The organism is Sphaerotilus mobilis (genome assembly GCF_004216565.1).
Taxonomy (GTDB): domain Bacteria; phylum Pseudomonadota; class Gammaproteobacteria; order Burkholderiales; family Burkholderiaceae_C; genus Sphaerotilus; species Sphaerotilus mobilis.
Map to the genome: position 1 here is coordinate 1 of NZ_SGWV01000012.1, position 113,650 is coordinate 113,650.

General features: G+C 69.1%; 106 protein-coding genes, 1 tRNA gene, 1 other RNA gene and 1 pseudogene (1 of these 109 cut by a window edge). 45 read left to right on the plus strand and 64 right to left on the minus strand.

Features of this window, described 5'->3' with window-relative positions; genetic code table 11:
• From EV685_RS20670 to EV685_RS21230, 4 genes and pseudogenes are all read right to left on the minus strand, one after another.
• A pseudogene (locus tag EV685_RS20670) lies at positions 1-240 on the minus strand (hypothetical protein); the annotation flags it as partial.
• Positions 241-552 (minus strand): hypothetical protein, encoded by a 312-nt coding sequence (locus EV685_RS20675; RefSeq protein ID WP_165396845.1) that lies wholly within the window; start codon positions 550-552, stop codon positions 241-243.
• The gene (locus EV685_RS20680; protein ID WP_165396846.1) at positions 553-714 is read right to left on the minus strand and encodes a hypothetical protein; all 162 of its coding nucleotides are present in this window, start codon (positions 712-714) and stop codon (positions 553-555) included. It lies immediately after the preceding gene.
• 311 nt (positions 715-1,025) lie between these two features.
• The gene (locus EV685_RS21230) at positions 1,026-1,151 is read right to left on the minus strand and encodes a hypothetical protein (protein ID WP_275938357.1); all 126 of its coding nucleotides are present in this window, start codon (positions 1,149-1,151) and stop codon (positions 1,026-1,028) included.
• An 815-nt stretch (positions 1,152-1,966) separates the two neighbouring features.
• Between EV685_RS21230 and EV685_RS20695 the strand changes: the two genes are divergently transcribed.
• The 4 genes from EV685_RS20695 (at position 1,967) to EV685_RS17785 (ending at position 6,667) form a co-directional block, all read left to right on the plus strand.
• A complete protein-coding gene (locus EV685_RS20695; protein ID WP_165396847.1) occupies positions 1,967-2,380 on the plus strand; it encodes a hypothetical protein in 414 nt (137 codons plus the stop codon).
• Positions 2,377-4,053, plus strand: coding sequence for a ShlB/FhaC/HecB family hemolysin secretion/activation protein (locus tag EV685_RS20700; protein ID WP_165396848.1), 1,677 nt, complete (start codon positions 2,377-2,379; stop codon positions 4,051-4,053). The genes EV685_RS20695 and EV685_RS20700 overlap by 4 nt, the downstream gene beginning before the upstream one ends.
• Positions 4,054-4,118: 65 nt before the next feature.
• Complete coding sequence (locus EV685_RS20705) at positions 4,119-5,006, plus strand: sulfotransferase family protein (protein WP_165396849.1); 888 nt, start codon at positions 4,119-4,121, stop codon at positions 5,004-5,006.
• A gap of 98 nt (positions 5,007-5,104) precedes the next feature.
• Positions 5,105-6,667 carry a carboxypeptidase M32 gene (locus EV685_RS17785; RefSeq protein ID WP_130483411.1) on the plus strand — a complete coding sequence of 521 codons (1,563 nt, stop codon included), beginning with the start codon at positions 5,105-5,107 and terminating at the stop codon, positions 6,665-6,667.
• Here the strand turns inward: EV685_RS17785 and EV685_RS17790 are convergent.
• Positions 6,652-8,529: a hypothetical protein gene (locus tag EV685_RS17790; protein ID WP_130483412.1), complete on the minus strand. Its 1,878-nt coding sequence runs from the start codon at positions 8,527-8,529 to the stop codon at positions 6,652-6,654. The genes EV685_RS17785 and EV685_RS17790 overlap by 16 nt on opposite strands.
• Positions 8,530-8,661: 132 nt before the next feature.
• On the minus strand, positions 8,662-8,961 hold the full coding sequence (locus EV685_RS17795) for a copper-binding protein (RefSeq protein WP_242615654.1): 300 nt from the start codon (positions 8,959-8,961) through the stop codon (positions 8,662-8,664).
• A 135-nt stretch (positions 8,962-9,096) separates the two neighbouring features.
• Here EV685_RS17795 and argB point away from each other — a divergent pair, with 135 nt between their 5' ends.
• Genes argB through EV685_RS17820 form a run of 5 tightly spaced genes read left to right on the plus strand, consistent with a single transcriptional unit; the run spans position 9,097 to position 12,966 of the window.
• Positions 9,097-10,017: an acetylglutamate kinase gene (argB, locus tag EV685_RS17800; protein WP_130483413.1), complete on the plus strand. Its 921-nt coding sequence runs from the start codon at positions 9,097-9,099 to the stop codon at positions 10,015-10,017.
• Complete coding sequence (locus EV685_RS17805; RefSeq protein ID WP_130483414.1) at positions 10,014-10,748, plus strand: HAD-IA family hydrolase; 735 nt, start codon at positions 10,014-10,016, stop codon at positions 10,746-10,748. Before argB ends, EV685_RS17805 begins: the two co-directional genes overlap by 4 nt.
• A gap of 35 nt (positions 10,749-10,783) precedes the next feature.
• Positions 10,784-11,458, plus strand: coding sequence for a nucleoid occlusion factor SlmA (gene slmA / locus EV685_RS17810; RefSeq protein WP_130483624.1), 675 nt, complete (start codon positions 10,784-10,786; stop codon positions 11,456-11,458).
• A 48-nt stretch (positions 11,459-11,506) separates the two neighbouring features.
• Entirely contained in the window at positions 11,507-12,430 is a 924-nt protein-coding gene (locus EV685_RS17815; RefSeq protein ID WP_130483415.1) for an ATP-binding protein, read from the plus strand.
• Positions 12,431-12,435: 5 nt separating this feature from the next.
• On the plus strand, positions 12,436-12,966 hold the full coding sequence (locus tag EV685_RS17820; RefSeq protein WP_130483416.1) for an NUDIX domain-containing protein: 531 nt from the start codon (positions 12,436-12,438) through the stop codon (positions 12,964-12,966).
• A 145-nt stretch (positions 12,967-13,111) separates the two neighbouring features.
• Here the strand turns inward: EV685_RS17820 and EV685_RS17825 are convergent, their stop codons facing one another.
• The 6 genes from EV685_RS17825 to pilB all read right to left on the minus strand — a co-directional run bounded on the left by EV685_RS17825 (position 13,112) and on the right by pilB (position 18,918).
• Entirely contained in the window at positions 13,112-13,330 is a 219-nt protein-coding gene (locus EV685_RS17825; RefSeq protein WP_130483417.1) for a DNA gyrase inhibitor YacG, read from the minus strand.
• Positions 13,331-13,366: 36 nt separating this feature from the next.
• The gene (gene zapD / locus EV685_RS17830; RefSeq protein WP_130483418.1) at positions 13,367-14,122 is read right to left on the minus strand and encodes a cell division protein ZapD; all 756 of its coding nucleotides are present in this window, start codon (positions 14,120-14,122) and stop codon (positions 13,367-13,369) included.
• A gap of 168 nt (positions 14,123-14,290) precedes the next feature.
• A complete protein-coding gene (coaE, locus tag EV685_RS17835) occupies positions 14,291-14,911 on the minus strand; it encodes a dephospho-CoA kinase (protein ID WP_130483419.1) in 621 nt (206 codons plus the stop codon).
• Complete coding sequence (locus tag EV685_RS17840) at positions 14,908-15,846, minus strand: prepilin peptidase (RefSeq protein ID WP_130483420.1); 939 nt, start codon at positions 15,844-15,846, stop codon at positions 14,908-14,910. Before EV685_RS17840 ends, coaE begins: the two co-directional genes overlap by 4 nt.
• A 46-nt stretch (positions 15,847-15,892) precedes the next feature.
• Positions 15,893-17,116, minus strand: coding sequence for a type II secretion system F family protein (locus EV685_RS17845; RefSeq protein ID WP_130483421.1), 1,224 nt, complete (start codon positions 17,114-17,116; stop codon positions 15,893-15,895).
• 77 nt (positions 17,117-17,193) lie between these two features.
• Positions 17,194-18,918, minus strand: a complete 1,725-nt coding sequence (pilB, locus tag EV685_RS17850) for a type IV-A pilus assembly ATPase PilB (protein WP_130483422.1) — start codon at positions 18,916-18,918, stop codon at positions 17,194-17,196.
• A gap of 262 nt (positions 18,919-19,180) precedes the next feature.
• Between pilB and htpG the strand changes: the two genes are divergently transcribed.
• Complete coding sequence (htpG, locus tag EV685_RS17855; RefSeq protein ID WP_130483423.1) at positions 19,181-21,085, plus strand: molecular chaperone HtpG; 1,905 nt, start codon at positions 19,181-19,183, stop codon at positions 21,083-21,085.
• A 7-nt stretch (positions 21,086-21,092) separates the two neighbouring features.
• Here htpG and EV685_RS17860 read toward each other — a convergent pair whose 3' ends face one another.
• The 7 genes from EV685_RS17860 to EV685_RS17890 all read right to left on the minus strand — a co-directional run bounded on the left by EV685_RS17860 (position 21,093) and on the right by EV685_RS17890 (position 26,709).
• Positions 21,093-22,178: a serine/threonine protein kinase gene (locus tag EV685_RS17860; RefSeq protein ID WP_130483424.1), complete on the minus strand. Its 1,086-nt coding sequence runs from the start codon at positions 22,176-22,178 to the stop codon at positions 21,093-21,095.
• 29 nt (positions 22,179-22,207) lie between these two features.
• Positions 22,208-23,170 carry a DUF2726 domain-containing protein gene (locus EV685_RS17865; protein ID WP_130483425.1) on the minus strand — a complete coding sequence of 321 codons (963 nt, stop codon included), beginning with the start codon at positions 23,168-23,170 and terminating at the stop codon, positions 22,208-22,210.
• A gap of 204 nt (positions 23,171-23,374) precedes the next feature.
• A complete protein-coding gene (locus EV685_RS17870) occupies positions 23,375-24,121 on the minus strand; it encodes a GNAT family N-acetyltransferase (RefSeq protein WP_130483426.1) in 747 nt (248 codons plus the stop codon).
• A 139-nt stretch (positions 24,122-24,260) separates the two neighbouring features.
• On the minus strand, positions 24,261-24,929 hold the full coding sequence (locus tag EV685_RS17875; RefSeq protein ID WP_130483427.1) for a DUF799 domain-containing protein: 669 nt from the start codon (positions 24,927-24,929) through the stop codon (positions 24,261-24,263).
• Entirely contained in the window at positions 24,926-25,297 is a 372-nt protein-coding gene (locus EV685_RS17880; RefSeq protein WP_130483428.1) for a DUF4810 domain-containing protein, read from the minus strand. The genes EV685_RS17875 and EV685_RS17880 overlap by 4 nt, the downstream gene beginning before the upstream one ends.
• 15 nt (positions 25,298-25,312) lie before the next feature.
• Positions 25,313-25,999, minus strand: coding sequence for a CsgG/HfaB family protein (locus EV685_RS17885; RefSeq protein ID WP_130483429.1), 687 nt, complete (start codon positions 25,997-25,999; stop codon positions 25,313-25,315).
• A 134-nt stretch (positions 26,000-26,133) separates the two neighbouring features.
• Positions 26,134-26,709, minus strand: coding sequence for a single-stranded DNA-binding protein (locus EV685_RS17890; protein ID WP_130483430.1), 576 nt, complete (start codon positions 26,707-26,709; stop codon positions 26,134-26,136).
• Between the two features lie 184 nt (positions 26,710-26,893).
• On the opposite strand from EV685_RS17890, the gene recQ reads away from it, so the two are divergent.
• Both recQ and EV685_RS17900 read left to right on the plus strand, forming a co-directional pair.
• Positions 26,894-28,786, plus strand: a complete 1,893-nt coding sequence (gene recQ / locus EV685_RS17895) for a DNA helicase RecQ (protein ID WP_130483431.1) — start codon at positions 26,894-26,896, stop codon at positions 28,784-28,786.
• A gap of 89 nt (positions 28,787-28,875) precedes the next feature.
• Entirely contained in the window at positions 28,876-30,006 is a 1,131-nt protein-coding gene (locus EV685_RS17900) for a patatin-like phospholipase family protein (RefSeq protein ID WP_130483432.1), read from the plus strand.
• Positions 30,007-30,033: 27 nt separating this feature from the next.
• Here EV685_RS17900 and EV685_RS17905 read toward each other — a convergent pair whose 3' ends face one another.
• From EV685_RS17905 to EV685_RS17915, 3 genes are all read right to left on the minus strand, one after another.
• Positions 30,034-31,002: a DUF481 domain-containing protein gene (locus EV685_RS17905; RefSeq protein WP_130483433.1), complete on the minus strand. Its 969-nt coding sequence runs from the start codon at positions 31,000-31,002 to the stop codon at positions 30,034-30,036.
• Between the two features lie 89 nt (positions 31,003-31,091).
• Entirely contained in the window at positions 31,092-31,505 is a 414-nt protein-coding gene (locus EV685_RS17910; protein ID WP_130483434.1) for an Ig-like domain-containing protein, read from the minus strand.
• Between the two features lie 39 nt (positions 31,506-31,544).
• Complete coding sequence (locus tag EV685_RS17915; RefSeq protein WP_130483435.1) at positions 31,545-32,828, minus strand: acetate/propionate family kinase; 1,284 nt, start codon at positions 32,826-32,828, stop codon at positions 31,545-31,547.
• A gap of 228 nt (positions 32,829-33,056) precedes the next feature.
• Between EV685_RS17915 and EV685_RS17920 the strand changes: the two genes are divergently transcribed.
• Genes EV685_RS17920 through EV685_RS17935 form a run of 4 tightly spaced genes read left to right on the plus strand, consistent with a single transcriptional unit; the run spans position 33,057 to position 37,909 of the window.
• Complete coding sequence (locus tag EV685_RS17920) at positions 33,057-34,067, plus strand: BMP family lipoprotein (RefSeq protein ID WP_130483436.1); 1,011 nt, start codon at positions 33,057-33,059, stop codon at positions 34,065-34,067.
• A gap of 23 nt (positions 34,068-34,090) precedes the next feature.
• Positions 34,091-35,803 (plus strand): ABC transporter ATP-binding protein, encoded by a 1,713-nt coding sequence (locus EV685_RS17925; protein WP_242615656.1) that lies wholly within the window; start codon positions 34,091-34,093, stop codon positions 35,801-35,803.
• Positions 35,800-36,942, plus strand: coding sequence for an ABC transporter permease (locus tag EV685_RS17930; protein WP_130483437.1), 1,143 nt, complete (start codon positions 35,800-35,802; stop codon positions 36,940-36,942). Before EV685_RS17925 ends, EV685_RS17930 begins: the two co-directional genes overlap by 4 nt.
• On the plus strand, positions 36,935-37,909 hold the full coding sequence (locus EV685_RS17935) for an ABC transporter permease (protein WP_130483438.1): 975 nt from the start codon (positions 36,935-36,937) through the stop codon (positions 37,907-37,909). The genes EV685_RS17930 and EV685_RS17935 overlap by 8 nt, the downstream gene beginning before the upstream one ends.
• 80 nt (positions 37,910-37,989) lie before the next feature.
• Here the strand turns inward: EV685_RS17935 and rnpB are convergent.
• An RNA gene (gene rnpB, locus EV685_RS17940) (RNase P RNA component class A) lies at positions 37,990-38,340 on the minus strand.
• Between the two features lie 40 nt (positions 38,341-38,380).
• Between rnpB and EV685_RS17945 the strand changes: the two genes are divergently transcribed.
• Entirely contained in the window at positions 38,381-39,331 is a 951-nt protein-coding gene (locus tag EV685_RS17945) for a DMT family transporter (protein WP_242615657.1), read from the plus strand.
• 66 nt (positions 39,332-39,397) lie between these two features.
• On the opposite strand, the gene EV685_RS17950 is transcribed toward EV685_RS17945, so the two are convergent.
• Complete coding sequence (locus EV685_RS17950; RefSeq protein ID WP_242615658.1) at positions 39,398-40,114, minus strand: RNA pyrophosphohydrolase; 717 nt, start codon at positions 40,112-40,114, stop codon at positions 39,398-39,400.
• A gap of 106 nt (positions 40,115-40,220) precedes the next feature.
• Between EV685_RS17950 and EV685_RS17955 the strand changes: the two genes are divergently transcribed.
• Both EV685_RS17955 and EV685_RS17960 read left to right on the plus strand, forming a co-directional pair.
• Positions 40,221-41,966, plus strand: a complete 1,746-nt coding sequence (locus EV685_RS17955) for a proline--tRNA ligase (RefSeq protein WP_130483440.1) — start codon at positions 40,221-40,223, stop codon at positions 41,964-41,966.
• A gap of 19 nt (positions 41,967-41,985) precedes the next feature.
• A complete protein-coding gene (locus tag EV685_RS17960; RefSeq protein WP_130483441.1) occupies positions 41,986-42,660 on the plus strand; it encodes a lytic transglycosylase domain-containing protein in 675 nt (224 codons plus the stop codon).
• Between the two features lie 10 nt (positions 42,661-42,670).
• Here the strand turns inward: EV685_RS17960 and EV685_RS17965 are convergent, their stop codons facing one another.
• The 3 genes from EV685_RS17965 to EV685_RS17975 form a co-directional block, all read right to left on the minus strand.
• The gene (locus EV685_RS17965; RefSeq protein ID WP_130483442.1) at positions 42,671-44,188 is read right to left on the minus strand and encodes a tripartite tricarboxylate transporter permease; all 1,518 of its coding nucleotides are present in this window, start codon (positions 44,186-44,188) and stop codon (positions 42,671-42,673) included.
• Positions 44,189-44,262: 74 nt separating this feature from the next.
• Complete coding sequence (locus tag EV685_RS17970; RefSeq protein WP_130483443.1) at positions 44,263-44,763, minus strand: tripartite tricarboxylate transporter TctB family protein; 501 nt, start codon at positions 44,761-44,763, stop codon at positions 44,263-44,265.
• The gene (locus EV685_RS17975) at positions 44,760-45,722 is read right to left on the minus strand and encodes a Bug family tripartite tricarboxylate transporter substrate binding protein (protein ID WP_130483444.1); all 963 of its coding nucleotides are present in this window, start codon (positions 45,720-45,722) and stop codon (positions 44,760-44,762) included. Before EV685_RS17975 ends, EV685_RS17970 begins: the two co-directional genes overlap by 4 nt.
• Positions 45,723-45,835: 113 nt before the next feature.
• On the opposite strand from EV685_RS17975, the gene EV685_RS17980 reads away from it, so the two are divergent.
• Together EV685_RS17980 and EV685_RS17985 are read left to right on the plus strand one after the other, a co-directional pair.
• Positions 45,836-46,522: a response regulator gene (locus EV685_RS17980; RefSeq protein ID WP_130483445.1), complete on the plus strand. Its 687-nt coding sequence runs from the start codon at positions 45,836-45,838 to the stop codon at positions 46,520-46,522.
• Positions 46,519-47,934, plus strand: a complete 1,416-nt coding sequence (locus EV685_RS17985; protein WP_130483446.1) for a sensor histidine kinase — start codon at positions 46,519-46,521, stop codon at positions 47,932-47,934. The genes EV685_RS17980 and EV685_RS17985 overlap by 4 nt, the downstream gene beginning before the upstream one ends.
• A gap of 14 nt (positions 47,935-47,948) precedes the next feature.
• Here EV685_RS17985 and EV685_RS17990 read toward each other — a convergent pair whose 3' ends face one another.
• The 6 genes from EV685_RS17990 to hemA form a co-directional block, all read right to left on the minus strand.
• The gene (locus tag EV685_RS17990; protein ID WP_242615659.1) at positions 47,949-48,533 is read right to left on the minus strand and encodes a UbiX family flavin prenyltransferase; all 585 of its coding nucleotides are present in this window, start codon (positions 48,531-48,533) and stop codon (positions 47,949-47,951) included.
• Between the two features lie 5 nt (positions 48,534-48,538).
• The gene (gene grxD, locus EV685_RS17995) at positions 48,539-48,850 is read right to left on the minus strand and encodes a Grx4 family monothiol glutaredoxin (protein ID WP_130483447.1); all 312 of its coding nucleotides are present in this window, start codon (positions 48,848-48,850) and stop codon (positions 48,539-48,541) included.
• Between the two features lie 124 nt (positions 48,851-48,974).
• On the minus strand, positions 48,975-49,655 hold the full coding sequence (locus EV685_RS18000; protein WP_130483448.1) for a hypothetical protein: 681 nt from the start codon (positions 49,653-49,655) through the stop codon (positions 48,975-48,977).
• 132 nt (positions 49,656-49,787) lie between these two features.
• Entirely contained in the window at positions 49,788-50,639 is an 852-nt protein-coding gene (prmC, locus tag EV685_RS18005; RefSeq protein WP_130483449.1) for a peptide chain release factor N(5)-glutamine methyltransferase, read from the minus strand.
• The gene (prfA, locus tag EV685_RS18010) at positions 50,636-51,718 is read right to left on the minus strand and encodes a peptide chain release factor 1 (RefSeq protein ID WP_130483450.1); all 1,083 of its coding nucleotides are present in this window, start codon (positions 51,716-51,718) and stop codon (positions 50,636-50,638) included. The genes prmC and prfA overlap by 4 nt, the downstream gene beginning before the upstream one ends.
• 84 nt (positions 51,719-51,802) lie before the next feature.
• Positions 51,803-53,122 carry a glutamyl-tRNA reductase gene (gene hemA / locus EV685_RS18015; protein ID WP_130483451.1) on the minus strand — a complete coding sequence of 440 codons (1,320 nt, stop codon included), beginning with the start codon at positions 53,120-53,122 and terminating at the stop codon, positions 51,803-51,805.
• A 119-nt stretch (positions 53,123-53,241) separates the two neighbouring features.
• On the opposite strand from hemA, the gene EV685_RS18020 reads away from it, so the two are divergent.
• Positions 53,242-53,529: a hypothetical protein gene (locus tag EV685_RS18020; RefSeq protein ID WP_130483452.1), complete on the plus strand. Its 288-nt coding sequence runs from the start codon at positions 53,242-53,244 to the stop codon at positions 53,527-53,529.
• Here the strand turns inward: EV685_RS18020 and EV685_RS18025 are convergent, their stop codons facing one another.
• The gene (locus tag EV685_RS18025) at positions 53,530-54,492 is read right to left on the minus strand and encodes an MBL fold metallo-hydrolase (protein ID WP_130483453.1); all 963 of its coding nucleotides are present in this window, start codon (positions 54,490-54,492) and stop codon (positions 53,530-53,532) included.
• A gap of 98 nt (positions 54,493-54,590) precedes the next feature.
• Between EV685_RS18025 and traF (EV685_RS18030) the strand changes: the two genes are divergently transcribed.
• Both traF (EV685_RS18030) and EV685_RS18035 read left to right on the plus strand, forming a co-directional pair.
• Positions 54,591-55,934 carry a conjugal transfer protein TraF gene (gene traF / locus EV685_RS18030; protein WP_130483454.1) on the plus strand — a complete coding sequence of 448 codons (1,344 nt, stop codon included), beginning with the start codon at positions 54,591-54,593 and terminating at the stop codon, positions 55,932-55,934.
• The gene (locus EV685_RS18035) at positions 55,934-56,782 is read left to right on the plus strand and encodes a hypothetical protein (protein WP_130483455.1); all 849 of its coding nucleotides are present in this window, start codon (positions 55,934-55,936) and stop codon (positions 56,780-56,782) included. The genes traF (EV685_RS18030) and EV685_RS18035 overlap by 1 nt, the downstream gene beginning before the upstream one ends.
• Before the next feature lie 21 nt (positions 56,783-56,803).
• Here the strand turns inward: EV685_RS18035 and miaB are convergent, their stop codons facing one another.
• Positions 56,804-58,102: a tRNA (N6-isopentenyl adenosine(37)-C2)-methylthiotransferase MiaB gene (miaB, locus tag EV685_RS18040; RefSeq protein ID WP_242615673.1), complete on the minus strand. Its 1,299-nt coding sequence runs from the start codon at positions 58,100-58,102 to the stop codon at positions 56,804-56,806.
• A gap of 329 nt (positions 58,103-58,431) precedes the next feature.
• Here miaB and EV685_RS18045 point away from each other — a divergent pair, with 329 nt between their 5' ends.
• A complete protein-coding gene (locus EV685_RS18045; protein ID WP_130483457.1) occupies positions 58,432-58,722 on the plus strand; it encodes a hypothetical protein in 291 nt (96 codons plus the stop codon).
• Positions 58,723-58,779: 57 nt separating this feature from the next.
• On the opposite strand, the gene EV685_RS18050 is transcribed toward EV685_RS18045, so the two are convergent.
• Positions 58,780-58,856: transfer RNA gene (locus EV685_RS18050), tRNA-Met, on the minus strand.
• A 187-nt stretch (positions 58,857-59,043) separates the two neighbouring features.
• Here EV685_RS18050 and traF (EV685_RS18055) point away from each other — a divergent pair.
• From traF (EV685_RS18055) to EV685_RS18065, 3 genes are all read left to right on the plus strand, one after another.
• Positions 59,044-60,426, plus strand: coding sequence for a conjugal transfer protein TraF (gene traF / locus EV685_RS18055; RefSeq protein ID WP_165396850.1), 1,383 nt, complete (start codon positions 59,044-59,046; stop codon positions 60,424-60,426).
• 91 nt (positions 60,427-60,517) lie between these two features.
• On the plus strand, positions 60,518-61,162 hold the full coding sequence (gene ureG, locus EV685_RS18060) for an urease accessory protein UreG (protein WP_130483459.1): 645 nt from the start codon (positions 60,518-60,520) through the stop codon (positions 61,160-61,162).
• A 125-nt stretch (positions 61,163-61,287) separates the two neighbouring features.
• Positions 61,288-62,661 carry a TrpB-like pyridoxal phosphate-dependent enzyme gene (locus EV685_RS18065; protein ID WP_130483460.1) on the plus strand — a complete coding sequence of 458 codons (1,374 nt, stop codon included), beginning with the start codon at positions 61,288-61,290 and terminating at the stop codon, positions 62,659-62,661.
• On the opposite strand, the gene EV685_RS18070 is transcribed toward EV685_RS18065, so the two are convergent.
• From EV685_RS18070 to EV685_RS18085, 4 genes are read right to left on the minus strand one after another with little or no spacing between them, the layout of a single operon-like run.
• Entirely contained in the window at positions 62,662-63,675 is a 1,014-nt protein-coding gene (locus EV685_RS18070) for a S49 family peptidase (RefSeq protein ID WP_130483461.1), read from the minus strand.
• A 56-nt stretch (positions 63,676-63,731) separates the two neighbouring features.
• Positions 63,732-64,112 carry a Rieske (2Fe-2S) protein gene (locus EV685_RS18075; RefSeq protein WP_130483462.1) on the minus strand — a complete coding sequence of 127 codons (381 nt, stop codon included), beginning with the start codon at positions 64,110-64,112 and terminating at the stop codon, positions 63,732-63,734.
• 39 nt (positions 64,113-64,151) lie between these two features.
• Positions 64,152-64,805, minus strand: coding sequence for an HAD family hydrolase (locus EV685_RS18080; RefSeq protein WP_130483463.1), 654 nt, complete (start codon positions 64,803-64,805; stop codon positions 64,152-64,154).
• A gap of 5 nt (positions 64,806-64,810) precedes the next feature.
• Entirely contained in the window at positions 64,811-65,782 is a 972-nt protein-coding gene (locus tag EV685_RS18085; protein ID WP_130483627.1) for an RluA family pseudouridine synthase, read from the minus strand.
• A 959-nt stretch (positions 65,783-66,741) separates the two neighbouring features.
• Here EV685_RS18085 and EV685_RS18090 point away from each other — a divergent pair.
• Positions 66,742-69,777, plus strand: coding sequence for an Rne/Rng family ribonuclease (locus EV685_RS18090; protein WP_130483464.1), 3,036 nt, complete (start codon positions 66,742-66,744; stop codon positions 69,775-69,777).
• 99 nt (positions 69,778-69,876) lie between these two features.
• Here the strand turns inward: EV685_RS18090 and nagZ are convergent, their stop codons facing one another.
• The 22 genes from nagZ to EV685_RS18200 form a co-directional block, all read right to left on the minus strand.
• Positions 69,877-71,001 carry a beta-N-acetylhexosaminidase gene (gene nagZ / locus EV685_RS18095; RefSeq protein WP_130483465.1) on the minus strand — a complete coding sequence of 375 codons (1,125 nt, stop codon included), beginning with the start codon at positions 70,999-71,001 and terminating at the stop codon, positions 69,877-69,879.
• A gap of 28 nt (positions 71,002-71,029) precedes the next feature.
• Positions 71,030-71,449: a holo-ACP synthase gene (gene acpS, locus EV685_RS18100; protein WP_242615660.1), complete on the minus strand. Its 420-nt coding sequence runs from the start codon at positions 71,447-71,449 to the stop codon at positions 71,030-71,032.
• An 8-nt stretch (positions 71,450-71,457) separates the two neighbouring features.
• Positions 71,458-72,249 (minus strand): pyridoxine 5'-phosphate synthase, encoded by a 792-nt coding sequence (locus EV685_RS18105; protein WP_130483466.1) that lies wholly within the window; start codon positions 72,247-72,249, stop codon positions 71,458-71,460.
• Positions 72,250-72,295: 46 nt separating this feature from the next.
• The gene (gene recO / locus EV685_RS18110; RefSeq protein WP_130483467.1) at positions 72,296-73,120 is read right to left on the minus strand and encodes a DNA repair protein RecO; all 825 of its coding nucleotides are present in this window, start codon (positions 73,118-73,120) and stop codon (positions 72,296-72,298) included.
• A gap of 3 nt (positions 73,121-73,123) precedes the next feature.
• The gene (gene era, locus EV685_RS18115; RefSeq protein WP_242615661.1) at positions 73,124-74,233 is read right to left on the minus strand and encodes a GTPase Era; all 1,110 of its coding nucleotides are present in this window, start codon (positions 74,231-74,233) and stop codon (positions 73,124-73,126) included.
• Entirely contained in the window at positions 74,230-74,916 is a 687-nt protein-coding gene (gene rnc / locus EV685_RS18120) for a ribonuclease III (protein WP_130483468.1), read from the minus strand. The genes era and rnc overlap by 4 nt, the downstream gene beginning before the upstream one ends.
• A 31-nt stretch (positions 74,917-74,947) precedes the next feature.
• Positions 74,948-75,340, minus strand: coding sequence for a DUF4845 domain-containing protein (locus EV685_RS18125; protein WP_130483469.1), 393 nt, complete (start codon positions 75,338-75,340; stop codon positions 74,948-74,950).
• 11 nt (positions 75,341-75,351) lie between these two features.
• Positions 75,352-76,320: a signal peptidase I gene (gene lepB / locus EV685_RS18130; protein WP_130483470.1), complete on the minus strand. Its 969-nt coding sequence runs from the start codon at positions 76,318-76,320 to the stop codon at positions 75,352-75,354.
• Positions 76,321-76,336: 16 nt separating this feature from the next.
• Positions 76,337-78,145 (minus strand): translation elongation factor 4, encoded by a 1,809-nt coding sequence (lepA, locus tag EV685_RS18135; RefSeq protein ID WP_130483471.1) that lies wholly within the window; start codon positions 78,143-78,145, stop codon positions 76,337-76,339.
• Between the two features lie 367 nt (positions 78,146-78,512).
• Complete coding sequence (locus EV685_RS18140; RefSeq protein ID WP_130483472.1) at positions 78,513-80,102, minus strand: DegQ family serine endoprotease; 1,590 nt, start codon at positions 80,100-80,102, stop codon at positions 78,513-78,515.
• Positions 80,103-80,200: 98 nt separating this feature from the next.
• Positions 80,201-81,319: a MucB/RseB C-terminal domain-containing protein gene (locus tag EV685_RS18145; protein WP_130483473.1), complete on the minus strand. Its 1,119-nt coding sequence runs from the start codon at positions 81,317-81,319 to the stop codon at positions 80,201-80,203.
• Complete coding sequence (locus tag EV685_RS18150; RefSeq protein WP_130483474.1) at positions 81,316-81,999, minus strand: sigma-E factor negative regulatory protein; 684 nt, start codon at positions 81,997-81,999, stop codon at positions 81,316-81,318. The genes EV685_RS18145 and EV685_RS18150 overlap by 4 nt, the downstream gene beginning before the upstream one ends.
• Positions 82,000-82,024: 25 nt before the next feature.
• Positions 82,025-82,693, minus strand: a complete 669-nt coding sequence (rpoE, locus tag EV685_RS18155; protein WP_130483475.1) for an RNA polymerase sigma factor RpoE — start codon at positions 82,691-82,693, stop codon at positions 82,025-82,027.
• Entirely contained in the window at positions 82,623-83,102 is a 480-nt protein-coding gene (locus tag EV685_RS18160) for a hypothetical protein (protein WP_130483476.1), read from the minus strand. The genes rpoE and EV685_RS18160 overlap by 71 nt, the downstream gene beginning before the upstream one ends.
• A 39-nt stretch (positions 83,103-83,141) precedes the next feature.
• Positions 83,142-84,386 carry a beta-ketoacyl-ACP synthase II gene (fabF, locus tag EV685_RS18165; RefSeq protein ID WP_130483477.1) on the minus strand — a complete coding sequence of 415 codons (1,245 nt, stop codon included), beginning with the start codon at positions 84,384-84,386 and terminating at the stop codon, positions 83,142-83,144.
• Positions 84,387-84,433: 47 nt separating this feature from the next.
• Entirely contained in the window at positions 84,434-84,673 is a 240-nt protein-coding gene (gene acpP, locus EV685_RS18170; RefSeq protein WP_130483478.1) for an acyl carrier protein, read from the minus strand.
• Between the two features lie 168 nt (positions 84,674-84,841).
• Positions 84,842-85,582: a 3-oxoacyl-ACP reductase FabG gene (gene fabG, locus EV685_RS18175; protein ID WP_130483479.1), complete on the minus strand. Its 741-nt coding sequence runs from the start codon at positions 85,580-85,582 to the stop codon at positions 84,842-84,844.
• A gap of 57 nt (positions 85,583-85,639) precedes the next feature.
• Complete coding sequence (gene fabD, locus EV685_RS18180; protein ID WP_130483480.1) at positions 85,640-86,578, minus strand: ACP S-malonyltransferase; 939 nt, start codon at positions 86,576-86,578, stop codon at positions 85,640-85,642.
• 92 nt (positions 86,579-86,670) lie between these two features.
• Positions 86,671-87,666 (minus strand): beta-ketoacyl-ACP synthase III, encoded by a 996-nt coding sequence (locus EV685_RS18185; protein WP_130483481.1) that lies wholly within the window; start codon positions 87,664-87,666, stop codon positions 86,671-86,673.
• A gap of 55 nt (positions 87,667-87,721) precedes the next feature.
• The gene (plsX, locus tag EV685_RS18190; RefSeq protein WP_275938358.1) at positions 87,722-88,819 is read right to left on the minus strand and encodes a phosphate acyltransferase PlsX; all 1,098 of its coding nucleotides are present in this window, start codon (positions 88,817-88,819) and stop codon (positions 87,722-87,724) included.
• 171 nt (positions 88,820-88,990) lie between these two features.
• Positions 88,991-89,173: a 50S ribosomal protein L32 gene (gene rpmF, locus EV685_RS18195; RefSeq protein WP_130483482.1), complete on the minus strand. Its 183-nt coding sequence runs from the start codon at positions 89,171-89,173 to the stop codon at positions 88,991-88,993.
• Between the two features lie 163 nt (positions 89,174-89,336).
• A complete protein-coding gene (locus EV685_RS18200; RefSeq protein WP_130483483.1) occupies positions 89,337-89,888 on the minus strand; it encodes a YceD family protein in 552 nt (183 codons plus the stop codon).
• A gap of 101 nt (positions 89,889-89,989) precedes the next feature.
• On the opposite strand from EV685_RS18200, the gene EV685_RS18205 reads away from it, so the two are divergent.
• Both EV685_RS18205 and EV685_RS18210 read left to right on the plus strand, forming a co-directional pair.
• Positions 89,990-90,610, plus strand: a complete 621-nt coding sequence (locus tag EV685_RS18205) for a Maf family nucleotide pyrophosphatase (RefSeq protein WP_242615662.1) — start codon at positions 89,990-89,992, stop codon at positions 90,608-90,610.
• The gene (locus EV685_RS18210; RefSeq protein WP_130483484.1) at positions 90,603-91,394 is read left to right on the plus strand and encodes an SAM-dependent methyltransferase; all 792 of its coding nucleotides are present in this window, start codon (positions 90,603-90,605) and stop codon (positions 91,392-91,394) included. The genes EV685_RS18205 and EV685_RS18210 overlap by 8 nt, the downstream gene beginning before the upstream one ends.
• Before the next feature lie 84 nt (positions 91,395-91,478).
• On the opposite strand, the gene EV685_RS18215 is transcribed toward EV685_RS18210, so the two are convergent.
• Positions 91,479-93,005: a DEAD/DEAH box helicase gene (locus EV685_RS18215; RefSeq protein ID WP_420820839.1), complete on the minus strand. Its 1,527-nt coding sequence runs from the start codon at positions 93,003-93,005 to the stop codon at positions 91,479-91,481.
• A 7-nt stretch (positions 93,006-93,012) separates the two neighbouring features.
• On the minus strand, positions 93,013-94,134 hold the full coding sequence (locus tag EV685_RS18220; protein WP_130483485.1) for an MraY family glycosyltransferase: 1,122 nt from the start codon (positions 94,132-94,134) through the stop codon (positions 93,013-93,015).
• Between the two features lie 273 nt (positions 94,135-94,407).
• On the opposite strand from EV685_RS18220, the gene rfbB reads away from it, so the two are divergent.
• The 14 genes from rfbB to EV685_RS18290 form a co-directional block, all read left to right on the plus strand.
• Complete coding sequence (rfbB, locus tag EV685_RS18225; protein ID WP_130483486.1) at positions 94,408-95,475, plus strand: dTDP-glucose 4,6-dehydratase; 1,068 nt, start codon at positions 94,408-94,410, stop codon at positions 95,473-95,475.
• 3 nt (positions 95,476-95,478) lie between these two features.
• On the plus strand, positions 95,479-96,396 hold the full coding sequence (gene rfbD, locus EV685_RS18230) for a dTDP-4-dehydrorhamnose reductase (protein WP_130483487.1): 918 nt from the start codon (positions 95,479-95,481) through the stop codon (positions 96,394-96,396).
• A 30-nt stretch (positions 96,397-96,426) separates the two neighbouring features.
• A complete protein-coding gene (gene rfbA / locus EV685_RS18235; RefSeq protein ID WP_130483488.1) occupies positions 96,427-97,308 on the plus strand; it encodes a glucose-1-phosphate thymidylyltransferase RfbA in 882 nt (293 codons plus the stop codon).
• A 20-nt stretch (positions 97,309-97,328) separates the two neighbouring features.
• The gene (rfbC, locus tag EV685_RS18240) at positions 97,329-97,880 is read left to right on the plus strand and encodes a dTDP-4-dehydrorhamnose 3,5-epimerase (protein WP_130483489.1); all 552 of its coding nucleotides are present in this window, start codon (positions 97,329-97,331) and stop codon (positions 97,878-97,880) included.
• A gap of 16 nt (positions 97,881-97,896) precedes the next feature.
• Positions 97,897-99,345 (plus strand): mannose-1-phosphate guanylyltransferase/mannose-6-phosphate isomerase, encoded by a 1,449-nt coding sequence (locus EV685_RS18245; protein WP_130483490.1) that lies wholly within the window; start codon positions 97,897-97,899, stop codon positions 99,343-99,345.
• A 17-nt stretch (positions 99,346-99,362) separates the two neighbouring features.
• Complete coding sequence (gene fcl / locus EV685_RS18250; protein ID WP_130483491.1) at positions 99,363-100,289, plus strand: GDP-L-fucose synthase; 927 nt, start codon at positions 99,363-99,365, stop codon at positions 100,287-100,289.
• Between the two features lie 28 nt (positions 100,290-100,317).
• Positions 100,318-100,554 carry a hypothetical protein gene (locus EV685_RS18255; RefSeq protein WP_130483492.1) on the plus strand — a complete coding sequence of 79 codons (237 nt, stop codon included), beginning with the start codon at positions 100,318-100,320 and terminating at the stop codon, positions 100,552-100,554.
• A gap of 2 nt (positions 100,555-100,556) precedes the next feature.
• Positions 100,557-100,946 carry a type II toxin-antitoxin system VapC family toxin gene (locus tag EV685_RS18260; protein ID WP_165396852.1) on the plus strand — a complete coding sequence of 130 codons (390 nt, stop codon included), beginning with the start codon at positions 100,557-100,559 and terminating at the stop codon, positions 100,944-100,946.
• 7 nt (positions 100,947-100,953) lie between these two features.
• Positions 100,954-102,075 carry a GDP-mannose 4,6-dehydratase gene (gene gmd / locus EV685_RS18265; RefSeq protein ID WP_130483494.1) on the plus strand — a complete coding sequence of 374 codons (1,122 nt, stop codon included), beginning with the start codon at positions 100,954-100,956 and terminating at the stop codon, positions 102,073-102,075.
• Positions 102,076-102,930: 855 nt separating this feature from the next.
• On the plus strand, positions 102,931-104,271 hold the full coding sequence (locus EV685_RS18270) for an HlyD family type I secretion periplasmic adaptor subunit (RefSeq protein WP_130483495.1): 1,341 nt from the start codon (positions 102,931-102,933) through the stop codon (positions 104,269-104,271).
• Positions 104,268-105,503 carry a glycosyltransferase family 4 protein gene (locus EV685_RS18275; protein WP_130483496.1) on the plus strand — a complete coding sequence of 412 codons (1,236 nt, stop codon included), beginning with the start codon at positions 104,268-104,270 and terminating at the stop codon, positions 105,501-105,503. Before EV685_RS18270 ends, EV685_RS18275 begins: the two co-directional genes overlap by 4 nt.
• Positions 105,500-107,191 carry a type I secretion system permease/ATPase gene (locus EV685_RS18280; RefSeq protein ID WP_165396853.1) on the plus strand — a complete coding sequence of 564 codons (1,692 nt, stop codon included), beginning with the start codon at positions 105,500-105,502 and terminating at the stop codon, positions 107,189-107,191. Before EV685_RS18275 ends, EV685_RS18280 begins: the two co-directional genes overlap by 4 nt.
• Positions 107,192-107,425: 234 nt before the next feature.
• Positions 107,426-112,228, plus strand: coding sequence for a beta strand repeat-containing protein (locus EV685_RS18285; protein ID WP_130483498.1), 4,803 nt, complete (start codon positions 107,426-107,428; stop codon positions 112,226-112,228).
• Between the two features lie 501 nt (positions 112,229-112,729).
• On the plus strand, positions 112,730-113,650 hold the 5' portion of the coding sequence (locus tag EV685_RS18290) for a GumC family protein (protein WP_165396854.1). Its footprint extends 198 nt past the window's final position; only the first 921 of its 1,119 coding nucleotides appear in the window; its start codon is at positions 112,730-112,732; its stop codon lies off the right edge, out of view.

Here is a 113,650-nt window from a genome sequence, read left to right on the forward strand (position 1 = left end):
GGCCGATGTGGCGAGCACCGCGCAGGTGTCGAGCAGCGCGGGCGCCGTCGCCATCAACGGCGCCACCGTCACCAGCGCGGGCCAGGTCAGCAGCATGGCCGGCGATGTCACCGTGGCCGGCACGACGGCCACCACCGTCACCGGCGGCAGCTTGAGCAGCGCCGCTGGCACCACCACGGTCGGTGGCAGTGGCACAACCACCGTGGGCAACGCGACGATCACCTCGGCGGCCACGGCCATTCAGGGCGGTGAGGTGAACCTCACCGGCACGCTGACCAGCACCGGCGGACTGACCGTCACCGCCGTCAACGTGGCCGATGTGGCAAGCACCGCGCAGGTGTCGAGCAGCGCGGGCGCTGTCGCCATCAACGGCGCCACCGTCACCAGCGCGGGCCAGGTCAGCAGCACGGCGGGCGATGTCACGGTGGCCGGCACGACGGCCACCACCGTCACCGGCGGCAGCTTGAGCAGCGCCGCTGGCACCACCACGGTCGGTGGCAGCGGCACAACCACCGTGGGCAACGCGACGATCACCTCGGCGGCCACGGCCATTCAGGGCGGTGAGGTGAACCTCACCGGCACGCTGGACAGCACCGGATCGCTGGGCATCGTGGCGACGGGCGTGGTGACGATGGCCAGTGGCAGCGTCTTGCGCAGCCGGACCGGCAACGTCCAGGTTGACGCCAACGAGGTTCGCAGCAGCGGTTCGGTCATCAGCGAACAAGGGAACGTGAGCCTGTTCGGGACCGGCCTCACGCAGGTGTCGGCCGGCGTTCTTGATGCGGCGACGGGTGTCGTGTCTGTGGGTGTGGAAGGCGGCAGCACCGTCATCGATACGACCGTCGCCATCACGTCGTCACAAGCGGCCGTCTACCCGACAGGTGTGGTGTGGTCCACGCCGTCGCCTGCACCAGCGCCAGAACCCGCACCGGCACCGGCTCCTACGCCCGCCCCCGCTCCGGAGCCTGCACCAGCACCGGCTCCCACGCCCGCTCCGGCTCCTGAGCCAGCACCGGCACCGGCTCCTACGCCTGCGCCAGCACCGTCGCCTGCACCTGCTCCGGCTCCCACGCCCGCGCCGGCTCCTGAGCCAGCACCGGCACCTGCGCCCGCACCAGAGCCTGCGCCAGCACCGGCACCGGCACCGGCACCGGCCCCCGCACCGGCTCCTACGCCCGCACCCGCACCGGCTCCTACGCCCGCACCCGCTCCGGAGCCTGCACCAGCGCCGGCTCCCACGCCCGCTCCGGCTCCTGAGCCTGCACCGGCACCTGCGCCCGCACCAGAGCCTGCGCCAGCACCGGCACCGGCCCCCGCGCCGGCTCCGACGCCTGCGCCAGCACCGTCGCCTGCACCGGCACCGGCTCCTACGCCCGCGCCAGCTCCGTCGCCTGCACCGGCACCGGCTCCTACGCCCGCGCCGGCTCCGTCGCCTGCACCTGCTCCGGCCCCCACGCCCGCGCCGGCTCCTGAGCCTGCACCGGCACCCGCCCCTACACCTGCGCCCGCACCGGCACCGACGCCTGCACCGGCCCCCACGCCCGCGCCGGCTCCTGAGCCTTCACCAGCACCCGCCCCTACACCTGCGCCCGCACCAGAGCCTGCGCCGGCACCGGCCCCCACGCCCGCACCGGCACCTGCTCCGACGCCTGCACCTGCTCCGGCCCCCACGCCCGCGCCCGCACCGGCTCCTACGCCCGCGCCAGCTCCGGAGCCTGCACCAGCACCTGCTCCGACGCCTGCGCCCGCACCGGCTCCAACGCCTGCACCTGCTCCGGCACCCACACCCGCGCCGGCTCCGTCGCCTGCACCGACACCGGCTCCCACGCCTGCGCCGGCTCCTACACCCGCGCCGGCACCGACGCCTGCTCCGGCTCCGGCTCCGGCTCCGGCTCCGACGCCTGCACCGACCCCCGCTCCGGCGCCTGTCCCGCCGTCGATCGACGCCAGCACGTCGCCGCTGGTGATGCGGTCGCTGCGGACCGATCAGCTGCAGGCCTTGTCGCGGCGCACGGTGGCGGCCTTGACCCCTGTGCAGCTGCGGGCACTTTCGGCTGCGCAGCTGGGCGTCCTGTTGCCGGATCAGGTGGCCGCGCTGTCGGCTTGGCAGGTCCAGGTGCTGGCGAGTGCCGGGCAGCTGGGCGCGTTGCCGGTGGACGGGCGCGCGCGGCTCGTGCAGGGCGGGCAGCTGCGCCAGGCGCTGAACCTCCAGACGTCCGAGGCGGCGATCCAGGCTGGCGTGGTCTGGGCCGTCCGGCAGGCCAACCACGTGCCGCCTGACTTCTTGATGCAACGCCTGCCGCCCCGAAGCGACCGGCCCACGCCGGCCCCCCGACCCACCGAGACCGTCTCGTCGGTGACGTCCCAGGAGCAGCCATGAAGACTTCCAGATACCTCAACATCGGTCCGGGCGCAGGTCTTTGCACCGTTCGCGCCGTGGCGTGCGGCATCTCGGGGATGCTGCTGCTGATCGCCCCGGAATGGCTGCACGCCCAGGAAACGGCCAGCGATCCGCTGTCCTTTGCCGTCACCGAGGTGCGGCTGGAAGGCCGCATCGACCTGCTGGCCGAGCCCTTGCAAGCTGAACTGCTGGACGTGCTCGCCCAGGCGCGCGGCGTGCAGGTCGGCACGGCCCGGCTGCGTGCCGTGGCCGTTGCCCTGCAACAGGTGCTGGAGCGTTCGGCACCCGGTCAGTTCCGCGCCCTCATCCCTGCCCAGGCGCTGGACGACGGTGCGCTGCGGGTGCAGGTCCTGCCGGTGTTGCAGGCCGTGGAGGGCATCGGCGCCGACGGCTACGACGCCGCACGGACCCGCGCCGGTCTGCCGTCGCTGCGGCCGGGCATCGTGCTGCCGCTGCAGGGCGATCCGGTCGATCCGCGCGACTGGGCCTTGCTGCGCGAGCACCCGATCAAGCAGGCGCAGGTGCGCTACCTGTCGGAGATCGGCTCCAACCGCGGACCCAGCGCTCAGGTGATTGCCCAGGCGCCGGCCGGGCGGCGCGCGGGCGATCTTCGGCTCGACAACAGCGGCAGTCAGTCGGTCGGGCGCTGGATGCTGTCGGCCCAGTGGCTCGACGGCAATCTGACGGGCGACGATGACACGCTGAGCCTGTCCTGGAGCCAGCCGCTGCAGCATCCACAGGCGGTGCGCATCGCCGGGCTGGTCTATGGCCGGACGATGCCGGCCGAACATCTGGCCCTGACGCTGGGCCTGAGCCATGCGGACAGCGCCTCCACGACGGCCGTGGCGAACGCTGGCCTGCTGGTCGGCCAAGGCCGCTATGACGAGGCCAGCCTGTCGCTGGCGCACTTCCTGGCCACGCCGGGTCAGCGCGCGGGCGAGAGCCTGAAGCTGCTGGGCGAGGCCACGCTCGGCCGGGTCGCCAGCCAGACCGACTTCCTCGGCCAGACGGTGACCACCTACCGGCGCTCGACGGCGGTGCTGGGCACCGGCCTGGAATGGCTCAAGCCCGGCGAGGGCGAGAACCTGATGTTGGCGCGAGGGATGCTGCACGGCTACAAGGTCGGCATGTTGGGCACCTCGGGGCAGGCGGCCTACACCGCGACCCGGGTCGGCGCGGGCGGGGCCGTGTGGTTCAAGGGCTCGCTGCTCGCGCGCTGGCAGATCGGGCCGCTGCAACTGCAGTCGCAGACGCTGGGCCAGTACACCCAGAACAAGCTCACGCCGACCCACCAGATGCAGCTCGCCTCGTGGACCTCGGGTGTGCGGGGCCATGTCGACACGCTGGTCAGCGGGGACTCGGCCCTGGTGCAGCGCACCGAACTGTTGGCGGCGCCGCTGTCGGGCGGCGACCTGCTGTGGCGTCCTTATGCGCTGGCCGATGTGGGCCGCAAGCTCGGTGGCAACGAGGAACTGGCGACGACGCTGGCATCGGTCGGCCTGGGTCTGCGCAGCTTCGTGCCGGACGGCCGCGCCGAGATCGACCTGAGTCTGGTGCGCAAGGTCGACGGGGCCGAGCGGGACATCCACCTGGGCTCGGGCGAGACCCGTTCGCGCGACACGCTGGGCGTGTCCGCCCGGCTGCGCTTCTGACGGCCCTGTCGCTGCCGCTGTCACCGCCTCGACGGCATGATGAGCACCCAAACCCGGGAGTCCCGATGACCGAGCCCAGCCCTGCCGATGGCCGACCGGCACGCGACTTCGACCTGCATGTGATCAGCGGCCTGCCACGTGCAGGATCGACGCTGCTGTCGGCCCTGCTGGCGCAGAACCCCGAGGTGCACGCCAGCATCTCCAGCCCGCTGCTGGGCGCCATCCAGGCGGTGCGCGACCACTTCAACATGGCCGACCAGACGGCGGCCAGCCTCGTGCCCGACGAGGACCAGCGCGAGTTGCACGGCCACCTGATCGACGGCTACTACCGCCAGCGGCGCCAGGGCCGGCGCATCGTCTTCGACACCAACCGCGGCTGGACCGCCCAGCTCGGCCTGCTGCATGCGCTGTCACCGGGCAGCAAGGTGCTGGTCTGCGTGCGGGACATGGCGGCGGTGGTCGACAGCTTCGAGCGCATCTTCCGCGCCAACCCTTTCATGCTGACGCGGCTGTTCGCCGGGCCGCAGGAGTGGTCCTCGGTCTACACCCGCGTCGAGGCGCTGACGCAGCGTGGCCGGGTCGTGGGCGGGCCTTGGCTCGCGCTCAAGGAGGGCCTCTACAGCGAGCACGCCGCCAAGCTGCTGCTGATCGACTACGACCTGCTGGCGCAGTCGCCGCTGCAGGTGCTTGAACAGGTCTACGTCTTCCTGGGTCTGACACCCTGGGACGGCCACCGGCTGGACGGTCTGTCACTGCCCGAGGCCGAGCTGGCGCGGGTGCGCCAGTTCGACCAGAACCTGGGCACGCCGCAGCTGCATCAGCTGCTGCCGTCGGTGCGCTACCAGCGGCGCGACAGCGTGTTGCCGCCGGACCTGCTGCAGACGGTGCGGGCGCTGAACTTCTGGCAGGCGCTCGACGGCAGCAAGGCGCAGATGCTGCGGCAGACGGGTTGACGTCCCCGCCGCCCGGGCCGCCCGCGCCGCCCGCGCCGCCTGCGCAGACAGCCCGAGGGCCGCAGAATCGCTGCCATCGCCCACTGACCGCACCGACCATGACGAGCACGCCGCGCCCGGATTCCGACACGACACCGAAGGGCCCCAGCGCCCCGATCGCCGACCCGGCGCACACGCCGGCCTATGCCGAGCTGGAACAGCGCCACGCGCGGCTCTACCGTTTCGAGCACCTGGGGTCCATCGTCGGCTGGGACCAGGCCGCCAACATGCCACCCAAGGGCAACGAGGCCCGCGCCGCCGCCATGGCCGAGCTGGACGGCCTGTTGCACAGCCAGCGCACCGACCCGGCCCTGACCGCGCTGCTCTCACGCGCCGAACAGGAGCCGCTCGACGACTGGCAACGCGCCAATCTGCGCGAGATGCGGCGCGACTGGCGGGCCAGCAACGCCCTGCCGGCCCGCCTGGTCGAGCGCCGCACGCTGGCCACCGCGCGCTGCGAACACGCCTGGCGCGCGCAGCGCCCGGCCAATGACTGGGCCGGCTTCGTCGAGAACTTCCGGCCGGTGCTGCAAGTCGCCCGAGAGGAGGCGCAGCACCTCGCCGACGCCACCGGCCTGTCGCCCTATGACGCGCTGATGGACCGCTACGAACCCGGCATGACCAGCGCCGAGGTGGGCCGTGTCTTCGGCGACCTCAAGACCTGGCTGCCCGGCCTGATCCGCGACGTGCAGGCCCGCCAGGCCGCCGAGCCGCCGGTGCTGCAGCCGCAAGGCCCCTTCGACCGGCGGGTGCAGAAGGCGCTGTCGCTGGATGTCATGGCCCGGCTGGGCTTCGACTTCGAGGGCGGCCGGCTCGACGAGAGCACGCACCCCTTCTCCGGCGGTGTGCCCGAGGACGTGCGCCTGACCACCCGCTACCAGGACGACGACCTGCAGCAGGCTCTGATGGGCACGGTGCATGAGACCGGCCATGCGCGCTACGAGCAGAACCTGCCGCGCCGCTGGCTGGGCCAGCCGATCGCGCGGGCCCGCAGCTACGGCATCCACGAGAGCCAGAGTCTGTCCTTCGAGATGCAGCTGGGCGCGCACCCCGGCTTCGTTGCCCAGATGGCGCCGCTGCTGGTGCAGCACTTCGGCGACCAGCCGGCCTTCGCGCCCGACAACCTCGCCCGGCTGGTCACCCGCGTGCAGCCCGGCCTGATCCGGGTCGATGCCGACGAGGTGACCTACCCGGCCCATGTGATCCTGCGCTTCGAGATCGAGCAGGCCCTGATCGAAGGGGGGCTGGCGGTCGAGGACATTCCCGCGCTGTGGGACGAGAAGATGGCCGCCTACCTCGGCCAGGACACCCGTGGCAACCACCGCGACGGCGCCATGCAGGACGTGCACTGGCCCAGCGGCGCCTTCGGCTATTTCCCCTGCTACACGCTCGGCGCGATGTTCGCGGCCCAGTGGTTCGCCGCCATGCGCCGCGCTACGCCCGAGCTGGATGCCCGCATCGCGGCCGGCGACTTCGTTCCGGTGTTCGACTGGCTGCGCCAGAACATCTGGCAGCAGGCCTCCCGCTGGGAGACGCCCGAACTGGCCCTGCGCGCCAGCGGCGAGGCGCTGAACCCGGCGCATTACCGGGCGCATCTGACGCAGCGCTATCTGCCGGGCTGATTGCCGGGCTGATCGGCGAGCTGATCGGCGGGCTGATCGAGGGCGTCCTCTCTCCCCGCATCCAGCCAACGCGCCAGCGCGCCTTCGATGGCGAAGCGCAGGCGCAGGGAGACGCCCCGGCGGGGGCGTTCCTCGACGGTGATCTCGTTGTCGGACCAGCCGCGCGGGTTGACGCCGATGGCCAGCGTGGCGCGGCTGCTGAGGCGATAGCCGACTTCGGCGCCCCAGCCCAGCGCCCGGCCCTCGAGGGCATCGTCGCGGCCGGCGACATGGCCGCTCAGGCTCCAGCGACGGTCGCCGGTGCGGGCCTGTTCCCAGGTCCAGCGGGCGAGCCAGATGTCGGTCCGGCGCAAGGGCGTGGCGCCGCTGGCCGGGTCGATGCGCCGCTCGTCGCGTTCGAGCCGGCGCGACAGGCGCAGCATCGTGCTGTGATGGGCATCGACCAGATAGGACGCATGGCCGAGCCAGATGCCCGCGCGGCGGTCGGTCTTGCCGCTGGCGAGGTCCTCGGCGGCCGGGTCGACCTCGCGGCCGGCCCAGGTCAGGCGGGTCAGCAGGTGCAAGGCCCGCTGGTGCGGCTCGCGCCAGCCGAGCGAGCCGGCGCCCTTGAACTCGGTCGTGCCCAGGCCGGTCGAGCCATGCGGCTGGCTGCGTTCGGCCGTCACGCGCAAGGCGCCCAGCCAGTCGTCTGCCAGACGTCGGGTCAGGCGGGTCTCGTGGAAGGCGCTGTCGGTCGTGCTGGCATTGACGACGTTGAGTGCGGTCGAGAACGAGCCTTGTGGAAAGCGGCTGGTCGACAGCCGCAGGCCAAGCTGGGTGGCCCGCACGGGCGTGCTGCCGGCCACGGGCACCGACTGTTCGAGCTGCGTGTCCAGGCCCCAGCGCGGCGCCGGGGTCCAGCTGCGACGCCAGCCCAGCACGGCCAGCGCATCGTCCGGGTCGGCCAGGCTGTGGCGGCGCAGCTGGCCCCAGACGGCACCGCGGCCGCTGCCGTCGGGCACTTCCAGGCCGAGCCGCTGCTGGTAGGCCGCCGGCAGGGTCAGGGCTTCCTCGTCACCGGCCAGCCCCAGGCGTGGCGCAACCCGCCAGGAGGTCCGGCTGCCCGCAGGCAACCAGCCGTCGGGCGTGGTCCAGCGCCAGTCGGCGCCGAGTTCGAGCGCACGGGCGGCGTGTTCGGGCAGGGCGGTCTCGGCCTGATGCACCGGCCAGCCGGCCCGGGCCACCAGGCTGGGCCCCTGGCCGTCGACCGGTTCGAGCCGGCCGCGCCAGAACGCCATCGCGCCGGCCGCAGCCGGTGCCAGGCGGCTGTCGGGCTCGGGCGTCAGGCGGGCGTCGTGCAGGCCCAGTTCGCTGCTCGCCAGCCAGCCGGCGGTACCCGCGTCGGCCGCACGCCAGCGCCAGGCGAGTTCGCGGTCGCGTCGGCGCAAGCCGGTCTCGGGCGTGTCGGGCAGGTCGGCGACTTCCAGGGCGCGGTCGCGTTGCCAGAGGTAAATCTCATGGCCCGGGCCGAGCCGGACGTGGCCGCCGATGCGGGTGGTGCGGCCGGTGGGTGGACGCTCGTAGCCGAGGTCGAAGCCGTAGGACGGCTGGCGGCTGGTCAACACGATGGTGCGGCCGTCGCCACCGGCCTGACCGGGGGTGCCGCGCGGGTTGTCGAGGAAGGACGGCGGCACCACGTCGAGCGCGGCGCTCAGGCCGGGTCCGAGGTCGACCTCGCGGCGCTGGCCGTTGCGGCGGTAGATGGCGTCGCGATCGGCCACCAGGGCGGTGTCCGACAGCGTGTCGAGGAACTCGCGCGGCTTCTCGCGCGGCAGCGCTGGGTCGACAGGTGTCTGCGCCAGGCACGCGGTGGTGCTCAGCACCAGCGCGGCGACCAGGGCTCGCAGCCGCAGAAGGCGGCAGCGATCGGGAGGGGAGAGGTGGCACACAGTCGGGCGACTGTGCCGACCGAACATGAAGCTCAGATGTAGACGCTGGCGGTCCGGCGGGACCGCTCAGCGCGCCAACGTCAGCCGGGTGATGGTGTACAGGCCCGAGACCTTGTCGACATCGAAGCGCACCCGGTCCCCGGCCTTGAGCTGGTCCAGCCACTGGGCGTCGCTGACGCGGTAGGCCATGGCCATGGCCGGCAGGCCCAGATCGGCGATCGGGCCGTGCTTGAGGGTCACTTTGGCCTGTCCCTTGTCGACCCGCACGACCTCGCCGGTGTGGGTCTGTGCCATGGCCAGGCCGCCGATGCCGGTCATCAGGACGGCTGCCAGCAGGCGTCGGCTCAGGGTGTGCGACAAGCTCATGACGGTCTCCGACGGTGTGGATGAACGCGCGGGCGCTCGACGGGATTCAACCACGGGCATGTGCCAGGCCGATCCCTAGAATCCGCGACGTTTGCCGGCTGGTCCGGCGTTTTCCTGCTGCATCCGGAGCCCGCCATGACGACCCCCGCCGCATCCTCCCCGTCGACCCCCGACCTGAGCCACGTGCCCTCGCGCGACAAGGCCGAGATCCTTGCGCAGGCGCTGCCCTACATCCGCAAGTACCACGGCAAGACGCTTGTCATCAAGTACGGCGGCAACGCCATGACCGATCCGGCGCTGCAGGCCGATTTCGCCGAGGACATCGTGCTGCTCAAGCTGGTCGGCATGAACCCGATCGTGGTGCACGGGGGCGGTCCGCAGATCGACGAGGCGCTCAACCGCCTGGGCAAGAAGGGCACCTTCATCCAGGGCATGCGGGTGACCGATGAGGAGACCATGGAGGTGGTCGAGTGGGTGCTTGGCGGCGAGGTCCAGCAAGACATCGTCGGCCTGATCAACGCGGCCGGCGGCAAGGCGGTCGGTCTGACCGGCCGCGACGGCGCCATGATCCGGGCCCGCAAGATGCGGCTGGCCGACCGCGACGACCCGAGCAAGGAACACGACGTCGGCCAGGTCGGCGAGATCGAGTCGATCGACCCGAGCGTGGTCAAGGCGCTGCAGGACGATGCCTTCATCCCGGTCATCAGCCCGATCGGCTTTGGCGAGCACAACGAGAGCTACAACATCAACGCCGACCTGGTCGCCAGCAAGCTGGCCGAGGTGCTCAAGGCCGAGAAGCTGGTGATGCTCACCAACATCAAGGGCGTGCTGGACAAGTCCGGCGAGCTGCTCACGGATCTGAGCGCGCGCCGCATCGACGAGCTGTTCGCCGACGGCACCATCAGCGGCGGCATGCTGCCCAAGATCGCCGGTGCGCTCGATGCCGCCAAGAGCGGCGTCAACGCGGTCCACATCGTCGACGGCCGGGTGCCCCACGTGCTGCTGCTGGAGATCCTGACCGACCAGGCCTTCGGCACCATGATCCGGGCGCGGTGAAGCCGTCCCGCCCGGCGCCGGTCTGGCTGTTTGACCTGGACCACACGCTGCACGACGCCGGTCCGGCCTTCCGCGGCATCAATGCCGCGATGACCGCCTACATCGAGCGCGAGCTGGCGGTCGACCGCAGCGAGGCCGACCGGCTGCGTGGCCACTACTGGGCCCGCTACGGCGCGACGATGCTGGGGCTGATCCGCCACCACGGCGTGCGCGCGCCGCACTTCCTGCACGACACCCATCGCCTGCCCGGTCTGGAGGCGCAGCTGCGCGCCCACCCGCATGACCTGGCCGCGCTGGCGCGCCTGCCGGGTCGACGCTACATCCTGACCAATTCGCCGCAGGCCTATGCCGAGCGGGTGCTGGCCGCGCTGGGCATGCGTCGCCTGTTCGACGGCGTGATCGCCATCGAGCAGATGCGCATGTTCGGCCACTGGCGGCCCAAGCCCGATGCGCGCATGTTCCGCGCGCTGTGCGTCAAGCTGCGCGTGCGGCCCTCGCGCTGCGTGCTGGTGGAGGACACGCTGGTGCACCAGAAGTCGGCCCGCGCGGTCGGCCTGCACACGGTCTGGATGCAGCGCTGGCTGGGCCGTTCGGCGGCCGCACAAGGGCCGGAAGCGGGCCTCGCGCTGCGTCGAAAACCTGTATTTGTGTGTGACAGAATCCGCGCCCTGCCGGCCCTGCACCGGGTCCGGCCCGGGCCCTCCCACCGACCGAGATCCCCCCAACGATGACCCCCTTCCTGCGTGCCCACTGGCCCCTGCAAGCGATGGTGGATCCGAACGGCGAGCCCGACGGCCAGGCGCCGTTGCTGGTCGAGGACGAGGGTCCGGTCGACCCGGCGGTCGAGGCCAGTCCGGTGCGCAAGCGGCCCAAGCCCGGCGAGCGCCGCATTCAGATCCTGCAGACGCTGGCGGCGATGCTGGAACAGCCCGGGGCCGAGCGCATCACGACGGCGTCTCTGGCCGCCCGGCTGGACGTCAGCGAGGCCGCGCTCTACCGCCACTTCGCCAGCAAGGCGCAGATGTTCGAGGGCCTGATCGAGTTCATCGAGCAGAGCATGTTCACGCTGCTCAACCAGGTCCAGGAACGCGAGAGCGACCCGCGCGCCCAGGTCGCCCGCAGCCTGACGCTGCTGCTGCAGTTTGCCGAGAAGAATCCCGGCATGACGCGGGTGATGGTGGGCGATGCGCTGGTCTATGAACACGAGCGCCTGATCGTGCGCATGAACCAGTTCTTCGACCGCATCGAGTCGCAACTGCGCACCAGCCTCCGTGCGGCGGCCGATGCCCGCGGCTCGCCGACGCCCACCGTCGACGCGGCGGCGCAGGCCTCCGCCCTGCTGGCCTTCGTGCTGGGTCGGCTGCAGCGCTACGCCCGCTCGGGCTTCAAGCGCAGCCCGACCGAACACCTCGATGCGGCGCTGCACCTGCTGGTGCCTTGAATGCACCTGCTGGTGCCTTGAACGCACCTGCTGGTGCCCGGAACCCCCATGACCGATGTCACCCAACTGATCGCCCGTGCCGAGGCCCTGCTCGGCCGTCTTGAGGCCATCTTGCCGGCTCCGGCACGTGCGCCCGACTGGTCGGCCTCGATCGCCTTCCGCTACCGCAAGCGTGGCGCGAGCGGCGTCATCGAGCCCGTTCGTCATGTGGGCACGATGCGGCTGGACGCGCTGCAGGAGGTCGACACCCAAAAGGACCGGCTGCGCCGCAACACCGAGCAGTTCGTGCACGGCCGGCCGGCCAACAACGTGCTGCTGACCGGCGCGCGTGGCACCGGCAAGAGCTCGCTGATCAAGGCCTGCCTCAACGAGTTCGCCGCCCAGGGTCTGCGGCTGATCGAGGTCGACAAGGCCGACCTGACCGACCTGCCCGACCTCGTTGACCTGGTGGCTGAGCGCAGCGAGCGTTTCATCATCTACTGCGACGACCTCAGCTTCGACGAGGGCGAGCCGGGCTACAAGGCGCTCAAGTCCATCCTGGACGGCACCGTCGCGCAGGCCAGCGACAACGTGCTGATCTACGCCACCAGCAACCGCCGCCACCTGTTGCCCGAGCGCATGAAGGACAACCTCGACGCGACCTACACCGACGACGGCGAGCTGCATCCGGGCGAGGCGGTGGAGGAGAAGGTCTCGCTGTCCGAGCGCTTCGGCCTGTGGATCAGCTTCTACCCCTTCAGCCAGCGCGAGTACCTCGCCATCGTGGCGCAGTGGCTGCGCCATTTCGGGCTGGACGAGGCCGGCATCGAGGCGGCGAAACACGAGGCCCTGGTCTGGGCGCTGGAGCGGGGCTCGCGCTCGGGCCGTGTCGCCTTCCAGTTTGCGCGCGACCACGCCGGCCGCGAGCGTGACGGTGCGACGCCGGCTCACACGCCGATCGGCGACTACATCCGCGGCAACCCGCCGGCCTGAGCGTCATGACGGCATCGACACAGGACGATGGACCGCTGGTCGTGCCCGGTGCCGAAGGCCTTCCGGTGCGCGAGCCTGTGCATGTGGCCGTCGGTGTGCTGATCGAGCGCGATGCCGATGGACACGAGCATGCCGACAGCCGCTTCCTGCTGACCTCACGCCCGGCCGGCAAGGTCTACGCCGGCTACTGGGAGTTCCCTGGCGGCAAGCTCGAAGCGGGTGAAAGCGTCGAACAGGCGCTGCGCCGCGAGCTGCAAGAGGAAATCGGCATCCACATCGGCGCGGCCCATGCCTGGCGCGAGATCGAGGTCGACTACCCGCACGCCCGCGTTCGGCTGCACTTCTGCAAGGTGTTCGACTGGACCGGCGAGTTCCAGATGCGCGAGGCCCAGACCATGGCCTGGCAGCGCCTGCCGGTCGAGGTCGAACCGGTCCTGCCGGGCACCGTGCCCGTGCTGCAGTGGCTGGCCGAGGAGCGTGGCCACCAAGGGGTGACGCACCGTCAGCCGAGCGCAGGGCCGCCCCAAGCCGGCTGACACCCGCTCGGCGGGTGGCTGCGGTACGCCGCAGCCGGGTGCCCCATGTCAGCCGAGCGCAGGGCCGCCCCAAGCCGGCTGACACCCGCTCGGCGGGTGGGTGCGGTACGCCGCAGCCGGGTGCGCCATGTCAGCCGAGCGCTGCTCAATCCGGCGTGTCTTCCGCCTTCGGCGGCGGCGCCTCGACGCGGTAGTCCTCGGCTGCCCACGCCCCCATGTCGATCTGCTTGCAGCGTTCGCCGCAGAACGGCCGGAACGGGTTGTCGCGCCGGTAGAGCGTCGGGCGGCGGCAGGTCGGGCAGGGCACGGTCGGGCCGCTGGCGGCAGACGGGGTCGATGTGGGGGAGGGCTTGGGCGTGTTCATGGCGTCAGGCCGACATTCTCGGTCCGCGCCGCAGGCTCAGGCGCACAGCGAGACCTCAAGGGCCACGTCCTCGACGACGCCGCGCAGGCGGCAGTCCGAATCCGCGCGCATCAGCCGCACCACCAGCATCAGCCGGTTGCCGCTCAGCTCCGGGACCATGCCCAGCTCATCGGGCAGGTGGACGCGGGCGAGCTGGAAGTTGCGTCCCGACGGCAGGCTCTGCTGCAGGTGACCGCCTCGAGCCAGTTGGGTCTGGCGCAGGCCGGACTCGCGCAGCAGGTCCAGCGCGACGCCACAGGCCAGGGCCAGCGGCTCCAGCGTCGACAGCCAGCGCTGCAGGTCGCCGCGCCGGGTGTCGGCCGTTTCGGACTGCCAGGCGGCATAGGCCGGCAGGTCGAAGGCGCAGGTGCCGCCGGGGATGCCGATGCGGCTGCGCACGCTCATCAGGAAGTCGTTGGCGGTCAGCGCCTGACCGGCCTTGCCGCTGGTCTGGCCCAGGCGCTGGTGGGCCAGGTCGATGCGGCGGATGGCGCGGTCCAGCGCGGCCTCGGAGATCGCCGGGTTGCCGCGGTAGCTGGCCAGCGTCTGGCGCTGGCGTTCCAGGTCCTGCAGCAGTTCGAGCTTGAGGTCGGCGCGCGAGGTCACGTCCATCACCTCGAACAGCGTGGCCAGCGCGTAGTGGTGGTCGATCACGCTGTCGCGCCGGACCAGTTCGGCCAGCCGCGCGAGCAGGTGTTCCAGGCGCAGCCAGGTGCGCACGCTCTCGTTGAACGGGTACTCGAAGGTGGACAAGGTGCGCTGGCTTCCGGGCGTCGCTGGGGCGCTGCCGGACGGCCCGGACAGCGGCCGGAATTGTTCCACACGGGCCCCTCAGGACCGAGAGGATTACGGGTTGATCCGCGTGTCTCGGCGGGCAATTTCGTGCTTGGGTTTTCCGGTCTTGCGGGATCGGGCGAGGATTTACGCGATGGCCTGACGGGTCCAGCGCTCCCAGAGGACGGCGACCTCGGCGCGCAAGGTGTCCAGGTCGATGCCGTCGTTGAGGATGACGGCGTCGGCGACGGCCCGGCGCGCCTCGCGGCTGGCCTGGGCGGCGATCACCGCGCGCACCTGGGACTCGGGCCAGCCGCTGCGCTGCATCACGCGTGCGAGCTGGGTCTCGACGCTGGCGTCGACCACCAGCACACGGTCGACCCGCTCGCGCCAGCGGCCGGACTCGACCAGCAACGGCACGTCGAACACACGCACCTGACCGGGCGCACCGGCGGCCGCGCGGGCCTCGGTCAGCGCGCCGATCTTCGGGTGGAGGATGGCCTCCAGCGCGGCCTTGGCGGCCGGGTCGGCGAAGACTCGTGTGCGCATCCGAGCCCGGTCCAGCGCACCGTCCGGGCCGATCATGTCGGCGCCGAAGCGTGCGGCGATGGCCGGCAGCGCGGCGCCGCCCGGTGCGGTCAGCTCGCGGGCCAGCGCATCGGTGTCGACGACCCATGCGCCGTGCGCCGCCAGCATCGCCGCGACGGTGCTCTTGCCACTGCCGATGCCACCGGTCAGGCCGATGCGCAGCGGCGCTTGCGGGCTCACTGCGGCAGCCACCAGCGCAGCAACTGGGCACCGAAGAACATCGATGCGAAGCCGCCTCCGGCCAGATAGGGCCCGAAGGGAATCGGCACCTCGCGGCGGTGGTTGCGGGCCACGATCAGGAAGACGCCAACCGCCGCACCAACCGCCGAGGCCAGCAAGATGATGGGCAGCAGCTGCGCCACACCCAGCAGCGCGCCGAGCGCGGCCATCAGTTTGAAGTCGCCTTCGGCCATGCCGCGCACGCCGCGCAGGGCGGCATACAGCGTGGTGATGCCCCACAGCGCGCCATAGCCCCACAGCACGCCCAGCGCGGCATCGGCCAGGCTCAAGGGCGTCCAGCCCAGCCAGGCGGCCAGCAGGCCCCAGCCGAGCAGCGCATAGGTCAGGCTGTCGGGCAGCAGCGTGGTGTCCAGGTCGATCAGCGCCATCGCGATCAGCAAAGCCGCCGCGACGCAATAGACCGCCGTCAGCGGCGTCGGCCCGAAGGTCCAGGCGATCAGCCCGAAGGCCAGCGCCGTCCCGGCCTCGACCAGCGGGTAGCGCGCGGAGATCGGGGCGCTGCAGGCCGCACAGCGCGCCCGCAGCATCAGCCAGCTGAGCACCGGGATGTTGTGGAACCAGCGCAGCGTCGTGCCGCAGGCGGGGCAGCGCGAGCGCGGCCGCGACAGGGCCAGCGGAGGCAGGGCGTCCAGCGCGGCGCCGAGCGTCTCGCCGGACTGGCCCCAGCGGGCCAGCGCGGCCTCGTCGGCGGCCGCACCGAGCGTGCGTTCGAGCGTCGCGCGGTCCTGCAGCAGGGCCTGCACGTCGGCCAGCCAGAGGCGTTCCATCATGGCCGGCAGGCGGTACACGACGACGTTGAGGAAGCTGCCGATGCACAGGCCGATGACGGCCATCACCGGCACCGAGAGCCAGAGTTCGAGCGGAGGGAAGGTCATGCCCGCAAGGGTAGTCGCGGCGCCGCCGACGGGTCGACGACGGCCGTCAGACCACCTGGCCGAGCTTGAAGATCGGCAGGTACATCGACACGACGATGCCACCGATGACGGTGCCCAGCACGACGATGATGATGGGCTCCATCAGCGTGGACAGGCCCTTGACCGCCTCGTCGACCTCCTGCTCGTAGAAGTCGGCGACCTTGCTGAGCATCTGGTCGAGCGAGCCGGATTCCTCGCCGATCGAGCTCATCTGCAGCACCATGTTCGGGAACACCTGGGTGGCCTGCATCGCGGTGGTCAACGCCGCGCCGGTGGCGACGTCACGCTGGATGTCCTCGGTGGCCGCTGCGAAGACCGCGTTGCCGGCCGCGCCGCCGACCGAATCGAGCGCCTCGACCAGCGGCACGCCCGCCGCGAACATGGTCGACAGTGTGCGCGACCAGCGCGCCACCGCCGCCTTGTGCACCAGCGGGCCGAAGATCGGCACCTTCAGCATGGCGCGGTCGACCGCCATCTGGACACGCTCCGAACGGCGCCAGCTCTGCACCGTCATGTAAACCGCCCCGCCGATGCCGCCGAAGATCGCCCACCAGTAGGACACGAAGAACTCCGACATCGCGATCACCACCAGCGTGGGCGTGGGCAGGTCGGCGCCGAAGGACTTGAAGATGTCCTTGAACGAGGGGATCACAAAAATCATGATCACCGAGATCACGACGAAGGCCACGACCAGCACGGCGATCGGGTAGATCAGCGCCGAGCGGATCTTGTTCTGCAGCTCGATGGTCTTTTCCTGGTATGTCGCCAGACGCTCGAGCAGCGTCTCCAGGATGCCGGCCTGCTCGCCGGCCTCGACCAGGTTGCAGTACAGGCCGTCGAACTGCAGCGGGTGTTTGCGGAAGGCGCCCGACAGGCTGGTGCCGGTCTCCACGTCGCTGCGGATGTCGGTCAGCATGCGGGTCAGGCGCGGGTTGGAGCTGCCGCGCGAGACGATGTCGAAGGCCTGCAGCAGCGGCACGCCCGCCTTGAGCATGGTGGCCAGCTGGCGGGTGAAGACGGCGATGTCCTTGCCCTTGATCGACTTGCCGCCGGAGATGCGGCGCTTCTTGACCTTGGTGACCAGGATGCCTTGGCGACGCAGGCTGGCGCTGACCATGGCTTCGCCGCCGGCGCGCATCTCGCCACGCACGGCCTTGCCGTTGCGGTCGCGGCCTTCCCACTCGTAGACGAAGTCCTTGATCTTCTTGCCAGTGGCGGCGGCTGTGGCCATCGTTACTCCGTGAGCCTGTGCGTGCGGTGCGTCGTCATGGGGTCGGTGGGCGATTCGGTGTCAGCGGGCCTGAGGCCTCACTGGTTGGTCACCGAGATCACTTCCTCGAGCGTGGTGTGGCCGTGCCGGACCTTGACCAGGCCGGACTGGCGCAGGTCGCGCACGCCGTCGCGCAGGGCCTGCTCGGCGATGTCCAGCGCGGTGCCTTCGGCCAGGATGGCGCGCTGGATCGCCTCGGTGATCGGCATGACCTGATAGATGCCGACGCGGCCGCGGTAGCCGTTGGAGCAGGCCGAGCAGCCGACCGCCTTGTAGGGCTTCCAGCTGCCGTCGACCTCCTCGGGCCGGTAGCCGGCGCGCAGCAGCGCCTCGCGCGGGTATTCGGCCGGGGCCTTGCAGTTCTCGCACAGCCGGCGCGCCAGGCGCTGGGCCGAGATCAGGATGATGCTGGAGGCGATGTTGAACGGCGGCACGCCCATGTTGAGCAGCCGGGTCAGCGTCGTCGGCGCGTCGTTGGTGTGCAGCGTGGACAGCACCAGGTGGCCGGTCTGGGCCGCCTTGATCGCGATGTCGGCGGTCTCCAGGTCTCGGATCTCGCCGACCATGATGATGTCCGGGTCCTGCCGCAGGAAGGCCTTCAGCGCGGTGGCGAAGTTCATCCCGGCCTTGTCGTTGACGTTGACCTGGTTGATGCCCGGCAGGTTGATTTCGGCCGGGTCCTCGACGGTGGAGATGTTGACGCCGGGCTGGTTCAGGATGTTCAGGCAGGTGTAGAGCGACACCGTCTTGCCCGAGCCGGTCGGCCCGGTGACCAGGATCATCCCGTAGGGCCGGCGGATGGCGAGCATCAGCCGGTCCTTTTCCTCGCGCTCGTAACCCAGCGCGTCGACGCCGAGCTTGGCCGAGGACGGGTCCAGGATGCGGATCACGATCTTCTCGCCGAACAGCGTGGGCAGCGTGCTGATGCGGAAGTCGATCGCGCGATTGCCGAACTTGAGCTTCATGCGGCCGTCCTGCGGCACACGCTTCTCGGCGATGTCCAGCCGGCTGATGACCTTGATGCGCGAGGCCAGCTTGTCCTTGATGGCCACCGGCGGCTGCGTGATCTCGCGCAGCTCGCCGTCGATGCGGAAGCGCACCCGGTAGGTCTGCTCGTAGGGCTCGAAGTGCAGGTCCGAGGCGCGCATGTTGATCGCGTCGATCAGCATCTTCTGCAGGAAGCGCACGACCGGCGCGTCCTCGACGTCGGCGACGACGTCCTCATCGGGCTTGGCGTTCGGGTCCTGTTCCTCGACGTCGAACTCGAAGTCGCCCGAGACGATGCTCTCGAGCGCCTCGCTCGCGGTGGTCGCCTTCGCGTCGACGATCTTCAGCAGCTTGTCGTATTCGACCAGCACCCATTCCGGCGTCAGCTGGGTGGCGAACTTGATGCGGTCGACGGCCTCCTGGTCGGTCGGGTCGGCCCCGCCGATGAACAGCCGGTTGCCGCGCTTGCCCAGCACCAGCACCTGGTACTGGCTGAGCGTGCGGGCGTCGACCAGGTTCTGCGGCAGCTTCTGGGAGTCGACCGCGTCCAGGTCGACCAGCGGGACGGCCAGCGCATGCGACAGCGTGTGCGCCAGGTCGTAGGACGTCATCGCGTTGGCGCCGATCGCGGCGGCCACAAAGCTGCGGCGCTGGTCACGGGCAAGCTTGGCGATGTCCTCGGCGGTGCGGGCATTGAGCTTGCCGGCATTGACCAGGATGCGCGCGACGCCGGAGAGCGAGCTTTGCGGGGCTTCGGACAGGGTTTCAGCAGCCACGGAGGGGACGTCGGTTCGGTCGTGTTGCGGGGCGCGGACGGGGCCGGATCGGGGGGCACGACCCTGTTGCCAGGGTGGGCTTGGAAACGATGATCCGTGATCAGCCCCGGACTGTAAATCCGCTTGGGCCTGCCCGGACGCCGGGCGTGCTCTTGAAAAAGACGCTCACGCCCAAAGTCTCAGCGCTCAGGCGGCGGCAAGGACACCCGGGCCGCCCCGTCGCTCCACCCGTATCCGATCCTGTTCCCGAGCAAGAGGCACCATGGACAAGAAGACGCTGTCGTTCCAAGCCGAGGTCAAGCAGCTGCTGCACCTGGTCACACATTCGCTGTATTCCAACAAGGAGATCTTCCTGCGCGAGCTGGTCTCCAACGCCTCCGATGCCTGCGACAAGCTGCGCTTCGAGGCCCTGGACAACGCCGCGCTGTACGAGGACGCGCCGAATCTGGAGGTGCGCATCTCCTACGACAAGGACGCGCGCCGCATCGTCATCAGCGACAACGGCATCGGCCTGTCCGAGACCGAGGCGATCGAGCACCTGGGCACCATCGCCAAGAGCGGCACCAAGGAGTTCATGAGCAAGCTCGACGGCGAGCAGGCCCGTGACGCCAACCTGATCGGCCAGTTCGGCGTGGGCTTCTACTCGGGCTACATCGTGGCCGACCGCATCACGGTGGAAAGCCGCCGTGCCGGCCTGGGCGCCGACCAGGGCGTGCGCTGGAGCAGCGAGGGCACCGGCGACTTCGAGGTCGAGGGCATCCACCGCGAGCGCCGCGGCACCGATGTCATCTTGCACCTGCGCGAGGGCGAGGACGAGTTCCTCAGCCTGTGGCGCCTCAAGAGCATCGTTGGCAAGTACTCCGACCACATCTCGCTGCCCATCCTGATGCGCAAGGAAGAGTGGGACAGCGAGGCTGGCAAGCACGTCCAGAAGGACGAGTGGGAAACCGTCAACAAGGCCGCCGCGCTGTGGTCGCGCAGCAAGAGCGACGTCACCGACGCCGAGTACAAGGCCTTCTACGAGCAACTGACCTACGACAGCACGCCGCCGCTGTCCTACACCCACAACCGCGTCGAGGGCCGCAGCGAGTACACCCAGCTGCTCTACATCCCCGCCAAGGCACCGTTCGACCTGTGGAACCGCGACAAGCGCGGTGGCGTCAAGCTCTACGTCAAGCGCGTCTTCATCATGGACGACGCCGAGGCGCTGATGCCGGTCTACCTGCGCTTCGTCAAGGGCGTGATCGACTCGGCCGACCTGCCGCTCAACGTCAGCCGCGAGTTGCTGCAGGAGAGCCGCGACGTCAAGGCGATCCGCGAGGGCTCGACCAAGCGCGTGCTGTCCATGCTGGAGAGCCTGGCCGACAGCAGCGACGAGCAGACCGCCGCCGACGACAAGGCCCGGTACGCCGCGTTCTGGAAGGAGTTCGGCTCGGTCCTCAAGGAAGGCATCGGCGAGGACCATGCCAACCAGGAACGGCTGGCCAAGCTGCTGCGGTTTGCGTCGACCCAGGCCGACGAGGGCGTGTCCTTTGCCGACTACGTCGCCCGCATGAAGGAAGGCCAGGAGGTCATCTACTACATCACCGCCGACACGCTGGCGGCGGCGAAGAACAGCCCGCAGCTCGAAATCTTCAAGAAGAAGGGCATCGAGGTCCTGCTGCTGACCGACCGGGTCGACGAGTGGATGCTCAGCCACCTGCACGAGTTCGACGGCCATGAACTGCAGAGCGTGGCCAAGGGCGCCGTCGACCTGGGCAAGCTGCAGGACGAGGACGAGAAGAAGCAGGCCGAGGCCGCCGCCGAGTCCTTCAAGCCGACGCTCGAACGCATCCAGAAGGCGCTTGAAGGCCGTGCCAAGGAGGTCCGCGTGACCACCCGTCTGGTCGACTCGCCCGCCTGCCTGGTCGCCGAGGAAGGCGACATGAGCGGCCACCTCGCCCGCCTGCTCAAGCAGGCCGGCCAGAGCGCGCCGGCCAGCCAGCCGGTGCTGGAGATCAACGCCGAACACGCGCTGGTGCGCAAGTTGGCGGCGATCCCCGACGGCGAGGCCCGTTTCGACGACCTGTCGCAGGTGCTGTTCGACAACGCCTTGCTGGCCGAAGGCGGCCATCTGGAAGACCCGGCCGCGCACGTGCGGCGCATCCAGGCCCTGCTGCTGGCCTGACGACGGCTCAGGCGATGAGCGGCGGCTCCGCCATCGCCTCCAGCTGCTCCTGCAGCTGGGTGGTCTGCTGGGCCCAGTAGGACGGGCTGTCGAAGTTCGGGAAGGCGATCGGGAAGGCCGGGTCGTCCCAGCGCCGGGCGATCCAGTGGCTGTGCAGGATCAGCCGCAGCGTGCGCAGCGGCTCGATCAGCGCCAGCTCGCGGCGATCGAACGCGCGCAGCGTCTCGTAGCCGTCCAGCAGCGCCCCGAGCTGCGCCTGCATCTCGTGGCGGTTGCCGCCCAGCAGCATCCAGAGGTCCTGCACCGCCGGCCCGGTGACCGCGTCGTCCAGGTCGACGAAGTGCGGGCCGGTGGGCGTCCACAGCAGGTTGCCGACGTGGCAGTCACCGTGCACCCGCAGCAGCGTCAGGTCCGCAAGCCCGGCCAGCCGGTCATCGACCGCATCGAGCGCCTGCAGGGCGGTGCGCTGCCAGGGCTGGAAGGCGCCCATCGGTATCCACGGGCTGTCGGCCAGGCTGGCGACGGCGGCGCGGACCCGCAGCGTGCCGTCAAAGTGCAGCCGGTGCTCGAACGGTCGGCGCTCGCCCACGACGTGCAGGCGAGCCAGGAAACGGCCGATCCATTCGAGCACCGCCGGGTCCTCCAGCTCGGGCGAACGCCCGCCGCAGCGTGGCGTGACGGCATAGCGCCAGGGCGTCGAGCCCGCCGTGGTCGTCCACTGCGCCAGCGTGGGCGGCGTGCCCCGCAATGTCGCCGGGCTCAGCGTGGTCATGTCGGCGGTGGGCGCGACCAGCACCAGCGGTGCGACGGCGGGCACCTCGGCCTCGGCCAGTTCGCGCGCGAACGTGTGTTCCTCCAGGATCTGCGCATCGCTCCAGCGCCCGGCCCGGTAGAACTTGGCCACCACGATGCGGCCGTCTTCCAGGTGGATCTGGAAGACGCGGTTCTCGTAGGAATTGAGCTGCAAGATGCGGCCGTCGCCGCGCAGGCCGGCCGCGTCGAGCGCGTCCATCACCACGTCAGGGGTCAGGCCGGCATAAGGCTGCGCGGGGGTCTCGCCCGTTGCGGGGAGGGGGTCGGGAAGGGGCTGCATCCCGGCATCGTAGGCCAGCGGGGTGCGCGTCAACGACGCCCGATGATGTGGCCGGCCGTGTCGCTGGCGCTCGCGCCGAAGTCCTCGCTGCGGCGGATCCGGCCGCCGCTGCCGCTGCGTGACGCCACGGTGGGCGATGCGGCGGTGCTGGCGCCGCCCGGCGCGCGGGACGCCTCCGGTCGCCGGCCGGCCCAGCTGCCCTGACCGGAGGCCGGGCCGCTGTCGGCGCTGGCTGCAGCGCCCACCAGGCCGCTGGCCGTGCCGCCACCGCCGCCGTGCCAGCTGCCGGGCGTCTCGTCAGCCAGCGGGTCACGCTGGCTTTCCGGAGCGAAAAAGGAATCGCCCGAGAAGCCCGATTCGTACCACTGCGAGCCTCCCGAGCCGGCCGCGCCACTGCCCGAACGCAGCGTGTGCGCCAGCGTCGTGCGCGGGGCGGCCGGGTTGTCCGACAGGTGACGCGGCACCAGCGGCCGGCTGGCCTCGGCCGGGTTGGGCACCAGCATCTGCAGCTCGGCGGCGCTGGGCAGGTGGTCGGTGCGGCACTTGACGTAGCGCACCCGGCAGGCTTCGAGCACGGCCTGCTTGATCACCGCATGGCGCTTGGGCGCCGGCCGGTCGGGCCGTTCGACATCCAGGGCGGCCAGCACCCGGCCGTTCTCGGCGCAGACCACGAAGCTGACGTGGATGGGGCCCAGCAGCTTGAACCAGTAGGACAGCTCATCGCGGTTGTGCGGCTGGCTGAAGCGCACCAGCGGCACCTTGGCCAGCACGGTGTGGTGCGGCAAGGCGGTGCGAAGCTGGCGGAACAGCGCGCGTTCCTCGGTCGTGAAGATCGGCCGCTGCACCAGCGGCCACTCGGTCGGCAGGTCGGGCTGGCGCGCGCTGCGCGGCGCGCCCTGGCCAGGTCGACGCCATAGCAGCAAGCCGGCCAGCACCAACAGGGTGACGGCTGACAGGGCGATCGCGACGGAGATCCAGACGTTCGGGTGCATGGCGGCAGGGTTGGGCTGGCGGGAGGCTGGCGGTGGAGGCTGGCGTTGGGCCGATGGTAGGGGCCACTCGCCCGCGTCCCTATCCCAGGACCGGGTGCGCCTTGAATGCGCAAGTCACGCGAATCCGCCGCGAAAAGTCCGCCAGAACCGACGCATGAACCGGGGGGCTGCGGTGCTGGCCCCTGGCGGCTGGCCGCCCGTGGCTCACTGGCTGGCGATGACCCGGCGGCGGGCGTAGAGCCGGCGCACCTCTGTCACCAGCGTCAGCGCCCAGCCGATCTGGCGGGCCTGCTGCTTCAGGCGGTAGTTGAGCGCCGAGAGCCGGTCGGCGATCAGCTCCTCGACCTGCGAGGCCACGCTGTGCGGCGGCAGGGCAAGCCAGGCTTCGGACTCGCCGCCCTCGCGCTGGACGCGGGCGCCGGCCTTGCGGGCGATCGACAGCATCGCGGTGTTCTCGCTCAGCGCGTGGATCATCAGGCGGTGCACGCCCTGGTTGCGGGCGTGCCGGGCGGCATGTGCGAACAGCCGTTCGCCGTAGCCGCGGCCACGCACATGGCGGCTGACCGACACCGCGAACTCGATCATCGGCTCGGGCGCGGGCGGCATGACATCGTCGGCCGGCACGTCCCAGCCGAGCGCCTCGGCCTCCAGACGGGCCAGCTGCGAGGTCGCCACCAGCTGCAAGCGGCGGTTGAAGATCCCGAACAGCTCATTGCGCTGGAAGTCGATCGCGCCGACAAAGGCCACGATGCGTTCGTCGCTGGCCGTGTAGCCGAAGCGCAGGTAGCGGTCGTGTCCATCCAAGGCCAGCAGGTGCTTGAGCACACCCGGCCGATGCCGCTCGGTCAGCCGCCGGATCGGCACGAAACGCCACAGACGACGTCGACGTGCGGGCACGGTCGGCCGGGGAGCCTCGGTGCGGCCGGTCAGAAGGGAGCGGAAGAAGGACATGTGGGCGATTCTAGGTGTTTACCCTAGTTCGCTGCCGGGCGTGCAACCCTGTCCGGGTGGGCTTCGGGAACTTGGCACGCCACAAGTGCACGCGGCGCCGGGGTTGGGCCGGCGCCGCGTGTGGGTCATGACCGCTCGATCAGTCGGTGCCGTACTTCGGCGAGCGTGGCCCGTAGAGCAGCCCGTTCGGCCGGCCCGCACCCAGCAGGCGCTGGCTGGCGATGCCTGCGACCGGGTGGCTGGCGTCGGTCACCTCGTTGACGATCTGCTTGACCACGGCCGTCACCAGCAAGACCAGCAAGCTGCTGTTCTGGCGCTGGTTCTGTTCCGCACTCGATGCCGAGGCCGCGCCGGTCCACAACACCGCGCCGGTCTGCAGGTCGACCAGGCGTGCGTTGGCGCTGACCACGGCGGCGCTGTCGAGCAAGGTGTAGGTGGCACCGTAGCGCGTGACCTTGATGTAGAGAGCTGCATCGGCACCGAACACCTCGCGCAGCTTGTTCGGCGAGACCTCATGGATCTCACCCGCGGTCGACAGGCCGTTCTGCCGGAAGGCCTCGGCCATCAGCGTCACCGGGATCACGTAGTAGCCCGATTCGGCCAGCGGCAGCGTCGTCTGGGCCAGCACGCTGGCGGTGGCGTTGACGTCCGAGGTGTCGTTCAGCGGCGGGAGCACCAGGATCGACTTGGGACGTGCCGACTTGTAGGCGCTGTAGTCGTAGGGCTGGGGCGCGGCACAAGCGCCCAGCAGGGCGGCGGCGCTGAGCACCGTGCCCAGGCGCGTGAGGCGAATCAGGTGAGCGCTCATTTCTTGTCTCCGGTGCGACCCTTGGCGAGCAGGAACTCCACGAAATGCGCGCTTTCCGGGAACGACGCCATTTCGGCTTGCCATTGCTGCAGGGCCAGGTCGTCCTGACCCAGCGACAGGTAGAGCATGCCCAGGTGGGCGCGGAAGCCCGGCGGCAACTTGCCGCCGCGTGACTCGGCCTTGCGGGCATCGGCTTCGAGTTCGCCGACCTGGGCGGCCGGGCCGCTGCCGTCACCCTTGAGGTGGCTGTAGACCTGCGTCGGGTAGCTGCCCCAGTCGTAGAGCGGCTTGGGCGCCTGGGCGCAGCCGGTCAGCAGGGCCAGGACGACCAGCAGGCCCATGGCCGGGCGGTGGGTCTTGGGTGTCATCACCGACCTCCTGCGTCAGCGTGCCGGCTGCCAGGCGCCGGAGTCGATGCCGGCGGTCAGGCGGTTGACGGCCTCGCGGATGGCCAGGTCGAGCACCTTGCCGTTGAGCGTCGCGTCGTAGCCCGCCGTGCCGCCGGTGCCCAGGATCTCCCGGTTCGACAGGCTGTACTCGCCCGCGCCCTGGGCCGAATAGACCACCTCGGAGGTGGTGATGTTGACGACGTTCAGGCTGACCTTGGCGTAGGCGATCTGCTCCTTGCCGCGTCCGAGCAGGCCGAACAGCTGCTTGTCGCCGATCTCCTTGCGACCGAATTCGGTGACGTCGCCGGTGACGACGTAGTCGGCGCCCTTGATGGCCTGGGCCGTGCCCTTGAAGCCGGCTTCCTGGCGCGCTTCCTGGAGGTTGTCGCGGTCCAGCACGCTGAAGCGGTTGGTCTGCTGGAGGTGCGTGATCAGCACCGTCTTGGCCTGTCCGCCGAGCCGGTCGACGCCGTCCGAGAACATGCCGCGGCCGTAGCTGGACCGGTTGTCGAACTTGCCGACGGCGATCGGGGCGCGCACGCCTGCGTAGGGCCGGCTGGCAGCGTCGACCTGCTGGATCGCGACGCTGCGCGAGCTTTCGGTGGCGCAGCCCGCCAACAGGGCGATCAGCAAGCCCGCGCCGAGGGCGGGGACGGCGCGAAGGAAGGTGTGTCGGGTCATGTTGTGAGTCCTCTCTGTGCTTGGGTGGTCGTCGACCGACGAACCGGGGGATGCCTGGGTTTGGAGGCCCAGAAAGTGGCAAGGCCCGTCAGTTGAATGACGGGCCCTGCGGGAAATGCTGGATGTGGCGCGTGTCAGAACGGGATGTCGTCGTCCATGTCATCGAAGCCGGTGGCCGACTTCTGCGCCGTGGCCGGGGCCGGGGCGCGCGGTGCGGGCGCTCGGGCCAGTGCGCGGTCGCCGCCGCCGGAAGGCTCGCGGCGGTAGCTGCTGGCACCGCCGCCACCGCCGCCGCCGCTGCGGCCACCCATGTCCTGGCCGCCCGGGGCGCCCATGTCGTGTTCCTCGGCGCCGCCCATGCCGCCACCGCCGCCGCCGTCACGGCCGCCGAGCAGCTGCATCTGGTCGGCAATGATCTCGGTGGTGTAGACGTCCTTGCCTTCCTTGTCCTGCCACTTGCGGGTCTTCAGGCGGCCTTCGACGTAGACCGGGCGGCCCTTGCGCAGGTACTCGCCAGCGATTTCGGCGAGGCGGTCATAGAAGACGACGCGGTGCCATTCGGTCTCTTCCTGGCGGTCGCCTTCCTTGCTTTTCCAGTTCCGGGTGGTCGCCACGGAGACGTTGCAGACCGCCGCGCCGTTGGGCGTGTAGCGGACTTCCGGGTCGCGTCCGAGGTTGCCGATGAGGATGACTTTGTTGACCGAGGCCATGGGCGCGCTCCTGTGTCCTGAAGAGAAGTGATCGTGTCTTGGATGGGTTTCGCGACGGGCGTCACGAAGCGCCGGATTGTGCCAGCCGACCCCGTCGAGGCGATCCCGCTTCAGGGGGAGCGGGCGCCCGCAGGCGCGCCGCTACCATCGCGCGCTTTCCGACGCCCGCCCACGCCCGCCCCCCATGACGCCCACCGAACCCCGCGCCGCCAGCCCCGCCTTGCAGGTGCTGTCCGACGTGTTCGGCTACGGCGCCTTCAGGGGTCAGCAGGCGGCCATCGTCGAACACGTCATCGACGGCGGTGATGCCTTGGTGCTGATGCCCACTGGCGGTGGCAAGAGCCTGTGCTACCAGGTGCCGGCCATCGTGCGGCAGCGCCAGGGCCGGGGCATCACGGTGGTCGTCAGCCCGCTGATCGCGCTGATGCACGACCAGGTCGGCGCGCTGGAGGAGGTCGGCGTGCACGCCGCCTTCCTGAACTCGACGCTGGACCTCGCCGCCGCGCAGGCGGTCGAGCGCGAGGTGATCGCCGGCCGGCTGACGATGCTCTACGTCGCACCCGAGCGGCTGATGACGCCGCGCCTGCAGGGCATGCTGGCGTCGCTCAACGAACGGGGCCAACTCGGCCTGTTCGCGATCGACGAGGCGCACTGCGTCAGCCAGTGGGGTCACGACTTCCGCGAGGACTACCTGCAGCTGTCGGTGCTGCACGAGCAGTTCCCGGACGTGCCGCGCATCGCGCTGACTGCGACCGCCGACGACCACACCCGCGCCGACATCGTCGAGCGCCTGAAGCTCGAGGACGCGCGGCTGTTCATCAGCAGCTTCGACCGCCCGAACATCCGCTACACGTTGGTCGAGAAGGACAAGCCGCGCGACCAGCTGCTGCGCTTCATCCGCGACGAACACGAGGGCGAGGCCGGCATCGTCTACTGCGGCAGCCGCAAGAAGGTCGAGGAGACGGCGGCCTGGCTGGTCTCGCAGGACGTGTCCGCCTTGCCCTACCACGCCGGCCTGGACGCCGACGTGCGCCGCCGCCACCAGGACCGCTTCCTGCGCGAGGACGGCCTGGTGATGGTGGCGACCATCGCCTTCGGCATGGGCATCGACAAGCCCGACGTGCGCTTCGTCGCCCATCTGGACCTGCCCAAGAACATCGAGGGCTATTACCAGGAGACCGGCCGCGCCGGCCGCGACGGTGCGCCAGCCGATGCGTGGATGGCCTACGGTCTGGCCGACGTCGTCAACCAGCGCCGCATGATCGACGAGAGCCCGGCGGCCGAGGAGTTCAAGCGTGTCCAGCGCGGCAAGCTCGACGCCTTGCTGGCGCTGGCTGAGACACACGACTGCCGGCGCGTGCGGCTGCTGAGCTACTTCGGCGAGGACAGCCAGCGCTGTGGCAACTGCGACAACTGCCTCAACCCGCCCCAGGTCTGGGACGCGACCGAGGCGGCGCGCAAGCTGCTCAGCTGCATCTACCGTTTCCAGCAGCACGGCCAGCAGCGCTTTGGTGCGCGCAGCTTTGGCGCCGGCCAGCTGATCGACGTGCTGCGCGGCAAGGTCACTGACAAGGTCACGCAGTACGGCCACGACACGCTCAGCACGTTCGGCATCGGCGCCGACCTGGACGAGTCGCAGTGGCGCGCGGTGCTGCGCCAACTGGTGGCGCTGGGGCTGGTCGTGGCCGAGGGCGAGTTCAACACGCTGGCGATGACCGACGAGGCCCGGGCGGTGCTCAAGGGCGAGGTCACGCTGATGCTCAAGACACCGAGCGAGGTGACGCCGGGTCGACGCGGGCGCATCACCCGCAGCGGCAAGGCGGCCGGCCCGAAGGCGGCGCCGATCGCGCTGGATGCCGAGGCCCAGGCGCGCTATGAGGCGCTGCGGGCATGGCGCTCCGAGGTCGCACGCGAGCACAACTTGCCGGCCTACATCGTCTTCAACGACGCCACGCTGGCCGAGATGGCGCACCGCCTGCCTGCCAGCCTGTCGGCGCTGGCCGATATCGGCGGCGTCGGCGCCAAGAAGCTCGACGCCTACGGCAGCGAGATCCTGAGGGTGTTGGGCACGCGCTGATCGGCCGCCAGCCGACGGCTCGCTTCGCTTGTCGGCTCCGGGTCAACCCGAACTGGCAAGATCGGCCGGAACTGAACCTCCGGACCGACATGACTGCCGACTCGAACGCCGCCCCTCCCGCCCCTCCCACCTCTCCCGCCCCGGTCCGTCGACCGTCCCGCCGCAGCAAGGCCGCCGACCGCGTGGCGCCCGACGTCCGTCCCCGGCTCGACCTGGCGCTGCAAGGCGGCGGCTCGCACGGCGCCTTCACCTGGGGCGTGCTTGATGCCTTGCTGGAGGCCGACCGCTACACGCTCGACGGTGTCTCGGGCACCAGCGCCGGGGCGATGAACGCGGCCGTGCTGGCCTGCGGCGTGGCACGTGGGGGCGCACAAGGTGGTCGTGACGCCTTGCGGGCCTTCTGGCGCGACATCGCCGGCGTGCCCGAATGCCTGGGTGCGACGGCCACGCCGGCCTTCGTCCCGAACCTGCCGGCCTGGACCTTCAACCTCGCCAGCTGGCCGCTCTACGGTCTGTGGGATGCGTGGCTGAAAAGCCTGTCGCCCAGCCAGCTCAACCCGCTGAACCTCAACCCGCTGCGCGACATCCTGCTGCGCCACGTCGACCTGGCGCTGTTGCGCGACGGTCCGCTCAAGGTCCAGGTGACGGCCACGGCGGTCAGCACCGGCCAGCCCAAGGTCTTCCAGGGCGCCGGCCTGTCCATCGATGCCTTGCTCGCCTCGGCCTGCCTGCCGCAGCTCTACCGCTCGGTGGAGATCGGCGGCGAGGCCTATTGGGACGGCGGCTATTCGGGCAATCCGGCGATCTGGCCGCTGATCTATGGCACCGAGGCGGTCGACGTGCTGCTGGTCCAGATCAACCCGCTGGTGCGCCCGGGCGTGCCCACCAGCGCGGCCGAGATCGCCGACCGCATGAACGAGATCACCTTCAACGCCAGCTTGGTGGCCGAGATGCGCGCCATCGCCTTCGTGCAGAAGCTGGTGCGCGAGCAGCGCGTGTCGGCCGACGACTACAAGGACCTGCGCCTGCACCGTGTGGCCGATGAGGCCGGCCTCGCGCCCTTCGATGCCTCCAGCAAGCTCAACACCGACATCCGCCTGCTGGAGACCTTGTTCGCGCTCGGCCGCGCGGCGGCGACGCGCTGGCTGGCCGAACACGGCGACGCGGTCGGCCAACGTGGCACGGTCGACATCGCGCAGACCTGGCTGGCACCCCGCTAGCCGCAGCCCGGCCCGGCCAGGGACCTGTCAGAACCGGTAGGTCAGGCCGGCATCAAGGCTGGTCTCGGCGCTGCTGGGTGCGGCGTCGAAGGGGAAGGCGCGGCGGAAGGCGTATTCCAGCTTGATCCAGACCCGCTCGGTCAGCCGGCTGCGCAGGCTGGTGGCCAGGGTGCGGTAGTTCTCGCGCGTGGAGCGTTCATCGACCACGCTGAACTTGAAGCCCAGCGATTCGGACACGGCCAGGTCGACCTTGGCCGACAAGGTGTAGAGGCCCTCGGTGACGTTGTCGCCGTTTTGCTGGCGGGCCCAGCGCAGGCCGGGGCCGGCTTCCAGCGTGTACGAGTTGCCGGGCTGCGGCTCCCAGCGCCGGCCCAGGCCGATGCGCAGCGACTGCGACGAGCGGAAGTAGCCGTAGCGGTTGTAGCGCGAGCGTGGCGAGATGAAGCCGTAGAAGGGGTTGTCGCTCAGCCAGGTGCGCCAGGCGACGTTGCCGTCGTACTCGTCGCCGTCGACGCTGGAGCCGCCGCCCGCGACGCGCACGTATTCGCGGTTGAAGCGCAGCGCACCGGCGATCTCGGTGCGGGTGTAGCGGTACTCGACCTCGCCATCACCGGCATAGCGCCGGGTGGTCGACCCGCCGCTGGTGGTCGAAAAGGTGAAACCGGCATCGAGCCGGATCGCCGGTGCCTCGGGCAGCGGCTCGGGGTGACGTTCCTCGGGCGCCGGGCTGGACAGGTCGACGATGCCCAGGCCGTCGACCTGGCGTACCGGCTTCGTGGCGCTGCGCACCACTGGTGCGCCCGGTGGTTCCGTCGGGGGTTCCGGCGGTCGTGGGGCCGGTGCCGGAACCGCGACCGGCGCGGCCGGCGTGATGACCGGCTCGGGCAGCACGTCCTGTTCAATGGCGGGCACGGACTGGGCGAGGGCGGGCAGGGTGGCGCAACAGGCGAAGGCCGCGCACAGGCCGGACAGGCGCCGCGAGAAGAGGTCAGGCATGGGGGCAGGAAAACAGCGCAGGGCGACGTCGTGATGACGTCGCCCTTGGAATCAGGGGAGGACCGGCATTCTGGCGTCTGGCTCGACGCTCAGAGCAAGCGGATTTCCTGCCAGCCCGTGTCGGTGTACTGGCCGTTGTCATCGAAGGCACGGGCCAGGTAGAAGATCGACCCGGTCCGCACGATCCGGAAGAAGTCATTGGCGCTGTAGGGCGAGGTGAAGTCGGTGGCAATCATCGACCGGTTGCCCAGGTCATCGATGAACCAGAACTCGACCTTCGTGACGCGGTAGTCATCGGTGGCAAAGGCGGACATGTCGATCGTCACCTCATTGCCGACACGGCTCGTGGCAATCGCCAGGCTGACGTTGGGCGGGCTGTCGCCGCTCCCGTCGATCCCGATGTAGATGCCACCCCCGCAGCCCCCCAAGGCCAGCGTGGCGGTGAGCAGCAGGGCGCCGACGCGGCGGCGGGTGGTGACCAGGGGATGTGGTGCGCGGGGCATGTCGCCATAACCCGGGCCGCAGCGGGCCGGTTGACAGGGTCAGGTCGGCGCGCGACGGGGTGCCGTGGTGCCGGCACGGTCCAGCAACTGCCAGGCGGCATCGGCGGCGACGCGGCCCTCGTCGGTCGGCACGACCCAGACCTCGACCCGGCTGCCGGGCGTGTGGATGGCGGCCACCGCGTCGCCCCGGGCCGCTTCGTTGGCGGCGGCGTCGAGTTGCACGTCCAGGTGGGCCAGGCCGTGGATCAGGTCGGCGCGGGTCTGGGCATCGTGTTCGCCGATGCCGCCGGTGAAGGCGACCAGGTCCAGCCCGCCCAGCACGGCGGCCAGCGCACCGGCCTCGCGCCGCAGCCGGTGGTCGAACAGGTCGATCGCGGTCTGCGCGGCGGCATGGCCGCTGGCGGCGGCGCGGCGCAGCTCGCGCAGGTCGCCGCTGAGCCCCGACACGCCGCGCAGGCCGCTTTCGCGGTAGAGCAGGTTCTCGACCTGGGCCAGCGTCCAGCCCTGCCGCCACAGGTGCAGCACGATGCCCGGATCGAGCTGACCGCAGCGGCTGCCCATCACCAGGCCATCGAGCGCCGAGAAGCCCATCGAGGTGGCCACGCTCAGCCCGCCCGATGCCGCGCACAGGCTGGCGCCACTGCCCAGGTGGGCCATCAGGACGTGACCGCTGGCGGCCGAGGTGCGGCGCTGCAGGGCCTGCATCACGAACTGGTAAGACAGGCCATGGAAGCCGTAGCGCCGCAGGCCTTGCTCATGCAGGTCGGCCGGCAGCGCGTAGCGTTGTTCGATGCGCGGCAGGCTGGCGTGGAAGGCGGTGTCGAAGCAGCCGATCTGCGGCAGCTTGGGCCAGGCCCGGCGCAGCGCGCGCACGCCGGCCAGGTTGTGCGGCTGGTGCAGCGGGGCCAGCGGTTCGAGCGTGCCGAGCATGGCCAGAACCGCGTCGTCAAGCACCACCGGGGCGCGGAAGTGCGGGCCGCCGTGCACGATCCGGTGCGCCACGGCGACCACCTGCACCGTCGGCGCGCTCGCGCTCAGGTGGTCCTGCATGGCGGCCAGCGCGAGGTCATGGCGGTGGCTGTCGTCGCCGTCCATGACCAGGGCGCGCGGCGTCTCGCCGTCGATGCACAGCCGGGCCGTGCCGCCGGGCTGCAGGTTGTCGATCTGGCCACGCGCGAGCGCAGCGAAGGCGTCGCCCGGATGGGTGGCGTCGACCTTGGGGTACAGCGCGAACTTCAGCGACGACGAACCGGTGTTGACCACCAGCACGGCGGCTTGTACGGCGGCGCTGGTGGTGTCCTGCTGGGATGCGACGGGATTCAAGGGCGGTCTCCGGGTGCGTCGGGGCGGTGGTCTGCAAGGATGCCTCAAGCAGGCGGCTCGCCGGTGAAGGTGCGGTGAAGGCGCGGCCAAGGAAGCTTCAGGCGGCGATCTGAAGCCGGCTGACAAGGCCGGGCTTACACCCGATCGCGCCCCGGGTACGGCTATTGCAGAATGCGCCGCGTCGGCGTCGTTCCGACGCGATTCCAACCTGCACGGAGCTTTCCAGCCATGACCCAGCGCCTGTCCTCCCGTCGTCTGATCCTGGCCCTCGCGGCCGCCGTGGCCGGCGTGGCCGCGTTGCCAGCCGCCCAGGCCGAACCGGCGGTGGTCTATGACGCCGGCGGCAAGTTCGACAAGTCCTTCAACGAAGCCGCCTACAACGGCATCGAGCGCTACAAGAAGGAGACCGGCGAGAGCTACCTCGACTTCGAGATCGCCAACGATACGCAGCGCGAACAGGCCTTCCGCCGCATGGCCCAGAAGGGTGCCAACCCGATCATCGGCGTGGGCTTCACCCAGGCCTCGGCGATCGAGAAGGTGGCCAAGGAGTTTCCGCAGCTCAAGTTCGCGATCGTCGACATGGTCGTCAACCTGCCCAACGTGCAGTCGGTGGTCTTCAAGGAGCAGGAAGGCTCCTTCCTCGCCGGCATGATGGCCGCGATGGCCAGCAAGACCGGCAAGGTCGGCTTCGTGGGCGGCATGGACGTGCCGCTGATCCGCCGCTTCCAGTGTGGCTACGAGCAGGGCGCCAAGCACGCCAACCCGAAGGTCGAGGTGCTGGCCAACATGACCGGCACGACGCCGGCCGCCTGGAGCGATCCGACCCGCGGTGGCGAGCTGGCGCGCAACCAGTTCTCGCGTGGCGTGGACGTGGTCTTCGCCGCTGCCGGTGGCACTGGTGTGGGCGTCTACCAGGCCGCCAAGGACGCCGGCAAGCTGGCCATCGGCGTGGACAGCAACCAGAACCACCTGCACCCCGGCACCATGCTGACCAGCATGACCAAGGGCGTCGACGTGGCGGTCTACAACATCGCCAAGTCCGTCAAGGACAACACCTTCAAGCCGGGCATCTCCGTGCTGGGCCTGAAGGAGAAGGGTGTGGCCGTGGCGATGGACACCCACAACGCCAAGCTCGTCAACGCCGACATGCAGAAGAAGCTGGCCGCGGCCGAGGCCGACATCGTCGCCGGCAAGATCAAGGTCGCCGACTACATGGCCGACAACGCCTGCAAGTACTGACACTGAACGGCACCGGTCCCGACTTGATCGCCACCGTCTCCACGCCGGCCGCGCCGCCGGCCGTGCGCCTGATCGGCATCCACAAGCGCTTCGGTGCGGTCCAGGCCAACCGCGACGTCAGCTTCGACGTCGCGGCTGGCAGCATCCATGGCCTGATCGGCGAAAACGGCGCGGGCAAGTCCACGCTGATGGGCGTGCTCTACGGCCTGCATGCGCCGGACGCCGGCCGCATCGAGGTCGACGGCCGCGTGTTGACGCTGGGCCATGCGCGCGACGCCATCGCCGCCGGCATCGGCATGGTCCACCAGCACTTCATGCTGGTCGACCGCTTCACGGTGCTGGAGAACATCGTGCTCGGCGCCGAGGACAGCTGGCAGCTCGGCGCCAGCCTCGCGCGGGTGCGGCGCGAGGTGCTGCGGCTGTCCGACGAATACGGCCTGTCGGTCAACCCGGACGCCCGCGTGCGCGACCTGCCGGTGGGCGTGCTGCAGCGGGTCGAGATCCTGAAGGCGCTGGTGCGTGGCGCGAGGGTGCTGATCCTCGATGAGCCCACCGGCGTGCTGACGCCGCAGGAGACCGAGCAGCTCATGCGCATGCTGGCGACGCTGAAGTCGCGCGGCACGACCATCTTGCTGATCACCCACAAGCTCAAGGAAGTGCTGGCCATCACCGACCGTGTCACGGTCATGCGTGCCGGTCAGGTCGTGGCCACCCGCGAGACCGACGGCTGCACCGAGGCCGAGCTGGCCGAGCTGATGGTCGGCCGCGCGGTGGGCCACACGGGCACGGCGCCGCGCGGTGGTCGCGGCCCGGGTGCGCTGGTGCTGGCGGCGACCTCGCTGACCTGGCGCGACCCGCTGGGCGTGGCCCGCCTGAGCGACATCGAGCTGCGCCTGCATGCTGGCGAGATCGTCGGCGTGGCCGGCGTCTCCGGCAACGGCCAGAGTGAACTGCTGGCCTTGTTGGCCGGCCTGCTGCCAGTTCAGCAGGGCAGCATCCGCATCGCCAGCCCGCGTGAGGGCGAGGCGGCGCACCGCTGCGATGCCCACCACCCGCCCGATCCGCGCCTGCTGCGCACGCTGGGCGTGGCGCATGTGCCGGAAGACCGCCACAAGCTGGGCCTGGTGCTGCGCTTCCCGGCCTGGGAGTCGGCGGTGCTGGGCTACCACGACGATGCCGAGCTTCAGCTCGGTCCACGCTGGAGCCGCTGGACCGGCCTGATGGACCATCGCCGCATGCGCGCACGCTGTCGCCGCATGATGGAGGTGTTCGACGTGCGCCCGCGCGATGTCGAGCTGGGCTGCGCCAAGTTCTCCGGCGGCAACCAGCAGAAGCTGATCATTGCCCGCGAGTTCGGCCGCCAGCCACGTGTGCTGCTGATCGGTCAGCCAACCCGCGGCGTCGACATCGGCGCGATCGAGACCATCCACCGCGAGATCCTGGCGCTGCGCGATGCCGGTTGCGCGGTGCTGCTGGTGTCGACCGAGCTTGACGAGATCCTGGCCCTGTCCGACCGCATCGTCGTGATGTGCCAGGGCCGCATCACCGGCAGCTTCGACCGCGCCGATGCCGACGAGGCCCGCATCGGCCTGTGCATGGGTCAGGTCGGCGGCAGTTCGGCCTTTGATTCGACCCAGAGCCCGAGCGCCCTGCCGGGCGATGCCGCCAACGTGCCCTTCCTGCCGCCGCCACAGGTTGCGCGCGACAACGGGCGCTGGCCAGGACGGGCCCGATGAGCGCGCCGCGCCCCTTGCCGCGCTGGATCGACATCGGCGTGCTGCCCCTGCTCAACGTCACGCTGGCGATGCTGGCGGCTGGCGTGCTGGTGGCGCTGCTTGGTCACAGCCCCTGGTCGGCCCTGCAACTGCTGGCCGATGGCGCCTTTGGCAGCCGGCTGGCCTGGGGCTACACGCTCTACTACAGCACCAACTTCATCTTCACCGGGCTGGCGGTGGCCGTGGCCGCGCAGGCCGGGCACTTCAACATCGGCGGTGAAGGTCAGGCGACGCTGGGCGGCATCGGCGTGGCCTTGCTGCTGCTGGGGCTGGACGCCTACTTGCCGGCTGTCGTGCTGTTGCCGCTGGTCGTCCTCGCCGCTGCCTTGTCGGGGGCTGCCTGGGCGGCGGTGCCGGCCTGGCTGCAGGCGCGGCGCGGCAGCCACATCGTCATCACCACCATCATGTTCAATTTTCTGGCTAGCACGCTGATCGTCTGGCTGCTGGTCAACGTCATCAAGGAGCCGGGCACGCCCTCGGTCGAGACCCGTGCCTTCGCGGTCGCCGGCCACTTGCCCAGCGCGCAGCAGGTCGCTGCATGGGTCGGCGTGACACTGCCGGTCACGCCGCTGAACCTCAGCCTGCTGCTGGCGCTGGCCTGTGCGGTGGGCGTCTGGCTGATGCTCTGGCACACGCGCCTGGGCTATGCGCTGCGTGCCCTGGGTGACGCGCCCCATGCGGCCCACTACGCCGGCTTCAGCCCGAAGCGGCTGACGGTGGTTGCGCTGATGCTGTCGGGCGCGCTGGCCGGTGGGGTCGGCGTCAACGAGGTCAGTGGCGTGCACCACCGGCTGCTGCTGGACTTCGTCGCCGGCGCCGGCTTCACCGGCATCGCGGTGGCGCTGATGGGCCGCAACCACCCGGGCGGCATCGTGCTGGCCGCGCTGCTCTTCGGCGCGCTGGCGCAGGGCGGATCGGAGCTGGCCTTCGAGATCCCGGCCTTCACACGCGACATGGTGATCGCGGTGCAGGGCCTGGTCGTGCTGTTCTGCGGCGCGCTGGCGCTGATGCTGCGGCCGCTGGTCGTGGCGCTGTGGCAGCGCTGGCCGCAGGCCGTGCCGGCCACCGCTGGACAAGGTGCGGGAGCCGGCCATGGATGACGCGCTGCTGATCCTCTCGTCGATGCTTGGCGCGACGCTGCGCATCAGCGTGCCCCTGATCCTCTGCGCCATGGCCGGTGTGCTGAGCGAGCGGGCTGGGGTCATCGACATCGGCCTGGAAGGCAAGCTGCTGGCGGCGGCCTTCGCGGCGGCAGCGACCGGCGCCTGGGGTGCGCCGGCGGGTGTCGCGCTGCTCGCGGCGATCGGCGTGGCGGTGCTGCTGAGCCTGGTGCACGGACTGGCCTGCGTCACCTTCAAGGGCGACCAGATCGTCTCGGGCGTGGCGCTCAACATCATCGCGCTGGGCCTGACGGCGGTGCTGGGCCTGCACTGGTTCCAGCGCGGCGGGCGCACGCCCGACGTGCCGCCCGAGGGCCGGTTCACGTCCTTGTTCCCGGAGGCTGCCCGAACGGTGCAGGACTGGCCGCTGATCGGGCCGTTCATCGCCGAGGGCGTGCTCAACCACAACCTGCTGACCTGGATCGCCTTTGCCAGCGTGCCGCTGGTCTGGTGGGGCCTCTACCGCACCCGCTTCGGCCTGCGCCTGCGCGCGGTCGGCGAGAACCCGGCGATGGTCGACGCCGCCGGCATCTCGGTGACCTGGCTGCGCTACCGCGCGGTGATGCTGGCGGGCGTGCTGTGCGGCATCGCCGGCACCTTCCTGACACTGGCCCAGAACGCCAGCTTCACGCCGGGCATGAGTGCCGGGCGCGGCTTCATGGCGCTGGCAGCGATGGTCTTCGGCCACTGGCACCCGGTGCGCGCCTTCTGGGCCTGCCTGCTGTTCGGTCTGCTGGACGCGACCGCGATCCGGCTTCAGGGCCTGAGCTTGCCGGGCATCGGCGCCGTCCCGGTTGAGCTGATCCAGGCCTTGCCCTATCTGCTGACGGTGGTGCTGCTGGCCGGTTTCTTCGGCCGCGCCGAGTCGCCCGCCGCGCTGGGCCGGCCCTACACCAAGGAACGCTAGGCACCGCAGACCTGCCACATGCCGGGCTTACATCGCCCGGGACGGCCTTGCCGGCCGTCAGGGCGGTCATGCCAAGAAAAGTGTGAAGCAAGCCGATAGGCCGGATTCTGTGCAGCCGCCGCCCCCGAAGGGTCGTCGGCCGTGACCGCCATTCATCTGGGCCGGGGGTCGCCCCACCGGCTCGGTGCCACCTACCCGCCAGCTCGTGCGAGCCGCACGTCCGGGCCGCCGAAGCGGCCTTGCACTGGCCTATTTGGTGTTGCTGCGCGTAGAGATTGCCCGTTTCACCCGAACTGAATCGGCTCGTCTCTGTTGCTCTGATCCTCACCTCACGGTGGACAGCCGTTAGCTGCTACGCCGCTCTGTGCAGTCCGGACCTTCCTCCAGTGCCACCTTTCGGATCCGGCACCAGCGACGGTCTGGCTTGCTTCACGCCGCAATTGTCCCATGGGGGCCGATACCATCGACCGGATGAGCTCGAACCCCATCACGGCGGCCGCCGACACGGTGCCGCCGGTCACGACGGCCCCTTCCGTCCACCATGCCCATCTCGACCTGTTCGCCGTCGTCTGCCTGATCGCTTGCTGCGCGCTGTGGGGGCTCAACCAGGTCACGATCAAGCTGGTGCTGCCCGAGGTGCCGGCCATGCTGCAACTGGCGATCCGCAGCGGCATTGCCTTCTTGCTGGTGCTGCTGTGGATGCGTCATCGCGGCATCCGTTGGTCGCCGCGCGACGGCACCTTGGGCCCAGGGCTGCTTTCGGGCACGCTGTTCGCTGTCGAGTTCGCCTGCATCTTCGTGGGCCTGCAGTACACGACGGCGGCGCGGTCGGTGGTCTTCATCAACACCTCGCCCTTTGTCGTCGCGATCGTGCTGGCGCTGCTGGTGCCCAGCGAGCGCCTGCGCCCGCTTCAGGTTGTCGGCCTGATGCTGGCCTTCGGCTCGATCGCGCTTGCTTTCGGGGACTCGGGCAGTGGCGGTGGCCTGCTGGGTGACCTGCTGGTGTTGGGCGCTGGCCTGATGTGGGGCCTGACCACGGTGGTGATCCGCCTGTCGGCGCTGCGCACGGCGGCATCGGAACTGACGCTGGCCTACCAGCTGGGCATGGCCACGCTGCTGTCGGTCGTGGCGGCGATATGGACCGGCCAGACCGCCGCGCTGGATCATGTCGCGCAGTGGAGCGCCTTGGCCTGGGGCTCGCTGTTCTACCAGGCGGTGATCGTTACCTTTGCCAGCTACCTGCTGTGGTTCTGGCTGCTGACGCGCTACCCGACGACCAAGGTGCAGGCCTTCGTCTTTCTGTCGCCGGTCTTCGGCACGCTGTTCGCGGGGGTGGTGCTGGGCGAGCCGGTGACGATCCTGCTGCTGGTGGGCCTCGCAGGCGTCGGCATCGGCCTGAGCCTGCTGAACCGGCGCGGCTGAAATCGGCATCGCACAGCGGGGGCGCGACCCCGCTCGTGCCCGGCCACCCGGCCACCCGGCCGCCTGTCAGCGGTCGTGCGGCGTTCCCGGGTCTTCCAGTCCGCGCGGCGCGAGCACATCGGCCACGGCAGGGTGGAAGTCGTCGGGCACCGGCTGGTCGCTGCGGAAGTGCTCCGGCACCGGCCCTTCGGCGCGCAGCCCGTCGACCGGCAGGGCGCCGTGTTCGGGGTGGCCGCCATGGCTGTCGAGGCTGCCGTCCTCGCGCCGATGGCCACGCATGCCGCTGCGCAGGTAGCGGTTCTGGTGGTTCGGACGCGGCACGTAGCGGGCGAGCTCGGTCAGCGCCATCTGGTAGACGTTGCGCTTGAACTCGATCACGACTTCCAGGGGCACCCAGTAGTCGTGCCAACGCCAGGCGTCGAACTCCGGGTGATCGGACGCACGCAGGTTCATGTCGCTGTCGCGGCCGAGCAGCTGCAGCAGGAACCAGATCTGCTTCTGGCCCTTGTAGTGCCCACGTGCATCGCGCCGGATGTAGTGGTCGGGCACCTCATAGCGCAGCCAGTCACGGGTGCGGGCAATGATGCGCACGTGCTCGGGATGCAAGCCCACTTCTTCGTGGAGCTCGCGAAACATCGCCTGCTCGGGCGATTCACCATGTTTGATGCCGCCCTGCGGGAATTGCCAGGAATGTGTCCGGATGCGTTTGCCCCAGAACACCTGACTCCGCTGGTTGAGCAGGATGATGCCGACGTTGGGCCGGAAGCCTTCACGGTCGAGCATAATCAGACCCCAATTTTCAAGTTGGTTTGATTATTGCACCGGCCTTCACGGCGCAACCCCGGAAAATACCCACTCGGGGCGGTGCATCTCCAGGTGATCCCCCCGCATGAAAGCAACCCAGTTCTTCATCTCCACGCTGAAGGAAGCGCCCGCCGACGCCGAGGTCAGGAGCCATCAGCTGATGATGCGCGCCGGCATGATCAAGCGGCTCGGCGCGGGCATCTACAACTACATGCCGATGGGGCTGCGGGTGATCCGCAAGGTCGAGGCCATCATCCGCGACGAGATGAACCGCGCCGGCGCCGTCGAGCTGTTGATGCCGGTGGTGCAGCCCGCTGAGCTGTGGCAGGAGACCGGCCGCTTCGACAAGATGGGCCCCGAGCTGCTGCGGGTGAAGGATCGCCACGACCGCGACTTCATCATCCAGCCCACCAGCGAGGAAGTTGTCACCGACATCGCCCGCCAGGAACTGCGCAGCTACAAGCAGCTGCCGAAGAATTTCTATCACATCCAGACCAAGTTCCGCGACGAGCGCCGGCCGCGTTTTGGCGTCATGCGCGGGCGCGAATTCACGATGAAGGACGCGTATTCCTTCGACCGTGATCCGGCCGGTGCGGCGAAGTCGTATGACGCGATGTTCACCGCCTACAAGCGCATCTTCGACCGCTTCGGGCTGGCCTACCGGGCCGTCGCGGCCGACACCGGTGCGATCGGCGGCGACCTGTCGCACGAGTTCCAGGTGATCGCCGACACCGGCGAGGACGCCATCGTCTACTGCCCGACCAGCGACTACGCGGCCAACATGGAGCTGGCCGAAGGCGTCGCGCCGGCGGGCGGGCGTCCCGCCGCGTCGCAGGCGATGGTCAAGACCCCCACGCCCGGCAAGGCCACCTGTGCCGACGTCGCCGAGTTGCTGGGCCTGCCGCTGTCGCAGACCGTCAAGTCGCTGGTGATGGCGACAGACGAGCTCAACGAGGCCGGTGACATCGTCAAGGCCACCGTCTGGCTGCTGCTGCTTCGCGGCGACCACGACCTCAACGAGGTCAAGGCCGGCAAGGTCGAAGGCCTCAAGCGCGGCTTCCGCTTTGCCACGCTGGCCGAGATCGACGAGCACTTCGGCTGCAAGCCCGGCTACCTGGGGCCCATCGGCCTGAAGAAGCCGGTCCAGGTCATCGCCGACCGCACCGTCGCGGCCATGGCCGACTTCGTCTGCGGCGCCAACGACGTGGACTTCCACTACACCGGCGTCAACTGGGGCCGTGATCTGCCCGAGCCTGATCTGGTCGTCGACCTGCGCAACGTGGTCGAAGGCGACCCGTCGCCCGACGGCAAGGGCGTGCTGGCGATCCAGCGCGGCATCGAGGTTGGCCATGTGTTCTACCTGGGCACCAAGTACAGCCAGGCGATGAACGCGACCTACCTCGACGAGACCGGCAAGCCGCGCCTGATGGAGATGGGTTGCTACGGCATCGGCGTGACCCGCATCCTGGGTGCTGCGATCGAGCAGAACCACGATGCGCGCGGGATCATCTGGCCCGAAGCGATCGCGCCGTTCACCGTCGTGATCTGCCCGATCGGCTACGACCGTTCGGCCGAGGTCAAGGCCGCTGCCGATGCCTTGCACGACGAGCTGCGCGACTCAGGCATCGACGTGCTGCTGGACGACCGCGGCGAGCGCCCGGGCGCGATGTTCGCGGACTGGGAGCTGATCGGCGTGCCGCACCGCGTGGTCATTTCCGACCGCGGCCTGAAGGACGGCAAGGTCGAGGCGCAGGGCCGTCGCGACGAGGCCGCCACCAGCGTGCCAGCGGCCGAGATCGCCGCATGGGTGAAGGGTCGCGTCCAGGTCTGAGACCGACGCGAGGCCAGCGATGCCCGCTCGCAAGCCGCTCGCCAAGTTCGCGCTGCTGCTGGGTGTCCTGCTCGGGGTGACCGGCCCGGCGCTCGCCGGCCGACAGGCCGAGGAGCCGTTGGCCGACGCGGTGCGCGGCGCCCTGTCGGCGGCGGTGGCCGATGGCCTGCCGCCCCGCCTGGAGTTCGCCCACGTCGAACAGCGGCTGGCCTACCTGCGCTGGCTGGGCCAGGCCAGCGAGCGGCTCAAGCGCCGCAAGCCCGACTTCGATGTGCGGCGCGAGTTCCTCGAAGCGCTCTGGTACGAGAGCCGCCGCGCCGGGCTGGATCCGGCCCTCGTGCTGGGTCTGGTCGAGGTCGAGAGCGGCTTTCGCAAGTACGCCATTTCCAGCGCCGGTGCGCGCGGCTACATGCAGGTCATGCCCTTCTGGGCCCGGCTGATCGGCGATGGCGATGCCGGGCGGCTGTTCCACCTGCAAGCCAACCTGCGCTTTGGCTGCGTGATCCTGCGCCACTACATCGACCGCGAGCAGGGCAACCTGTTCATGGCGCTGGGCCGCTACAACGGCAGCCGGGGCAAGCCCGCCTATCCGGATGCGGTGCTGGCCGCGCGCAAGCGCTGGGTGCATCCGGAGGCCGACCTGCGCATCGCCACCGGCGTCGCGCCGATCCCGGCGACGCCAGCGACGCGCTGAGCCGCGCGGCTCAATGGATCTTGGCCGGCCCGGTCGTCATGCCGCGGGCGCGGCGGATGCGATGGATCAGGCGCGGCAGCACCAGCACCGCCACGATCACCAGCAGCAGGAACAGCGAGACCGGGCGGTCGATGAAGACGCGCCAGTGGCCCTCGCCAATCGACATCGCGTTGCGCAACTGGGCCTCAGCCAGCGGGCCCAGGATCATGCCGACGACCACCGGCGCGGTCGGGAAGTCATAGCGCCGCATCACCAGGCCGAGCAGGCCGATGCCGTAGAGCAGCACCAGATCGAAGGCCGACTGGCGCATGCCATAGACGCCCACCGTCGCGAAGATCAGGATGCCGGCGTAGAGCTGCGGCTTGGGCACGTCCAGCAGCTTGACCCAGACCTTGACCAGCGGCAGGTTGAGCACCAGCAGCATCACGTTGCCGATGTAGAGCGAGGCGATCAGCGCCCAGACCAGCGCGCCGTTGGTGTCGAACAGCTGCGGCCCCGGGTTGATGCCGTAGTTCTGGAAGGCGCCCAGCAGGATCGCGGTCGTGTTGGACGTCGGAATGCCCAGCGTCAGCAGCGGGATCAGCGTGGCGGTGATGGCCGCGTTGTTGGCGGCCTCCGGGCCGGCGACCCCCTCGATGGCGCCGGTGGTGCCGAACTCTTCCGGGTGCTTGGAGAGCTTCTTCTCGGTCGCGTAGCTCAGGAAGGTCGGGATCTCGCTGCCGCCGGCCGGGATGGTGCCGAAGGGAAAGCCGATGAAGGTCGCGCGGATCCAGGCCGGCCAGGAGCGTTTCCACTCCGCAGGCGTCATGTGGACCTGGCTCATGCGGTTGCGTGTTTCCTTGACCTTGTTGTCGTAGAGCACGACGAACAGCGCCTCGCCGACCGCGAACAGGCCGACCGCCACGAGGACCACCTCGAGGCCGTCCATCAGCTCGGGCACGCCCAGCGTGTAGCGGACCTGGCCGGAGATCTGGTCGATGCCGATCAGCCCCATCGCCAGGCCGATGCCCAGCGCCGTCAGGCCGCGCAGCTTGCTGCGACCCAGCACCGCGCTGACGGTGATGAAGGCCAGCAGCATCAGCATGAAGTACTCGGGCGGACCGAGCTTGATGGCGTGCTCGGCCACCAGCGGGGCGAACAGCGTCACCAGCACCGTGGCGATCGTGCCGGCCACGAAGGAGCCGATCGCCGCGGTGGCCAGCGCCGCACCGGCGCGGCCGTTCTTGGCCATCTTGTTGCCCTCCATCGCCGTCACCATCGAGCCGGCCTCGCCGGGGGTGTTGAGCAGGATGGAGGTGGTCGAGCCGCCGTACATCGCACCGTAGTAGATGCCGGCGAAGAAGATCATCGAGGCGGTCGCCTCGACCTTCAGCGTGATCGGCAGCAGCATCGCCACGACGGTGGCCGGGCCCAGGCCGGGCAGCACGCCAATGGCGGTGCCCAGCGTGCAGCCCAGCAGTGACCACAGCAGGTTGATCGGCGTGGCGGCGGTCGCGAAGCCGGCCAGCAGTTGGTTCCAGATGTCCATGGGGTATCCCGTCGGGGAACACAGTTGACCCGGGCGCTGCGGCGATGCGCAGCGCCCGGGTCAGGGGTAGCGGCTCAGATCCAGCCGCCCAGGCCGAGGCCGGGCAACTGGATGGCCAGCAGCTTGCCGAACAGCCAGTAGACCGGCGCGGCAATGGCGATGCCGGTCAGCGCGTCGCGCACCCAGCTGCGCAGGCCGTTCAGCCGGTCGCCACGGGCGATCTGGAAACCGCGCGCGGCCAGCAGGAAACACAGCGCGCAGGCCAGCACGAAGCCGATGCGGGTGATCAGCGCCGCGTTGAGCAGGATGCCGGCGGAGACCCAGGCAAAGCCGATCCAGTGGCCCCGCTCGTCGCCGTCCGGCCCGTCGAAGGCCCGGAAGCCGCCGACCAGACCGTGCGCCACCAGCAGCACGCCGCAGACCAGCAGCAGCGCGCTGACCGCCAGCGGCAGGAAGTTCGGCCCGACGCCGCCGTAGCCGGCTTCGGACGGCAGCGCCAGGGCACCGCCGCCGTAGAGCAGCGCGATCACGACGACGCCCGCACCGACGCCAGTCTGTGCGAGCCGGTCGCTCACGAAACCATCCCGGCCTTGGTCATCACGTCACGCAGGCTGGCGAACTCGGCGTCGACGAACTTGGCGAAGTCGGGACCGGCCATGAAGGCAGGCGTCCACTTGTTGAGGGCCATCGCGTCGACCCAGGGCTTGCTCTTGAACATCTGCGTGACCAGGTCGGTCAGCGCCTTTTGCTGCTCGGCGCTGATGCCAGGGGCCGCGTAGACGCCGCGCCAGTTGCCGATCTCGACGTTGATGCCCTGCTCCTTGAGCGTGGGGATCGTGGTGCCCGACAGGCGCTCGGCCGAGGTCACCGCGATCGCGCGCATCTTGCCGCTGGCGATGTACTCGTCGAACTCGCTGAAGCCGCTGCCGCCGACCGTGACGTTGCCGCCCAGGATCGCGGCAACCGCCTCACCGCCGCCCCGGAAGGCGACGTAGTTGATCTTGGCCGCATCGACGCCGACATCGCGGGCGATCATGGCCGCCGCGATGTGCTCGGTGGAACCGCGCGAGCCGCCGCCCCACTTGACGCTGCCGGGGTCCTTCTTCATCTGATCGACCACGTCCTTCATGGTCTTGAAGGGCGAGCTGGCCGGCAGCACGAAGACGTTGTATTCGCTGGTCAGGCGGGCGATCGGCGTGGCCTGCTTGAGGTCGACCGGCGGCTTGCCGGTGATCAGGCCGCCGAGCATGACCGCACCCATCACCATCAGCGCGTTCGGGTCGCCCTTGCTGGCGTTGACGAACTGCGCCAGGCCGATGGCACCGGCGGCGCCGCCCTTGTTCTCGAACTGCACCGACGCGGCCAGACCGGCGTCCTGCAGCGCCTTGCCGATGGCACGGCCGGTGCTGTCCCAGCCGCCACCCGGGTTGGCCGGGATCATCATCTTCAGGTTGGCGGACGCGCGGGCTGCCATGGGCAGGCCGCCGACCAGGGCGAGGGCGCCCAGGGACTTCAGGAAGGTGTCTCGACGCATGGTGCGGGTCTCCGTTGTCGTGTGGCTGGAAGGACAGAATCGAAGCCTGAATGGTGCCGACGCTGGCTGTCGATCGGCTGTCCGGAACCTCGGGGAAAACACGGGCCAGGCTCATGAAACTGCTGCTGATCGAAGACAACCCGGCGATGCAGACCACGCTGCAGCGCGCCTTTGAGCGCACCGGCGCCCAGGTGGTGGCCTGCGGCGATGGCGCGCGCGCGCTCGATCGCTGGCGGGCCAGCGTGCCCGATGTCGTGCTGCTGGACCTGAGCCTGCCGGGTCTGGACGGCCTGGAGGTGCTCAGCCGCGCCCGTGCTGAGGGGCTGGACACGCCGGTGCTGATCCTGACCGCGCGCAGCGCCGTTGGCGACCGTGTGCTGGGTCTGAACACCGGCGCCGACGACTACCTCGCCAAGCCCTTCGACCTTGACGAGCTGGACGCCCGGGTGCGCGCGCTGGCACGCCGTCGCATGGCCGCGCCACATGTCGCGCCGGTCTACTGCGGCTTGCAGGTCGATGCCGACAGCGGCGCGGTCTATGCCCACGGCCAGGCGCTCGAACTGGCCCCGCGCGAGGCCGCCCTGCTGCGCGCGCTGCTGGCGCGGCCGGGCCAGGCGGTGGCCAAGGACCGGCTGTTCGAGCTGGTCTTCGCCGGCGAGGTGGACGTCCAGCCCGATGCGATCGAGGTGGTGGCCTACCGGCTGCGCAAGCGTCTGGCCACCACCGGTGCCAAGCTGGTGACGCTGCGCGGTCTGGGCTATCTGCTGGCGCCGCAAGACGCCGGCGGTGCCGAAACATGAGCCCTACGCTGGCCTGGCGCTGGGCCCACCTGTCGATGCGCGGCCGGCTGCTGGCCGGTGTGCTGCTGCCGGTCGTGCTGCTGATGACCATCAACGCCTGGAGCCTCTACCGCGAAGCCCTGCAGGCCGCTGACCTGGCCTACGACCGCACGCTGCTGGCGTCGGCCAAGACCATCGGCGAGCTGCTCGACATCGAGGCCGGCGGGCAGGGCCCGCAGCTGCGGGCGACCGTGCCCTATGCCGCCCTGGAAGCCTTCGAGGCCGACAACCGCAGCCGCATGTATTTCAAGGTCACCGGCTTTGCCGGCGAGATGGTCTCGGGCTTCGAGGACCTGCCGGTCTGGCGCGGCCAGATCCCGATGCGCGGACCCTATGCGGCGCTGGTCGACTTCTACGACGACAGCTTTCGCGGCGAGCCGGTGCGGGTGGCCGTGCTGCTGCAGCCGGTGGCCGGACAGGCCGGCCACGGCATGGCGACGGTCCAGGTGGCCGAGACGCTGGAGCTGCGCCAGACGCTGGCGCGCGAGATGCTGTGGGCGACGCTGTGGCGCCAGCTGCTGCTCTTGGCCGTCATCAGCGCGGTGGTGTCCTGGGTGGTGCAGCGTGCGACCCTGCCGGTGCGCGCGCTGAGCGCGGCGATCGAGGCCCGTCCGGCCGACGATCTGAGCGCCCTGCCGGTCGACGAGGCGCCGCGCGAGCTGCAGCCGCTGATCGTCGCCACCAACGACGTGATGGCCCGGCTGGCGAGCCTGCTGGCGCGCCAGAAGCGCTTCATCCGCGATGCCTCGCACCAGCTGCGCACGCCGCTGGCGGTGCTCAAGACCCAGGTCCAGTCGGCCCTGCGGGGCGACATCGCGTCGACCCAGGCCTTGCGCGAGATTGGCGTGACCGTGGACGGCGCGACCCGGCTGGCCAACCAGCTGCTGGCGCTGGCCAAGCTGGAACAGGCCCGCCACGACCAGCCGCCCGAGTCGCTCGACCTGGCCCTGCTGGTGCGCGACGTGGCGCTGGACCTCGCGCCGCTGATCGCCGAGAAGGCGCTCGAGTTCGAGCTGCTGGCCGATCGGCCGGTGCCGGTGCACACCCACGCATGGATGGTCCGCGAGCTGACCCGTAACCTGCTGCACAACGCGCTGCGGGCATCGCCCCGGGGCGGCTCCTTGCAGATCGAGGTGATGGCCGAGCCACGACCGGCGCTGTTCATCCGCGACAGCGGACCCGGCCTGAGTCCCGCCCAGCGCGCCCGCCTGTTCGAGCCCTTCCACAGCAGCACGCAGGGCGGCAGTGGCTTGGGCCTGCACATCTGCCGCGAGATCGCCGAGCAGCTTGGCGCGACGCTGGCGCTGGACGACCGGCTCGGGCCGAACGGACAGCGCATCGGCCTGTCGGCGAGCGTCAGCCTGCCGGGCTGACGGTCAGGCCGGGCTCAGAGGCCGGCCCAGGCCTTCGGGCGCGCGGCGTCCAGGCCGCAGACCTGCAGCACCCGCTCGACCGTCTCGTCGACCAGCTCGTCGATGCTCTGGGGCCGGTGATAGAAGGCCGGCAGCGGCGGGAAGACCACCGCGCCCATCTCGGTGACCGAGACCATGTTGCGCAGGTGGGCCAGGTTGAAGGGCGTCTCGCGCACCATCAGGACCAGCCGGCGGCGTTCCTTGAGCGTCACGTCCGCCGCGCGGGTCAGCAGGTTGTCGCCGTAGCCGTGGGCGACGGCGGCCAGCGTCTTCATCGAGCAGGGCGCGATCACCATCGCATCGGTCGCGTAGCTGCCGCTGGCGATGCAGGCGCCGACCTCGCCGGGGCCGTGGGCCTGATCGGCCAGGGACTCCAGACCGGACCGGTCCAGGCCCAGCTCGTGGTGCACGTTCAGGATGCCGGCCGGCGTGGCGACCAGGTGGGTCGCGACGCCGAGTTCACGGGCGCGCTGCAGCAGCCGCACGCCGTAGACAGCACCCGAGGCGCCGGTCAGGCCGACGACCAGCCGAGGTGCGGCGGCTGACAACGACGAGGGCAAGCGCCTCAGCCCTTGATGAGCGTCTGCAGCTCGCCGGCTTGGAACATCTCCATCATGATGTCCGAGCCGCCGACAAATTCGCCGTTGACGTAGAGCTGCGGGATGGTCGGCCAGTTGGCGTAGTCCTTGATGCCCTGGCGGATCGCCTCGTCCTCCAGCACGTTGACGGTGGTCAGGCCGTCGACGCCGCAGGCCTTCAGGATCTGGATCGCGCGGCCGGAGAAGCCGCACATCGGGAACTGCGCGGTGCCCTTCATGAAGAGCACGACAGGGCTGGACTTGACGATCTCGTCGATGCGTTGCTGGACAGGGTTCATGGTGTTCGGGCGTGTTCGGTAGGGCCAGGGCGGACCTGTCACACGCAGGTCCGGGAGACCGGGTTTATAAGCGAAAGCGGATGCATCGCCGCCCGTTGGGGCCTCTGCCGGCGATGCGGGTCGATCAGAAGGCGTAGGACACGCCCACCTGCAGCATCGGCAGCCAGCGCAGGTCGCCGACGCTGGCGTCCTCCATCGACGCGCCGGAGCGGTTCAGGCGCAGGCCTTCGCTGCCGTCACGCGTGCCCAGCAGGCCGAGGTCCGCCTTCACGCCCCAGCCCGTGCGGTCCAGGCCGAGCGTGTAACCCAGGCCAAGGTAGGGCAGCGTGCCGGCCTCGCGTGCCGGCGCCTGCCACTGCATCTGGATCTGGCTGCGCGGCGACAGGCCGATCAGGCCGCCGGTCGCCCGCAGGCCACTGTCCATGCCCACGCTCGAACCGGATCGGGGCCCGGGAGACGGCCTGAGGGCGCCGAAGTAGTAGTCACCCAGCAACTGCCAGGACACCCGGCCGCTGCGGCTGGGCAGGCGGTCCCGGTCGACGGGGCCGAGGTCCAGCCGGGCGACCCAGCCTTGACCGTCGATGCGCAGGCTGCCGGGCTCGGCGCGCAGCTGCAGCGGTGCCGAACGATCAACGTGTTCATCGGCTTGCGCCGTCATCGGGGCCGACAGCCCGGCCAACAGCAGCGTGGCGATCAAGGCGGATGTCGAGGCGAACGGACCCCGCCGGGCGACCTGTGCGAACACTCGGGCGTTGCGGGCGTTGCGGGCGGGAGAGCGGACCTGGGCGTGGAACTGCGGCCTCACGGGGAACTCCAGTCGCGGCAGGCGGGGCGCCTGTCATGCAGGCATGCTACGCCTGGGTTTGTGCGGTGTGTGTTGCGTCTGGTGCAACAAGGTTTACTGGCCGGACCGAGCGGGCGCCGGACCTGAACGATGTCACGTCTGGCGGTGCTGCCAGCGTGCCCCGGTGCAGCGCCGGTGCCCGCCCAGGTCCTGCCGGTGGCCGATGGCTTGCCAGCCGCTGGCCGCGAACAAGGCGGCCACCGCGTCGGCCTGGTCGTGGCCGTGTTCGAGCAGCAGCCAGCCACCGTCGTGCAGGTGGGCCGGCGCACCGTCGACCAGCACACGCAGGTCGTCCAGGCCGTCCGGGCCGGACACCAACGCCTCGATCGGCTCATGGCGCAGGTTGACCAGGTGCGGGTCGTCGGCGCGGATGTAGGGCGGGTTGCTGACGATCAGGTCGACGCGCTCGCCGGCCAGCGGTGCGAACCATGAGCCGCAGCGCCAGTCGACCGCCAGGCCCAGCCGCTTGCCGTTGTGGCGCGCCACCGCCAGGGCAGCCGCACTGCGGTCGACCGCCGTGACGCGGGCGGCGGCGTGCCGGTGCTGGATCGCCAGCGCGATGGCGCCGCTGCCGGTGCCGAGGTCGACCACGGCGGGCGACGGCGCGGGGTGATGGCGCAACAGGTCCAGCGCCCAGTCGACCAGCGTCTCGGTGTCGGGGCGCGGGTCCAGCACGTCGGGCGTGACCTGCAGCTCCAGGCCGTGGAAGCCGTGCCGGCCGGTCAGGTAGGCCACCGGCACGCCGGCCGCACGTCGTGTGCACCAGTCGGACCAGCGGCGCGCCTCGTCGGCGCTCAGCACATGGTCGTCGTGGATCAGCAGCCAGCTGCGCGTGCGCTGCAGCAGTTCGGCCAGCAGCAGGTCGCGGTCGATGCGGTCCAGGCCGGCCGCGCGGGCCTGGGCCAGCGCCGCGGCGACGCTCACGGCCGGCGCCGACGTCGTCATCCGCGCGCTTCCAGCTCGGCCAGCTGCTCGGCCGCCTGCGCGGCCTGCAGCGCGGCGGTCAGCTCGCCGAGTTCGCCGTCCATCACCGCGCCGAGCTTGTAGAGCGTCAGGTTGATGCGGTGATCGGTCACCCGGCCCTGCGGAAAGTTGTAGGTCCGGATGCGGTCGCTGCGGTCGCCGCTGCCGACCAGGCTGCGCCGGGTCGCCGCCTCGCGCTCGGCCCGGGCGCTGCGTTCGCGCTCATGGATGCGCGCGGCCAGCACCTGCATCGCGCGGGCCTTGTTGCGGTGCTGCGAGCGGTCGTCCTGGCACTCGGCCACGATGCCGGTGGGCAGGTGCGTGATGCGCACCGCCGAGTCGGTCTTGTTGATGTGCTGGCCACCGGCGCCGCTGGCGCGGTAGGTGTCGATGCGCAGGTCGGCGGGGTTGATCGCCACCTCGGCGGCCTCGTCCGGCTCGGGCAGCACGGCCACCGTGCAGGTGCTGGTGTGGATGCGGCCTTGTGATTCGGTCGTCGGCACGCGCTGCACGCGGTGACCGCCGGACTCGTACTTGAGCGCCTCGTAGACCGCCTCGCCCTCGATGCGCACGACCACTTCCTTGTAGCCGCCGAGGTCGGATTCGCTGGCCGACAGGATCTCGCTGCGCCAGCCCTGTCGCTCGGCATGGCGCAGGTAGAGGCGCAGCAGGTCACCCGCAAACAGCGCCGACTCGTCGCCGCCGGTGCCGGCACGGATCTCCAGGAAGGCGTTGCGCGCGTCGTCCTCGTCACGCGGCAGCAAGGCGGTGTGCAGCGACTGTTCGAGCGCCGCCAGGCCGGCTTCGGCGGCCTCGATCTCGGCGCGGGCCAGCTCGGCCATGTCGGGGTCGTCGAGCATCGCCCGGGCGTCCACCAGCGTCTGCTCATGGCCTTGGTAGGCCTGCCAGCGTTCGACCAGCGACGACACCCGCGCATGCTCGCGGTTCAGGCCACGCAGCGTGGCGATCTGCTGGCCGATGGCCGGATCGGCCAGCGCGGCGTCGATCTCGGCCAGGCGCAGGCTCTGGCGGTCGAGCTGCTGGCGCAGGAAGGGGGACATGGCGGAGGCGGGCAGGGCCCGGGGAAGAAGGCGGCGGGGACGGTCGACGCAGGTCCGTCGAGGGCGTTGACGGCAGCCGTGTCGCTAGGACTCGTCGCCGCCGTCTTGCGCACCGGCGCGCCCGGGCCGGCGTGTCTCGCCGCGCAGGAACAGCCGCGAGACCACTTCAGCGGTCATCGCCCGCTGGTTGGGGTCGGCGTTGTGCAGCTCGGCCAGCGCGCCGTGCAGCATCTTCTGGGTCAGCCCGCGCGACAGGGCGTCGAGCACCGCGTCGACGTCCGAGCCCTTGGCTAGCAGCTTGCGGGCCCGCGCGATCTCGGCCGCGCGCCAGGCGTCGGCCTGGGCGTTGAGCGACTGGATCAGCGGCACCGTGGCGCGCTGGGCCAGCCAGTGCACGAAGTTCTGCACGCCCGCGTCGATGATGGCCTCGGCCTGCGCCACGGCGGCCTGACGCTTCTCGCCGGCGGTCTGGACCAGCGCCGACAGGTCATCGACGGTGTAGAGGTAGACGTCGTCGAGCTGGGCGATCTCGGGCTCGATGTCGCGCGGCACGGCCAGGTCGACCATGAACATCGGCCGGCGCTTGCGGGCCTTCAGGGCCCGTTCGACGGCACCCAGGCCGATCAGCGGCAGCGTGCTGGCGGTGCAGGAGACGACCGCGTCGAACTCGTGCAGGCGGGCCGGCAGATCGGCCAGGCGCATGGCCTCGGCGCCGAAGTGGCTGGCCAGCTTCTCGCCACGTTCGAGGGTGCGGTTGGCGATGGTGATGTGCTTGGGCGCCTTGGCCGCGAAGTGGGTCGCGGCCAGCTCGATCATCTCGCCCGCGCCGACAAACAGGATGCGGATCTTGTGCAGGTCCTCGAACAGCTGGCCGGCCAGGCGCACGGCCGCCGCCGCCATGCTGATCGAGTGCGAGCCGATCTCGGTCGAGGTGCGGACCTCCTTGGCGACCGAGAACGAGCGCTGGAACATCTGGTGCAGCGTCGTGCCGAGCGTGCCGGCGGCATCGGCCTCGCGCACGGCCTGCTTCATCTGGCCCAGGATCTGCGGCTCGCCCAGCACCATCGAGTCCAGCCCGGAGGCGACCCGGAAGACGTGCCGGGCGGCTTCGTGGCGTTCCATCACGTGGGTGTGGCGGCGCAGGTCATCGGTGCTGACGCCGCCGTGCGTGGCCAGCCAGTCGAGCACCGGCACGACCAGCTGATGGGCCTGGCCGGGATCGGCCGCGACATACAGCTCGGTGCGGTTGCAGGTCGACAGCAGCGCCACTTCGGGCTCGGCCCTTTGCAGCCCGCCGCGCAGGCCCTGCAGGGCCGGACCGAGCTGGTCGAGCGTGAAGGCGAACCGGCCACGCAGGTCGACCGGCGCGGTGTGGTGGTTCAGGCTGAGGGCGAAGACGCTCATGGCGCGATTGTAAGATTTCGGGTCCTTGCGTCGCCTGGATCCAGACGCAAGTTTCAACTTCTGACCGCTGCTTGCAGACGGGCGCCACGCCACCGCGTTTCTCCAAGTGACCACCCGCCATGGGCTTCCTCGACGCGCTCGATCACCTGCTGAACTTTATGCTGCCGGCGCTGGTGCTGGCCGCCTTGACGGCCGCCCTGGCCAAGCTGCTCTGGCGCGACGCACTGGCCGGCGTGGCGTGGCAGCGGCTGGCGCTGCATGCCGGCTGCGGTGGCCTGATCGCGCTGGTCGGCGGCCTGTTGCTGCAGGGCCGTGACGGCCGCATGTCGACCTGGGCCGCGCTGGTCGTGGCCAACGCGATCGGCCTGTGGTGGGTCGGCTTCGGGCCCGGCCGGCGACGCGCCTGATCAGGCGTCGCGCACGAGCTCGCCGTCGCGCCGCAGCGCGCCGCTGCCCAGCAGGTCGGCCAGCAGGTCCTCGAACCAGTCCTCGACCCGGCCGGCGACCCCGGCGGCGCGCTGCGTCGCGGCCACCAGCGGCGTCTCGCGGCCCCAGCGGCGCAGCTCGACCAGCGCCTGCTCGCCGACCTCCATCAGGTGGTACTTCACCAGCACCTTGCCCGCGTGACGGGCATGGCGTGACGGGTCGGCGCGGTGGTTGGCCAGGCGGCTGCGGGCGCGGGCCAGCGCGCCGGTGACATCCTCGAAAGGCGCGCCGTGGCCCGGCACGACGCAGCGCACCGGCAGGCGCTCGATCAGGTCCAGCACCTCGCCGACCTCGTCGAAGCCGGACTCGCCGTCCAGCTCCGGAAAGACCACGCCAAAGCCGTTCTCCCACAGCGCATCGGCCGACAGCAGCACACCGTGCTGCGGCTCGAACAGCAGCACCGAATCCGGGTCATGGCCGGGCGCGGCCAGCACGTCCCAGGCGAGGCCGCCCACCTGCAGGGGCACGCCGGGCTGCAGCACCGCATCGACCTCGAAGCGCGGGCAGAACTGGCCGGTGGCGCGGTAGCTCAGCGCGGCCTCGTCCCAGTCGCGCACGGCGCCCGCCTGGCCGGGCGGCACCCAGACCTCGGCGCCGAAGGCCGTGCGCAGCCGGGCATTGCCGCCGCAGTGGTCCGAATGCAGGTGGGTGTTGACGAGTCGACCGAGCCGCGCGTCGGGTCCGCCCGCTGCGTGCAAGGCATGGCGCACCAGCGCCTCGGTCTGCGCCGCGTGCACGCCGTGGCCGCTGTCGACCAGCACCGCCGGCTCGCCCGGCAGGCCGTGCAACAGCGTGTTGTTGGACGACAGCCAGCCGCGCTGCAGGACGCTCAGGTGCGTGGGCAGCGGGGCCACTGCGTGTCGGCTGGAAACGTCAACGCTCATGGGCAGCTCGGTCTTCTACAAGTTCCGGTGATTGTCGGTGGCAGGTCGGCCACTTAGTTTCGAGCGGCTTTCCAACCCACCACGACAGGGAGACCCGCATGACCCGCACCTTCGATCCGCTCGCCGCCGCCGCGCTGGCCTTGTGCGCCACCGGCCTGCCGGCGCAGGCCAACCAATCGCTTTTCACCCCCGGCTACGGCCTGACGGTCGGTCCGGTCTTCAACCGCAACAACCTCAGCTCGGCGGGCTACAACCCGGCCAACGCCGTCCGCCTGGTCGACGCCGATGAATCGGTCCGCTTCGGGCTGATGCAGGCCGGCGCGCAGTACACGCTCGGCGAGATCGATGACCTGCAGAAGCAGCTCGACGCGATGGACGCGGCGGTGCAGGCCGCGCGCGACCAGCCCCTGACGGCGCAGGCGCGCGTCGATCAGATCAACACACTCTTGCCCAATCTGGAGAAGGGCGCCCGCATCCACCTCGCCGCCGGCGGCAGCCTGCTGACGCCGCTGCTGATCCGCAGCGTACGCCTGGGCGGCGTCTTCTCGGTGGTGGCCAATGCGCAGGTCCAGGTGGCCGGGCAGTTCCTGGGACGGGATGCCGAGCTCGCCGTGGATGCCGGCAACCAGACGGTCGGTCTGAAGACCCGCTCCGGCTTCGACGTCCGCGTCGCCCGCCTGACCCAGCTCGCGCTCGGCTACGGCACCGAGCTGACCCGCCGGCTCGACATCAACGCCAACCGCGGCCAGCTCGACGCCGGTCTGCGCCTGAACGTCTACCAGGCCAAGCTCTATCGCCAGGTGGTCGGCTTCACCGACGAGAACGGCAATGGCAACAGCGGCAGCGGCGGCAGCACCTTCTCGCAGGACAGCGTCGACAGCCGCAGCGCATCGGCCGTGGGTGTCGACCTGGGCGTGGCCTGGACGGCGACGAACTACCAGTTGGGCGCAACCCTCTACAACATCGGCCAACCCACTTTCCGATACCCCGATCCCCTGCAGGACACCTCGGCGGTCAACCGATATGCCGCCGCTGGGCTGAGCGCCGAACAGGCCAACGCCCAGGTCGCGCTCAAGACGCACCTCGTGCTCGAAGGCTCGCTCTACAGCGACAACAAGCGCTGGCTGGGCCAGACCAGCCTGGCGCTCAACGAGACGCCCGACGTGGTCGGCGAACCGCAGCGGCTGGCGAGCCTCTCGCTCAGCTACAACGCCGAGCGTTTCGAGGGCTCCTTCGGCACGTTGCTGAACTACATCGTGCCGAGCGTGCGGCTGGGTCTGCGCAAGAACCTCGCCGGTAGCCGCCTGGGCAGCACCGGCCTCGGCTTCAGCTGGGGCATCGTCAACCTTGACTTCCACCAGAGCCAGCAGAAGGTCAGCGCCGATGGCGGCAGCGTGCCGCGCAGCGCCGGCGCGTCGCTGTCGGTGACGGAGAAGTTCTGATGGCCGCGGACCTACCGCCCTCGGACGCTCGCGACACCCGGGCCGCGATGCCCGAGTCCGGCTATTCCTACTTCGTGGGCGTGGCCGTGCAGCGCCTGAGCTACGAGGAATACGCGTCGACCCTGCCGGTGCGCAGCAAGGCCGTCGTCAACAACCCGCTGCTGGTCAGCGGTGCCCTGTATGCGTTGGCGCCGGATGTGCTGTTCTCGCTCGACAACGAGACCAGCTTCGCGCCGGTCAGCGGGCGCGAGACATGGACCGCGCCGGTGGGTACACGCTTTCCCGTCACCGGACAGCCCGACATCGTGACCACCGTGCCGGTGGTGCAGACCAACGGCGTGCGCATCAGCGACAGCACCACCCGCCTGCTGGGCCAGATCCGGCTGCGCGGCCCCTGGTTCGTGTCGACCGGTCCGGCCTTCCACAGCCAGTCCTTCCGGCGCTACAGCTTTGCCGCCGGTGTCGACCAGGCCGTGGATGTCGCCACTGGCGAGACCATCGAAGAAACCTCTGCCGAACTCTTGTGGCACCTCGGCCTGGGCTACGAGAGCGAGCGCGTGCGGGGCACGCCCGTGCACCTGGCTGGGCGCGTGGGCGTGGCGGTGCCGGTCTGGCGCAAGGTCGAGAACACGGCGCACCCCGGCGTCATCTTTGGCAACACCCGGGGCGGCTACGACCTGGGCATCGAGGGTCGCGCCAGCATCGCCGTGTTCGACCATGTGCATCTGGGCCTGTGGGGCCGGCTGCAGACCTCGGCGCGGCCGGTCGACCAGCAGGGCAAGCTGGAATTGCCGCGCACCCGCCAGGGCAATCGGTCGATCGGCGTCGAATTCCTCTGGAAGCTCTGACCAGCCCTGTCTTCTGGCGGCTCAGCCGCGCGTGACGACCTCGCCACGCAGCGAATGCGGGTAGGCCCGCGTGATGGCCACGTCGACCATCTGACCGACCAGCCGGTCGCGCTGCGGGCCGCCGTCGAAGTTGACGATGCGGTTGCAGGCCGTGCGGCCCATCAGCTCGGCCGGATCGCGCCGGCTCGGGCCTTCGACCAGGATGCGCTGGACCGTGCCGACGCGGCTGTCGCTGATGCGGCGCACGTTCTCCTCGATGCGCGCCTGCAGCTGCTGCAGGCGGGCCAGCTTGACGTCCTGCGGTGTGTCGTCCTGCAGCGCCGCAGCCGGTGTGCCGGGGCGCGGGCTGAAGACGAAGCTGAAGCTGGCGTCGAAGCCGATCTCGTCGATCAGCTTCATCGTGCGGGCGTGGTCGTCCTCGGTCTCGCCGGGGAAGCCGACGATGAAATCGGTCGACAGGCTGATGCCGGGCCGGATCGCACGCAGCTTGCGGATCGTGCTCTTGTATTCGAGGGTGGTGTATCCGCGCTTCATCGCCATCAGGATGCGGTCCGAGCCGTGCTGAACCGGCAGGTGCAGGTGGTCGACCAGCTGCGGCACGCTGGCGTAGACGTCGATCAGGCGCTGCGTGAACTCGTTGGGATGGCTGGTGGTGTAGCGGATGCGCTCGATGCCGGGGATCTCGGCCACGTACTCGATCAGCGTGGCGAAGTCGGCGATCTCGGCACTGCCGCCCATCGGACCGCGGTAGGCGTTGACGTTCTGGCCCAGCAGCGTGACCTCGCGCACGCCCTGGTCGGCCAGGCCGGCGACCTCGGTCAGCACCTCCTCGAAGGGCCGGCTGAACTCCTCGCCGCGGGTGTAGGGCACGACGCAGTAGGAGCAGTACTTGCTGCAGCCTTCCATGATCGACACAAAGGCCGACGAGCCCTCGACGCGGGCTGGCGGCAGGTGGTCGAACTTCTCGATCTCGGGGAAGCTGATGTCGACCTGCGGGCGGCCCTGCGTGCGGCGGCGCTCCAGCAGCTGTGGCAGGCGGTGCAGGGTCTGCGGCCCGAACACCACGTCGACATAGGGCGCGCGCTCGATGATGGCCGCGCCTTCCTGGCTCGCCACGCAGCCGCCGACGCCGATCATCACGCCACGCGCCTTCAGGTGCTTGACGCGGCCGAGGTCGCTGAAGACCTTCTCCTGCGCCTTCTCGCGCACCGAGCAGGTGTTGAAGAGGATCAGGTCGGCCTGCTCCGGATCGTCGGTGGGCGTGTAGCCCTGCGCCGCGTTCATGACGTCGGACATCTTGTCCGAGTCGTATTCGTTCATCTGGCAGCCGAAGGTCCGGATGTAGACCTTCTTCGTGGCGGGCTCGACGGCCGCTGCGGTGGGGGCGTCCAAGGCGGACGCGGCGGGGAGTTCTTGGGTCATCGGGTGGCGCCTCGGTGATGGTGTAGAGCCAGCGGCTGCGCGGGGTCGAACGGGAAGGGCGCGGAGTTTATCGCCCGGTGGCATCCCGCCCAGGGACGAGGCCGTGACCTGCGGCAGGCCCAGGTTGCAATCGTTTTCGGAAATCGGGGTAACCCTGATTCAGCCGGCGCGAGACCGGGCCGAAGAGACGACCTCAGCCGTCTGCGCATCATCCGAGAAGGATCGACATGTCGACCATCGCCAACACCGCCACCACCGCTACCGCCAACAGCGCCAAGTCCCCCACGTCGCTGCCCGTCGAGGCCGACTGGGACGATTTCCTGCACCACGTCAAACACGAGATCACGGACTTGGCCGACGAACTGCTGCTAGCGCTGTCGACCCAGCCGGGCATCGAGATCGACCAAGACCTGGCCAGCCTGATGCGCTCGATGGACGAGCTGTTGCGGCTCTACCGAAACCGCAGCGACGTGGACCGGGTCGAGTTCGACAGGACGCTTGGCGCGGTCGACGACTGAATACAGGACTGGAAACGGAAAGGCCCCGAAGTCTTTCGACGTCGGGGCCTTCTGATCTGGTGGCGCTTCAGGGATTCGAACCCCGGACCTGCGGATTATGATTCCGTCGCTCTAACCGGCTGAGCTAAAGCGCCTTGAGCCCGCTAGTATAGTGAGGGCTTCGGTTGCTTGGCAAGCGTTTTTTGAGTCGCTCCGATTTGCAGCCAGGACCTCACGGCGGCTGGGCCTCTGGGCGGGGCGCGAACTCAACTTCCCAGGCGGGGGGTCGATAGCAGGGCTTCACTTTCTTCGGCTCATCCGAGCCCTGCCCAGGAGCCCTGCGTGACCTTCCGCTTGCCGTCGAATTCCCCGAACGTCCTCACCTCGCGCCTTGCGCGGCGCCCCTTTGCTGCTGCCTTGCTGCTGAGCGCCGTCGCCGGTGGCGTGCAGGCCAATCAGTCGCTCTTCAGCCCGGGCTACGGGCTGACGGTGGGCCCGGTCTTCAACCGCAACAACCTGAATTCCTCCGGCTACAACCCGGCCAATGCGCAGCGCCTGGTCGATGCCAGCGAGTCGGTCCGCGTCGGCCTGCTGCAGGCGGGTGCGCAGTACACGCTGGGTGATGTGGACGACCTGCAGAACAGCCTGGACCGCATCGACGCGGCCGTGACCGCCGCTCGCAGCGCCGGTTCCCAGGTGGCTGCGCAGGCCCAGCTCGACATCGTCAACGGCCTGCTGCCGACGCTGGACCGTGGCGGGCGCTTCAGCGTGTCGGGCGGAGGGTCCTTGCTCACGCCGCTGCTGATCCGCAGCGAGAAGCTGCAGGGTGTCTTCAGCCTGCAGGCCCATGTGCAGGCGCAGGCCGCGGGCCGGTTTCTCGCGGACAACGCCGTGCTGGTGGGGCCGGTGGGTGCGCCCACCGGGCTGAGCACCGCCTCGGCCTTTGACGTCAAGGCCGCGACCATCACCCAGCTCAGCCTGGGCTACAGCACCGAGGTCGGCCGCTGGTTCGGCCATGACGGTGCCAACGGCAAGCTCGACGGTGGTCTGCGACTGAACCGCTACCAGGCCCGGCTGTACCGCCAACTGGTGGGATTCACCGATGCAAACGGCAACAGCAACACCGGCAACTTTGACCGCGACTCGGTCTCATCGCGCAGCGCCAGTGCGCTCGGTGTCGACCTGGGACTGAACTGGCAGGCCGAGAACTGGCAGGCCGGTGCGACGGTCTACAACCTCGGCCAGCCGAGCTTCGCCTACCCGGATCCGACCCGGGACGCCAACGCCGCCAACCAGTACGCGGCGACCACGCTGGCGGTCAATGGCCGCATCGACGCCCTCGACCAGGTCAAGCTCAAGACCCACCTGGTCCTTGAAGGCTCGATCCACACCGCCAACAAGCGCTGGATGCTGCAGACCAGCTACGCCGCCAACGAGACGCCGAACTTCGTGGGCGACCTGCAGAAGTTCGTCACCGCCTCGGTCAGCTACAACGCCGAACGGTTCGAGGGCTCGTTCGGCTCGCTGCTGAACTACCTGGTGCCGAGCATCCGGCTGGGCTGGCGCAAGAACATGGTCGGCGACAGGCTCGCCAGCCATGGCCTGGGCCTGAGCTGGGGCGTCGTCAACCTCGACGTGCAGGCCAGCCAGGCCAAGGTCCAGGCCGACGGCAGCCGCGTGCCACGCAGCGCCGGGGCCTCGTTGTCGATCGCCGAGAAGTTCTGAAGGGCGGACCCGGGATCAGCGCCCGTGCGGCATGTGGTTTGCTAAGGTTCACGCCCTCGAACCCACGTTCACCTCCTCTGCCGCACACACCATGAGCCACCTGCACGCTGTCCCCGGTCGCACCAAGAAACTCCCGCCGCTGCGCGTTGGCGTCGGCGGGCCGGTCGGGTCGGGCAAGACCACGCTGGTCGAGATGCTCTGCAAGACCATGCGTGAGCGCTGGGACTTGGTCGTCGTCACCAACGACATCTACACCAAGGAAGACCAGCGCCTGCTGACCGTGGCCGGCGCGCTGGACCCGGACCGCATCATGGGCGTGGAGACGGGCGGCTGCCCGCACACCGCGATCCGCGAGGACGCGTCGATCAACCTCGAGGCCGTCGACCGCATGCTCGAGAAGTACCCGGACGCCGACATCGTCTTCATCGAGTCGGGCGGCGACAACCTGGCGGCGACCTTCAGCCCCGAGCTGAGCGACCTGACGATCTACGTGATCGACGTCGCCGCCGGCGAGAAGATCCCGCGCAAGGGCGGGCCCGGCATCACCAAGAGCGACCTCTTCGTCATCAACAAGACCGACCTGGCGCCCCATGTCGGCGCCGACCTGGCGGTGATGGCGTCGGACACGAAGCGCATGCGTCCGACCCGGCCCTACGTGATGACCAACCTCAAGACCCGCGACGGCCTCGACGAGGTGGTCGCCTACATCGAGAAGCAGGGCCTGCTGGTGGCTTGATCCGCAGGCCTGAATCGCCGGCCTGACCCGGTGACAGTCCTGACTTGCGGCGGCGCGCGAGCCGCCTAGCATCGACTGGAGGCCGGGGCGTGGTGTTCCGGCCCTTCCATGTCGGGAGATGCCGCGTGAGCGACCAGATCAAGTTCCTGCTGTCCGAAGACCAGATGCCCAAGGCTTGGTACAACCTTGCCGCCGACCTGCCGGTGCCCTTGCCGGCCGTGCTGCACCCCGGCACGCTGCAGCCGGTCGGTCCGGACGATCTGGCCCCGCTGTTCCCGATGGCGCTGATCCAGCAAGAGGTCTCGACCGAGCGCTACATCGACATCCCCGAGCCGGTCCGCCAGATCTTCCGCCAGTGGCGCCCGGCGCCGCTCTACCGCGCCCGCCGACTCGAAGAAGCGCTCGGCACCCCCGCGAAGATCTACTACAAGTACGAAGGCGTCAGCCCGGCTGGCTCGCACAAGCCCAACACCGCGATCCCGCAGGCCTGGTTCAACCGCGAGGCCGGCATCCGCAAGCTGACGACCGAGACCGGCGCGGGCCAGTGGGGCACCTCGCTGAGCTTTGCCGGTGCGCTGTTCGGCATCGAGGTGCAGGTCTTCCAGGTCCGCGTGTCCTACGACCAGAAGCCCTATCGCCGCGCGGTGATGGAGACCTACGGCGCGCAGTGCGTGGCCTCGCCGTCCAACCTGACCCAGTCGGGTCGGGCCATCCTGGCGCAGCGGCCGGATCACCCCGGCAGCCTGGGCATCGCGATCTCCGAGGCGGTCGAACTGGCTGCGCAGCGCGAGGACACCAAGTACGCGCTGGGTTCGGTGCTCAACCATGTGCTGCTGCACCAGACCATCATCGGCGAGGAGGCCATCGCCCAGCTGGAGATGGCCGGCGATGACCCGGACGTGGTCGTCGGCTGCACCGGCGGCGGCTCCAACTTCGCCGGCATTGCCTTTCCCTTCCTCGGCCTGCAGCTGCGCGGTGGCGCGTCGGCCAAGAAGCGCCGCATCGTCGCGGTCGAGCCGGCGGCCTGCCCGAGCCTGACGCGTGGCAAGTACGCCTATGACTTCGGCGACACCGCCCACCTGACGCCGCTGACCAAGATGCACACGCTGGGCAGCACCTTCACACCGCCCGGCTTCCATGCGGGCGGGCTGCGCTACCACGGCATGGCGCCGATGGTGTCGCACCTGAAGGAGCTGGGCCTGATCGAGGCGACCGCCTACCACCAGAACGCCTGCTTCGAGGCCGGCGTGACCTTCGCCCGGGCCGAGGGCATCGTGCCGGCGCCGGAGGCCAACCACGCCGTCAAGGGTGCGATCGAGGAGGCCCTGCGCTGCAAGCGCGAAGGCCGCTCGGAGGTCATCTTGTTCAACCTGTGCGGCCACGGCCACTTCGACATGCAGGCCTACAGCGACTACTTCTCCGGCAAGCTGCAGGACCTGAACTACGACGAGTCCGAGCTGGCCATGGCCCTGGCGGGCCTGCCGTCGGTGCCGGCCTGATCAGTTCAGGCGCAGCGCATCGAGCTTCATCGCCCGCACCGCGCCGGCGCCGACCGAGGCGCCGAAGCGCTTGGCCAGTCGCTCGGCGACGTTCTCGTGCGGGGTGTAGTCGATGATGTTCTCGGCCTTGACGATCTCGCGGGCGACATAGTCCAGGTTGCCCAGACCGTCGGCAAGGCCGATCTTCACGGCCTCTTCGCCGTTCCAGAACAGACCGGAGAAGGTGTCTTCGGTCTCCTTGAGCTTGTCGCCGCGGCCCTGGCGGACCACGTCGATGAACTGCTGGTGGATCTGGTCGATCATGGCCTGGGCCAGCGCGCGCTGGCGTTCCGAGGCGGGCGAGAACGGGTCGAGCATGCCCTTGTTCTCGCCGGCCGTGATCAGGCGGCGCTCGACGCCGAGCTTGTCCATCAGGCCGGTGAAGCCGAAGCCGTCCATCAGCACACCGATCGAGCCGACGATGGACGCCTTGTCGACATAGATCGCGTCGGCGGCGGCGGCCACGTAGTAGGCGCCGGACGCGCAGCTTTCCTCGACCACCACGTAGAGCTGCTTGCCGTGCAGCTTCTTCAGCCGCTGCAGTTCGTCGTGGATGATCCCCGCCTGCACGGGGCTGCCGCCCGGCGAGTTGATGCGGATGACGACGGCGCGGGCGCCGACGTCCTCAAAGGCGCTCTTCAGGCCCGACAGCATCACCTCGGCGCTGGCCTCGGTGTCGGCGGCGATCTCGCCGCGCAGTTCGACCAGGGCGGTGTGCGGACCGCTCGGCGCGCTGGCCGGCGAGCCCTGGCTGACGAAGCCCCAGACCAGCACCGCGAAGGCCGCCAGCCAGCCCAGCCGGATGACGAGGTTCCAGCGCCGCGTGCTGCGCCGATCCTTCAGGTAGTCCTGGGCGAACTGTTCGATCAGGGCTTCGCTGGCGCTGCGTGCAGGGGCGGCGGGGGACGGGTTCACCGAACTGGCGGGCGAGGCGCTCGCGCCGCTGTCGGTGGCATCGGGGGTGTCGGGGTACATCGGGGCTCCGTGCGGCGCGTGCCGCAGGCAGATCGCGGGACAGGAAACAGGGACGCTCAGGCGCCGAAGGCGGGCTTGAGTTCGCCTTGAGGATACCAATACACCTGGCCGTCACGCTCCTCGACCCGCAGAGGCTTCAGGCGCTTGCCGACGCAGGGGCCGCCGACACACTGGCCGTTGCGAGGCTCGTAGGCCGCGCCGTGGATCGAGCAGATGATCCAGCGCTTGTCGTCGTCCAGGAAACGGCCTTCCTGCCAGTCCATCTCGGTGGGCACGTGGGCGCAGCGGTTGAGGTAGCCAACCGGCTGGCCGTCGAAGCGCAACACGAAGGCCCGTGCGGGCCGGCCGTATTCGAGCAGGTCGAAGACATGGGCCAGGCCACCGTCCTCCAGGTCGGCGGAGGCGCACAGGGGTTCGGCAGGCAAGGTGTCGGACATCGGCGCGATCGGGGCGGGCTGGAAGGTGAAGGCTCGGGCTCAGGCGTGGCGCTGCAGCCAGTCGTGCAGTTCCTGCACGCTGTGGGCGACCACCAGCGGGTCGTGTGCCTGCAGCTCGGCCGGCTCGTGTGCGCCGTAGGCGACGGCGACGGCGGCGGTGCCGGCGTTCTTTGCCAGCATCAGGTCGTGGCTGGTGTCGCCGACCATCAACGTGCGCTCGGGCGGCACGTCCAGTTCGGCCATCAGCTCTTGCAGCATCTGCGGATGCGGCTTGGAGCGGGTCTCGTCGGCCGTGCGGGTGGCGTCGAACCAGCGCCGCAGGTCAGCGCCGTCGAGGGCCTCGTCCAGCCCGCGCCGGCTCTTGCCGGTGGCCACCGCGAGCTGGTGCTGGCGGCTGCGCAGGCTCTCCAGCAACTCGGGCACGCCCTGGAACAGGGTGATCGCGTGCTGCTCGCGGAAGTAGTGGTGGCGGTAGCGCAGGCCCAGCTCCGGATAGCGCTCGACGGGCAGGCCGGGCACCGCGCGCTGCAGCGCGTCCTGCAGGCCCAGGCCGATCACGAAGGCGGCCTGCTGGTCGCTCGGCACCTCGGCGCCCAGGTCTCGGCAGGCGACCTGGATGCTGCGCACGATCAGCGCGGTGGAGTCGAACAGCGTGCCGTCCCAGTCGAAGACGATGAGGTCGTAGCGGCGCATGGCGGTCAGGTCGTGGGGGCTGAAGGAGGCGTCGCGAGACGGGTGATCAGTGTCGCGCACTCCTCGGGCAGCGGCGCGGCCAGTTCGATGCGCGCCCCGCTGGCCGGATGGTCGAAGGCCAAGCGGCGGGCGTGCAGGAACATGCGGCCGAAACGCAGGCCGGGCAGGGCCTCGCCGCGCGCCATCGCCCGGTTGACGGCGAAATCGCCGTACTTGTCGTCGCCCACGATGGGGTGGCCGGCCTGCTGCAGGTGGACGCGGATCTGGTGGGTGCGGCCGGTCTTGATCGTCACGTCCAGCAGCGTGTAGCCGCCGCCCCGCTGCACCACACGAACCAGCGAGATCGAGCGCCGGCCGTCCGGGTGGTCTGCGGCGACGGCATGCACGCGGCGTTCGCCCTCGGCGTCGAGCGTCTTGTGCAGCGCGACATCGATCACCTTGAGCGACTCGGGCCAGTCGCCGATCACCAGCGCGGCATAGGTCTTGCCGGTGTCGCGCTGGCGGAACTGGTCCTGCAGGGCGGTCAGCGCGCTGCGCTTCTTGGCCACCAGCAGGATGCCGGACGTCTCCTTGTCCAGCCGGTGCACGAGTTCGAGGAACTTCGCCGTCGGACGGGCCCGGCGCAGTTGTTCGATCACACCGAAGCTGACGCCCGACCCGCCGTGCACGGCGACGCCGGCCGGCTTGGCGATCGCCAGCAGGTGCTCGTCCTCGAACAGGATGGGGAACTCGCGCGGCGGGACGCGGCTGGCGGCCTCAGCGGCGACCGCCGGATCGGCCAAGCGCAGCGGCGGCACGCGCACCACGTCGCCGCTGGCGACACGGGTGTCAGCGCTGGCGCGACCCTTGTTCACGCGCACCTCGCCGCTGCGGATGATCCGGTAGACCAGCGTCTTGGGCGCGCCCTTGAGCTCGCGCATCAGGTAGTTGTCCAGCCGCTGGCCCTCGCCAGCCTCGTCGACGACGAACTGGCGCACCTGGGCGGTGGCCGCCGTCGGTGTCGCCACCGGGGCCGGTCGAGCGGCCACCTTCGTCGGCTGGGTTGCCGTCGACGTGGTGCCCAGCGTTTTCCGTGCGGTTCGTGAACCACCGGAACGCGGGGACTTGGCCCCTATAATCCTCTGCACCACGTTCGCGTTGTAAGTGTTTGATTTGTCTGAGTTTAGCGGTGCGCATCGCATCGCAGACCGACGGCCTCCGGCCAGCGCCGCTTGAAGAGCGGCAAGCCGGACCGGCCTGCCCGAAGAGGACACCTGCAGCGTGGCGAGGGATGGCGCATCGGATCGGCCCCTCCGTTCGAGACCGGTCCGGTGCACCGACAACGATGATGCAGCGCGCCGCTGCGGCCCTGGTTCCGTCTCCCAAGGTGAGCCGGTGGAGGGCAGGGCGACGCGCCAGGGACCTCGCGGTCAGATCCCCCAAGTCAAGGTTTTTCAAGCCGCAGCCCTCGGGCTGGCGGGATGTCCCGGAAGTGCTGGGACGCCCGACAGCACCGGTCGCTGCGGTGAGCAGGTCGACACTCTAGCCGCCGAAGATGGCCGCCACCCCTCCAACCCCCCACGCAACCGACCCCCGCGCCCCGCGCGCCGGCCGCGTTGCTGCCCGGACCCTGCCGACTCGGCACGGCCCGGGCGATGGCTGTCTGCCGCGCCACGCGCGCGGCACGGCGGTCGGGCTGGAGGTGGGTGACACCATGGTGGCCGGAGCGCTCGACGGCGCGCCAACGCTGCGCGGCTGAGGCTTCCGGCCTCGATCGGTTGCCGGCACCTGCCGGTGTCCGGCCACGCAGTCCAGGGCGATTCCTTCTCGGTCGGACTGCGACGTTCTCGTGCATCGCGACGTGGCCGCAACTGCACCTCCCCGGGTGCGGATGTGGCAGTTCGATGGATGCTGTGCCGCCCACTCCCCTGGCGGCGCAGGCACGAGAGGAGTACGCATGAAACGCATGCTGATCAATGCCACGCAGCCCGAAGAGCGGCGTCTGGCGATCGTCGACGGCCAGAAACTGCTCGATTTCGAGACCGAGATCGAGGGCCGCGAACAGCGCAAGGGCAACATCTACAAGGCCGTCGTGACACGCGTCGAGCCTTCGCTCGAAGCCTGTTTTGTCGACTACGGCGAAGACCGCCACGGCTTCCTGCCGTTCAAGGAAATCGCCCGCACCTACTTCAAGGAAGGCGTCGCCGTGCGTGACGCCAAGATCCAGGACGTGATCGCCAACGGCCAGGAGCTGCTGGTCCAGGTCGAGAAGGAAGAGCGTGGCAACAAGGGCGCCGCCCTGACGACCTTCGTCAGCCTGGCCGGCCGCTATCTGGTCCTGATGCCCAACAACCCGCGCGGCGGTGGCGTCTCTCGCCGCATCGAGGGCGAGGACCGCGAGGAGCTCAAGGAGAACCTCGAGCAGCTCGAATACCCCAAGGGCATGAGCCTCATCGCGCGCACCGCCGGCATCGGCCGCAGCGCCGAAGAGCTGCAGTGGGACCTGAACTACATGCTCAAGCTCTGGACCGCCATCGACGAGGCGTCCCGGGGCGGCAAGGGCGCCTACCTGATCTACCAGGAGTCGTCGCTCGTGATCCGCGCGATCCGCGACTACTTCACCGCCGACATCGGCGAGATCCTGATCGACACGGACGACATCTACGAGCAGGCCAAGCAGTTCATGCTGCACGTCATGCCCGAGACCGCGAACCGCGTGAAGCGCTACCGCGACGACGCGCCGCTGTTCAGCCGCTTCCAGATCGAGCACCAGATCGAGACAGCCTTCTCGCGCACGGTTCACCTGCCCTCGGGCGGCGCGATCGTGATCGACCACACCGAGGCGCTGGTCGCCGTGGACGTCAACTCGGCCCGCGCCACCCGTGGTGGTGACATCGAGGAGACCGCCACCCGCACCAACCTCGAAGCCGCCGACGAGATCGCCCGGCAGTGCCGCCTGCGTGACCTGGGCGGCCTCATCGTGGTCGACTTCATCGACATGGAGGAAAGCAAGAACCGCCGCGATGTCGAACAGCGCCTGCGCGACGCGCTGCGCACCGACCGTGCCCGTGTGCAGTTCAGCTCGATCAGCAAGTTCGGCCTGCTGGAGCTGAGCCGCCAGCGCTTGCGCCCGGCGCTCAGCGAGGGCAATCACATCACCTGCCCGCGCTGCAACGGCACCGGCCACATCCGCGACACCGAATCGTCGGCGCTGCAGATCCTGCGCATCATCCAGGAAGAGGCAATGAAGGAAGGCACGGCCGCCGTGCACGTGCAGGTGCCCGTGGAGGTCACCAGCTTCCTGCTCAACGAGAAGCGCACGGAGATCACCAAGATCGAGCTCAAGCAGCGCACCACCGTGCTGCTGGTGCCCAACCGTCACCTCGAGACGCCGAACTACAAGCTCGAGCGCCTGCGCCACGACGATCCGCGCCTGGAGAACCTGCAGGCCAGCTACACGATGATCGAGGAGCCGGAGGAGGAAGTCGGCATCACCCGTCGTCGCGATGCCGGCGAGCGTGGCAAGGCCAAGCAGGAGCCGCTGATCAAGGGCGTGCTGCCCGACCAGCCGGCGCCGATCGCGCCGCCCAAGCCCGAGCCGGCGCCTGCGCCGGTCGTGGCCGCGCCCGTGCCGGTCGCTGCACCCGCGCCGGTCGCCGCAGCGGCCGCCGGTGGCGGCTTCTTCGGCTTCATCCGCAAGCTGTTCGGCGGCACGCCGGCAGCAGCACCGGCGCCCGTCGCTGCGCCGGCAGTGGCCGAGCCCGGCACCGCCGGCAAGGATGGCGCCAAGGACGGCAAGGACGCCCGTGGCGAACGTGGCGGTGACCGTGGCCGGGGCGGCCAGCAGGGCGGCCGTGGCGGCGAGCGCCGTCGTGGCGAACGTGGCGGAGAGCGCGGCGGCGAGCGCAACGAACGGGGCGATCGCCCGGAACGTGGTGAACGCGCCGGTGCGGACGCCGCCAAGGCCGAGGGCCGCGAGGGGGGGCGTCGCGGTGATCGTGGCGAACGTGGCGATGCCCGTGGTGGTGATCGTGGCGGCGAGCGCGTCGAACGCGCCGATCGTGGCCAGGAACGCCAGGGCGAACGGGGCGAGCGCCGTGAGCGTGGCGACCGTGGCGACCGTGGCGAGAACCGCGCTCCGCGCGCCGAACTGAACGTCAACGCCGCACCGACCGACCCGCTGAGCGCCGATCTGTCGGCCCAGGCGCTGGTCGACGCCGGCGCTGCGCCGGTGGCCGGCGAGACGGTCGAGCAGGGCAACGAGCGGCGTCGCCGCCGGGGTCGTGGGGGTCGTCGTGACCGCGAGGAAGGCGCAGAAGGCAGCGCGGGCAATGACAACGGCGACACCCAGCCGTCGGTCGATGCGGGCGAAGCCGGTGTCGTCGAGGCGGGTGCCGAGGCATCCAGCCCGGCGGTCGATGGCGACGGTGGCGAAGGCAACCGTGACGGCCGTCGCCGTCGCCGTGGCCGCGGACGCAACCGTGAGGCGGGCGAGGCGGGCGAAAACGGCGAGCTGAATGCCGAAGCCGGCGTCGAGACGCTTGCCGAGTCGAACGAGGCAGCCGCCGACGTCGCCGCAGCACCGGCCGCCCAGCCGGTGGTCGAGACCGGCACCGAGACGGTTACCGCGCCCGTTACCGCGCCCGTTACCGAGACCGTGTACGTCTCCGCCCCGCCGCCGGTCGCTGCACCGGTGCCGGCGCCGCGGGCGATCGTGGCCGAGCCGGTCGCACCGGTGGCCGCCGTCGCCGTGGCCCAGCCCTTCGAGCTGCCGATCGACACGCTGGCCAGCCTGGCCCGTGACGCCGGCCTGGAGTGGATCAACAGCGACGCCGACAAGGTCCGCTCGGTCCAGGACGCGATCGCCCGCGAGCCCAAGCCGGTGCACGTGCCGCGCGAGATCAAGCCGGTGGTGCTGCAGGACGACGGCCCGCTGATCCTGGTCGAGACCCGCCGAGACCTCGCTGGCGTCAAGCTGCCGTTCGAGGCCTGATCCTTGCGGCCGGGCGGTTCAGACGGCCCGGTCTGCGATGCAAGAAAAACGCGCCGCGCGGGTGACCGCTGCGGCGCGTTGTCGTTGGGGGGCGGGCGTTCAGTCGCGGGTGTCGGCGGCCAGCTGGGCGACCCGCTCCAGCGCACGCTGGTAGTCGCCGTCGTGCATCAGCTCGTCCCAGGGCAGTGGCGCGGTCTGCGGCAGCAGGCGCTGGCGGCGGTCCTCGCTGTCCGGGTCGGGCTGCCACAGACCGTCGTCCTCGGCCTCGTCCAGGGCGTCAAGCAAGGCGTCGAGCGTGCGGCCCCCGTCCACGTTGGACTGGTTGCAGACGAGGGCCAGGTCGCAGCCGGCCTGCAGCGCCTGCATCACCGCTTCGGGCATCGTCAGCTCGCCGTCCGGGCCGCTGCCGCGCAGGCCGGGCACCCGGCGAGCCGCGGCCATGCCGAGGTCGTCGCTGAAGACGGCTCCCGCAAAGCCGAGGCGGTCGCGCAGCACGTCTTCCAGCCAGACGCTGGAGAAGCCCGCCGGTCGCGTGTCGACCTGCGGGTAGATGACGTGCGCGGGCATCACCGCGCGCAGGCAGGTGCTCAGTTGGGCATAGGGCAGGGCGTCGTCGGCCAGGATGGCATCGAGGCTGCGTTCGTCGGTGGCGCTGGCCACATGGGTGTCGGCGCGGGCCCAGCCGTGGCCGGGGAAGTGCTTGCCGCAGTTGGCCATGCCGGTCTGTAAGAGGCCCAGCGCCAGGCTGCGGGCCAGCACGGTGACCATGCGCGCGTCGCGGCCGAAGGCGCGGCTGCCGATCACGTCGCTGCGGCCGTGGTCCAGGTCGAGCACGGGAGTGAAGCTCAGGTCGACGCCGCAAGCGCGCAGCTCGGCGCCGAGCACATGGCCGATCGCGGTGGCGGCCTCCATCGCCTGCAACGCGCCCGTGCCGGGCGGGCCGCCGTCGTCGCGCAGCCAGCGCTGGCCAAGCGCGCGCATGGCCGGCAGGGGCGTGTAGCCGTCTTCGCGGAAGCGCTGGACCCGGCCGCCTTCGTGGTCGACGCCGACCAGCAGGTCGGGCCGCAGGTCCTTCATCTCGGCGATGGTGCGGGTCAGCGCGGCCCGGCCGGACCAGTTGCGGCCAAACAGGATCACCCCGCCAACCCGCGGGTGGATCAGGCGGCGGCGGTCCTTGTCGTCCAGCGTGGAGCCGGCGATGTCGATGATCAGCGGTGCGTGCATGGGTCCTCGTTGCAATGCGGCATGAGACTCAATCGGGGATGCGTTCGACCACGACGAAGCTCACGGCGTAGTCGGTCTCGTCGGTCAGCGTCACATGGGCCTGCAAGCGGCGTTGCGCGAACCACTCGGCCAGGTCGCCGTGGAGGTGGATGCGCGGCTGGCCGGAGGGGTCGTTCAGCGTCTCGCAGCTGCGCCACTGCATCGGATGGTGCAGGCCCAGTCCGATGGCCTTGGAGAACGCTTCCTTGACGCTGAAACGCGTCGCCAGGTAGGACAGGCCCCGTGCTTCGACCCGGGCGCGGCGGGCGCGCCAGACCTGCAGCTCGCGCGGGCCCAGCACACGTTCGGCGAAGCGGTCGCCGCGCCGGCCCAGCGTGGCGGCGATCCGGCGGATGTCGCAGATGTCGGTGCCGATGCCGTAGATGCCGGCCGAGAACGCGCCGCCCACGTCGTGCCTCAGCCTTGCCGCGCGTGGGCCCGCTGGATGCAGGCGAGGTAGGCGCGGATGGTGGCCGGGAAGCCCAGCTCCAGCGCGTCGGCGGTCAGCGCATGGCCGATCGAGACCTCCTGCACGCCCGGCACGGCAGCCAGGAAATCCGTCAGGTTGTCGCGGTTCAGGTCATGGCCGGCGTTGATGCCCAGGCCGACGGCCAGGGCCGCTTCGGCGGCAGCGGTGTAGCGGGCCAGCACCGCCGTCTGCTGCGGCGTGCCCCAGGCCGAGGCGTAGGCCTCGGTGTAGAGCTCGATGCGGTCAGCGCCGACCTCGCGGGCGGCCCGCATCATCTCGGGGATCGGGTCCATGAACAGGCTGACCCGCACGCCCAGTTCGTGGCATTGCGCGATCAACGGGGCGAGCCGCTCGGCGTCATCTGGGAAGGTCCAGCCATGGTCCGATGTGAACTGGCCGACCGAGTCCGGCACGAAGGTGGCCTGGTGGGGCCGGACCGCCCTGATCACGTCCATCAGGTTGTGGAAGGGGTTGCCCTCGATGTTGTAGTCGATGTGCGGCCAGGCCTTGAGCAGCGCGTCCAGATCGGTCACGTCGTGGCTGCGGATGTGGCGCTCGTCGGGTCGCGGGTGCACCGTGATGCCCTGCGCGCCGGCCTCCAGCGCCAACGTGGCCATGCGGGTCACGCTGGGGATGCCAAGGTGGCGGCTGTTGCGCAGCAGCGCGACCTTGTTGAGGTTGACCGACAGGACGGTGAGCAGCGCGCCGGCATGCGCTTCGGAGGCGACAAGAGGGTTCATCGGGACGGGCGTGGGCAAGATCGTGGAAGGCTGTCTGGATGATGCCTCAGCGCCCCGGCCCGCGATCGAGCAGCTGGGCCAGCTCCACCATCAGCGCGCGGGTGCGCAGCATCGAGGTGCCGAGGTGCTCGTGCAGCAGCGCGCGCAGCTGGCTCTTGAGCTCCTGCGGCGCGCCGGTGCAGGCCTGTTGCAGGGCGTCGCGGTCGTCGGCCTGCAGAGCGGTCTGCAGCGCCAGCAGCACCGCGCCGCTGATGCCGGCGTCGTGGCTGGATGTCGCCGTGCAGACGCCCGCATCCGACAGCAGCATGTGGCGAGCGGCGGGCTGGACCGGCTGCTGCGTGGCAGTCACGCGCGCCAGGTCGGGGAGCACGCCGGAGTCGGCCAGGAAGACCAGCTCGAAGGCCCGCAGTGCGGCGGCGGCCATGGCCTCGTCGGCGTCCTCGCGCGAGCGCACCAGCGCGGCCAGCGTGCTGGCATAGGCGTCGAACAGGTGGGGATGCGGGTCGTGCCGGGCGACGCCACGCAGCAGCAGCTCGTTGAGGTGCAGGCCCGACAGCAGTGCCGCGCCGCTCAGCATCGGCCCGCCGCCGGCCCATTCGGCGCTGCGCAGCAGCTGGACCTCGGCGCCGCCTTCGAGGCGCTTGTTGCCCAGTTGCAGGTGCAGGCGCTGGAAGGGCAGCAGCACGCTGCGCAGCTGCGAATAGGGTCGCTTGGCGCCCTTGGCCAGCGCGACGACGCGGCCCAGTTCGCGGGTCCAGACCTCGAGGATCAGGCTGGACTCGCTCCAGTCGTGCGTGTGCAGCACATAGCCCGACAGCGGCTTCGCGGCCGATCCGCCAGCCGTGCCGCCGGACCGCCGCGACGTTGCCATGGCTTATTCGTAGCCGTAGCTCTTCAGGCGCTGCTCGTCGTCGGCCCAGCCGGAGCGGACCTTGACCCACAGCTCCAGAAAGACCCGGCCGTCGGTTAGCCGTTCCAGCTCGGTGCGGGCTTCGGTACCGATGCGCTTGAGGCGCTCGCCGCCCTCGCCGATCACCATGCCCTTGTGGGCGTCGCGCTCGACCACGATCGTGGCGCTGATGCGGCGCAGCCGGCCTTCCTCGACGTACTTGTCGATCTGCACGGTGGACGTATAGGGCAGCTCGTCGCCGGTCAGTCGGAACAGCTTCTCGCGGATCAGTTCGGAGGCGAGGAACTTGTCGCTGCGGTCGGTCAGCGCGTCCTCGTCATAGAACCAGTCCTGCTCGGGCAGGTGCGGCCGCACGATGCCCAGCAGGCGGCGCGCGTCGGGCACCTTCTGCGCGGTCAGCGGCACGAACTCGGTGAAGGGGTGACGCTCCTGCATCTGCTGCAGCCAGGGCAGCAGGTCGGCACGGCGGTGGACCATGTCCAGCTTGTTGGCCACCAGCAGCGTCGGCTTGCCCGGCGGAATGAGGGCCAGCACCTTGGCATCGTCCACGCCGAAGCGGCCTGCCTCGACCAGGAAGAGCACGATGTCGACGTCGGCCAGCACCGACTGCACGGTCTTGTTGAGGTTGCGGTTCAGCGCCGCCGTGCCGCGCGTGGTGTGGCGGGTCTGGAAGCCGGGCGTGTCGACGAAGACGAACTGGGTGTCGTCCTCGGTGCAGATGCCGGTGATGCGATGGCGAGTGGTCTGCGCCTTGCGCGAGGTGATGCTGACCTTCTGGCCGATCAGCGAGTTCAGCAGCGTCGACTTGCCGACGTTGGGCCGGCCGACGATGGCGATCAAGCCGCAACGACGGCCCGGCACGCTGGAGCCGAAGCTCAGCGGCAGCGCGACGCCGGGCTCGTCGTCGTCGACGTCGGCATCCTCGTCGTCGTCCTCGAACTCGTCTTCGGCGACCTCGTCATCGTCGCCCTCCAGCACGAGGTGGTCGGCCGCGTCGTCTTGCGGGTCCGGCGTGCCGGTGGCTTGGTCCTCGGGCACGGGGTCCGGAGCGACGTCTTGGGGGTCAGGGTTCATTCGTGGGTGCGGCTGAGCTGGTCGAGGACCAGGCGCGCGGCTTCCTGTTCGGCGGCTCGGCGGGAACGGCCTTCGCCGCGGCCTTCGATGCCATGTTCGACCACGCTGCAGACGACCACGAAGGTCTGGTCATGGGCGCGGCCACGGGTGGCCTCGATGCGGTAGTCGGGCACGCTGAGGCGGCGCGCTTGCAGCCATTCCTGCAGCTGGGTCTTGGCGTCCTTGGCCCAGGCCTGCGTCGCGGTCTCGATCACCAGCGGCTCGAAAAGGCGGCGAACCAGGCCCTGCGCGGCCGCGTAACCGGCATCGCGGTAGACCGCGCCGATGATGGCTTCCATCGCGTCGGCCAGGATGGACGGCCGCTGTGCACCGCCGCCACGGGCTTCACCTTCGGACAGGCGCAGCTCCTGCGGCAGGGCCAGCGACAGCGCGATGCGGTGCAGCATGTCCTGGCGGACGAGGTGGGCGCGCACACGCGTCAGGTCGCCTTCGGGCGAGTCGTCGAAGTGGTCGAACAGCAGGTCGGACACGGCCAGGTTCAGCACTGCGTCGCCGAGGAATTCGAGCCGTTCGTTGTGGTCGGCGCCATGGCTGCGGTGCGTCAGCGCACGCACCAGCAGGCCGCCGTCGTTGAAGACGTGGCCCAGGCGCGCCTGCAGGTGATCGAGCGAGGCAGTGGACACGGTAGGCGTCAGGCGTGAAGGTGTTGCGGATTCAGCGCGAGCTGCCGCGGTACTTGATCAGCAGGTAGACCGGGCCGAACAGCTCGACCTCCTTGTCGTAGCCGAAGCTGACAACCACGCGCTCGTCGTTCTTGGTGATCTCGAGGTCGGCGCCCGAGACCGAGGTGATCGAATATTCGATGCTCTTGTGCCGGTCGAAGGCGGCGCGGATCTCCGGCACGGTGTTGCCGCCGGTCTTGGAGATCTTCTCGACCGCACCGAGGATGGTGTAGTACTCGTTGACCGTGGGCAGCACGCGCAGCGTCACGATGCCGGCCATGGAGACCAGCGCGGCCCAGAACAGCAGACCGATCATCGTGATGCCGCGCACCGCCGACCGGTGTGAGGTCGGACGGACGAGGGACGTGCGGGTGACTGCGTTCATGGATCGACTCCTCAGCGGAAGCTGCCGATGCGTTTGACGTTGCCGAAGTTCATCCAGACGAAGAACGCGCGGCCAACGATGTTCTCGTCGGGCACGAAGCCCCAGAAGCGCGAGTCCTCCGAGTTGTCACGGTTGTCGCCCATCACGAAGTAGTGGCCCGCCGGTACCTTGCAGGTCACGCCCTCGGCGCTGTAGGTGCAGGCATCCGCATGTTTGTTCAGACGGGCGCGCATGCCATAGCTCGACGGCAGGCGGGGCTCGACCAGGATGCGATGCGGGCGGTCGTCGAAGGTCTCGCGGAACATGGGCGAGTAGCCGCGACGGTCTTCCTCGTAGTAGTCGTCCAGACGCTGCAGCGGCACCGGCTGGCCGTTGATGCTGAGCTTCTGGTTGGCGTAGGTGACGGTGTCACCGGGCAGCGCGACGACCCGCTTGATGAAGTCGATGCTCGGATCGACCGGGTAGCGGAACACCATCACGTCACCACGCTGCACCGGGTTGTTCTCGATGATCTTCTGGTTGATCACCGGCAGGCGCACGCCGTAGTGGAACTTGTTCACGAGGATCAGGTCGCCGATCTCGAGCGTCGGGATCATCGAGCCAGACGGGATCTTGAAGGGCTCGAACAAGAAGGAGCGCAACACGAAGACGATCAGGATCACCGGGAACAGGCCGGCGGTCCAGTCCAGCCACCAGGGCTGGGCCAGCACCTTGTCGCGCGCTTCGGCGAGGTTGCTGTCGACCTGGGTGATGCCCATGCGCTGCAACTCGGCGCGGCGCTTCGCGTCCTGCGCTTCGATCGCGCCGGCAGCGGCCAGCCGGCGTGGCAGGAAGACATAGCGCTCGGCCAGCCAGTAGCCGAGCGTCACGAGGGTCAGGATGAACAGCAGCAGCGAGAAATTGCCGCTCCAGCGGCCGAGATACCAGCCGGTGCCGTAGAACAGCAGGCAGGCGTAGAGGATGCCGGTGAGGGTTGCCATCGGGGGTCCGGTTGGATCAGTCTTCGACCTGCAGGATCGCGAGGAAGGCTTCCTGCGGCACCTCGACGGAGCCGATCTGCTTCATGCGCTTCTTGCCGGCCTTCTGCTTCTCGAGCAGCTTGCGCTTGCGGGTGATGTCCCCGCCATAGCATTTTGCCAGCACGTTCTTGCGCAGCGCCTTGACGTCCTCGCGGGCGATGATGTTCGCGCCGATGGAGGCCTGGATCGCCACGTCGTACATCTGGCGCGGAATCAGCGTGCGCATCTTGGCCACCACCGCGCGGCCGCGGTACTGGCTTTGCGAGCGGTGCACGATCATGGCCAGCGGATCGACCCGGTCGCCGTTGATCATGATGTCGACCTTGACGACGTCGGCAGCGCGGTATTCCTTGAACTCGTAGTCCATCGAGGCATAGCCGCGCGAGACCGACTTCAGCTTGTCGAAGAAGTCCAGCACGATCTCGGCCAGCGGCAGCTCGTAGGTCAGCATGACCTGCTTGCCGTGGTAGGCCATGTTGAGCTGCACGCCGCGCTTCTGGTTGGCCAGCGTCATCACCGCGCCGACGTACTCCTGCGGCATGTAGAGGTGGACCGTGACGATGGGCTCGCGGATCTCCTTGGTGCGCGCCACCTCCGGCATCTTGGAGGGGTTCTCGACCTCCATGACCGTCCCGTCGTTGAGCTCCACCTCGTAGACCACGCTCGGCGCGGTGGTGACAAGGTCTTGGTCAAACTCGCGCTCGAGCCGCTCCTGCACGATCTCCATGTGCAGCAGGCCCAGGAAGCCGCAGCGGAAGCCGAAGCCCAGCGCCTGCGAGACCTCGGGTTCGTAGCGCAGCGAACTGTCGTTGAGCTTGAGCTTCTCGAGCGCGTCGCGCAGCTGGTCGTATTCGCTCGACTCCGAGGGGTAGAGACCTGCGAACACCTGCGGCTGGATTTCCTTGAAGCCCGGCAGGGCCACGGTCGCCGGGCCGGCGTTGTTGGGCAGCTTCTTTTCCAGCGTGACCGTGTCGCCGACCTTGGCGGCGGCCAGTTCCTTGATGCCGGCGATGATGAAGCCGACCTGGCCGGCCTTGAGAACATCCCGGTTCTCGCTCTTGGGCGTGAACACGCCCAGGTGCTCGATCGGATAGACCGTGTTGGTGGCCATCATGCGGATGCGCTCGCCCTTGCGCAGTTGACCGTCGACCACGCGCACCAGCATCACGACGCCGACGTAGTTGTCGAACCAGGCGTCGATGATCATGGCGCGCGGCGCGCCGTCGGCGTCGCCCTGGGGCGGCGGCATGCGGGTGATGACGGCTTCCAGGATCTCGTCGATGCCCATGCCGGTCTTGGCCGAGCAGGGGATCGCGTCATCGGCATCGATGCCGATGACGTCCTCGATCTCCGCCTTGGCGTTGTCCGGATCGGCCGAGGGCAGGTCCATCTTGTTGAGCACGGGCACCACTTCCACGCCGAGGTCCAGCGCGGTGTAGCAGTTGGCCACCGTCTGGGCCTCGACGCCCTGGCTGGCGTCGACCACCAGCAGCGCGCCCTCGCAGGCCGACAGCGAACGGCTGACTTCGTAGCTGAAGTCGACGTGGCCGGGGGTGTCGATCAGGTTGAGGTTGTAGATCTCGCCGTTCTGGGCCTTGTACTGCAGCGCAGCGGTCTGGGCCTTGATGGTGATGCCGCGCTCGCGCTCGAGGTCCATCGAGTCCAGCACCTGGGCCTCCATCTCGCGGTCGCTGAGGCCGCCGCAGCGCTGGATGATCCGGTCGGCCAGCGTGCTCTTGCCGTGGTCGATGTGGGCGATGATGGAAAAGTTGCGGATGTGGTCCATGGAACTCGGTTGACGCCACCGGCGTCGTCACAGCGGCGCAGCGCCGTTGCGGGAGGGGCTCACACCGCCGGGCGGTGTGGATGCGGGCAGTGCCTGGGCTGTGCGGTCCGGCCGGGCCCGGCGGGCACCTGACGCAGCTCAAAAAAAAGGCACGTCGAAGCGGTGACGCGCCTTCCAACAAAAAGGTATGGCAACTGCTTTGTTGGGACCGCCATTGTAGCCAAAACAGGCCAGCGCAAGCAGCCTGACCCGGTCGCCCGAGAGGGTGCTTGTGCACAGTTTGTCCACAGTTTGCGGTCGGATATCCAGCCCCGGCCGGGGCTGGAAGTGGCGCAAATGTGTGCGCCCGCTTACGCGCGATGTCCCGTCACTTCGACGGCCGGATCACCACATACTGGGCCCACTCGCCGCGTCGGAACAGCAGGTTGATCGGCTTGGACTTGTCCAGCTTGGCCGTCACCGACTCGAACTGCTTCAGGTCGGTGATGTCGGTGTTGGCGACGGCCAGCAGGATGTCACCTTCGCGCAGTCCGGCCCTGGCGCCGGCACCGTCGGCCGCGTCCACCTTCACGCCGCCCTTGATCTTCAGCTCGCTGCGTTGGTCAGCCGACAGCTCGCTGAGCGTCAGGCCCTGCCAGCCAAAGGTCGCCGGCTTGGGGCCGGCCTTAGGTGCCGGGCTGTTGTCGACCGCCGGCTTGGCACTGGCCTCGGCTTCCAGCTCGGCCACGACGATGGACAGGTCACGCGTGCTGCCGCGCCGGACCACCGTGATCGAGCTCTTGCTGCCAGGCGTGGTGTTGCCGACCAGGCGTGGCAGGTCGTTCCACTTCTCGACCGGCTTGCCGTCGAAACGGGTGACGATGTCGCCGGCCTCCAGACCGGCCTTGTCGGCCGGGCTGCCCGACTCGACCGAACGCACCAGCGCGCCAGCGGCCTTGCCCAGTCCGAGCGACTCCGCCACGTCCTTGGTGACCTCGCCGATCTGCACGCCGATGCGGCCGCGCACCACGCGACCCTTGTCGCGCAGCTGGTCGGCGACGCGGCGAGCCTCGTCGATCGGGATCGCGAAGGAGATGCCCATGTAGCCGCCCGAGCGGCTGTAGATCTGCGAGTTGACGCCGACCACCTCGCCGCGCATGTTGATCAGCGGGCCGCCGGAGTTGCCCGGGTTGATCGCCACGTCGGTCTGGATGAAGGGCAGCAGGTCGCCGGTGTCTCGCGCCTTGGCGCTGACGATGCCGGCCGTCACGGTGTTGTCCAGGTCGAAGGGCGAGCCGATCGCGATGACCCATTCGCCCACGCGCAAGCGGTTGACGTCACCGAGCTTGACCGTCGGCAGGCCGCTCGCCTCGACCTTGAGCACGGCCACGTCGGTGCGCTTGTCCGCGCCGATGATGCGGGCCTTGAACTCGCGCTTGTCGGTCAGGCGCACGGTCACTTCGTCGGCGCCTTCGACGACGTGGGCGTTGGTCATGATGAAGCCGTCGGCGCTCAGGATGAAGCCCGAGCCCACGCCGCGCGGGACTTGCTGCGGCTCCTCTTCAGCCTGACCTGGCTGGCCCGGAGGGCCCTGGCGCGGCCCCTGGCGCGGCACTGGCACGCCGAAGAAGCGGCGGAAGAATTCCTGCATCTCCTCGTCCGGACCGCCCTCGGCGCCGTTGCGGGCGGTCTTGCCCTTGGCGGTGGTGCGGATGTTGACGACGGCCGGCCCGACCTGCTCGACCAGGTCGGCGAAGTCGGGCAGGCCACGTGCCACGGCGCCCGCCTGGGCGAGCGCGGGCGTCGGCAGGCTCACCAGGCCGACCGCGAGCAGCGTGGCGGCCAAGCCGGCGCTGCACGCAGCGAACAGCCGGCGGGTCTGCGCCCGCCAGCGCGGCAGGGCTGCTTGGGCAAGCCCGGCAGCGTGGGTCCGTTGGGCAGGACGGCGGACCTCGGTCCGCTGAGGTTCAAGGCGCATGCATTTCTCTCCTGAAGGGGGTTCCGGCATGTGAAGCCGATCGAAGATGGGCGTTGGCCGGGGCAATTCAAGGCACGAATCAGGGGGGTGCCTTGCGGTCAAGGCGTGCGGCGCCGCTCCAGTCGAGTGGCGAATGCCTGCAGCGTGGCGCGGGGCACATCGCCCACGGCGGTGATCCACCAGTCGCCCTGGCGCAGGCCGAGCAGCTGGGTCGCGCCTTGCTGGCTGGCCTTCTCGGCGTTGCCGTGGCGAGCGCCATCGTGCGGTTCAACGAACAAGGAGACGGTGGTCAGACCGTCGCTGAACACCGCCTGCAGGACTTCCCGGGCGGGCCGGGCCGACGAGGTGGCGTGGTCCGCCGGCATGGCCGCGCCCTGGGCAGGGCTGCTGCCCAGCCCCGGCGGGTGCTTGACCGCATACGAGACCTGGAAGCCCGCGATCGGCTGGCTCAGTCCCCAACCTTCCCGGCTCAGTTCGGTCGGCACGACCGCTGGGCGTTCGACCCGGTAGCCCTTGAGGCGATGCATCTCGCTGAGCAGGGCCTGTGCGGCTGGCCGCTGGATCCAGCGCAGTTCGGAGAATCCGGCCGACTCCAGCACGCGGCCGTGTTCGTCAAGGATGTCGGTGCGCAGCAGCAGGCCCGTGGCGGCATCCAGCCAGAGCTTCTGGGCATGGCGCAGCTGGTCACGTGGGCGCAGCAGCATCACGCTGGCCTCATGGCCGGCGATGCGGTCGCTGGCCCCGGGCTGCAGCTCGTACATGTCGAGCCGGGCCGAGGATCCGCCGGCCAGTTGGCCCGGCAGGTTCAAGCCTGGGTCACGCTGTTCGACCAGGGCGGCGTGCAGGCGTGGCCAAAGCACATGCACGCGGTCGTTGTGGCGGTAGACCTGACGCAACTCGCCGTCAAGGGCCTCGATGCGGTCGATCTGGTCGTTGCCGTGGCCGACATGGGTCACGCGCAGGCTGGTGACCTGGGAGCCGGAGCCGACCACGAAGGTGCCGCTGTAGCTGTTGCGCGCGGCGGCTTCCTGGATCCGTCGCACCAGCGCGGCCGGATCGCTGATCGTGGTCAGCGCCACCGTCGGGCCGGGCCCGGCCGCCATCGCGCGTGGCGCCAGGGCCAGCGTGGCAAACATCACCACCCCGGCAGCTGCCCCGAACCCGAGGGCGCGCGCCAGCCGCCTGGCTTCGACACGGTCCACGCGGGACGCCGTCATCGTGCAACCTGTTCCTGGGCGACGCGTCGCAGCTGGCCGGGGCCGGGGTCGATCGCAAAACCGGCGGTCATGGCCCGGTGGGCCTGCAGATAAGGTTGCATCGGCAGCACGGGCGGGTCAGACACGGCGTCGGCCGACCGTGGCACGTCGCTCAGCGCGGAAGAGGCCGAGACGACCACCGCCGCAGCGGGGGCCAGGGTCGGCGCGCTGGCCAGTTCCCGGCCCGCTTCGAGCGGCTGCGGCAGCTTCCAGACCATCACGCCGACAAAGGCCAGTCCAGCGGCAATGCCCGCCGCCGGGATGCCCATCCGGCTCCAGCGCATCCTGCCCGCACGCGGTCGCGGCAAGGCGATGACCCGGGGGGCTGCCGCGTCGCCGGGCACGGTGGCATCGAGCCGGCGCACGTTTGGCGCCAACACCACCGGCTCGTCGGCTAGGCGGGTTCGAATGGCCTCGAACAGCTTCTGGTCGTGGGCGGTGTCGCGGGCCTGTGCGCCGGTGCGCAGCACGTCGCCGATCAGGCCCCAGGTCTGCCATTGCTCGCGCAGGTCTTCATCGCGACCCCAGGCGGCGCTCAGGGGCGCGATCTCGTGAAGGTCGAGTTCGCCGTCGAGCAGCGCCGACAGGCGTTCGTTGACCGGATCCTGGTCAGGCGATAGGGGGTCGTCGGTCTCGCTCATGCGGGGCTCCTTGCGAGGGGCGTGTTCACCAGCGTTGTCCTTCGGTCGTGCCGAGCAGCGGACGCAGCCGCCGGGCAATGGCTTCCCGAGCCCGGAAGATGCGCGAGCGCACCGTGCCGATGGGGCAGTCCATCGCCTGTGCGATGTCTTCGTAAGAGAGGCCCTCGACCTCGCGCAGCAGCACAGCCTGACGCAGATCTTCGGGCAGCGCCTCGATGGCGGCATTGACCGTGCGCGCGATCTCGCGACTGGCCAGCACCGCCTCGGGCGTTTCTCCGTGGCTCAGATCGTGTTCGGGGCGGTAAGTTTCGTCGTCGTCCTGCCGATTACCGGCCAACGTGCTTTCGCTGATGACGATCTCACGCTTCTGCTGGGCCAGCGCCTTTTTTGCCGTGTTGACCGCGATCCGGTACAGCCAGGTATAGAAAGCACTTTCGCCGCGGAACTGGGGCATCGCCCGGTAGGCGCGGATGAAGGTTTCCTGCGCCACGTCGGCGACGCTGTCGGTGTCGCGGATGAAGCGGCCGATCAGGCGCTCGATGCGGCGCTGGTACTTCATCACCAGCATCTCGAAGGCGCGCACGTCGCCCTGCCGGGCTCGGTCGACCAGGGCGGCGTCGGGATCAGGCTGCAGCGTCACGTGGGTCCTCGCCCCGAACGTGGCGGCTGGCAGCCAGCGCACATCGCAGGGCATGCCAGCCGAGGGGCGACGGGTGCGCCGCGACCGGCACCCAGGTGTGCCGACCCTGCATCGAACGGTGGCGCAGCAGCAGCCAGTCGCCCAGGTCGATGGCGAGTTCGACCTCGCCCACCTGTGCGGCGACACCGGGGGCGAGCAGTTGCCAGGTCTGCCCGGTCCAGCGCAGCACCTGTGCCGACGGCTGTCCCAGGCGCCAGAAAGCCACGGCCAGGGCGGGCGTCGCCAGCAGCGACAGCGCGGCGGCCGCCATCCATGTCGTCAACGGCGTGTTCGCACCGGACTGGGCGCTCCACCAGATGAGCTGGGTCAGCACGACAAGCGCGAACGCCGCCGACAACAAACGTTGCCAGCGGCGTTCGGGGCCGAGCGGGAAGTCGACCTGGACAGCAGTCGGGGCGCGCATGGTCGTCCCGGCGGATGTGATGGGGCTGATCGATGTCGTTCAGACCCGGCGGAACACCAGCGTGCCGTTGGTGCCACCGAAACCGAAGTTGTTCTTCACCGCCACGTCGATGCGCATGTCGCGTGCCGTGTTCGGGCAGTAGTCGAGGTCGCAGTCCGGATCGGGGTTGTGCAGATTGATCGTCGGCGGCGAGACCTGGTTGACCAGGCCAAGCACCGTGAAGACCGACTCGATGCCACCCGCGCCGCCCAGCAGGTGCCCGGTCATCGACTTGGTGGAGTTCACCACCAGCCGCTTCGCGTGGTCGCCGAAGGCGAGCTTGATCGCATTGGTCTCGTTGGCGTCGCCCAGCGGCGTGGAGGTGCCGTGAGCGTTGATGAACTGCACGTCGTCCGGGTTCACCCCGGCGTTGCGCAGTGCCGCCTGCATCGAGCGGCGCGGACCGTCGACGTTGGGCGCGGTCATGTGATACGCATCACCGCTCATGCCGAAACCGGCAACCTCGGCGTAGATCTTGGCGCCACGCCGGACGGCGTGTTCGTACTCCTCGATCACCATCACGCCGGCACCTTCGCCGAGCACGAAGCCGTCGCGGTCCTTGTCCCACGGCCGCGAGGCGGTCGCGGGATCGTCGTTGCGTGTCGACAAGGCTCGGGCAGCGGCGAAGCCACCGACGCCCAGCGGCGAGATGGTCGACTCGGCACCGCCGGCGATCATCACGTCGGCATCGCCGTATTCGATCAGGCGAGCCGCCGCACCGATGCTGTGCAGGCCCGTGGTGCAGGCAGTGACGATGGCCAGATTGGGGCCCTTGTAGCCGCACTGGATCGACACGTGGCCCGAGATCATGTTGATGATCGAGGCGGGCACGAAGAAGGGCGAGATCCGGCGGGCGCCGCGTTCGCGGTACTCGTCGTGGGTGTTCTCGATCATCGGCAGACCGCCGATGCCCGAGCCCACCATCACGCCGATGCGTTCGGCGAGTTCCTCGCTCAGCGCGTCCCCGGTCGGCAGTCCCGAGTCCGCCACGGCCTGCAGCGATGCCGCGATGCCGTAGTGGATGAAGGCATCCATGTGCCGGCCTTCCTTGGCCGGGATGTAGTCCTCGATCCGGAAATCCTTGACCTCGCCGGCGAAACGCACGGACAGGTTGGACGGATCAAAGCGCTTGATGGGGGCGATACCGGACCGGCCGGCGATCAGGTTGTCCCAGGACTCGGCCACCGTGTTCCCCACGGGGGTCACGAGGCCAAGGCCGGTCACGACGATGCGGCGACGGGTCATGCGAGGACGTGCTGCAAGGGTGCGCGGGTCGTCAAGCTGAGCGGGGCTCAGGCCTTGACGTTGTTCTTGGCGTAGTCGATCGCCAACTGGACGGTGGTGATCTTCTCAGCCTCTTCGTCGGGGATCTCGATGCCGAACTCGTCTTCGAGTGCCATCACCAGTTCCACGGTGTCGAGCGAGTCAGCGCCCAGGTCGGCCACGAAGGCCTTTTCGCTCGTGACCTCGGCTTCGGCCACGCCCAGTTGCTCGGCGATGATCTTCTTGACGCGCGTTTCGATGTCGCTCATGACGGGTTCTCCTCCAGGAGGGTGTAACAAAAACAGCCTGCGATTCTAAAGGTTCGGAAGATCGGGTCTTCCGGACTCACCCGGTGATCGTGCAGGACGAAAGTCGACCGGCCGGGTGTACTGAACTTCGGGGGCGCAAGGCCCCCGCGAGTGTCGCCGCAACGACGCTCAGTTCATGAACATGCCGCCGTTGACGTGCAATTCCGAACCGGTGATGTAACCGGCGGCCGGCGAGGCCAGGAACGCCACGGCCTCGGCGATGTCGTCGGGCGAGCCCAGGCGACCGAGCGGGATCTGTGCCATCAGCGCCGCCTTCTGGGCTTCGGGCAGGACCTCGGTCATGTCGGTGGCGATGAAGCCCGGCGCGACGCAGTTGACGGTGATGTTGCGGCCGCCGAGCTCACGGGCCAGCGAACGGGTCATGCCCGCAACACCGGCCTTGGACGCGCAGTAGTTGGCCTGACCCGGGTTGCCGGCCGCACCCACCACCGAGGTGATGTTGATGATGCGGCCCTGACGCTGCTTCATCATCGGCTTGATCGCCGCGCGGCAGGCGCGGAAGACCGCCTTCAGGTTGGTGTCGATGACGGCGTCCCAGCTGTCGTCGCTCAGGCGCATCGACAGCATGTCGCGCGTGATCCCGGCGTTGTTGACCAGCACGTGCAGGCCGCCATGCTGCTTGACGATGCCGTCAATGGCGGCGTCCAGCGCGGCGCCATCGGTGACATTGAGCGCGAGGCCCCGACCGCCGAACGGCGCGAGTGCATCGGTGATCGAGGCGGCGCCAGATTCGGTCGTCGCGGTGCCGATCACGGTGTAGCCACGCTGGGCCAGCGTGGTCGCAATGGCGCGGCCGATGCCACGGCTGGCACCGGTGACGAGGGCGATCTGTGCGGGGGTGGACGTCATGTCGGGTTCCGTCTTCTTGTCGGGGATTCGGGGCTGTCTTCGAGCGTCGCCGCTGGATCAGCCCAGCAGCGTCTTGACCTCGGCCAGGCTGGCCGGATCAAACAGGTTGGCGGCGACGAGTTCGGCGTCGATGCGCTTGACCATGCCGGCCAGGGCCTTGCCGGGGCCGCATTCGACCACATGGCCGATGCCGCGGGCCTTCAGGGCCTGCACCAGCTCGACCCAGCGCACGGGGCCGAACGCTTGCCGGTAGAGCGCGTCGCGGATCGCGTCGGCGTCGGTCTGCACGCTGACGTCGATGTTGTTGACCACCGGGATCTGCGGCGTGGCCAGCGCGATCGAGGCCAGCCGCTCGCGCAGTCGCTCGGCGGCCGGCTTCATCAGGCTGGAGTGGAAGGGCGCCGACACCGGCAGCGACAGGGCGCGCTTGGCGCCGAGCGCCTTCAGGACCTCGCAGCCCTTCTCGACCCCGGCCTTGCTGCCGGCGATCACCGTCTGCTTCGGGTCGTTGAAGTTGACCGCCTCGACCGCCTCGCCGGACTCGGCTGCCGCCTGCGCGCAACCTTGGCGAACCACGTCGGCATCGAGGCCGAGGATGGCGGCCATGCCGCCCTGGCCGACCGGGACCGCGTCCTGCATGGCCTGGGCGCGCAGGCGCACCAGCGGCAGCGCATCGGCCAGCGTCAGCGCGCCGGCCGCGACCAGCGCGGTGTACTCGCCCAGCGAGTGGCCCGCGACGGCGGCCGGCACAGCCCCGCCTTCAGCCAGCCAGGCGCGGTAGCAGGCGATGCCTGCCGTCAGCATGACCGGCTGGGTGTTGGTGGTCAGGTCCAGCGCTTCCTTCGGGCCGTTGGCGATCAGCGCGGCCACGTCCTCGCCCAGCGCGGCGCTGGACTCTTCGAGCGTGCTGCGCACGGCGGGGTGGTCGCCCCAGGCCGACAGCATGCCCACCGACTGGGAACCCTGGCCCGGGAAGACAAAGGCGAACGCGGTCATGGTGAGTGTTCCGTTGCGAAGGAAGGAAAGGGTGGATGGAGCGGGGGCGGGGCTGCGTGTCGTGGCGCTGGCGCCATGCCAGGCCGTGCCGGTCAGTAGTCGACCAGCACCGCGCCCCACGTGAAGCCACCGCCAACGCCTTCGAGCATCAGCGTGTCGCCGCGCTTGACCTGACCGTTGCGCACGGCGTGGTCCAGCGCCAGGGGGATCGACGCGGCGGAGGTGTTGCCGTGCTCGTCGACGGTCACCACCAGCTTGTCCATCGGCAGCTTCAGCTTCTTGGCGGTGCCCTGCATGATGCGGATGTTGGCCTGGTGAGGGATCAGCCAGTCGATGTCGCTGTCCTGTCGATCGGCCTTGGCCAGCACGGCGCGGGCGGCGCTCTCGAGCACGCCGACGGCAAGTTTGAAGACGGCCTGACCGTCCATGCGCAGCAGCGGTTGGCCGAGGATCTCGCCGCCCGACACGGTACCCGGCACACACAGGATGTCGACGTGTCGACCGTCGGCATGCAGGTCGGTGGCCAGGATCCCCGGTGTGTCGCTGCCCGACAGCACGACGGCGCCGGCGCCGTCGCCGAACAGCACGCAGGTGGTGCGGTCGTTGAAGTCGAGGATGCGGGAGAAGACTTCCGCGCCAATCACCAGCGCATGTCGCGCGGTGCCGGTGCGGATCAGCGCGTCGGCCGTCGTCAGCGCGTAGATGAAGCCCGAACAGACAGCCTGCACGTCGAAGGCCGGCGCGCCGCTGGTGATGCCCAGCTTGCGCTGCACGATGCAGGCGGTCGACGGGAAGACCATGTCCGGCGTCGAGGTCGCGACGATGATCAGGTCGATGTCGGCGGCCTGGAGGCCGGCAGCGTCGATCGCGCGCTGGGCCGCGGTCACGGCCAGGTCACTCGAACTGGTTGCGGCATCGACGAAGTGGCGCGCACGGATGCCGGTGCGCTCAACGATCCACTCGTCGGTGGTCTCGATGCCGCGCTCGGCCAGTTGGGCGACCAGGTCGGCATTGCTCAGGCGTCGGTCCGGCAGGACTGAGCCGGTGCCGGCGATGCGCGTGTGTCGAGGCGGCGTGGAGGTGCTCACTTGGGATTCTTCGTGCGGCGCACCCCGGGTGCCCTGGGCGGGCGGCCCGGCGGGCTCATGCGGCTTGACGCGGCGAGGGGACGACGTCGGCCACTGCCGCGACGGCAGACCCGGGCAGGGTCTTCATCGCGACGTCGATGCGTTGATGCACGCGATCGAGCAGCCGGTTTCGGGCGGCATCATAAGCGCGGCTCAGGGCGTTTTCGAAGGCCAGTGCGTCGGCCGAGCCGTGGCTCTTGAAGACGAGGCCGCGCAGACCCAGCAGCGCCGCGCCGTTGTAGCGGCGGTGGTCGACCCGGTCCTTGAAGTGCTTGAGGACCGGCATGGCGACCAGGGCGGCCAGCTTGGTCAGCGGCGTGCGGGTGAACTCCTGCTTGATGAAGTTCGACAGCATGGACGCCAGGCCTTCGGCCGTTTTCAACGCCACATTGCCGACGAAACCGTCGCAGACGACCAGGTCGGTGGTGCCCTTGAAGATGTCGTTGCCTTCGACGTTGCCGTGGAAGTTGATCAGGCCGCTGGCGTGCGCGGTGCGCAGCAGTTCGCCGGCTTGCTTGATCACCTCACTGCCCTTGATCGTTTCCTCGCCAATGTTCAGCAGGCCGACCGTGGGCGCTTCCTTGCCGTCGACGGCCGCCACGAGGGCGCTGCCCATGATGGCGAACTGCAGCAGGTGTTCGGCGCTGCAATCGACGTTGGCACCCAGGTCCAGCATGGTGGTGTAGCCATCGTGCTGGTTGGGCATCACCGATGCAATGGCCGGGCGGTCGATGCCGTCGAGCGTCTTGAGCAGGTAGCGGGCGACCGCCATCAGCGCGCCAGTGTTGCCGGCAGAGACGCAGGCATCGGCTGGCGCGTCGTCACCCTTGACCTGCTGGATTGCCACGCGCATCGACGAATCGCGCTTCTTGCGCAGCGCGATCTCGACCGGGTCGTGCATCTCGACGACCTCGGACGCATCCACGATGCGCACGCGCGGCCACGCGGCCGCTTCGGCGAGGGCGCCGGGCTTGCCAACCAGGATCAGCTCGGCCTCGGCATGCTTGGCGAGGAAGACCTTGCACGCCGGCAAGGTGACCGACGGACCATGGTCGCCACCCATGCAGTCCACCGAAAGGCGGACCGGGCGGTTCTGGCGGGCGGGAGCATCCACGGCAGCAGGACTTGCGGGCAGGGTGGTCACGACGGGCGCATCCGCTTCAGGCGCAGCGCGTCATCGCGAGGCCGCCAACCGGCGTCGGCCGTAGCCTTGCCGGACGCAAGGCCGCGACGCCACGCAAGCGAGGGTGGGAGATCGTTGACGAGAGGACCAGGGGACGCCGAATCAGGCGTCGGCCTTGGTCTTCAGCACCTTGCGGCCACGGTAGAAGCCGTTCGGGCTGATGTGGTGGCGCAGGTGGACTTCGCCGGTGGTCGGCTCGATGGCCGTGCCCGGGTTGGTCAGGGCGTTGTGCGAACGGTGCATGCCGCGCTTGGAGGGCGACTTCTTGTTTTGCTGGACAGCCATGGCGGACTCCTGGAATCTGGTACCCGGAACCCGATGCGCGCTGCCCTTGGGCTGGCCAACTGTCGACCTGATGTCGTGCAGTCGCCGCTCACAAGCAAGGCGTGGGTCCGAACGGAAAAGCCCGCGATTCTATCACCGGCGAAAGCCGCTGCCCAGTGCCTGTTCACTTGTCCGACTTCTTGAGGGCTGCCAGCTTGGCAAACGGGTTGGGGCGCGCCGGTTCGGACGCGTCGTCGCCGTTGCCCGTGTCGGCTTCGAAGCTGACCGGGATGGGCTGCGGGCAGGTCTCGTGACGCGGCACGATCGGGAGGGCCAGCAGCACCTCGTCCTCGATCAGCGCACCCAGGTCGAAGGCCCGGCTGAGCACCAGCACATCCTCGTCGGACTCGGCATCCAGCTCGGCCGCAGCCTTCTCGTCGGCGGCGAACAGGAAGGGTCGGTCGATCAGGACGGGGATGGCGACCGTGTCCAGGCAGCGCTGGCATTCGAGCGGCACATCGGCCTCGATGCGCAGGTCCAGCCAGACCTCCTCGGGCGCGCCGAGCCTTTGCTGGATCTCGCCACGGGCCTGCCAGCGCACCTCGCCGTCGGCCGCGCCATGCAGCAGTTCGCTCAGGCGTTCGAGGCTGCGCAGCGCAATCGTGCCGCTGAGGGTCTCGCCAGTTTCGGCAAAGGTGCGGACGTCGAGGCGTTGGGGCTTGAATTCGGTCTTCATCGGGCGAGTTTACGTGTCGACCCTTGTGAGGCTGATCGCCGGAAAGGGCGTTGCAGCGGCAACAATCCGCGCCTGTCGACCCACGCCGCCATGCCCTGACCGTGCCTGCCCTGAACACGAGCCCTCGCCTGATCCTGGCCTCCACCTCGCCCTACCGGCGCGAGCTGCTGCAGCGCCTGCGCCTACCCTTCGACACCGTCGCACCCGCGGTCGACGAGGCCGCCCTGCCTGGCGAAACGCCCGCTGCGCTGAGCGAGCGCCTGTCGCTGGCCAAGGCCCGTGCCGTTGCCCGGCATCACCCGGATGCGCTGGTGATCGGCTCCGACCAGGTCGCCGCCTGCGATGGCGAGCCGGTCGGCAAGCCGCACACCCACGAACGTGCTGTGGCCCAGCTGCTGCGCATGAGCGGGCGGGCCATCACCTTCCACACCGGTCTGGCGCTGGTCCGCTCCCGTGACGGCTTCGAGCAGGTTGTGCGGGTGCCGGTCGAGGTGGTCTTCCGAGCCTTGTCGCGCGACGAGATCGAGACCTACCTGCGGCTCGAACAGCCCTACGACTGCGCCGGCAGCGCCAAGTGCGAGACGCTGGGCATCGGCCTGCTCGATGCCATCCGCAGCGACGACCCGACCGCCCTGATCGGCCTGCCGCTGATCGCCACCTGCCGGCTGCTGCGTGCGGCCGGCTTTGACCCGGTCATGACGGCTGGCGCGCACCATGTCTGACACCAGCCAGCAGCCGAACGTGGGTCGCCTCTACCTCGTGCCCAACACGCTCGACCACGGCCTGCCCGCCGAGACGTCGCAGGCGCTGGACGTCCAGCAGGTGCTGCCGCTCGGTGCCTTGCAGGTCGCGGCCAGCCTGACGCACTGGGTGGTCGAAAACGCCCGCAGCGCCCGGGCCTTGCTCAAGCGGGTGCACGCCGTCGTGCCCTTGGCGCAGCCGTTGCAGTCCTTGCAGATGACCGAATTGCCGCGCCCGCCCAAGGGTGGCGCGAGGGCGCCCGAGCCGGACTGGAAGGCGCTGCTGGCGCCGGCGCTTGCCGGTCATGACATCGGCTTGCTGTCCGAGGCCGGCTTGCCTGCCGTCGCCGACCCAGGCGCCCAGATGGTCCGCGAAGCCCACGCACGGGGCGTGCCGGTGCTGCCGCTGTCAGGCCCCAGCTCGTTGATCCTGGCGGTCGCTGCCAGCGGCTTGAACGGCCAGAGCTTCGCCTTCGTCGGCTACCTGCCGGTCGACAAGGCCGAGCGGGCCGCTCGCCTGCGCGAGCTGGAGACCCATTCGCGGCGCTGGCAGCAGACGCAACTGATGATCGAGACGCCCTACCGCAATGCGGCCTTGCTGGAGGCCCTGTGCGCCACGCTGTCGCCCGACACGCGCCTGAACATTGCTTGCGGCCTGACCTTGCCCGGCGGCTACAGCCTGACGCGCAAGGTGGCGGACTGGCGCAGGTCGCCGCCCGACCTGCCGGCCGACCTGCCGGCGGTGTTCTCCTTCCTGGCGTCCTGACGAATCCGCAACAGCCACAAAAAAGCCGCCGGCCCTGGCGGGTGCGGCGGCTGTCGGGTGATCGGGTGATCGCCTGACGGGCGTTCAGCTGCCCTGCTGATTGCCCCCAAGCAGCGAGGCGACCTTGCGCTTGTGCTTGACCAGCCGACCCATGCCGGCGTTCGACGCCGCCGACGAGCCGGCCGTTGACGGGTTGCCAGCGCTGCCGTCCCAGCCCGGCTGGGCGTTCGGATCCGCCTCGTAGGGGCGGTCGAAGAACGGGTCGGCGTTGTGGCGCGAGTGGCTGCGAACCGGACGCGGCACATAAGCCGCGGGTGCGGGGGCTGCCGCCTCGACCGGTCGGGCCATGGGCGCGGCGTCGGGCACCTCGTCGAACTCGCGGCGGCGCGGGCGGCGCGCCGGGCGGTCGTCTTCCAGCTCGATGGCCTCGAGGTCGATCTTCTTCTTGATCAGCTTCTCGATGTCGGCGATCAGCCGGGCATCGTCACGCGTGGCCAGCGACACCGCCAGGCCCGAGGCGCCGGCGCGACCGGTGCGGCCGATGCGGTGCACGTAGTCCTCGGCATTGAAGGGGATGTCGAAGTTGAAGACCGCCGGCAGGTCGGCAATGTCGAGTCCGCGGGCGGCCACGTCGGTGGCGACCAGCAGGTCGACCTCGCCGCGCTTGAAGGCTTCCAGCGCCTTCAGGCGTTCGTCCTGCGACTTGTCGCCGTGCAGCGCAGCGGTGCGCAGGCCGTCCCGCTCGAAGCTGCGTGCGAGCCTTGCAGCACCGAGCTTGGAGTTCACGAACACGATGGCCTGCGACAGCGAGCGCTGGCGCAGCAACTGGCGCACCACCGCGCGCTTGTCGTCGTCGGTGGTGCTGTAGAAGCGCTGCTCGACGTTGGTCGCCGTCGCGTTGGGACGGGCCACCTCGACCAGGATCGGGTCCTGCAGATAGCTTTGCGCCAGCTTCTTGATCTCGGTGGAGAAGGTGGCCGAGAACAGCAGCGTCTGGCGCGCCTTGGGCAGGTAGCTGAGGATGCGTTGCAGGTCGGGCAGGAAGCCGATGTCGAGCATCCGGTCGGCCTCGTCGAGCACAACGTATTCGACCTGGCCGAGCTGGCAGTTCTTGATCTGGATGTGGTCGAGCAGGCGGCCCGGCGTGGCGATCAGCACCTCGACGCCGCGCTTGAGCTCGGCCGTCTGCGGGGCCATGTCGATGCCACCGAAGACGCAGGCCACGCGCAGCTGCGAGTGCTTGGCGTAGGCCTTGATGTTGTTGGCGACCTGATCGGCGAGTTCGCGCGTCGGTGCCAGGACCAGGGCGCGCACCGGATGCCGGGCGGGCGAGGCGCTGGCGTTCTCGTGCCGCATCATCTTGTGCAGCAGCGGCAGCGAGAAGGCCGCCGTCTTGCCGGTGCCGGTCTGCGCAGCACCCATGACATCCCGACCTTCCAGGACGATCGGGATCGCCTTGGCCTGGATCGGCGTCATGGTCTCGTAACCGGCATCCGCGACGGCGCGCAGGATCTTCGGGTGGAGCGGCTGCGCGTCGTAGCGTGCAGGGGTCGGGGCAGGCGCCGACGGCTCTTGCGGCGCTTCGGCCGCGATGGGAGTTTCTGGATTCACGCAGGGATTATCGTGCGGACTCGGCCAGAGCGGCCGGCACGCGGTGCTGCACGAGCACCTTGGGGGTCCGGAAGTGGACGATGGCGCGGTAGAGCGCGAGGTAGGTGCCGCAGAACACCAGCAGGCTCATCTGCAGCAGCGCCGAGTCGTTCCACCACAGCACGGCCGGCACAGCGGCCAGCGAGCAAAGACCCCACAGGTAGGGCGAGGTCATCGAGTTGCGACGCAACATCGTGGCGGTGTCGCGCTTGCCGACCGCCCAACGCATCAGGCGACGGTAGATCAGGCTGTGCAGGTGGCTGGCGTCGGGCTGGCCCATCGGGCGGCCGCGCACCACCTTGCGGCGGTACATCGTGAAGACGGTCTCGAAGATCGGGTAGATGCACAGCAGCAGCGGGAACATCGGCGAGACGTCCGGGTTGCGGCTGACCAGCAGGATGCCGATCTCGGCCACCCAGAAGCCCATGAAGTAGGCCCCGCCGTCTCCCAGGAAGACCAGGCCGAAGGGGTAGTTCAGGACGAAGAAGCCGAGCACCGCGCCCAGGCCGATCAGGGCCAGGCGGAAGATCATTTGGTCGCCGACCTGCCAGGCCACGTAGGCCATGGCCGCCAACATGATGGCCATGCACATCGAGGCCAGACCGTTGAAGCCGTCGATGATGTTGATCGAATTGGCAACGCCCGCCACCGCGAACAGCGTCAGCAGCACCGATACGCCACCGATCTGGAGCAGCGGGTCGATGCCCACGATGTCGGTGCGGGTGATCTCTGCGCCGGCCAGCCACAGCGCGACAGCCGCCGCGAGCGTGACGGCGAGTAGACGCTGGCGCGGCGTGACCTGCTTGGTGAAGTCCTCGATCAGGCCGGCACCGAAGGCGATGATGCCGGCGGCGATCAGCGCCAGCTTGGTCTCGGTCTCGCTGCCGGGCATGAACAGGCTGTAGACCATGCCGACCATCATTCCGCACATGATGCCTAGGCCGCCGATGCGGGGCACCGAGCGGGCGTGAAACTTCTGTGGGCCACTGCGGTCGTGGTCGCCGGAGTAGCGGCCATGCAACCGCGCCGACCCCACGATCAGCAGGGTGCCGAACAAGGCGGCGGCAAACGACAGGAGGAAGAGGCGCATGGCGGAGGGGGGGCGATCAGGAGGTCGCATCATTGGAGCGACCGGTTCGTCCGCAAAGGAACTAATTCACGGCGAGGGTAAGGGGCGGTCGGCGCCAGATTTTTGCAGTTTTGGCCGCTGTCAGGTGCATGACCTTGCGGGTTTACGATAGCCAACTGCCCATTTTTGACGGGCGGCACGCGGCCCGATCGCCGCAACTGGCGGACTTGCTGTCACCATTTCAGGCTTTTCCGCCTTCCCTGTTTCTGTCACTTCTGCCATTTTTGGACCTACATGATCCTCGTCACCGGTGGTGCTGGCTTCATTGGAAGCAACTTCGTGCTCGACTGGCTTGAGCAGACCCAGGAAGCCGTCATCAACCTCGATGCGCTGACCTACGCGGGCAACCTCGAGAACCTGGCGTCGCTGCAGCACGATCCACGCCATGTCTTCGTCCGGGGCGACATCTGCGACAGGGCTCTGGTCGATCGCCTGCTGGCCGAGCACCGCCCGCGTGCTGTCGTGCATTTCGCCGCAGAAAGCCACGTTGACCGCAGCATCCACGGTCCGGGGGCCTTCATGCGCACCAACATCGAGGGCACCTACACCCTGCTTGAGGGGGTGCGGGCCCACTGGGCGACGTTGGATTCCGGCGACAAGGCCGCCTTCCGCTTCCACCATGTCTCGACCGACGAGGTCTACGGCTCGCTGGGCGCGACCGATCCGGCCTTCACCGAGTCGCATCCCTACGAGCCCAACAGCCCCTATTCGGCCAGCAAGGCCGCCAGCGACCACCTCGTGCGGGCGTGGCACCACACCTACGGTCTGCCGGTGGTGACGACCAACTGCAGCAACAACTACGGGCCCTTCCATTTCCCCGAGAAGCTGATCCCGCTGATGATCGTCAACGCCCTCGCGGGCAAGCCGCTGCCGATCTATGGCGACGGCCAGAACGTGCGCGACTGGCTCTATGTGCGCGACCACGCCAGCGCGATCCGCGCCGTGCTGGCCGGCGGCCGGCTGGGCGAGACCTACAACATCGGCGGCTGGAACGAGAAGACCAACCTCGAGATCGTGCACACGCTGTGCGATCTGCTCGACGAGCTCAAGCCCGACCCGGCAGGCAGCTACCGGCGCCTGATCACCTACGTCAAGGACCGCCCCGGCCACGACCGTCGCTACGCCATCGATGCCCGCAAGGTCGAACGCGAGCTGGGCTGGCGCCCCGCCGAGACCTTCGAGACCGGCGTGCGCAAGACCGTGCAGTGGTACCTCGACCATGCCGACTGGGTCGCGCATGTGCAGAGCGGCAGCTACCGCGACTGGGTCGAGCAGAACTACGCCGAGCGACAGGCAGGCTGAGCGGTGAGCGCCGACCGCAAGATCTTGTTGCTGGGCAAGAACGGCCAGCTGGGCTGGGAACTGCAGCGTGCGCTGGCGCCGCTGGGCACGCTGATCGCGCTGGACCGTCATTCGAGCGAGGCTTGCGGTGACCTGGCCGACCTTGACGGCCTCGCCGCCACCGTGGCGGCGCTGCGGCCCGAAGCCATCGTCAATGCCGGCGCCTACACCGCCGTCGACAAGGCCGAGTCCGACGTGGACACGGCCCGCCGCATCAACGCCGAAGCGCCCGCCGCGCTGGCCCACGCCGCCCGGGCCTGTGGCGCCTGGCTGATCCACTACAGCACCGACTATGTCTTCGACGGCAGCGGCAGAGACTTCCGCGACGAGGATGCGCCGACCGGTCCGCTCAACGTCTACGGCCAGACCAAGCTCGACGGCGAACATGCCATCCGCGCCAGCGGCGCGCGCCACCTGATCCTGCGCACCAGCTGGGTTCATGCCGCACGCGGCGGCAACTTCGCCCGCACCATGTTGAAGCTGGCCGCCGAGCGCGAGCGCCTGACCGTCGTCGACGACCAGTTCGGCGCGCCCACCGGCGCCGACCTGCTGGCCGACCTGAGCGCCCACATGCTGCGCGAGGCGCTGCAGCGGCCGGCCGATGCCGACACGCTCTCGGGCGTCTTCCACGCCGTCGCCGCCGGCCAGACGAGCTGGCATGCCTACGCCAACCACGTCATCGACTGGGCCCGCCGCCACGGCCAGACGCTGGCCGTTCGAGAGATCGCGCCGGTGCCGGCCAGCACCTTCCCGACCCCGGCGCGCCGGCCGCACAACTCGCGCCTGTCGACCGGCCGGTTGCAGCGTGTCTTCGGCCTGACGCCGCCGCCGTGGCAAGCGGGCGTTGACCGCATGCTGGCCGAGGTCCTGACCCCGCGCTGAGCGGACAACCACATCCCCCAGGGAGACAACATGACGCGCAAGGGCATCATCCTCGCCGGAGGCTCCGGCACCCGGCTTCATCCGGCCACGCTGGCCGTCAGCAAGCAGCTGCTGCCGGTCTACGACAAGCCGATGGTCTATTACCCGCTGTCGACGCTGATGCTGGCTGGCATGCGCGACGTGCTGATCATCTCGACGCCGCAGGACACCCCGCGCTTCCAGCACCTGCTGGGCGACGGCAGCCAGTGGGGCATGAACCTGCAGTACTGCGTGCAGCCCAGCCCGGACGGTCTGGCGCAGGCCTTCATCCTCGGCCGTGACTTCGTCGGCGGCGACCCGAGTGCGCTGATCCTCGGCGACAACATCTACTACGGCCACGACCTGGTCGGCCTGCTCGACAGCGCCCATGCCCGAACCACAGGCGCCTCGGTCTTTGCCTATCACGTGACCGATCCGGAGCGCTACGGCGTGGTCGCCTTCGACGACCAGAAGCGCGCCCTCAGCATCGAGGAAAAGCCGCGCCAGCCAAAAAGCAACTACGCCGTCACCGGCCTGTATTTCTACGACGAACAGGTCTGCGACATCGCCGCAGCCATCGCCCCCAGCCCGCGCGGCGAGCTGGAGATCACCGACGTCAACGCCACCTATCTGCGCCAGGGCCAGCTGGATGTCGAGATCATGGGCCGCGGCTATGCGTGGCTCGACACCGGCACGCACGACAGCCTGATGGAGGCCGGCCAGTTCATCGCCACGCTTGAAAAGCGCCAGGGCCTGAAGGTCGCCTGTCTGGAGGAAATTGCCTTCCGCCAGGGCTGGATCGACGCCGCCCAGCTCGAACGGCTCGCCCAGCCGCTGCTCAAGAACGGCTATGGCCAGTACCTGCTCAAGGTCCTGCGCGAACAGGCGTTCTGACCCTCACCCCGGACGATCCGATGAACATCCTCCGCACCGAACTCGACGGCCCGCTGATCCTCGAACCGAAGGTCTTCGGCGATGCCCGCGGCTTCTTCATGGAAAGCTGGAACCAGCGCAGCTTCGACGCCGCCGTCGGCCACGCCGTCACGTTCGTGCAGGACAACCACAGCCGTTCGGCCCGTGGCGTGTTGCGCGGGCTGCATTTCCAGCTGCCGCCGCATGCCCAGGGCAAGCTGGTGCGCTGCACACAAGGCCGCGTCTTCGATGTGGCGGTGGACATGCGCGCGTCCAGCCCGACCTTCGGCCGCTGGGCCGGTGTCGAACTGAGCGAAGAGAACCACCGCCAGTTCTGGATCCCGCCGGGATTCGCGCACGGTTTCCTGGTGCTCAGCGAGAGCGCCGACTTCCTCTACAAGACCACCGCCTTCTACGATCAGCCGTCCGAAGCTGCCGTGCGCTGGGACGACCCGTCGCTGGCCATTGCCTGGCCGCTCGATGGCATCGAGCCCCTGCTGTCAGGCAAGGACCGAGACGCCCCGTCGCTGGCCGATGCGCGCCGCTTCGATTGACCCCCGGACCCCAACGATGAACTCCCCGACCCTGACCCTCCAACCCGTCATCATGGCCGGCGGCAGCGGCACGCGGCTGTGGCCGCTGTCGCGCGCGGGCTACCCCAAGCAGTTCCTGGTGCTCGACGACAGCAACCGCAGCCTGTTCCAGCAGGCCGCCCTGCGCCTGAAGGGTCTGGCGGCGGCCGATCTGGCGGTGCGCGCGCCGGTCATCGTCGGCAACGAGGAACACCGCTTCCTGGTGCTCGACCAGCTGCGCGAGGCCGCCTGCGAGCCCAGCGCCGTGCTGCTCGAACCGACCGGCCGCAACACCGCCCCGGCGATCACGCTGGCCGCGCTGCAGGCCGAGGCCGATGGTGGCGATCCGATCCTGGTGGTCACCGCCGCCGACCACATCGTGGCCGACACGGCCGCCTTCACCGCCGCGCTGCAGCAGGCCGCCCGCGTGGCGGCCGGCGGTGCGGTGGTCGTGCTGGGCATCACACCCGACCGACCCGAGACCGGCTATGGCTACATCCGCAGCACACCCGACAGCGGCGCGGCGCGTGTCGCCCAGTTCGTCGAAAAGCCCGACCAGGCGACCGCCGAGCGCTACCTCGCCGAGGGCGACTACACCTGGAACAGCGGCATGTTCGTGCTGCGGGCCTCGACCTGGCTGGCAGCGCTGCAGACGTTCAGGCCTGACATCCTCGGCGCGACCCGCGTCGCCTTTGCCGCCAGCCAGACCGATGCCAAGTTCGTGCGCCCCGGCAAGGACGCTTTCGCTGCCGTGCCCGCCGAGTCGATCGACTACGCGGTGATGGAGCGTTGCCCCGGCAGCACCTTCGACATCCGCATGATTCCGCTGGCCGCCGGCTGGAGCGACCTGGGTGCCTGGGACGCCGTCTGGCAGTCGGCCCACAAGGACGACGCTGGCAATGCCGCCCATGGCGACGTGATCTCGCTGGACAGCCGCAACACGCTGGTCCACGCCACCAGCCGCCTGGTCAGCGTGGTCGGGCTGGACGATGTCATCGTCGTCGAGACGCCCGACGCCGTCATGGTGGCCGACCGCGCCCGCAGCCAGGAGGTCAAGAAGATCGTCAACACGCTCAACGCGCAGGGACGTGGCGAGCAGAGCCTGCACCGCAAGGTCCACCGGCCCTGGGGCTGGTACGACAGCATCGACAACGGCCCGCGCCACCAGGTCAAGCGCATCATGGTCAAGCCCGGCGCCTCGCTGAGCCTGCAGATGCACCACCACCGCGCCGAGCACTGGATCGTCGTCAGCGGCACCGCCGAGGTCACCAATGGCGACAAGGTGATGATCCTCAGCGAGAACCAGTCGACCTACATCCCGCTGGGCCAGACCCATCGGCTCGCCAACCCCGGCAAGGTGCCCCTCGAAATCATCGAGGTCCAGTCCGGCAGCTACCTCGGCGAAGACGACATCGTCCGCTTCGAGGACACCTACGGCCGTCAATGAACGTCTCACCGCCCGCCATGAAGCTCGACGCCCGCATCTACGTCACCGGCCACCGCGGCATGGTGGGCAGCGCCATCGTGCGCCGTCTCCAGGCGCTGGGCTACACCAACATCCTGACCCGCACACATGCCGAGCTCGACCTGATCGACCAGCAGGCGGTGCATGCCTTCCTGGCCGAGCAGCGGCCCGACTACATCTTCATCGCGGCCGCCAAGGTCGGGGGCATCCAGGCCAACAACCTGTACCGGGCCGACTTCCTCTACCAGAACCTGCTGATCGAGGCCAACCTGATCCACGGCGCGCACCTCGCCGGCGTGCAGCGGCTGATGTTCCTGGGCAGCAGCTGCATCTACCCGCGCGACTGCCCGCAGCCGATCCGCGAGGACTACCTGCTGACCGGCCCGCTCGAACCCACCAACGAGCCCTACGCGATCGCCAAGATCGCCGGCATCAAGCTGGCCGAGAGCTACAACCGCCAGCACGGTCGCCAGTACATCTCGGCCATGCCGACCAATCTCTACGGTCCCAACGACAACTACGACCTCGCCAACAGCCACGTCCTGCCCGCGCTGCTGCGCAAGGCGCATGAGGCCAGGCTGCGCGGCGATGCCGAATACGTCGTCTGGGGCACCGGCACGCCGATGCGTGAATTCCTCTATGTCGACGACCTGGCCGATGCCTGCGTCCACCTGATGCAGCAGGGCTACGACGGCCCGCTGGTCAACATCGGTACCGGCACCGACGTCACCATCCGCGAGCTGGCCGAGACCGTCATGGAGATCGTCGGCTTCCAGGGCCGCATCGTCTTCGACACCAGCAAGCCCGACGGCACCCCCCGCAAGCTGCTCGACGTCAGCCGCCTCGCCGACCTCGGCTGGCGCGCCAGGACCTCGTTGCGCGACGGCATCCGGATGGCCTATGAGGCCGCGCCGTTTCATACTTGAACCACCGTCCACCCTTCTGCGAGTTGACATGCAAGCACTCCGCCTGATCGTCAATCCGGTCGATCGCCGCTTGGTCATCGATCTGCCGGACATGCTGGCGTCGGGCGCGTGCGAAGTCATCATCCTTCCGGTCGACCCGCGCAGTGATGTGACGCCTGAACGTTTGGCGACCCGCCGACCCTCAGCCAAGCTGATCGAGACGCGCATGAAGGATGACCTGACCGCATCGGTCGCTGCTGACGACGAGTGGGATGCGTTGAAGTGATCTTGCTGGACACGCACGTGTGGGTGCGGTGGCTCGCGCCCTGGGAGCATCCGTTGCCTGTTGCATTGACCGATGTGATCGCATCTGACCCAGATGCTTGCGTCAGCGCGATCTCTCACTGGGAAGTCGCCTACCTTCACAAGCGCGGCCGCTTGATACTTGGCATCGACCTCTCGGAGTGGCTGCACGAGGCCACGGCTGGTTCGGGTATCCGGACCGTGGATGTCACCCCTTCGATTGCTGCCCGATCCGCGTCCCTCGCCGACGTTCATCGCGACCCAGCTGACCGTTTCATCATCGCGACCGCCCTGGATCACGGCTGCCAACTGCTCAGCCTTGACCAATCCTTTCCCCTGTACCCCGAACTGGACGGCCGACTGATCGCGGCCTGAACGAACCATGACCCAACCCAAAGTTGCCCTCATCACCGGCGTCACCGGTCAGGACGGTGCCTACCTCGCCGAGTTCCTGCTCAAGAAGGGCTACGTGGTGCACGGCATCAAGCGCCGCTCCAGCCTGTTCAACACCGACCGCATCGACCATCTCTACCAGGACCCGCATGTCGAGCAGCGCAACTTCGTGCTGCACTACGGTGACCTGACCGACTCGACCAGTCTGGTGCGCATCGTCCAGCAGGTGCAGCCCGACGAGATCTACAACCTCGCGGCGCAGTCGCATGTGGCGGTCTCGTTCGAGGAGCCGGAATACACCGCCAACGCCGACGGCATCGGCGCGCTGCGGCTGCTTGAAGCCATCCGGATCTGCGGGCTCGAGAAGAAGACCCGCTTCTACCAAGCCAGCACCAGCGAGCTCTACGGTCTGGTGCAGGAGATCCCGCAGAAGGAGACCACGCCCTTCTACCCGCGCAGCCCGTATGCCGTGGCCAAGATGTATGCCTACTGGATCACGGTCAACTACCGCGAGGCCTACGGCATCTACGCCTGCAACGGCATCTTGTTCAACCACGAGAGCCCCATCCGCGGTGAGACCTTCGTGACGCGCAAGATCACGCGGGCCGTGGCGCGCATCGCGCTGGGTCTGCAGGACTGCCTCTACCTGGGCAACATGAGCGCACTGCGCGACTGGGGCCATGCGCGCGACTACGTCGAGATGCAGTGGCTGATGCTGCAGCAGCAGCAGGCCGAGGACTTCGTCATCGCCACCGGCGTGCAGTTCAGCGTGCGCCAGTTCGTCAGCCGCGCGGCGGCCGAGCTGGGCATCGAGGTGGCGTTCGAGGGCGAGGGCGAGAACGAGTTCGGCTACGTCAAGGCCGTGACGGGCAACAAGGCCAAGGTCAAGGTCGGCGACGTGATCGTCAAGGTCGACCCGCGCTACTACCGCCCGACCGAGGTCGAGACGCTGCTGGGCGACCCGACCAAGGCCCGCACCAAGCTGGGCTGGACGCCGCAGACGACGTTCGAGCAGCTGGTCAAGGAAATGATCGAGAGCGACTACACCGCCGCTCGCAAGGACAGCCTGGTCAAGATGGCGGGGTTCCAGGCGTTTGATCACCACGAGTGAGGGCCGGCGTGACGCCTGGCGCGTCACCTGTCACTTTTGATCTTCGCTCGGCCCGGCATGGCGTCATGAGCGTTGGCCACCGATGCGGTTTGGTGGCTGACGGCACCAGCCCGTCGGACACGGGGTGTCCGACCTACCGGGGAATGGACATAGGGTCTCAATCGCAGCACCGACCGGGGGATGGACGACGGGATCGTCCTATCCGCGCCGGCTTTCGGTAGGTCGGACACCCTGTGTCCGACGGGCTGGTGCCGATGGGCAACTTCCCTGAAACCAGGTTCAACGCGCCGTGCGGCCCGGCATGGCGTCATGAGCGTTGGCCACCGATGAGGTTTGGTGGCTAACGGCATCAGCCCGTCGGACACGGGGTGTCCGACCTACCGGGAAATGGACACAGGGTCTCAATCGCAGCACCGACCGGGGGATGGACGACGGGATCGTCCTATCTGCGCCGGCTTTCGGTAGGTCGGACACCCTGTGTCCGACGGGCTGGTGCCGATGGGCAACTTCCCTGAAACCATGTTTAACGCGCCGGGCGGTCCGGCATGGCGTCATGAGCGTTGGCCACCGCTGTGGTTTGGTGGCTGACGGCATCAGCCCGTCGGACACGGGGTGTCCGACCTACCGGGGAATGGACGCGGGGTCTCAATCGCAGCACCTACCGGGGAATGGACAAGGGGTGTCTGACCGATCTGGGAATGGACACGAGGTGTCCGATCGACCGGTGACCTCACACGCTGGCGTGCGTGGCATCTGGACGCCACGCATCCTTTTTTGACCGGACGACAGGGTTCGGCAAGCTGGGCGGATGGGTGTGGCGCGGACAATCCGGGCCGCTTGAGATTTTTGGTTGCCATGCTCCCCGCCCCTCTCACCCACGCCCGTGACCTGCTCGACGATCCCCGTCTGAGCGGGCCTGCCGATGTCGCCTTGCGCGGCCTGCGGCGGTATGCGGCGGTGGCCGTGCTGGCGCTGGTGGGCGCCGTGGGCTTGTGGAGCGTTGCCGCGCCGCTGTCCGGTGCGGTTGTGGCCGCCGGGGTGGTGCGCACCGAGCACAACCGCAAGGTCATCCAGCACCAGGAAGGTGGACTGGTCCAGCGCGTGCTCGTGCGCGACGGCCAACAGGTGCAGGCCGGCGAGCTGCTGGCGGTCGTTGCCGACGTGCGCAGCGATGCAGGCTTGGACCTGCTGCGTGACCAGCAGGCCGCCGAGCGCCTGCGCCGCGCGCGGCTGGAGGCCGAGTCCGAGGGCCAGGCCAGCTTCAGCGTGCCGGCCGACCTGCAGGGCTTGCCCGGCATGGCCGACCTCGCCAGCCGCGAGCGCAAGGTCTTTGCCAGCCGGCAGGCGACGCTGGCCGAGCAGCTCGCCGCGCTGGACCGCCAGGCGATCCAGGCGGCCCGCCAGGCCGAGGCGCTGCAGGCCCAGATCGACGGCACCCAGCAGGCCCTCAAGCTCGCCAGCGAGGAGCTGGCGCTCAACCAGCAGCTGGTCGAACAGGGCTATGTCCAGCGCACCCGCGTGATCGCGCTGCAGCGTGTCGTCGCCGAATACGAATCCCGGCTGGGCGAACAGCGTGGCGCGCTGGCCCAGTCCCGCCAGGCCGGCGAGGACCTGCAGCTGCGCGCCGCCCAGGCCCGCAACGCCCACCGCCAGCAGGCCGTCGACGAGCTCAAGGACAGCGCCCTGCGCCTGCGCGAGGTCGACGAGCGCCTGCGCCCGTCCGCCGACCTCGCCGAGCGCCAGAACCTGCGCGCGCCGGTCGCCGGCACCGTCATGGGGCTGCGGATCAGCGGTGCCGGCACCGCCGTCGGGCCGCGCGAGCCGCTGATGGAACTGGTGCCGGCCGACGAGCGCCTGATCGTCGAGGCCCGCATCCGTCCCGAGGACATCGACCACGTGCGGGTCGACGGCGCCGCAGAGCTGCGCCTATCGGCCTATGACCCGCGTCTGGCGCCACGCCTGCCCGCGCGGGTCACCTTCGTCTCACCCGACCGCCAGAGCGAGCCGCAGACCGGCGCGGCCTGGTACACCGTGCACCTGCAGGTCGACGAGGCCGCGCTGCGCGCCGTGCCCGGCGTGTCGCTGCAGACCGGCATGCCCGCCGAGGTCTACCTGAGCACCGCGCCACGCAGCCTGCTGGCCTACCTGCTCGAACCGATCGACGTGTTCCGCCAGAGGGCCCTGCGCGAGCCGTGAACATCCTGCTGATCCACCAGAACTTCCCCGGCCAGTTCCGCCATCTGGCCCAGCACCTGGTGCGCCAGGGCGGCCACCAGATCCTCGCGATCGGGCAGCGCGACGCCCCGCCGATCGCCGGCGTGCGCTACCTGCGCTACCAGCCCAAACGCACGCCGCGGCCCGGCACCCATCCCTACCTGATCGGCATGGAACAGGCCGTGCTGGCCGGCCAGGCCGTGCTGGAACTGATGCTGCAACTGCGCCAGCAGGGCTGGCGGCCCGACGTCATCGTCAGCCACCCGGCCTGGGGCGAGACCCTCTATGCCAAGGACGCGTGGCCCGACGTGCCGCTGGTGCATTTCGCCGAGTTCTACTACCACGCCGAAGGGGCCGATGTCGGCTTCGATCCGGCCGAGCCGCTGACGATGGACGTGCGCGCCCGGCTGCGCACCCGCAACGCGCTGCACCTGCTCAACCTCGAAGCCGCCGATGCGGTCGTCTCGCCGACCCACTGGCAGAAGTCCGTCCACCCGCTGGCCTACCAGCCGCGCATCGAGGTCATCCACGAAGGCGTCGACACCGACGCCGCGCGGCCCGATCCGCAGGCCGTCTTCACCCTGCCCGACGGCCGTGAGCTGCGGCCTGGCGACCCGGTCATCACCTACGTCTCGCGCAACCTCGAGCCCTACCGCGGCTTCCCGCAGTTCCTGCGCGCGCTCGAAAAGATCCAGGCCGTGCGCCCCGATGTGCAGGCGCTGGTGATCGGCGCGGACGGCGTCAGCTACGGCCAGCCGCCCAAGGACGCGCCGAACTGGCGCACCCAGCTCTGCGGCCAGCTCCGGCTGGACCCGGCGCGCACCCACTTCCTCGGCCAGATCCCGCATGCCCGCTACCTGCAGGCGCTGCAGGTGTCCGCCGTGCACGCCTACCTCACGGTGCCCTTCGTGCTGTCGTGGTCGATGCTGGAGGCGATGGCCTGCGGCTGTCTGGTCGTCGCCTCCGACACCGCCCCGGTGCGCGAGGTCATCGCCCCCGGCCGCGACGGCCTGCTGTTCGACTTCCACGACGTCGACGCCCAGGTCGCGCTGCTGCTGGACGCGCTCGACCGCCCCGAACACCACCGGCCCCTGCGCGCCGCCGCGACGGAACATGTCCGGCAGGCCTATTCGATCGCCCAGGGCAATGTGCAATGGCAGGCGCTGCTGCAGCGCCTGACCCACGACCACCGCTATCAGAACCGGCCCCGATGACCTGGCTTTTCGCTCCGGCCTTGCGCCGCTTCATCGTGCTGGCCGCTGCGGCCAGCCTGCTGCTCAACGTGCTGGCGCTGGCGCCGTCGCTGTTCATGCTGCAGGTCTTTGACCGTGTTTTCGCCAGCGGCAGCGTCGAGACGCTGACCATGCTGACCCTGCTGGTCGTGACCTGCCTGATCGCCATGGGCGCGATGGACCTGCTGCGCGCCCGCGCCCTCGGCTGGGCCGCCAGCGTGCTCGACACCCGGCTCGGCCCCAGCGTGCTCGATCACCTGCTGCAGGCCAGCGCCCGAGGGCAGGGCGGCGACGCCGTCCACGGCCTGCGCGATGTCGCGCTGCTGCGCGGCTTCCTCGGTGGTGGCGGCGTGCTGGCGCTGTTCGATGCACCGTGGTTGCCGCTCTACCTGCTGGTCATCACCGCCTTCGACCCGTGGCTCGGCCTGACCGCCGGGCTCGGTGCGCTGACCCTGTTCGGCCTGATCTGGCTCACCGAACGAGCCACCCGCAGCGGCATCGAGGCATCGACCCGACAGGCCCGGCAGGCCTCGCGCGTGATCGACTCGGCGCTGCGCAACGCCGAGGTCATCCTCGGCATGGGCATGGGCCGCGCCACCGTCGCGCGCTGGTCGGCCGTCAACGACGAGGTGCTCGAACGCCAGATGGCGCTGACCCGCGTGCAGTCGCTGCTGCAGGCCTGTGTGCGGGCGCTGCGCCAGGGGCTGCAGGTCGCGATGCTGGTGGTTGGCGCGTGGCTGGTGGTGCGCCAGCACGCCTCGCCCGGCATCATGGTTGCGGCCAGCATCCTGCTGGGCAAGGCGCTGTCGCCGATCGAACAACTGTCGGGCAGCTGGCGCAGCCTGATCGAGGCCCGCGCCGCGTGGCAACGCCTGCAAGGGCTCGACATCACCGAGCGCGAGACCGCCCTGGAACTGCCTGCCCCGCGTGGTCAGATCGACCTCGAACGTGTCGTCTACGCCTTCCCCGGCCAGCGCCAGGCCGTCATTAAGGGCGTCAGCCTGAGCCTCGCGCCCGGCCAGTGCCTGGGCATCATCGGCCCGAGCGGATCGGGCAAGACCACGCTGCTGCGCCTGCTGCTGGGCATCTGGCAGCCGCAGAGTGGCACGGTGCGGCTTGACGGCGCCGACATCGGCCGCATCGGCGCGGCCGCCCAGGCCCGCCACATCGGCTACCTGCCGCAGGACGTCGAACTGTTCGCCGGCAGCGTGGCCGACAACATCGCCCGCATGGGCCCGGTCGACGCCGCTGCGGTCGTCGCGGCCGCCCAGGCTGCGGGGGTTCACGAGCTGATCCTGCGACTGCCCCAGGGCTACGAGACCCCCATCGGCGAGGCCGGCGCCGCCTTGTCCGGCGGCCAGCGCCAGCGCATCGCGCTGGCCCGCGCACTGCATGGTCAGCCCTGCCTGCTGGTGCTCGACGAGCCCAACTCCAACCTCGATGCCGAGGGCGAATCCGCCCTGCAGCAGGCCCTGGCCCAGGCCAAGGCGCGTGGCATCACCGTCGTGCTGGTCGGCCATCGGCCGTCGATGATGCGCAGCGTCGACCAGCTTGCCGTGCTGCGTGACGGCACCCTCGACGCCTTCGGCCCGCGTGACGCGGTGCTGGCGCGTCTGCAAGCGCCGCAGGGTGCCGTGCCCGCTGTGTCCGCTGTGTCCGCCGTTCGCTGAAGTTCCGGCCACAACGGTCGATAACGCTGAGCTGGCTCACGGCCTGAGCGATCGCTTAACGCGCGGCGAACGCGCGCCAAGCCACAAAGCATTACCGCTTTCACGACTGGCTTGCCATGAACGCCCGGGCGCGGGATTGCCGCACCCCCTGCTGCTGCGGTTTCATCCATCCCAACGTCAACACCGGGCGGCTGCGGCGCGGCCGTCTCACTTTCAAATCTGGGGAATTTTCTCGTGGCTACTTACATCACCGTCGACGACGTCGTCTTCAGCGAAGGCGACACCACCGCCGTCTTCAACGTGCGCATCCACAGCGATGGCACGCCGGCTGCCGCGCCGTTCGACATCACCTATGCCGGCCAGGACGGCGTCTCGATCGGTGGGGTGAACTTCGACCTCCCGGCCTCGACCGTGACCATCGGCCCCGGCGACACCACCGCCAGCATCACCGTCAACCTGCCGGCCGTGGCCAACATCGGCAACCTCTTCGCCGGCTTCCAGCTGCAGCTCAGCAGCGTCGCGGCCGACGTGCTGTTCTCGAACAACCTCGTCACCGCCACCCTGGTCGAATCCAGCGCCGCCACCGTTGCCCTGCCGGTCATGACGCCCGGTGATGTCGTGGTCGACGAATCGGCCGGCATCGCCACCGTCTACGTCACGCTGGACGCGCCCTCTGCCAGCGCCGTCACCGTCGCCTACACGACCCAGAACGCCAACGCGACCGCAGGTGCCGACTACACCACCACCAGCGGCACGCTGACCATCGCCGCTGGCGAGATGGTCGGCAGCTTCGTCATCCCCATCACGGCCGACAGCGTCATCGAAGGCCGCGAGCTGATCAGCGTGCTGCTGACCAGCCCGAGCGGCGCCACGCTGTCCGACGACCTCGTGCACGTCATCATCCAGGACAGCAGCGCGGCCCTCGAAGCCTCCCCCACGATCAACGTCCAGGGCGCCACGGTCGGCGAAAACCAGGGCTACGTCGACTTCCTCGTCACGCTGAGCGCCCCCAGCGCCGCCGATGTCACGGTGCAATACAGCACCACCGACGGCACCGCGTTGGCACTCGATCCCGGCATCGCCACGAATGACTACGTGGGCGTGACCGCCGGCTCGCTGACCTTCGCCCCTGGCGAAGTCTCCAAGGTCGTGCGCATCCTGATCAACGACAACAGCGCCGTGGACGCGACCGTGCTGCGCAGCTTCACGCTCGGCCTGAGCACCGCCAGCGGCGGCGTACTCGGCACCGCCACGGCCACCGCCACGCTGATCGACAACGAAGCCACGGTCGGCAACATCAACCACACCGCCAGCGCCAACGGCGACATCCTGGCCGGCACCGTCTACGGCGACAGCATGCAGGGCGGCAGCGGCGACGACGTGCTCGACGGCCGCGCCGCCAGCGACACCATGCGCGGCGGGGCGGGCAACGACATCTACATCGTCGAACAGGACGGTGGCCTGGTCGACGAGTTCGTCGGCTTCACCGCCGTCGATGCGGGTGGCAACGACACCATCATCACCTACCGCAACAACACCACGATCTCGACCAACGTCGAGAACATGATCCTCGGTGGTTCGGCTGCGATGGGCGACGGCTTCAGCTACGGCTACGGCAACGCCAGCAACAACCTCATCGTCGGCAACAGCTTGCGCAACTGGCTCGAAGGCCGTGTCGGCAACGACACCCTCGACGGCGGCGTCGGCAACGACACGATGTACGGCGGCACCGGTGACGACACCTATTACGTCGACCACGCCGGCGACGCGCCGTGTGAATACGTCGGCGAAGGCACCGACACCGTCATCAGCTCGGTCGATCACCGCCTGGGCCAGAACCTCACGCCCGACAACGTCGGCGTGCTCGACTTCCTGGAAAACCTCGTCCTGACCGGCACCGCCAACCTCACCGGCACCGGCAACAGCCTGGCCAACCACATCACCGGCAACGACGGCAACAACCGCCTGGACGGCGCGGGCGGCATCGACACCCTGGTCGGCGGCCTGGGCGACGACACCTACGTGGTCGACAACACCGCCGACGTCATCACCGAAAACGCCGGTGAAGGCACCGAAACCGTCGAAGCCAGCGCCAGCTACACCCTGGGCGCCGAGCTGGAGAACCTGACGCTGACCGGCACCGGCAACATCAACGGCACCGGCAACACCGGCGCGAACACCGTCACCGGCAACAGCGGCAACAACCGCCTGGACGGCGGCGCCGGAGCCGACACCCTGATCGGCGGCGCGGGCAACGACACCTATGTGTACGACGCGCTGGACACCATCACCGACACCAGCGGCGCCAGCGACACGCTGGAAATCGGCCAGACCTACACGGTCGGCACGCTCGGCATCAGCGGCATCGAGAACATCACGCTGACGGGCATCACCGACATCGACGCGACGGGCGACGCCAATGCCAACGTGCTGACGGGCAATGCCGGCCTCAACGATCTGACCGGTCTGGGCGGCAATGACACGCTGGACGGCCTGGGCGGCGCGGACAACCTGATCGGCGGCCAGGGCGACGACAGCTACGTCTACGACGCGGCCGACACCATCACCGAAATCGCCGGCCAGGGCAGCGACACCATCCTGACCGCCGCCAGCCACGTGCTGGCCACCGCCAACGTCGAAAACGTGACGCTGACGGGCAGCGCCAACGTCGATGCCACGGGGGATGCGGGGGCGAATCGATTGACGGGCAATGGTGGGAATAACCGGCTGGACGGCCTGGCAGGTGTGGACACGCTGGTGGGTGGGGCGGGGAATGACACCTATGTGGTCGACAGCAGCGACACGGTCACCGAGCTGGCGGCAGAGGGCACCGATACGGTCGAGGCGAGCGTGACGCACACGCTGTCGGCGAACGTCGAGAACCTGGTGCTGACGGGTGTGGCGGCGATCGACGGGACCGGGAATGCACTGAACAACGTGATCACGGGTAACGCAGAGGCGAACACGTTGACAGGGGGGGGCGGGGTGGACTCACTGATTGGCGGCGCTGGCAACGACACGTACCACTTGGATGTGCGAGCGGATGTTGTGACCGAAGCGGAAGGTGCGGGCATCGATACCGTCCACACGGCGGTGAGCCGCTCCCTGGACGCCAACGTTGAAAACATGGTGTTGACCGGAACTGCGGCCGTTGGCAATGGCAATGCTTTGAACAATGTGATCACGGGCAACGCCTTGGCCAATTCACTCAACGGTGGTGCAGGAAGCGACACGCTGATTGGCGGCGATGGCAACGACGTGTATGTCCTTGACGTCCGGGCAGACGTGGTGACCGAATCCGCGGGTGGTGGCATCGATACGATTTACACGGATGTGAATCGGACGCTGGATGACAACGTCGAAAACCTGGTTCTGACGGGTACGGCCACCGTTGCCAATGGCAACTCGGCGAACAACGCTATCACCGGCAACGCGCTGGCCAACACGATCAGCGGTGGAGCCGGCCTGGATAGCATGGCCGGTGGTCTTGGCAATGACACGTATTACGTGGACGTTGCCGGAGACGTGGTGACCGAAGTTGCAGGTGCAGGTACAGATACCGTCTACACGGATGCGAGTCGCACCTTGGATGCCAACGTTGAGAACTTGGTGCTGACGGGTGCAGCGACCGTCGGCACGGGCAACGTCCTGAACAACGTGATTACGGGTAACGCCCTGGCGAACACGTTGACGGGGGGTGCCGGAGTGGACTCACTCATTGGAGGCGCAGGCAATGACACGTACCACCTAGATGTGCGAGCGGATGTTGTGACCGAAGCGGAAGGTGCAGGCACCGATACCATCCACACGGCAGCGAATCGCACACTCGACGCGAACGTTGAAAACATGGTGTTGACCGGAACTGCGATCGTTGGCAATGGCAATGCTTTGAACAATGTGATCACTGGCAACGCCGTGGCCAATTCACTCAACGGTGGCGCAGGAAGCGACACGCTGATTGGCGGCGAGGGCGACGACGTGTATGTCCTTGACGTCCGCGCAGACGTGGTGACCGAATCCGCGGGTGGCGGGATCGACACGGTTTACACGGATGTGAATCGGACGCTCGATGACAACGTCGAAAACCTGGTTCTGACGGGTACGGCCACCGTTGCCAATGGCAACTCGGCGAACAACGCTATCACCGGCAACGCGCTGGCCAACACGATCAGCGGTGGAGCCGGCCTGGATAGCATGGCCGGTGGTCTTGGCAATGACACGTATTACGTGGACGTTGCCGGAGACGTGGTGACCGAAGTTGCAGGTGCAGGTACAGATACCGTCTACACGGATGCGAGTCGCACCTTGGATGCCAACGTTGAGAACTTGGTGCTGACGGGTGCAGCGACCGTCGGCACGGGCAACGTCCTGAACAACGTGATTACGGGTAACGCCCTGGCGAACACGTTGACGGGGGGTGCCGGAGTGGACTCACTCATTGGAGGCGCAGGCAATGACACGTACCACCTGGATGTGCGAGCGGATGTTGTGACCGAAGCAGCCGGCGCAGGCACTGATACTGTGTACACGGACGTCAATCGCACGCTGGATGACAACGTGGAGAACATGGTGTTGAGTGGGACGGCCTCGGTCGGAAATGGCAATGTCCTTGACAACTTGCTCACCGGTAACTCGCTTGCGAACACGCTGAGCGGCGGAGCGGGAAATGACACCCTGAGCGGGGGCGCCGGCGTTGATACGCTCTATGGAGGTATTGGCAATGACGTGTTCCTTTTTGCGAGCGCCGACGGCGCAGGAAACTCCGACAATGTGGCAGATTTCGTTAGCGGCGTTGACAAGGTCAGCCTTGACGATGTCTTCTTCAATACGCTGGGCTTGCCAGGTGTGCTGGACGCGGCGCAGCTTCGAGTAGGAGCTGGTTTGACCGCTGCCACGGGAGCTGAACATTTGGTTTTCAATACCAGCACTGGCGCGCTCTACTACGATGCGGACGGTTCCGGCGGCGCTGCCGCCATGCAAGTTGCGACGCTGAATGGACTTACCGGTCTACTGGCGACTGATATCTTGATCAGCTGAAAATCCAATTCCTCAACGAGCTGGCATTCATTTGCCAGCTCGTAGCGGTCTCAAAGCCCGGCGAGTTCGCCGGGCTTTTTTCATTCAGCGCACACCTACTTGCGTATGTGATTAGCGCTTGCCGAAGAGGCGCTCAAGAGCCTGATCAGTGAAGACCGCTATTGCAGAGCAAGTTCAATGGAGCTTGCGTCCGAAGCCCGCACAGAGTCGCCGCTCTTGGCGGATGTGACCTCGACTTCGGTCGTTCATCCTAGTCAATGGCAAGCTGCCCACCGCATGTGGCCGCCCGGTAAGTGGTTGAATGGGCCGTGACCTCGAAGCTCTATCGAACGATGTGCCATGCAGGTGGCGCACCGATAGCGGCTGGTGCAAAATGGCGAAGGCACGAAGTGGGCCTGCCTTTATTGGCTACAAGGCTAGATCGATCGAACAGTTAATGCGCAGATTCCAAGTTGAGATATTTGGTGTCGGGGATGCGCGACAAAGTTGAGGATGAAAATTATGTCGGGCAATCAGGCCATCACAATCCTGGATATTTTCAAGATTCTGAGAAAACGATGGTTGTTTGTTGTATTTGGTCCATTGATAATCGGGGTTTCGGCGCTGGGTTTTAGCTTCATGATTACGCCAAAATATACGGCGAGTGCTCAAATCATGATTCCCCAAACACAGAGTACGGCAAGTGCATTGTTGGGGAGCCTCGGAGGGCTGGCGGGTGCTGCTGGCGGAGCAATCCCAGGCCTGAAAAATCCTGCTGATCAATGGATTGGGTTGATGCGAAGCAGAACAGTAGGTGATGCCTTGGTCGATCGATTCTCGCTACTGGATCGTTATAAGAGAGTCCATCGATTCGAGGCGAGAGAGCAGTTGTCTATTCAAACTTCAATATCGTCAGGAAAAGATTCGCTGATTGATATTTCTGTTGAAGATGTCGACCCCAAGGTCGCAGCAGAGATGACTACGGCGTACATCGAAGAACTACAGAAGCTGAGTAAGTCACTCGCAGTTTCAGAGGCGGCGCAGCGAAGACTGTTTTTTCAGAAGCAGCTCGAAGAAGCCAAGGAGCAACTGCTTGCGGCAGAGCTCGCACTCCAGCGGGGGGGAGTAAGCGAGCAGGCCTTGATGGCGAGCCCAGAAACTGCCGTGGGCACAGTCGCACGTCTGAAGGCTCAAATTACCGCAGCAGAAGTCCAGATATCTGTCATGAGTGGGTCCATGACGGAAAACAACGCGCTTCTTCAAGCCAGTCGTCGTGAACTCGATTCGTTGCGAGCGCAACTCGCTAGAGTGGACAGGCCGACGTCGAGTTCAGGCGCTTCCAAAGATATTCGAGCCAATGAAGCGTCCGGGGATGCTTATATCGCTCGGTTGAGGAACTTTAAGTACTACGAGACTCTTTTCGAATTAATGGCCCGACAGTAC

Excerpts from the sequence above, each read along its gene's own strand:
- argB (WP_130483413.1), top strand. The coding sequence starts at position 9,097 with ATGACGACCCCCGCCGCATCCTCCCCGTCGACCCCCGACCTGAGCCAC.
- EV685_RS17930 (WP_130483437.1), top strand. The coding sequence starts at position 35,800 with ATGAGCGCGCCGCGCCCCTTGCCGCGCTGGATCGACATCGGCGTGCTG.
- EV685_RS18280 (WP_165396853.1), top strand. The coding sequence starts at position 105,500 with ATGACCTGGCTTTTCGCTCCGGCCTTGCGCCGCTTCATCGTGCTGGCC.
- EV685_RS18255 (WP_130483492.1), top strand. The coding sequence starts at position 100,318 with ATGCAAGCACTCCGCCTGATCGTCAATCCGGTCGATCGCCGCTTGGTC.
- rfbA (WP_130483488.1), top strand. The coding sequence starts at position 96,427 with ATGACGCGCAAGGGCATCATCCTCGCCGGAGGCTCCGGCACCCGGCTT.
- EV685_RS18220 (WP_130483485.1), bottom strand. The coding sequence starts at position 94,134 with ATGCGCCTCTTCCTCCTGTCGTTTGCCGCCGCCTTGTTCGGCACCCTG.
- rpoE (WP_130483475.1), bottom strand. The coding sequence starts at position 82,693 with ATGCCCTGCGATGTGCGCTGGCTGCCAGCCGCCACGTTCGGGGCGAGG.
- recO (WP_130483467.1), bottom strand. The coding sequence starts at position 73,120 with ATGGCAACGTCGCGGCGGTCCGGCGGCACGGCTGGCGGATCGGCCGCG.
- hemA (WP_130483451.1), bottom strand. The coding sequence starts at position 53,122 with ATGAGCGTCTTCGCCCTCAGCCTGAACCACCACACCGCGCCGGTCGAC.
- slmA (WP_130483624.1), top strand. The coding sequence starts at position 10,784 with ATGGTGGATCCGAACGGCGAGCCCGACGGCCAGGCGCCGTTGCTGGTC.
- fabG (WP_130483479.1), bottom strand. The coding sequence starts at position 85,582 with ATGACGTCCACCCCCGCACAGATCGCCCTCGTCACCGGTGCCAGCCGT.
- EV685_RS17860 (WP_130483424.1), bottom strand. The coding sequence starts at position 22,178 with ATGCAGCCCCTTCCCGACCCCCTCCCCGCAACGGGCGAGACCCCCGCG.
- EV685_RS20700 (WP_165396848.1), top strand. The coding sequence starts at position 2,377 with ATGAAGACTTCCAGATACCTCAACATCGGTCCGGGCGCAGGTCTTTGC.
- traF (WP_130483454.1), top strand. The coding sequence starts at position 54,591 with ATGACCCGCACCTTCGATCCGCTCGCCGCCGCCGCGCTGGCCTTGTGC.
- EV685_RS17900 (WP_130483432.1), top strand. The coding sequence starts at position 28,876 with ATGACTGCCGACTCGAACGCCGCCCCTCCCGCCCCTCCCACCTCTCCC.
- EV685_RS18080 (WP_130483463.1), bottom strand. The coding sequence starts at position 64,805 with ATGCGCCGCTACGACCTCATCGTCTTCGACTGGGACGGCACGCTGTTC.
- EV685_RS18125 (WP_130483469.1), bottom strand. The coding sequence starts at position 75,340 with ATGAACGCAGTCACCCGCACGTCCCTCGTCCGTCCGACCTCACACCGG.
- EV685_RS17820 (WP_130483416.1), top strand. The coding sequence starts at position 12,436 with ATGACGGCATCGACACAGGACGATGGACCGCTGGTCGTGCCCGGTGCC.
- EV685_RS18140 (WP_130483472.1), bottom strand. The coding sequence starts at position 80,102 with ATGCGCCTTGAACCTCAGCGGACCGAGGTCCGCCGTCCTGCCCAACGG.
- EV685_RS18160 (WP_130483476.1), bottom strand. The coding sequence starts at position 83,102 with ATGCGCGCCCCGACTGCTGTCCAGGTCGACTTCCCGCTCGGCCCCGAA.
- rfbB (WP_130483486.1), top strand. The coding sequence starts at position 94,408 with ATGATCCTCGTCACCGGTGGTGCTGGCTTCATTGGAAGCAACTTCGTG.
- prfA (WP_130483450.1), bottom strand. The coding sequence starts at position 51,718 with ATGTCCCCCTTCCTGCGCCAGCAGCTCGACCGCCAGAGCCTGCGCCTG.
- fabF (WP_130483477.1), bottom strand. The coding sequence starts at position 84,386 with ATGACCCGTCGCCGCATCGTCGTGACCGGCCTTGGCCTCGTGACCCCC.
- acpP (WP_130483478.1), bottom strand. The coding sequence starts at position 84,673 with ATGAGCGACATCGAAACGCGCGTCAAGAAGATCATCGCCGAGCAACTG.
- era (WP_242615661.1), bottom strand. The coding sequence starts at position 74,233 with ATGAACCCTGACCCCCAAGACGTCGCTCCGGACCCCGTGCCCGAGGAC.
- lepB (WP_130483470.1), bottom strand. The coding sequence starts at position 76,320 with ATGGCAACCCTCACCGGCATCCTCTACGCCTGCCTGCTGTTCTACGGC.
- EV685_RS18045 (WP_130483457.1), top strand. The coding sequence starts at position 58,432 with ATGTCGACCATCGCCAACACCGCCACCACCGCTACCGCCAACAGCGCC.
- EV685_RS18200 (WP_130483483.1), bottom strand. The coding sequence starts at position 89,888 with ATGAAGACCGAATTCAAGCCCCAACGCCTCGACGTCCGCACCTTTGCC.
- fcl (WP_130483491.1), top strand. The coding sequence starts at position 99,363 with ATGAAGCTCGACGCCCGCATCTACGTCACCGGCCACCGCGGCATGGTG.
- rpmF (WP_130483482.1), bottom strand. The coding sequence starts at position 89,173 with ATGGCTGTCCAGCAAAACAAGAAGTCGCCCTCCAAGCGCGGCATGCAC.
- EV685_RS17875 (WP_130483427.1), bottom strand. The coding sequence starts at position 24,929 with ATGAGCGCTCACCTGATTCGCCTCACGCGCCTGGGCACGGTGCTCAGC.
- EV685_RS17960 (WP_130483441.1), top strand. The coding sequence starts at position 41,986 with ATGCCCGCTCGCAAGCCGCTCGCCAAGTTCGCGCTGCTGCTGGGTGTC.
- EV685_RS17840 (WP_130483420.1), bottom strand. The coding sequence starts at position 15,846 with ATGACCTTCCCTCCGCTCGAACTCTGGCTCTCGGTGCCGGTGATGGCC.
- EV685_RS17975 (WP_130483444.1), bottom strand. The coding sequence starts at position 45,722 with ATGCGTCGAGACACCTTCCTGAAGTCCCTGGGCGCCCTCGCCCTGGTC.
- prmC (WP_130483449.1), bottom strand. The coding sequence starts at position 50,639 with ATGACGACGTCGGCGCCGGCCGTGAGCGTCGCCGCGGCGCTGGCCCAG.
- EV685_RS18105 (WP_130483466.1), bottom strand. The coding sequence starts at position 72,249 with ATGAACCCTCTTGTCGCCTCCGAAGCGCATGCCGGCGCGCTGCTCACC.
- EV685_RS18020 (WP_130483452.1), top strand. The coding sequence starts at position 53,242 with ATGGGCTTCCTCGACGCGCTCGATCACCTGCTGAACTTTATGCTGCCG.
- EV685_RS17920 (WP_130483436.1), top strand. The coding sequence starts at position 33,057 with ATGACCCAGCGCCTGTCCTCCCGTCGTCTGATCCTGGCCCTCGCGGCC.
- EV685_RS17785 (WP_130483411.1), top strand. The coding sequence starts at position 5,105 with ATGACGAGCACGCCGCGCCCGGATTCCGACACGACACCGAAGGGCCCC.
- EV685_RS18075 (WP_130483462.1), bottom strand. The coding sequence starts at position 64,112 with ATGTCCGACACCTTGCCTGCCGAACCCCTGTGCGCCTCCGCCGACCTG.
- nagZ (WP_130483465.1), bottom strand. The coding sequence starts at position 71,001 with ATGCACGCACCGCTGATCATCGACATCGCCGGCTCCACGCTGGACGAC.
- EV685_RS17985 (WP_130483446.1), top strand. The coding sequence starts at position 46,519 with ATGAGCCCTACGCTGGCCTGGCGCTGGGCCCACCTGTCGATGCGCGGC.
- miaB (WP_242615673.1), bottom strand. The coding sequence starts at position 58,102 with ATGAACGAATACGACTCGGACAAGATGTCCGACGTCATGAACGCGGCG.
- EV685_RS17980 (WP_130483445.1), top strand. The coding sequence starts at position 45,836 with ATGAAACTGCTGCTGATCGAAGACAACCCGGCGATGCAGACCACGCTG.
- EV685_RS17885 (WP_130483429.1), bottom strand. The coding sequence starts at position 25,999 with ATGACCCGACACACCTTCCTTCGCGCCGTCCCCGCCCTCGGCGCGGGC.
- EV685_RS17845 (WP_130483421.1), bottom strand. The coding sequence starts at position 17,116 with ATGGCCACAGCCGCCGCCACTGGCAAGAAGATCAAGGACTTCGTCTAC.
- EV685_RS17795 (WP_242615654.1), bottom strand. The coding sequence starts at position 8,961 with ATGAGCTTGTCGCACACCCTGAGCCGACGCCTGCTGGCAGCCGTCCTG.
- EV685_RS18025 (WP_130483453.1), bottom strand. The coding sequence starts at position 54,492 with ATGAGCGTTGACGTTTCCAGCCGACACGCAGTGGCCCCGCTGCCCACG.
- recQ (WP_130483431.1), top strand. The coding sequence starts at position 26,894 with ATGACGCCCACCGAACCCCGCGCCGCCAGCCCCGCCTTGCAGGTGCTG.
- EV685_RS20695 (WP_165396847.1), top strand. The coding sequence starts at position 1,967 with ATGCGGTCGCTGCGGACCGATCAGCTGCAGGCCTTGTCGCGGCGCACG.
- EV685_RS17935 (WP_130483438.1), top strand. The coding sequence starts at position 36,935 with ATGGATGACGCGCTGCTGATCCTCTCGTCGATGCTTGGCGCGACGCTG.
- htpG (WP_130483423.1), top strand. The coding sequence starts at position 19,181 with ATGGACAAGAAGACGCTGTCGTTCCAAGCCGAGGTCAAGCAGCTGCTG.
- EV685_RS17950 (WP_242615658.1), bottom strand. The coding sequence starts at position 40,114 with ATGCTCGACCGTGAAGGCTTCCGGCCCAACGTCGGCATCATCCTGCTC.
- EV685_RS18090 (WP_130483464.1), top strand. The coding sequence starts at position 66,742 with ATGAAACGCATGCTGATCAATGCCACGCAGCCCGAAGAGCGGCGTCTG.
- EV685_RS18150 (WP_130483474.1), bottom strand. The coding sequence starts at position 81,999 with ATGAGCGAGACCGACGACCCCCTATCGCCTGACCAGGATCCGGTCAAC.
- rfbC (WP_130483489.1), top strand. The coding sequence starts at position 97,329 with ATGAACATCCTCCGCACCGAACTCGACGGCCCGCTGATCCTCGAACCG.
- EV685_RS17890 (WP_130483430.1), bottom strand. The coding sequence starts at position 26,709 with ATGGCCTCGGTCAACAAAGTCATCCTCATCGGCAACCTCGGACGCGAC.
- EV685_RS20705 (WP_165396849.1), top strand. The coding sequence starts at position 4,119 with ATGACCGAGCCCAGCCCTGCCGATGGCCGACCGGCACGCGACTTCGAC.
- EV685_RS18145 (WP_130483473.1), bottom strand. The coding sequence starts at position 81,319 with ATGACGGCGTCCCGCGTGGACCGTGTCGAAGCCAGGCGGCTGGCGCGC.
- EV685_RS17825 (WP_130483417.1), bottom strand. The coding sequence starts at position 13,330 with ATGAACACGCCCAAGCCCTCCCCCACATCGACCCCGTCTGCCGCCAGC.
- EV685_RS20675 (WP_165396845.1), bottom strand. The coding sequence starts at position 552 with ATGGCCGTGGCCGCCGAGGTGATCGTCGCGTTGCCCACGGTGGTTGTG.
- EV685_RS17945 (WP_242615657.1), top strand. The coding sequence starts at position 38,381 with ATGAGCTCGAACCCCATCACGGCGGCCGCCGACACGGTGCCGCCGGTC.
- EV685_RS18070 (WP_130483461.1), bottom strand. The coding sequence starts at position 63,675 with ATGTACCCCGACACCCCCGATGCCACCGACAGCGGCGCGAGCGCCTCG.
- EV685_RS17880 (WP_130483428.1), bottom strand. The coding sequence starts at position 25,297 with ATGACACCCAAGACCCACCGCCCGGCCATGGGCCTGCTGGTCGTCCTG.
- EV685_RS17965 (WP_130483442.1), bottom strand. The coding sequence starts at position 44,188 with ATGGACATCTGGAACCAACTGCTGGCCGGCTTCGCGACCGCCGCCACG.
- EV685_RS17905 (WP_130483433.1), bottom strand. The coding sequence starts at position 31,002 with ATGCCTGACCTCTTCTCGCGGCGCCTGTCCGGCCTGTGCGCGGCCTTC.
- EV685_RS20680 (WP_165396846.1), bottom strand. The coding sequence starts at position 714 with ATGACCGAACCGCTGCTGCGAACCTCGTTGGCGTCAACCTGGACGTTG.
- lepA (WP_130483471.1), bottom strand. The coding sequence starts at position 78,145 with ATGGACCACATCCGCAACTTTTCCATCATCGCCCACATCGACCACGGC.
- EV685_RS18035 (WP_130483455.1), top strand. The coding sequence starts at position 55,934 with ATGGCCGCGGACCTACCGCCCTCGGACGCTCGCGACACCCGGGCCGCG.
- EV685_RS17910 (WP_130483434.1), bottom strand. The coding sequence starts at position 31,505 with ATGCCCCGCGCACCACATCCCCTGGTCACCACCCGCCGCCGCGTCGGC.
- EV685_RS18245 (WP_130483490.1), top strand. The coding sequence starts at position 97,897 with ATGAACTCCCCGACCCTGACCCTCCAACCCGTCATCATGGCCGGCGGC.
- gmd (WP_130483494.1), top strand. The coding sequence starts at position 100,954 with ATGACCCAACCCAAAGTTGCCCTCATCACCGGCGTCACCGGTCAGGAC.
- grxD (WP_130483447.1), bottom strand. The coding sequence starts at position 48,850 with ATGAACCCTGTCCAGCAACGCATCGACGAGATCGTCAAGTCCAGCCCT.
- EV685_RS17865 (WP_130483425.1), bottom strand. The coding sequence starts at position 23,170 with ATGCACCCGAACGTCTGGATCTCCGTCGCGATCGCCCTGTCAGCCGTC.
- EV685_RS18270 (WP_130483495.1), top strand. The coding sequence starts at position 102,931 with ATGCTCCCCGCCCCTCTCACCCACGCCCGTGACCTGCTCGACGATCCC.
- fabD (WP_130483480.1), bottom strand. The coding sequence starts at position 86,578 with ATGACCGCGTTCGCCTTTGTCTTCCCGGGCCAGGGTTCCCAGTCGGTG.
- ureG (WP_130483459.1), top strand. The coding sequence starts at position 60,518 with ATGAGCCACCTGCACGCTGTCCCCGGTCGCACCAAGAAACTCCCGCCG.
- EV685_RS17870 (WP_130483426.1), bottom strand. The coding sequence starts at position 24,121 with ATGTCCTTCTTCCGCTCCCTTCTGACCGGCCGCACCGAGGCTCCCCGG.
- EV685_RS17815 (WP_130483415.1), top strand. The coding sequence starts at position 11,507 with ATGACCGATGTCACCCAACTGATCGCCCGTGCCGAGGCCCTGCTCGGC.
- EV685_RS17955 (WP_130483440.1), top strand. The coding sequence starts at position 40,221 with ATGAAAGCAACCCAGTTCTTCATCTCCACGCTGAAGGAAGCGCCCGCC.
- EV685_RS18210 (WP_130483484.1), top strand. The coding sequence starts at position 90,603 with ATGTCTGACACCAGCCAGCAGCCGAACGTGGGTCGCCTCTACCTCGTG.